At 47.4% G+C, this 115343-nt stretch carries 85 protein-coding genes and 1 tRNA gene (2 of these 86 cut by a window edge); 52 read left to right on the top strand and 34 right to left on the bottom strand.

The window, feature by feature from the left end; genetic code table 11:
- On the bottom strand, positions 1-241 hold the start of the coding sequence (purE, locus tag D0C16_RS10975; protein ID WP_151032427.1) for a 5-(carboxyamino)imidazole ribonucleotide mutase. Its footprint begins 251 nt before the window's first position; the window shows 241 of its 492 coding nt (coding positions 1-241); the start codon lies at positions 239-241; the stop codon falls past the left edge of the window.
- A gap of 413 nt (positions 242-654) precedes the next feature.
- On the opposite strand from purE, the gene D0C16_RS10970 reads away from it, so the two are divergent.
- The 10 genes from D0C16_RS10970 to D0C16_RS10925 all read left to right on the top strand — a co-directional run bounded on the left by D0C16_RS10970 (position 655) and on the right by D0C16_RS10925 (position 17956).
- Positions 655-1821 carry a helix-turn-helix domain-containing protein gene (locus D0C16_RS10970; protein WP_151032426.1) on the top strand — a complete coding sequence of 389 codons (1167 nt, stop codon included), beginning with the start codon at positions 655-657 and terminating at the stop codon, positions 1819-1821.
- 547 nt (positions 1822-2368) lie between these two features.
- A complete protein-coding gene (locus D0C16_RS10965; protein WP_151032425.1) occupies positions 2369-4267 on the top strand; it encodes an endo-1,4-beta-xylanase in 1899 nt (632 codons plus the stop codon).
- Positions 4268-4367: 100 nt separating this feature from the next.
- The gene (locus tag D0C16_RS10960) at positions 4368-6428 is read left to right on the top strand and encodes a cellulose binding domain-containing protein (protein WP_151032424.1); all 2061 of its coding nucleotides are present in this window, start codon (positions 4368-4370) and stop codon (positions 6426-6428) included.
- A gap of 73 nt (positions 6429-6501) precedes the next feature.
- Positions 6502-8490: a non-reducing end alpha-L-arabinofuranosidase family hydrolase gene (locus D0C16_RS10955; RefSeq protein WP_151032423.1), complete on the top strand. Its 1989-nt coding sequence runs from the start codon at positions 6502-6504 to the stop codon at positions 8488-8490.
- Positions 8491-8705: 215 nt separating this feature from the next.
- On the top strand, positions 8706-10406 hold the full coding sequence (locus D0C16_RS10950; RefSeq protein WP_151032422.1) for a cellulose binding domain-containing protein: 1701 nt from the start codon (positions 8706-8708) through the stop codon (positions 10404-10406).
- A gap of 1409 nt (positions 10407-11815) precedes the next feature.
- On the top strand, positions 11816-13051 hold the full coding sequence (locus tag D0C16_RS10945; RefSeq protein WP_151032421.1) for a PIN domain-containing protein: 1236 nt from the start codon (positions 11816-11818) through the stop codon (positions 13049-13051).
- A gap of 318 nt (positions 13052-13369) precedes the next feature.
- Entirely contained in the window at positions 13370-15709 is a 2340-nt protein-coding gene (locus D0C16_RS10940; protein ID WP_151032420.1) for an AAA family ATPase, read from the top strand.
- Positions 15710-15881: 172 nt separating this feature from the next.
- A complete protein-coding gene (gene bla / locus D0C16_RS10935) occupies positions 15882-16739 on the top strand; it encodes a class A beta-lactamase (RefSeq protein ID WP_370458219.1) in 858 nt (285 codons plus the stop codon).
- A 225-nt stretch (positions 16740-16964) separates the two neighbouring features.
- A complete protein-coding gene (locus tag D0C16_RS10930) occupies positions 16965-17219 on the top strand; it encodes a hypothetical protein (RefSeq protein ID WP_151032419.1) in 255 nt (84 codons plus the stop codon).
- Between the two features lie 311 nt (positions 17220-17530).
- On the top strand, positions 17531-17956 hold the full coding sequence (locus D0C16_RS10925; RefSeq protein WP_151032418.1) for a hypothetical protein: 426 nt from the start codon (positions 17531-17533) through the stop codon (positions 17954-17956).
- A 92-nt stretch (positions 17957-18048) separates the two neighbouring features.
- Here the strand turns inward: D0C16_RS10925 and D0C16_RS10920 are convergent, their stop codons facing one another.
- A complete protein-coding gene (locus tag D0C16_RS10920) occupies positions 18049-19929 on the bottom strand; it encodes an SEC-C metal-binding domain-containing protein (RefSeq protein WP_151032417.1) in 1881 nt (626 codons plus the stop codon).
- 171 nt (positions 19930-20100) lie between these two features.
- On the opposite strand from D0C16_RS10920, the gene D0C16_RS10915 reads away from it, so the two are divergent.
- The 4 genes from D0C16_RS10915 (at position 20101) to D0C16_RS10900 (ending at position 24721) form a co-directional block, all read left to right on the top strand.
- Entirely contained in the window at positions 20101-21678 is a 1578-nt protein-coding gene (locus D0C16_RS10915; RefSeq protein ID WP_151032416.1) for a phage tail sheath C-terminal domain-containing protein, read from the top strand.
- A gap of 126 nt (positions 21679-21804) precedes the next feature.
- Entirely contained in the window at positions 21805-22353 is a 549-nt protein-coding gene (locus tag D0C16_RS10910) for a hypothetical protein (RefSeq protein WP_151032415.1), read from the top strand.
- A 276-nt stretch (positions 22354-22629) separates the two neighbouring features.
- Complete coding sequence (locus tag D0C16_RS10905; protein WP_151032414.1) at positions 22630-23730, top strand: ADP-ribosylglycohydrolase family protein; 1101 nt, start codon at positions 22630-22632, stop codon at positions 23728-23730.
- Positions 23717-24721 carry an NAD(P)/FAD-dependent oxidoreductase gene (locus D0C16_RS10900; RefSeq protein ID WP_191968692.1) on the top strand — a complete coding sequence of 335 codons (1005 nt, stop codon included), beginning with the start codon at positions 23717-23719 and terminating at the stop codon, positions 24719-24721. Before D0C16_RS10905 ends, D0C16_RS10900 begins: the two co-directional genes overlap by 14 nt.
- 100 nt (positions 24722-24821) lie before the next feature.
- Here D0C16_RS10900 and D0C16_RS10895 read toward each other — a convergent pair whose 3' ends face one another.
- Entirely contained in the window at positions 24822-27656 is a 2835-nt protein-coding gene (locus D0C16_RS10895) for a glycoside hydrolase family 11 protein (RefSeq protein ID WP_151032412.1), read from the bottom strand.
- Positions 27657-28238: 582 nt separating this feature from the next.
- Positions 28239-29171, bottom strand: a complete 933-nt coding sequence (locus D0C16_RS10890; protein ID WP_151032411.1) for an alpha/beta hydrolase — start codon at positions 29169-29171, stop codon at positions 28239-28241.
- A gap of 505 nt (positions 29172-29676) precedes the next feature.
- Here D0C16_RS10890 and D0C16_RS10885 point away from each other — a divergent pair.
- On the top strand, positions 29677-31179 hold the full coding sequence (locus tag D0C16_RS10885; RefSeq protein WP_151032410.1) for a family 16 glycosylhydrolase: 1503 nt from the start codon (positions 29677-29679) through the stop codon (positions 31177-31179).
- Between the two features lie 64 nt (positions 31180-31243).
- Here the strand turns inward: D0C16_RS10885 and D0C16_RS10880 are convergent, their stop codons facing one another.
- The 6 genes from D0C16_RS10880 to D0C16_RS10855 all read right to left on the bottom strand — a co-directional run bounded on the left by D0C16_RS10880 (position 31244) and on the right by D0C16_RS10855 (position 39786).
- On the bottom strand, positions 31244-32395 hold the full coding sequence (locus D0C16_RS10880; RefSeq protein WP_151032409.1) for an AraC family transcriptional regulator: 1152 nt from the start codon (positions 32393-32395) through the stop codon (positions 31244-31246).
- A gap of 71 nt (positions 32396-32466) precedes the next feature.
- Positions 32467-33117: a GntR family transcriptional regulator gene (locus D0C16_RS10875; RefSeq protein WP_151032408.1), complete on the bottom strand. Its 651-nt coding sequence runs from the start codon at positions 33115-33117 to the stop codon at positions 32467-32469.
- A 549-nt stretch (positions 33118-33666) separates the two neighbouring features.
- The gene (locus D0C16_RS10870; RefSeq protein ID WP_225318983.1) at positions 33667-36312 is read right to left on the bottom strand and encodes a glycoside hydrolase family 3 protein; all 2646 of its coding nucleotides are present in this window, start codon (positions 36310-36312) and stop codon (positions 33667-33669) included.
- A 453-nt stretch (positions 36313-36765) separates the two neighbouring features.
- The gene (locus D0C16_RS10865; protein ID WP_191968691.1) at positions 36766-37929 is read right to left on the bottom strand and encodes a slipin family protein; all 1164 of its coding nucleotides are present in this window, start codon (positions 37927-37929) and stop codon (positions 36766-36768) included.
- A 316-nt stretch (positions 37930-38245) separates the two neighbouring features.
- Positions 38246-38314, bottom strand: a tRNA-Leu gene (locus D0C16_RS10860).
- 248 nt (positions 38315-38562) lie between these two features.
- Positions 38563-39786: an RtcB family protein gene (locus D0C16_RS10855; RefSeq protein WP_151032406.1), complete on the bottom strand. Its 1224-nt coding sequence runs from the start codon at positions 39784-39786 to the stop codon at positions 38563-38565.
- A gap of 194 nt (positions 39787-39980) precedes the next feature.
- Here D0C16_RS10855 and rtcR point away from each other — a divergent pair, with 194 nt between their 5' ends.
- Positions 39981-41570, top strand: a complete 1590-nt coding sequence (gene rtcR, locus D0C16_RS10850; protein WP_151032405.1) for an RNA repair transcriptional activator RtcR — start codon at positions 39981-39983, stop codon at positions 41568-41570.
- Here rtcR and D0C16_RS10845 read toward each other — a convergent pair.
- On the bottom strand, positions 41567-42895 hold the full coding sequence (locus tag D0C16_RS10845; RefSeq protein WP_151032404.1) for a dockerin-like protein: 1329 nt from the start codon (positions 42893-42895) through the stop codon (positions 41567-41569). The two genes, rtcR and D0C16_RS10845, sit on opposite strands and share 4 nt — an antisense overlap.
- Positions 42896-43266: 371 nt before the next feature.
- On the opposite strand from D0C16_RS10845, the gene D0C16_RS10840 reads away from it, so the two are divergent.
- The 12 genes from D0C16_RS10840 to D0C16_RS10785 all read left to right on the top strand — a co-directional run bounded on the left by D0C16_RS10840 (position 43267) and on the right by D0C16_RS10785 (position 59125).
- Complete coding sequence (locus tag D0C16_RS10840) at positions 43267-44094, top strand: polysaccharide lyase family 7 protein (protein WP_191968690.1); 828 nt, start codon at positions 43267-43269, stop codon at positions 44092-44094.
- Positions 44095-44824: 730 nt separating this feature from the next.
- Entirely contained in the window at positions 44825-46135 is a 1311-nt protein-coding gene (locus tag D0C16_RS10835) for a nucleotide sugar dehydrogenase (protein WP_151032402.1), read from the top strand.
- 92 nt (positions 46136-46227) lie between these two features.
- The gene (locus D0C16_RS10830) at positions 46228-47721 is read left to right on the top strand and encodes a glycosyltransferase family 2 protein (RefSeq protein WP_151032401.1); all 1494 of its coding nucleotides are present in this window, start codon (positions 46228-46230) and stop codon (positions 47719-47721) included.
- Positions 47722-47743: 22 nt separating this feature from the next.
- Entirely contained in the window at positions 47744-48865 is a 1122-nt protein-coding gene (locus D0C16_RS10825; RefSeq protein ID WP_151032400.1) for a PilZ domain-containing protein, read from the top strand.
- Between the two features lie 66 nt (positions 48866-48931).
- A complete protein-coding gene (locus D0C16_RS10820) occupies positions 48932-50404 on the top strand; it encodes a tetratricopeptide repeat protein (RefSeq protein ID WP_151032399.1) in 1473 nt (490 codons plus the stop codon).
- Positions 50404-51720, top strand: a complete 1317-nt coding sequence (locus tag D0C16_RS10815; protein WP_151032398.1) for an alginate export family protein — start codon at positions 50404-50406, stop codon at positions 51718-51720. Before D0C16_RS10820 ends, D0C16_RS10815 begins: the two co-directional genes overlap by 1 nt.
- Positions 51717-53261, top strand: coding sequence for a right-handed parallel beta-helix repeat-containing protein (locus D0C16_RS10810; protein ID WP_151032397.1), 1545 nt, complete (start codon positions 51717-51719; stop codon positions 53259-53261). Before D0C16_RS10815 ends, D0C16_RS10810 begins: the two co-directional genes overlap by 4 nt.
- A gap of 1 nt (position 53262) precedes the next feature.
- A complete protein-coding gene (locus D0C16_RS10805; RefSeq protein ID WP_151032396.1) occupies positions 53263-54672 on the top strand; it encodes an MBOAT family protein in 1410 nt (469 codons plus the stop codon).
- Positions 54673-54680: 8 nt separating this feature from the next.
- Positions 54681-55808: an alginate O-acetyltransferase gene (locus tag D0C16_RS10800; RefSeq protein ID WP_151032395.1), complete on the top strand. Its 1128-nt coding sequence runs from the start codon at positions 54681-54683 to the stop codon at positions 55806-55808.
- Entirely contained in the window at positions 55805-56446 is a 642-nt protein-coding gene (locus D0C16_RS10795) for an alginate O-acetyltransferase AlgF (protein ID WP_151032394.1), read from the top strand. Before D0C16_RS10800 ends, D0C16_RS10795 begins: the two co-directional genes overlap by 4 nt.
- A gap of 34 nt (positions 56447-56480) precedes the next feature.
- Positions 56481-57881 carry an alginate O-acetyltransferase gene (locus tag D0C16_RS10790; RefSeq protein ID WP_151032393.1) on the top strand — a complete coding sequence of 467 codons (1401 nt, stop codon included), beginning with the start codon at positions 56481-56483 and terminating at the stop codon, positions 57879-57881.
- Positions 57882-57901: 20 nt separating this feature from the next.
- Positions 57902-59125, top strand: a complete 1224-nt coding sequence (locus tag D0C16_RS10785; RefSeq protein ID WP_151032392.1) for an alginate lyase family protein — start codon at positions 57902-57904, stop codon at positions 59123-59125.
- On the opposite strand, the gene D0C16_RS10780 is transcribed toward D0C16_RS10785, so the two are convergent.
- On the bottom strand, positions 59100-60032 hold the full coding sequence (locus D0C16_RS10780) for a sodium-dependent bicarbonate transport family permease (protein ID WP_151032391.1): 933 nt from the start codon (positions 60030-60032) through the stop codon (positions 59100-59102). The two genes, D0C16_RS10785 and D0C16_RS10780, sit on opposite strands and share 26 nt — an antisense overlap.
- Before the next feature lie 133 nt (positions 60033-60165).
- On the opposite strand from D0C16_RS10780, the gene D0C16_RS10775 reads away from it, so the two are divergent.
- A complete protein-coding gene (locus D0C16_RS10775) occupies positions 60166-61116 on the top strand; it encodes a LysR family transcriptional regulator (protein WP_151032390.1) in 951 nt (316 codons plus the stop codon).
- On the opposite strand, the gene D0C16_RS10770 is transcribed toward D0C16_RS10775, so the two are convergent.
- Genes D0C16_RS10770 through D0C16_RS10760 form a run of 3 tightly spaced genes read right to left on the bottom strand, consistent with a single transcriptional unit; the run spans position 61093 to position 63332 of the window.
- On the bottom strand, positions 61093-61944 hold the full coding sequence (locus tag D0C16_RS10770; protein ID WP_151032389.1) for an endonuclease/exonuclease/phosphatase family protein: 852 nt from the start codon (positions 61942-61944) through the stop codon (positions 61093-61095). The genes D0C16_RS10775 and D0C16_RS10770 overlap by 24 nt on opposite strands.
- Positions 61941-62258, bottom strand: a complete 318-nt coding sequence (locus D0C16_RS10765) for a putative signal transducing protein (protein ID WP_151032388.1) — start codon at positions 62256-62258, stop codon at positions 61941-61943. The genes D0C16_RS10770 and D0C16_RS10765 overlap by 4 nt, the downstream gene beginning before the upstream one ends.
- Positions 62259-62270: 12 nt before the next feature.
- The gene (locus D0C16_RS10760) at positions 62271-63332 is read right to left on the bottom strand and encodes an FAD:protein FMN transferase (RefSeq protein ID WP_151032387.1); all 1062 of its coding nucleotides are present in this window, start codon (positions 63330-63332) and stop codon (positions 62271-62273) included.
- A 139-nt stretch (positions 63333-63471) separates the two neighbouring features.
- Between D0C16_RS10760 and D0C16_RS10755 the strand changes: the two genes are divergently transcribed.
- From D0C16_RS10755 to D0C16_RS10740, 4 genes are all read left to right on the top strand, one after another.
- Positions 63472-63966, top strand: coding sequence for a hypothetical protein (locus D0C16_RS10755; RefSeq protein WP_151032386.1), 495 nt, complete (start codon positions 63472-63474; stop codon positions 63964-63966).
- A 25-nt stretch (positions 63967-63991) separates the two neighbouring features.
- A complete protein-coding gene (dauA, locus tag D0C16_RS10750) occupies positions 63992-65701 on the top strand; it encodes a C4-dicarboxylic acid transporter DauA (protein WP_151032385.1) in 1710 nt (569 codons plus the stop codon).
- A 106-nt stretch (positions 65702-65807) separates the two neighbouring features.
- On the top strand, positions 65808-66515 hold the full coding sequence (locus tag D0C16_RS10745; RefSeq protein ID WP_151032384.1) for a hypothetical protein: 708 nt from the start codon (positions 65808-65810) through the stop codon (positions 66513-66515).
- Positions 66516-66638: 123 nt separating this feature from the next.
- A complete protein-coding gene (locus D0C16_RS10740; RefSeq protein WP_151032383.1) occupies positions 66639-67127 on the top strand; it encodes a hypothetical protein in 489 nt (162 codons plus the stop codon).
- A 58-nt stretch (positions 67128-67185) separates the two neighbouring features.
- Here D0C16_RS10740 and rdgC read toward each other — a convergent pair whose 3' ends face one another.
- From rdgC to D0C16_RS10725, 3 genes are all read right to left on the bottom strand, one after another.
- Positions 67186-68094 carry a recombination-associated protein RdgC gene (gene rdgC, locus D0C16_RS10735; RefSeq protein WP_151032382.1) on the bottom strand — a complete coding sequence of 303 codons (909 nt, stop codon included), beginning with the start codon at positions 68092-68094 and terminating at the stop codon, positions 67186-67188.
- Positions 68095-68331: 237 nt separating this feature from the next.
- On the bottom strand, positions 68332-68949 hold the full coding sequence (locus D0C16_RS10730) for an FKBP-type peptidyl-prolyl cis-trans isomerase (protein ID WP_151032381.1): 618 nt from the start codon (positions 68947-68949) through the stop codon (positions 68332-68334).
- Positions 68950-69035: 86 nt separating this feature from the next.
- On the bottom strand, positions 69036-70124 hold the full coding sequence (locus D0C16_RS10725) for an AI-2E family transporter (RefSeq protein WP_151032380.1): 1089 nt from the start codon (positions 70122-70124) through the stop codon (positions 69036-69038).
- 153 nt (positions 70125-70277) lie between these two features.
- Here D0C16_RS10725 and D0C16_RS10720 point away from each other — a divergent pair, with 153 nt between their 5' ends.
- Positions 70278-71249 (top strand): transporter substrate-binding domain-containing protein, encoded by a 972-nt coding sequence (locus tag D0C16_RS10720; protein ID WP_151032379.1) that lies wholly within the window; start codon positions 70278-70280, stop codon positions 71247-71249.
- Here the strand turns inward: D0C16_RS10720 and D0C16_RS24775 are convergent.
- From D0C16_RS24775 to D0C16_RS10700, 4 genes are all read right to left on the bottom strand, one after another.
- Positions 71243-71398, bottom strand: a complete 156-nt coding sequence (locus tag D0C16_RS24775) for a FeoB-associated Cys-rich membrane protein (protein WP_225319035.1) — start codon at positions 71396-71398, stop codon at positions 71243-71245. The genes D0C16_RS10720 and D0C16_RS24775 overlap by 7 nt on opposite strands.
- Positions 71399-71446: 48 nt before the next feature.
- Entirely contained in the window at positions 71447-73306 is a 1860-nt protein-coding gene (locus D0C16_RS10710) for a ferrous iron transporter B (RefSeq protein ID WP_151032378.1), read from the bottom strand.
- A 93-nt stretch (positions 73307-73399) separates the two neighbouring features.
- A complete protein-coding gene (locus D0C16_RS10705; protein WP_151032377.1) occupies positions 73400-73693 on the bottom strand; it encodes a FeoA family protein in 294 nt (97 codons plus the stop codon).
- Positions 73694-73797: 104 nt separating this feature from the next.
- Entirely contained in the window at positions 73798-76131 is a 2334-nt protein-coding gene (locus D0C16_RS10700) for a fatty acid cis/trans isomerase (protein ID WP_151032376.1), read from the bottom strand.
- A 198-nt stretch (positions 76132-76329) separates the two neighbouring features.
- Here D0C16_RS10700 and D0C16_RS10695 point away from each other — a divergent pair, with 198 nt between their 5' ends.
- The 9 genes from D0C16_RS10695 (at position 76330) to nagB (ending at position 88559) form a co-directional block, all read left to right on the top strand.
- Positions 76330-77175: a DUF3014 domain-containing protein gene (locus D0C16_RS10695; RefSeq protein WP_151032375.1), complete on the top strand. Its 846-nt coding sequence runs from the start codon at positions 76330-76332 to the stop codon at positions 77173-77175.
- Between the two features lie 367 nt (positions 77176-77542).
- A complete protein-coding gene (locus D0C16_RS10690; RefSeq protein WP_151032374.1) occupies positions 77543-80245 on the top strand; it encodes a TonB-dependent receptor in 2703 nt (900 codons plus the stop codon).
- Between the two features lie 85 nt (positions 80246-80330).
- Positions 80331-81854 (top strand): tryptophan halogenase family protein, encoded by a 1524-nt coding sequence (locus D0C16_RS10685; protein ID WP_151032373.1) that lies wholly within the window; start codon positions 80331-80333, stop codon positions 81852-81854.
- A 45-nt stretch (positions 81855-81899) separates the two neighbouring features.
- Entirely contained in the window at positions 81900-82601 is a 702-nt protein-coding gene (locus D0C16_RS10680; protein ID WP_151032372.1) for a DUF6445 family protein, read from the top strand.
- A 395-nt stretch (positions 82602-82996) separates the two neighbouring features.
- Positions 82997-83923 carry an N-acetylglucosamine kinase gene (nagK, locus tag D0C16_RS10675; protein ID WP_151032371.1) on the top strand — a complete coding sequence of 309 codons (927 nt, stop codon included), beginning with the start codon at positions 82997-82999 and terminating at the stop codon, positions 83921-83923.
- A 33-nt stretch (positions 83924-83956) separates the two neighbouring features.
- A complete protein-coding gene (nagP, locus tag D0C16_RS10670; protein WP_151032370.1) occupies positions 83957-85249 on the top strand; it encodes an N-acetylglucosamine MFS transporter NagP in 1293 nt (430 codons plus the stop codon).
- Positions 85250-85303: 54 nt separating this feature from the next.
- Complete coding sequence (locus D0C16_RS10665; RefSeq protein ID WP_151032369.1) at positions 85304-86392, top strand: acyltransferase family protein; 1089 nt, start codon at positions 85304-85306, stop codon at positions 86390-86392.
- 51 nt (positions 86393-86443) lie between these two features.
- On the top strand, positions 86444-87601 hold the full coding sequence (nagA, locus tag D0C16_RS10660) for an N-acetylglucosamine-6-phosphate deacetylase (protein ID WP_151032368.1): 1158 nt from the start codon (positions 86444-86446) through the stop codon (positions 87599-87601).
- A gap of 163 nt (positions 87602-87764) precedes the next feature.
- Complete coding sequence (gene nagB, locus D0C16_RS10655) at positions 87765-88559, top strand: glucosamine-6-phosphate deaminase (RefSeq protein ID WP_151032367.1); 795 nt, start codon at positions 87765-87767, stop codon at positions 88557-88559.
- A gap of 157 nt (positions 88560-88716) precedes the next feature.
- Here nagB and D0C16_RS10650 read toward each other — a convergent pair whose 3' ends face one another.
- Positions 88717-89769, bottom strand: coding sequence for a LacI family DNA-binding transcriptional regulator (locus tag D0C16_RS10650; RefSeq protein ID WP_151034889.1), 1053 nt, complete (start codon positions 89767-89769; stop codon positions 88717-88719).
- A gap of 296 nt (positions 89770-90065) precedes the next feature.
- Between D0C16_RS10650 and D0C16_RS10645 the strand changes: the two genes are divergently transcribed.
- Positions 90066-90902 carry a GTP-binding protein gene (locus tag D0C16_RS10645; protein ID WP_151032366.1) on the top strand — a complete coding sequence of 279 codons (837 nt, stop codon included), beginning with the start codon at positions 90066-90068 and terminating at the stop codon, positions 90900-90902.
- Between the two features lie 248 nt (positions 90903-91150).
- Positions 91151-95728, top strand: a complete 4578-nt coding sequence (locus tag D0C16_RS10640) for a two-component regulator propeller domain-containing protein (protein ID WP_151032365.1) — start codon at positions 91151-91153, stop codon at positions 95726-95728.
- Here the strand turns inward: D0C16_RS10640 and D0C16_RS10635 are convergent, their stop codons facing one another.
- Complete coding sequence (locus D0C16_RS10635; protein WP_151032364.1) at positions 95729-96043, bottom strand: DUF1244 domain-containing protein; 315 nt, start codon at positions 96041-96043, stop codon at positions 95729-95731.
- A gap of 244 nt (positions 96044-96287) precedes the next feature.
- On the opposite strand from D0C16_RS10635, the gene motA reads away from it, so the two are divergent.
- Positions 96288-97145: a flagellar motor stator protein MotA gene (motA, locus tag D0C16_RS10630; protein WP_151032363.1), complete on the top strand. Its 858-nt coding sequence runs from the start codon at positions 96288-96290 to the stop codon at positions 97143-97145.
- An 11-nt stretch (positions 97146-97156) separates the two neighbouring features.
- Positions 97157-98149 (top strand): flagellar motor protein MotB, encoded by a 993-nt coding sequence (motB, locus tag D0C16_RS10625; protein ID WP_151032362.1) that lies wholly within the window; start codon positions 97157-97159, stop codon positions 98147-98149.
- Positions 98150-98249: 100 nt separating this feature from the next.
- Here motB and ybaL read toward each other — a convergent pair whose 3' ends face one another.
- A complete protein-coding gene (gene ybaL / locus D0C16_RS10620; RefSeq protein ID WP_151032361.1) occupies positions 98250-99974 on the bottom strand; it encodes a YbaL family putative K(+) efflux transporter in 1725 nt (574 codons plus the stop codon).
- A 206-nt stretch (positions 99975-100180) separates the two neighbouring features.
- On the opposite strand from ybaL, the gene D0C16_RS10615 reads away from it, so the two are divergent.
- From D0C16_RS10615 to D0C16_RS10605, 3 genes are all read left to right on the top strand, one after another.
- Positions 100181-100693 carry a DUF1993 family protein gene (locus D0C16_RS10615; protein ID WP_151032360.1) on the top strand — a complete coding sequence of 171 codons (513 nt, stop codon included), beginning with the start codon at positions 100181-100183 and terminating at the stop codon, positions 100691-100693.
- Between the two features lie 112 nt (positions 100694-100805).
- Positions 100806-101951, top strand: coding sequence for an NINE protein (locus tag D0C16_RS10610; protein ID WP_151032359.1), 1146 nt, complete (start codon positions 100806-100808; stop codon positions 101949-101951).
- Complete coding sequence (locus D0C16_RS10605) at positions 101938-102408, top strand: hypothetical protein (RefSeq protein ID WP_151032358.1); 471 nt, start codon at positions 101938-101940, stop codon at positions 102406-102408. Before D0C16_RS10610 ends, D0C16_RS10605 begins: the two co-directional genes overlap by 14 nt.
- A 30-nt stretch (positions 102409-102438) precedes the next feature.
- On the opposite strand, the gene D0C16_RS10600 is transcribed toward D0C16_RS10605, so the two are convergent.
- Positions 102439-104625, bottom strand: a complete 2187-nt coding sequence (locus D0C16_RS10600) for a VWA domain-containing protein (protein ID WP_225318982.1) — start codon at positions 104623-104625, stop codon at positions 102439-102441.
- Complete coding sequence (locus D0C16_RS10595; RefSeq protein WP_151032357.1) at positions 104622-105167, bottom strand: RNA polymerase sigma factor; 546 nt, start codon at positions 105165-105167, stop codon at positions 104622-104624. Before D0C16_RS10595 ends, D0C16_RS10600 begins: the two co-directional genes overlap by 4 nt.
- Positions 105168-105434: 267 nt before the next feature.
- Here D0C16_RS10595 and D0C16_RS10590 point away from each other — a divergent pair, with 267 nt between their 5' ends.
- Positions 105435-106055: a DUF642 domain-containing protein gene (locus D0C16_RS10590; RefSeq protein WP_225318981.1), complete on the top strand. Its 621-nt coding sequence runs from the start codon at positions 105435-105437 to the stop codon at positions 106053-106055.
- A 51-nt stretch (positions 106056-106106) separates the two neighbouring features.
- Here D0C16_RS10590 and D0C16_RS10585 read toward each other — a convergent pair whose 3' ends face one another.
- From D0C16_RS10585 to D0C16_RS10560, 6 genes are all read right to left on the bottom strand, one after another.
- Positions 106107-108140: a DUF3488 and transglutaminase-like domain-containing protein gene (locus D0C16_RS10585; RefSeq protein ID WP_151032356.1), complete on the bottom strand. Its 2034-nt coding sequence runs from the start codon at positions 108138-108140 to the stop codon at positions 106107-106109.
- On the bottom strand, positions 108137-109126 hold the full coding sequence (locus D0C16_RS10580; protein WP_151032355.1) for a DUF58 domain-containing protein: 990 nt from the start codon (positions 109124-109126) through the stop codon (positions 108137-108139). The genes D0C16_RS10585 and D0C16_RS10580 overlap by 4 nt, the downstream gene beginning before the upstream one ends.
- A gap of 4 nt (positions 109127-109130) precedes the next feature.
- Complete coding sequence (locus D0C16_RS10575; RefSeq protein WP_151032354.1) at positions 109131-110045, bottom strand: MoxR family ATPase; 915 nt, start codon at positions 110043-110045, stop codon at positions 109131-109133.
- 96 nt (positions 110046-110141) lie between these two features.
- Complete coding sequence (locus D0C16_RS10570) at positions 110142-111155, bottom strand: diguanylate cyclase (RefSeq protein WP_225318980.1); 1014 nt, start codon at positions 111153-111155, stop codon at positions 110142-110144.
- A 67-nt stretch (positions 111156-111222) separates the two neighbouring features.
- Positions 111223-112665, bottom strand: a complete 1443-nt coding sequence (locus D0C16_RS10565; RefSeq protein ID WP_151032352.1) for a carboxylesterase — start codon at positions 112663-112665, stop codon at positions 111223-111225.
- A 95-nt stretch (positions 112666-112760) separates the two neighbouring features.
- A complete protein-coding gene (locus tag D0C16_RS10560; RefSeq protein ID WP_191968689.1) occupies positions 112761-113582 on the bottom strand; it encodes a triacylglycerol lipase in 822 nt (273 codons plus the stop codon).
- 43 nt (positions 113583-113625) lie between these two features.
- On the opposite strand from D0C16_RS10560, the gene D0C16_RS10555 reads away from it, so the two are divergent.
- Positions 113626-114444, top strand: a complete 819-nt coding sequence (locus D0C16_RS10555; RefSeq protein ID WP_151032351.1) for a TatD family hydrolase — start codon at positions 113626-113628, stop codon at positions 114442-114444.
- 40 nt (positions 114445-114484) lie between these two features.
- Here the strand turns inward: D0C16_RS10555 and D0C16_RS10550 are convergent, their stop codons facing one another.
- Positions 114485-115343 carry the 3' portion of a GGDEF domain-containing protein gene (locus tag D0C16_RS10550; protein WP_151032350.1) on the bottom strand. 473 nt of this gene lie beyond the right edge of the window, so 859 of the gene's 1332 nt are visible here — the last part of the coding sequence; its start codon lies beyond the right edge, outside the window; the stop codon is at positions 114485-114487.

The raw sequence follows: 115343 nt of genomic DNA, 5'->3' as shown, positions 1-115343 counted from the left end.
AGCGAGTGTGGGCAGCAACCATCCCGGGCAAATGGGCGGCGCCGCCGGCACCAGCGATAATCACCGCATAGCCGTTATCGACTGCGGACTCAGCAAATTCAGTGAGCTTTTGCGGGGTGCGATGGGCCGATACAACTTCGGTGTGATATTCCACGCCCATCTGTTCCAGAATCTCGACCGCCGCCTGCATAGTGGCCCAATCGCTCTTGGAACCCATAATCACTGCAACTTTTCTTGCCATATCATTTGCCCGATTGCGTTAACGCTCAAGTGTAGGCCCGAAAACCGGGCCGGAAACGAAAAAAAGGCGCGCATATTAGCAGATTGAGCGGCGATATCGAAACGATTTACCCGGTTAGTCGCCGCATCCTGGCGCCCTATATGAATAAAAATTCTTGCGGGCTGTGAAATGGGCTCATTGCCGATATGTCTTACAGTATGACATGATATAAGCATACCCCACGAAAAGGGCGGGCCATTTTCAGGGGGGCAATATCCGAACCATAACGAGAATAATGCGGATAGCAACCACAACCATTAATAGTCATGACCGTTCCGGCGGTTCCCGTGGTTCAACCTTGCCAGGCAGGCGAGCGCATCTCAACCAGAGTCGGCAAAAAACAATTACCTACGAATCTGCTTGGTTGATCAGCTATGTTGAAGTTTTATCGCAATGCAGTCTTGGCGTTTTTGGCACTGGTGCTGCTAACCCTCGCGCTTGTTTATGGTGGGCTTGTAAAGTCGCATTTGAGTGTTTCACTGTTTCCCGCACGTGATGCCAGTTTGCTGTGGGCGTCGGCTACGGAACCAAAAACACCGGTTGGGAACACCCGGCTGACCGTAAAAAATGAAGTGGGGACTGTGGAGTATGAATTCTTTCTTGATTCCAACACTCCCTTTCCTTACACCCATTATTCGCTTTATTTTGTTGATGCAATTCAGTCTTTCGTTCAGGCGGATTTATCGCGCTACTCCGATATCCAATTCAAAATCCAGTGCGACCCCAAAAATGTATTGATGCTGGTGTTATTTAGTTTTGATGAGAAAGTCACCGATCTGAACAACATGGCGTCGCGTCGCGTTTCCTCTACTGCGTTTTCTTGCGATAGCCATTGGGCGGATGTCAGTATTAATTTGGCCGATCTGGATACTCCGCACTGGTGGTTGGGTCGCTATGGTTTCGAATTTAGCGATACCGGTTACCGACGCGATAAGGTGATGGGCTTTGCGTGGGTCAATTCGTTGCAAAGTCCGCTTAACACAGTGTCAAGGGTCAAATTGACCGATGTGAAACTGGGGGGGCGTGATTTCCGGTATCTGTATGCGGTGGCCGGGATTAGTGTGCTGTTGTGGATCGTCTTCGGCGTTGTGCTTATTCGTCGCTACATCAAAGTTTTGACGTCAGAATTGCGTGCGCGAGTTAAGCAAGATCAGCCGTTAATCGCGTACAAAAAATTGTCGATAGAGCCGCAGAAAGATAAAGAGAAGAGTGCCTTGTTACGTTACATGGCGACCGAGTATGCAAGTGCTGATCTGAGTTTGGATGCGGCTGCCGCCAGTTTGGGAATTAACCGCACAAAAATAAATGATTTGTTAAAGGAAGAGCTTGGTTTGACCTTTAGCAGCTATTTGAACAAACTGCGGCTCACGGAAGCGGCGCGTTTGCTGGCAGAAAATGAAGACGCCAACGTGTCAGAAATTGCTTATTCCGTGGGTTACAACAACGTAACCTATTTCAATAAATTATTTAAACAAGAATATGGCTGCGCTCCAAAAACGTTTAAATCGTTGACTCAGTCACACGCTGACGAGCCTGTATAAGTAAGCTAAAACAGTACAGTCGCAAAGGTCGCATCCTGCTCGCTGCGGCCTTTTTTTTCAGCAGTAAAAAAGTGGTTAAACTGTTCAGTGGAACTGGTTTGATCATTAAAAGCGATGCGCATCACAGTATGCTTTTTTAAGCGTCAAGCAACATTTAATTAATTACAAAAACTCTTCAACTTTCTGCAGTTTTCAAAAAAGCCTTTCAAAAACACAAATCTTTACGTTGGGATTTAGTTAGTTTTGCACCGGTTTGTGCGAACCCTGAATTTCTCTCCAAAGTTCGGCGGGCTCGCAACTCTACCCATAACAATAAATGCGATTAAAGCTCTCAAAGCGCTCGCCCGATTACATCAGAAGTCCTTTATATAAAAACTAATCCAGTTGTTTTAGTGAGGGAAGCACACCCAGTTACAACTCCCGTTGTAAATCAACAGTTCACACGCCCTGTGTGGCTGTAGTCAGTCCTGAATTGGCCCGGTCTTTGGACCGGGCATTTTTCAGCGCAACGCGAGTTATTTTATGACCACTAGCGGAGATAAAAACCATGAATCACCCAACCAATTCCAGCCGGAACAGTGGCGGAGTCTTTAAACGCAGTTGCAGCTTTGTCGCGGTAAGCGCGGCACTGGCGATTGCATCACAGGCTGCAAACGCCGCTTGTACCTACAATATTGATAATCAATGGGGTAGCGGTTTTGTTGCGAGCATTACCGTAAAAAATGACACAGCGGCGGCGGTAAGTAACTGGAGCGTAAATTGGCAGTACGCCAGCAACCGTATGACCAATGGTTGGAACGCAAACTTCACGGGTAGCAATCCATATACTGCAACCAATTTGGGTTGGAATGGCAGCATCGCGCCGGGCCAATCCATTTCGTTCGGTTTCCAGGGCAACACCAACAGCGGCACTGTAGAGCGCCCAGTGGTTAACGGCACCCTGTGTGGCGCCGCACCAGCGACATCGTCTTCACGTTCAAGCGTTGCAGTGACTTCTTCCAGTCGCTCAAGCGCTGCGCCCAGTTCTACTCCGGCTACCAGCAGTTCACGTTCCAGCGCACCAGCGACTTCTTCATCGGCATCCAGCTTCTCTGTGCCGGCGAACAACTTTGCCCAAAACGGTGGGGTTGAATCTGGCTTGACCAACTGGGGAACTACCGCAGGCACCGTTACCCGTTCAACGGCTGATAAGCACAGCGGTAGCGCAAGTGCATTAATTACCGGCCGTACTGCGGCGTGGAATGGGTTGACCTTTAATGTAGGCACGCTCACCAATGGCAACCAATACGAAGTTAATGTGTGGGTGAAATTGGCACCGGGTACTCCTGACAGCGTACTGACCCTGACCGGTAAGCGCGTAGACGATAGCGATACCTCTACCTACAACGAATACACGCGTGTTGCGACTGTAACTGCATCAGCGAATGAATGGCGTTTGCTGGAAGGCTATTACACTCAATCGGGATCAACGGCTTTCCAAAACTTCATCATCGAAGCGACTGATACTACCGTCAGCTACTACGCCGATGATTTCGCGATTGGCGGTCAAGTGACGCAAGTACCAAGCAGCAGCTCACGCAGCTCTAGCAGCGCCGCGTCTACCAAAAAATTCATCGGTAACATCACTACTTCTGGCGCAGTGAGATCAGATTTCGCTAACTACTGGAATCAAATCACCGGCGAAAACGAAGGCAAGTGGGGCTCTGTAGAAGGTACGCGTGATGTGTACAACTGGGCACCGGTAGATCGTATTTACGCCTACGCTCGTCAACATGGTATTCCAGTAAAAGCGCACACCTTTGTGTGGGGTGCACAATCACCATCCTGGATTAACAACCTGAGTGCAACCGAGACTGCAGCAGAGATCGAAGAGTGGATTCGCGATTACTGCACCCGCTATCCGGACACGGCGATGATCGACGTAGTGAACGAAGCGGTTGCTGGACACCAACCAGCGGGTTACGCGCAAAAAGCGTTTGGTAACAACTGGATTCAACGCGTATTCCAATTGGCTCGTCAATACTGCCCGAATTCAATTTTGATTCTGAACGATTACAACAATATCCGTTGGCAGCACAATGAATTTATTGCACTGGCCAAGCCTCTCGCACAGGGCGGTTATATTGATGCAGTCGGTTTGCAATCGCACGAATTGAAAGGTATGACCGGTGCTGCTGTTAAAACCGCAATTGACAATATCTGGAATCAGTTGGGTGTGCCCATCTATATTTCTGAATACGATATTGGCGATACCAATGATCAAGTGCAGTTGCAAAACTTCCAGGCGCACTTCCCAGTGTTCTGGGATCACCCACACGTTAAAGGCATCACCATTTGGGGTTATGTCAATGGCAGAACCTGGATCGAAGGTTCGGGCCTGATGACCGATAGCGGCACTCCGCGCCCCGCCATGACCTGGTTGCTGAATAACTACATTAAAAAGTAGTACGCAGTAGCATTCAATACGGCTCATAAAAATGGATTTTTATGAGTCGTACAAAAAAGTCAAACACACCCCACCTTAATAAAAAATAGGGAGAATTCCCATGCGCTCTTACCATAAGACACGCGCTCGCGCTTTCGCTCGGCTCGTAAAAATGTCCAGTGGCTGTCTCGCATTCGCCGTTGCATGGAATGTGAATGCCGGTTGCCAGTACCAGGTTACCAATCAATGGTCTAATGGCTTTACGGCAGCGATAAAAATTACCAACACTACCAGTACGGCGATTAACGGCTGGGCAGTAAATTGGCAATATGCAAGCGACAATCGCATCAGCAATAGTTGGAATGCCAATGTTTCAGGCAGTAATCCGTATTCAGCAACAAATTTAAGTTGGAACGCCAGCATTCAACCGAGCCAAACTGTTGAATTTGGTTTTCAGGGCACCAAGGGTGCGGCAAATGCAGAAGTTCCTGTGCTCAATGGAGCGCCCTGCGGCAATGTAACGCCGGCTTCTTCTGCTCGCTCTTCTACACCGATTTCATCTGCTGCTGTTTCATCTGTACGATCTTCAGTTTCATCTCTCGTTGCATCCTCTGTTGCGCCAGTTAGTTCAAAATCTTCCAGCAGTCTGGTGGCTTCATCAAAAAGTAGTAGCTCATCCTCGGCAGTGAGTTTAATTGAAGCGAGCAATCCCAATATTTGGGCAGATGTGCCCGATCCTTCGGTCATTCGTGTCGGCAACACCTATTACATGAGCAGTACCACCATGCACATGAACCCCGGCGTTCCGATTATGAAATCTACCGATCTGTTGAATTGGACATTGGTGAATTACGCCTACAACACGCTGGGCAGCACCAGCGCATTGAATTTGGAAAGTGGGCAAAATGCTTACGGCAAAGGTTCCTGGGCGAGCAGCATTCGCTACGTGGATGGAATTTTTTACGTGAGTACTTTTTCCTACACCACTAACAAAACCTACATTTACAAAACCACCAATATTGAACAGGGCCCCTGGACTGTGTCTGCTTTAAATGGCCTGTATCACGATTGCTCGCTGTTCTTTGAAAATGGTCGCGCCTTTTTGGCCTATGGTATCGATGATATAAAAATTATCGAACTGACGGCAGATGCCTCTGCGATTAAGTCCGGTGGATTAAACCAAACGATAATTCCTAAATCCTCGGCGGTAGCCGGTACCGATTTTATTGTGCGCCCTGAAGGTACCCACCTGCAAAAAATCAATGGCCGCTATTACGTTTCGTTAATTACCTGGCCATCCGGAAAATCACGCACGCAATTAATTTATCGCGCGAGCAATTTAACTGGGCCTTATGAAGGTCGTGTGGCCTTGCAAGACCAAGGTGTAGCGCAAGGTGGTTTAATCGATACCCCAACAGGTAACTGGTATGCCTATTTGTTCCGCGATTCCGGCGCAGTGGGCCGCATTCCCTATTTGGTTCCGGTGAGCTGGCAAGACGGTTGGCCGGTAATGGGAGTGGGTGGCAAGGTTCCGCAAAAATTGGGCTTCACGGTAGAAAACAAAGGCCTCGGTGGAATAGTAACAAGCGATGAATTTAATCAAGGTGCACAGGGTTCTTCTGTATTGCCACTGCAATGGCAATGGAACCACAACCCGGATAATTCAGCCTGGTCACTACTGGCTCGCCCCGGCTTTATGCGGCTCACCAACAAACGCACTGCCAGTAATTTTGAAGTTGCGCGCAACTCTCTCACCCAACGCACCTTTGGTCCGCAATCGTCTGCACGCATAGCGATTGAAACCGCGGCCATGAAAGACGGTGACTACGCCGGTTTGGGCGCATTGCAATCGCGTTACGGCTTTGTCGGCGTGAATAAATCCAACGGCAACAAATCCATTGTGATGGTGGATACCACGTCCGGCACACCACAAGAAATTACGCGCATAGGTTTGTTCCAGGACCGCGTGTATTTCCGCATCGATATGAATTTCCTTAATCAAACGGATCAAGCGAAATTTTATTACAGCCTGGATGGCAATAATTGGACGGTAATTGGTAACACCCTGCGCATGACTTACGACCTCAAGCATTTTATGGGGTATCGCTTTGCGCTGTTTAACTACGCCACCCAGTCCACCGGTGGTTATGTGGACTTTGATTACTATCGAATTAATCCCTAAAGATTATCGGCTCGGTCAACAAAACAACAAGTTTTATAAACTCTAGCGAACTCTATTAACTACGGAGAAAAGTATGAATAAGCAAAAATACTCCGCCAAATACCTGCCGCAATTTTTGCAAAAAAGTTGCCTGGTAATTGGCTTGGGTGCAGGCCTGCTTGGTTTTAATCAAATGGCATCTGCTGCCTGTACTTACACCATTGATAGTGAGTGGTCTAACGGTTTTACCGCCAGCATCACTATTAAAAACGACACAAGTGCAGCGATAAATAATTGGAGTGTTAATTGGCAATACAGCGCGGATCGTATGACCAGCGGCTGGAATGCCAATTTCAGCGGTAGCAATCCGTATACCGCAACCAATATGTCCTGGAACGGTAGTATTGCCGTTGGCCAATCGGTGTCGTTTGGTTTTCAAGGAACCAAAGGCGGAATTTCTGCTGAGCGCCCGGTAGTCAATGGTAGCGTGTGTGGTGGTAGTGTCGTGGCAAGTTCCGCTGCACGCTCAAGCGTTGCTCCCAGTTCAGCGCCGCGTTCCAGTGTTGTACCCAGTTCAGCACCGCGTTCCAGTGTTGCACCCAGCTCAAGCCCTGCAACAAGTTCACGCGCGAGCAGTGTTGCGGTTTCATCGAGTGGCTATTCAGTTCCGGCAAATAATTTTGCGCAAAATGGCGGAGTTGAAAGTGGTTTAACAAATTGGAGTACTACGGCAGGTACGGTAACTCGTTCTACGACGGATAAACGTAGTGGATCTGCGAGTGCGTTAATTACCGGGCGTACTGCTGCATGGAACGGAATTACCTTTAACGTAGGTTCGCTCACCAATGGCAATGAATACGATGTTGCTGTGTGGGTGAAACTTGCACCGGGCACACCAGACTCGGTAGTTAGCCTCACTGCAAAACGTTTGGAAGATTCTGATACGTCTACCTATAACGAATACACTCGCGTTGCTACTGTGACTGCTTCATCGACCGAGTGGCGTTTGTTGCAAGGCTACTACACGCAACTGGGCACCACTGGCTTCCAGCATTTTATTATCGAAGCAACTGACACCAGTATCAGCTATTACGCGGATGATTTTTCCATCGGTGGACAAGTTACCCAAGTATCTAGCAGTTCCAGTAGTTCGAGTGCTAGCAGCTCGGGTCAAGTGTGTGATTTAAAAGCTCCTTTGCAATGGGTTTCTACCGGGCCGTTGATCAGCCCAAAAAATGCAAACTGGAAATCCATTAAAGATCCGTCAGTGGTGAAATACAACGGTACCTATCATGTGTACGCGACCTACTACGATACCGCTTACAAATCCATGTACACCAGTTTCACCGATTGGAATAACGCTCAAGCAGCGCCGCATGTTTCTATGAACGGTACTACCGTAGGTAATAGCGTTGCGCCACAGGTGTTTTACTTCCGTCCACATAACAAATGGTATTTGATTACCCAGTGGGCTGGTGCCTATTCAACTACCGACGATATCAGTAAGCCGAACTGGACTGCGAAAAAGAAATTGCTGCAAGGTGAGCCATCTGGCGCGTTGGATTTTTGGGTAATTTGTAACAGCACGCATTGTTATTTGTACTTCTCGCGCGATGACGGTGTGCTCTACATGTCTAAAACCACCATTGGCAATTTCCCCAACTTCTCCGGTTATTCAATTGTGATGGAAGATCATCGCGGCAACGGCAACCAATATTTATTTGAAGCACCGAATGTGTACAAACTCGATGGACAAAATAAATATTTATTAATGGTTGAAGCATGGCCAAGTGGTCCGCGCATGTTCCGCTCATGGACCTCAACCAGTTTGGATGGCCCATGGACAGCGCTGGCGGATACCGATGCGAATCCGTTTGCCGGTAATCGCAACGTGGAGTGGCCAACCGGTAAATGGGCTAACGGTATTAGCCATGGTGAATTGATTCGTTCTGGTTACGACGAACGTCTGACTGTTGATCCTTGTAATTTAGAGTTCTTGTATCAAGGTGAAGCAGGTCCAAGCCCGGACGGTAATTACAACACCATTCCTTACAAACTTGGTTTGTTGCGCCTGAAGAAATAATTTTCGCGGCTAGCCACTCGTTACTTCCCCGCTTTGGTAGATCCAAAGCGGGGATTTGACCTTCACCAACCGACGAGTTTGTTACTTGTTTGTGCTCGTCAACGAATAAGAATAACAATAAAAAAATAACTATCGTCAGCTAACCCCAAATTCGGTATCGCGATCATTTTCTCGCTGTCGCGATTGTTTAATGTCCCCTGTTAAGGAGAAAAACGATGAACTTATTAAATTGCCGCGGTCCGCAGCGGTTGAAAAAAAGTGAACAACCATTACTAAATTTTGCGATGGGTGCTGCGCTTGCCGTGCTGGCACAAACGGCATCGGCTGCTTGTACTTATCAAATTGATAACGAATGGAGCAATGGTTTTGTTGCCAGCATTATTATAAAAAATGACACCAACGCCACCGTCAATAATTGGAGTGTGAATTGGCAATACCCTAACAACCGCGTAACCAATAGTTGGAATGCCAATGTAACAGGTAGCAACCCGTACACCGCAACTAACATGAGTTGGAACGGCAGCATTGCAGCGGGGCAATCGGTTTCGTTTGGTTTTCAGGGTACTAAAAACGGCAATACGGCCGAGCGTCCGCAAATTAATGGAACCCTCTGTTCAGCGGCTCCCGTAAGTTCTGTTGCAAGTAGTTCACCGGTAAGTTCTGTGCGTTCAAGTTCGTCAGCTGCCGTTGTGTCTTCATCACGAATGAGTTCATCGGTTGCATTAAGTTCATCGTCGCGCCCCGCTTCATCGCTGGCTGCATCATCTGTTCCGACCGGTGCTCGTAACGCGATTACCGTGCGTGCTCTTGGCACAACAGCGACCGAATCCATCACGCTCAGCGTAGGTGGTACTGAAGTACAGTCCTGGACGCTGAGCACCGTCATGACCAACTACACGGTAGAAACGGCTCTGTTAGGCGACGTGGTTGTGACCTTTGCCAATGATGATGGCGGCAATGCCGATGTGCGTATCGATTATGTCAACGTTAATGGCGTAACCCGTCAAGCAGAAGAGCAGACAGAAAACACTGGCGCTTGGGGTAATAACCGTTGCGGTGGCGGTGCGCCCAGCGAATGGTTGCATTGCGAAGGCTACATCAATTTCGGTAGCGTCACTGGCGAGCCACGTTCAAGCAGTTCGGTCGCGTCGAGCAGATCTTCGGTCTCTAGCAGTTCGTCGACTGGTGCCGGCTCTGCTGGCTGTGGTGCACCGGCTAAATTAACCAATGGCCGTCGTACCATTAGCGTTAACGGTTTGAACCGCGAATACGTGTTGGATATCCCGAGCAACTACAACCAGAACAATCCCTACAAGTTGGTCTTCGGTTGGCACTGGCGTGGTGGTAGTGCGAATGATGTTGTGGGTCAAGGCTACTACGGTATGAAAAGCCTCTCTAACAACACTGCGATTTTCGTGGCGCCTGATCGTGCCGCCGGTACTGACGGTTGGACGAATGAAAACGGCCGCGACATTGCTTTCTTGAAGTCGATGCTAACCCAGCTGAAATCATCCTTGTGTATCGACGAAAGCCGTATCTTCTCTACCGGTTGGAGTTACGGTGGCATGATGTCATTTGCAGTAGGCCGCGAGTTGCCAACTACCTTCCGTGCTATCGCGCCTGTATCCGGTGCCTTCTTGACGCCTCATGTGGATAGCGGCTCAGCGACGGCGGCCTGGATTGCGCACGGCAATAACGACACAGTGGTAAGCCAAAGCTCTGGTGCTCAAGCACGCGATGCTTATCTCAAAGCTAACGGTTGCTCTAACACGACTGTGCCTGTGCAGCCATCGCCTTGCGTGGAGTATCAAAACTGTGCAGTAGGTAAACCTGTTGTCTGGTGTTCGTTCAACGGTGGGCATTCGCAGCCGTCATTCTACAGCTCTGGAGCATGGAACTTCTTTAATCGGTTCTAATTGCAATGGTTTGAATGCAACAATAATAAAAATAGCGCTCTTATTTATTAGTCAGTTTTAACGTTGTTTTGTTTGTTCATCAGGTTTGCCCGGCCAATGCGCCGGGCTTTTTTTTCGATTTTTTTTGAGGGGGTGTGAATGGGTAGGGTGGTAATAGGGTGTAATTTGCGTTGGCACTGGCTTGTAGGATAGTCTTTGATTGGTTGTTTGTTGGGGGTAAATCGGTGGTTGTGGGTTGAGACCGGTCGCGTAGACTGAGTTAACGAATTGCAACAGTTTGAAGGACAGTAATGTGCCCAAAGCGGAAGTTGAGATTTTAAATTTGATTGGCCATATATTTCCGAATTTATTGAGCCGTATATCTACAGATTATCTTTTTCTCAATTTAACCTTTTGATGGATAGGTATATTCTGGTTATTTAAAGTAGCTGGCTTTTTTAAATATATGGCCTAGGTTTTTGAATAAACTGTTATAGAACGGAAGCCCGCACATGACGGCCAAAATAACCACAAGCACAGTTTTTGGGTTGTTGCTGCCTTAGTTATATTTTTTCATCACTGACACGCATTCTATGAATCTCTACCATAGTGGTGCGCTGATAAAAGAAGCTACTCAAGCTGGTGAAGTTGAATTATTCATAGAGTTTCATGGCTGGCAACAATCGTTATTTATTTACATTAAATCGTTTTTTGCGTGTTTCTTAGTGGCTTTCGCTATTTGTTCCGCAAACAATGTAATAGCAAAAAGGCTAAGGGCTAAGGGCTAAGGGCTAAGGGCTAAAAATCTATAACACGTCGCGACAGGCTTGCAAACTTTGTTTGCTGGACGCATTGAAAGTTGCGCATTTGGCGAATTACTGCGCAAAGTTTTTTGCAATGCGCAACTTACAACGCGCCCCCGCTCTCAACGTTAAATCAATTGGAGAATCGTATCATCACTAAACAAGATCAATTTAATTCATACGGCACCCTAGTAACAATTGCTTCATTAATACTAATGGTTATCTATTCGTCTGATGATTATGACCTATGGGATTTACTAATATCGCTTATGGGTATTGGTTTCTCAAGTGGATACCTTTATCAAAAAGTATTTTTCGATCTGGCAAGTAAAGCGCTAGGGTCATTAATACTTTCATGTAGTCTATATATTCTTTATAAATCCATTCTAAGTATTACCGACTTTCCTAGCGTCGAATTGACTTTAATAATATTAGGCACGGCAATAATTTCAATAATTGCCGGTAAGCTACCACATGCTTAACAAGCAAAGGTAGCATCGCCTTACTGCGCTTCGCGCCTCCATTTGACAGTTTGTAGGAGGCGAAATTATCGCAATGCGCTACCTGCAAACTGCAAACTGCAAACTGCAAACACAACGTTAAATTTCCTGTGAGATAAAATGCACGATGAGCGAAAAAAAACAAAATTCGAATAAAGAACAGGTCATCTTTGCGCTAGAAGAGGCCTTTCCTGATGCTGAAGGTATTTTTACAGCGCATTTCAAGAAGTTGAATGATAGTTACGAAAGTGCGCTGATTGTTTTCGATACGAATGTTCTTCTATTGCCTTATTCAATGGGAAACGAAGGTCTCGAACAGCTAAAGGGTTTATATAAGCAGCTTATAGACGATGACAGGTTTTTTATTCCTAAGCGTGTTGCTAGAGAATTTGCTAGAAATAGAAACAAAAAATTGGCTGAAATATACAACTCTGTTCTCCAAAGAAAAATTGGAAAATCAAAAAACAATTTAAACTATCCAATTCTCGAAAGTTTAGATGAAAAGAAAGAACTGGATGCAGCTTTTTCTGAGTTAGAGAATGTAGAGAAGAATTATTATAAAGCGATCGATAAGCTTGCTAGTACAATACGCTCATGGGAATGGAGTGACCCCGTTAGCTCAATATATTCAGAACTATTCAACCCTAATGTATTGATTGAACACGCAAAATCAAAAGATGATTTAGTTAAAGAGCTTGAAAGACGGTTTTTACTACAGATCCCTCCCGGTTACAAGGATTCTAACAAAGATGATGGAGGAGTTGGAGATTTAGCTATTTGGCTAAGCTTACTCGAGTTGGGAGCAAGAAAGAAGAAGGACATTATTTTTGTAACCGAAGATATAAAACCAGATTGGTGGAATCAGTCAAATGGTTCAGAGTTTCTTCCTCGATATGAATTAATTGACGAGTTTAGGAGAGAAACCGCGGGTAGTACGCTTCATATAATACGACTATCTAAGCTCCTAGAGATATTTAAAATGAAACAAGAGCTCATCGAAGAGGCACTTGTTGCGGAAAAAAAGAGAAAAGAAAGGTTTAATAAATTATTTCAAGCTATGCGCGAGCGAAAGAAGAGGGAAGCGCTAAGATTTAACTCTCTTGAAAAAGAGGAAAAAATTGCAGAAATGAAGGCTTGGTTCTTTTCCAATTATGAAGATCCCGCTCAGAGTTGCCCGTATGAAACGCGAGAAGGTGGATACCAGTATATATGGGGCGGGCCATATGATGCGAGAGAGGAAATAGAAGGTGAGTTTTCTGGCGTTGTTTCAGATGAAATTATTAATGAAGTTGTAGATGACTTAGAAACAATATGCTGGGAATGGTCTGGTGTGCCTGATGAGCACCCGGAGGATGAGCATTAAAATTTAACAAGTCAAAGCGCTCGGATGTAGCTAGCGCTTCTTCGGATTCTTAATCGTTAAGCAATCAGTTGGATTAATACCTGGAAGCACAAGAATGGACAATGCCCGAAAGATACTGCGGCAGCTATTTCGAGAAATGGCATGGCCGTTATGCGATGTGATTGGCCTGAAACCATTTCAAATGTATCCAGATCGACTTAGTTGTACCCAAAGCGGAAGTTGAGTAACAAATTTTAAGATACTTAATAGGAATTTTCTAATGGGGCCCAAATCTATATTGGCTAACATAATCTGTATTAATCTAATGCAGGGAAGTATATGACTATTCTCAGATTCAAAAAAATAAAGAACCACCGTATATTCCGTGACTTTAGTTGGCCTAGTGGAGACATGTTGCCGAATTTTGCCAAACATAACGTTATATATGGCTGGAACGGGGTGGGTAAGACCACTCTCTCTAATATTTTTAGACTAATTGAACGTAGGCAAGCAATTACAGAAGGCGAGATAAGCCTGTTGCTTGAGGGGGATATTACTCTCCAAGGCGAAAATTTTGGAAGCGATACTCTTCCACCAGTTAGAGTGTTCAATAGGGATTTCATAAGTCGTAGTGTTTTTGAGCAACCGAATGAACAATTACCTCCTGTCTATTATCTCGGTGAAGATAGTGCAGATGCACAGCGTCAGATTGAGGAGCTAAAAACACAGTTAAATGCAGTTAATACCCAGATTTCAGAAAACACTCGTGATTTAACTAACGAAAACTCTGCAATTGAAAAATTCCGCACTGATAAAGCCAGAGTAATTAAGACATTGCTTACCGCTCCCGGTAGTGCCTATAACAATTACAATGCAGGTAGCTTTAGAGCTCGAGCTGATGAGTTGTTGGTTGGTGCTTTAGTAGCGCCATTGAGTGATGATGCTCGCAATGAAAATATAGAGAAAATTAGATCATCTGCAATGGATTTAATTGATCGGCCAACTCAAAATTATCCTGATTTTAAACAACTAACTACATGTGTAAATGAAATAATTGGTCGCTCGATCGTTTCAACTGTTATTCAAGAGCTGCAAGAAAAGCCCGCAGTAGCCAAATGGGTTAGTGATGGTTTGGTATTACATAAAGGTAATCCAAATTCGCAAATCTGCCACTTCTGTAAACAAACGTTGCCACTTAGTCGTATTAATCAACTTGATGGGCATTTCAACGATGCCTATTCTAATTTTCTACAAGAGTTAGATCTGCTTATTGCGCAGGTAGATGGCTACATTGATGTGGTTTCCAAAACTACGTTGCCAGCAGAGGGTTTGCTTTATACAAATCTTCGCCAGAATTATATTGAGCAAGTGAATATTTTCACCTCTAAGTCCTCGCAAGTATCTGTGTACTTATCGTCATTAAAAAGTGCCTTGATTGCTAAAAGAGGTCAGCCTTTCAAAGTTTTGAAGTTAGAGACGTACTTTACTTCATTGCCGGCTGATTTAACTTGGGCTACCCTTGCAATAAGCCTTATGCAGGTCTTTTTGTCTGTAGCAACAGAAGCGTTTGTTGCAACCGGCAAGGCGGCATTTGATACAGCTTGTTCCATAATCGATCAACACAATAATTTCACATCGAGCTTTCAAAGTCAGCAAACGGAAGCAAGGCGCGCATTAGAAGTCAATGAGGTTGCTATTGTTCTGAGCGAATATAGGGCAATGCTAAATTCTATTTCCAACCTTCAAGAAAGCAAAGATTCAGCAATGCTAACTCAGCGTGAGTTAGCTGTGAGCGTCACTGATCTTGAACGCTCTATTCGGCAACATCAGCCCGCAGCGGAAGAGCTCACTAGAGACATGACTGCTTATCTTGGCCGCAACGAGCTTGAATTTGTGCCGCATGAAACTGGATATGAAATAAAAAGACGTGGTGAGCCTGCTTTGCATTTAAGTGAGGGGGAGCGTACCGCAGTAGCATTTATCTACTTCCTTAAAACACTGCAAGACACCAGTTTTGATTTGGCAAATGGCATTGTAGTCATTGATGACCCAGTTTCGAGCTTGGACTCCAATTCACTATATAGCGCCTTTGGATTTATGAAGGAACGCATCAAAGATGCAGGCCAAATTTTTATATTTACTCACAATTTTACTTTTTTCAGGCAAATAAAAAATTGGTTTGGATATATCGGGAAAAGTCGCCCCAACAAAGTTAGATTCTACATGCTAAAAAGCCATTTTCAAAATGGTGAGCGTTCGGCGTATTTGACAATGATTGATGAGCTGCTTAAGAAATATGAGTCTGAATATCACCATTTATTTAGTGTTGTTATTCAAGGTGCGACTCAATCGGATGCTCTTCCCATGGAGACATATTACCCATTGCCAAATGTCGTTCGCAGATTGCTTGAGGCATTTCTAGCATTTAAAGAGCCAGGAAAAACAGGGGAGTTATCGCAGCAACTACGGGATATAAACTTCGACATATCTAAAAAAGAAAGAATAGTGCGTTTTACGAACACATATTCACATCATGGTTTGATGCCTGAGCCAGCGCACGATATGTCTGTACTGGCTGAAGCCCCTTTCGTGGCTCAGGATGTTTTATTGCTTATTGAGCAAATGGATAGAAGTCACTTTGATAGCATGTGTTCGTTATGTAGTCTAAATGGTAGTTAGGTTAGGCTGCCATGCACATCCTCATTGAGTATCAACTTCCGGTATTGGCCGAAATAGTCGATGTGCCAAAAGCGGATACTGGACTTTTTCGCTGAAAGCCGATTTGCACTAAATTAATATCGAACAATAACTTTAAGGATTTATAAGTGTGAGATTTTCAAATTTTTTCAATTTGCATACTTTTTCATTGATAATTTTTACCTCTATCCCATCAGTTGCTATCAGTCACGATTACACTCCTGTTGAAAAAGAAATTAAGTTCATCGAGAAAAATCTATCCGCTCATATTGGTGTTGCTGTGCTGAATACCAAAACGGGGGGTCATTGGCATTATAAGGGTAATGAGCGAGTTCCGCTGGCGAGTACTTTTAAAACTATCGCCTGCGCTAAATTGCTTCATGACGCTGAAAGTGATAAGGCACTATTGGGCCGCACTGTATTGGTCAAGAGTGACGAGCTAGTAGCTTATTCGCCAATCACAGAAAAATATGTAGGCCAAGAAATAACACTTAAAGATGCATGTGCAGCGACAATGCAAACGAGTGATAATACTGCCGCTAATATAATTATAAACGCAGTGGCTGGAACACAAGGTATAACAGACTTCATTCGAAGCATTGGAGATGATGTCACACGGTTGGATCGTTTTGAACCAGAACTAAATGAAGCACTACTTAATGATATTAGAGATACAACAACGCCAAACGCTATTACAAAAACGATAAATACACTTTTATTTGGTCCGGTTCTTTCTAAACCAAGCCAGCTACAACTCAAAGAATGGATGATAAACAATCAAGTTACAGGTAACTTACTGCGTTCAGTATTGCCTGAAGACTGGAAAATTGCTGATCGTTCAGGGGCTGGAGGATTTGGAACAAGAAGTATTACAGCTGTTGTTTGGGGAGAAGCTCAACCCCCTTTAATCATAAGTATATATATTGCGCAAACAGAAGCATCTTTTTCTGAACGCAATGAGGCTCTGGTAAGGATAGGGCAATCTATTTTTAATTCTTATTCAAAGAAGTAGTCTTAAGGCTAACAAGCGACTGTGCCAATAACTCCTTTAATTGACACTTAAAATCACACTCCAAAGACCGCTATTGAGCTGCGAACAAGGTCCGCTTTTGGCCGTTAACTGACTTTAAATAGCATCGTTTATACGCTCTACGGGTGCCTTCTAAATTATCGACGATTTACACCAGAGCAAACCTGCGAGTTAAGAACGACAGCTCATGAAATGTGTTAGGAAATTATGAAACTCACCATTTTCGTTTTATTACTGTTTAGTACTTTTAGTTGGGCTTCTGAATATTCCGAAGATCAGCTTGCCGACCTAAAAAGTAGCTGGCTTTTAAATGAACCAAAATCCTATAGCTATACACTGCGACATGGTGGTGTTTTCGGCTACACGATTGAAAAAATAACTGTTCGTAAAGGCACTTGCACTGCGCGCGCTCAAAGTGTATATGGCAAAAAAAGGCAGCCTTGGAAAAAAAAGCAAATGTGAAGGGCATAGAATTCACGAACTAATTTCATCCGTACAAAAGCAAGAGCGTGACGGCGTGTTCCAATCTGAAATCAGATTAAACTCTGAATATAAATTCATATCCTACTATTCAGTAGAGCCTAAAACTGAATTTACTGATCAAGATTGGTATTTTGAGGTTTTGAATTTTAAGGCTAAATAAAGCCTAACAATTACTGCAACTCGCGCGCGGATACTTTCAATCTGCAACCGGAAACAATGTCATGTTGCGGTTCGTTCCTCACCAGCAACCTACACGTGGTAAATAAACCCAATATTCTGAAAATGAAAAAATGGAAGTTATCGTAATTGTTGGCATTCTGATTTTTATCGGCTCATGCGTTGCCTTTTTGCATCACTACCGTATGCGTTCCATTGCGCTAAGCCGCAGTGACTCCGATATTTGCCGTTACGCACGATCATTTGATTATCGCAATGTTGATACCAAAATCATGCGCGAGGTATACAACCATGTTCAGGAGTGGGCGGGTAAGTACGAAGGTATTCCTTTTCCTGTTGAGGCTGATGATTGTTTTGATGAAATTTATAAAATGGACGCCGATGATCTGGAGTATATGTATGCAGACATCGCGCAGAAATTAGGGATCAGCACCGAAAGCCCGGAAGCGAACCCCTATTGGAATAAAGTGACTACCGTAAAAAATTTAGTGTTGTTTTTGCATAATCAGCCAAAAGTAAAAGATAGTCGGGTTGCGTAGGCTTTTGTATGATTTGGTTTGCGATAAACATTTATCCTGTTGATCGCGAGTAGCGCGACCCGTCATTGCTCCGGGCCGCGTTGCTCATTTTCTTACATTTTTTTAATCGATGTTTTTAACCACTCCAGCGCGCCTTGTTGTTGCCAAAGTTCCAGAGTGTCATCGCGATAAAACCAGGCTTCTGGTTTTCCACCAATTTTAATTCCATATTTATCGGCAGGAGGCTGCTTGGGGGATTTGGCGAGGAGCATTTTAATCGCTACATCAAAACGTGAGGCGATAGTTTTCAAGCGTGCGAGTGCTTCTGTATGTTGGTTGTTCAAGTAAAGCGCCAGAACATGGTTGAGCGGTACTGCGCACAATCCATCGTCTTCATAGTGGCTTGCAAGCAGGATTGCTTGTTCCAATTGGTTGTTTGCTATGTATGCCGTTGTTAATTGCGTGCGAAACCCGTGGTTATCGTTAGGGTTTAGTTGTATTAGGCGTTCCGCATGATGGATGAAGTTTTGCGTTAAGCCCTCGGACAATCCCAGCAGTGAGACTTTGTGCGCTAGCAGGCGCAATGCGGGTCTGTTTTCCATGAATAGCCATGGTAGCTTGGTGGTGGATGGGTGGGCGGCTAGCTGTGCATCCAATAGGTCTGCGGCTCGGTCTAATAATACCGAGAAAAAGTCGAACCAATGTTCCTGCATTCCTCCTGCGTTAAGAATCGTATCTGCTCCCATCGCCAGGTCATCCAATACGTCAAAGCTATTCCACAGCAGGGGGTTAGTTTGCAGTAACGGTAGCCAGCCTTCTGCACGACGCCAGAAATCAATGTCGTCATTGCTGAATGTTGTTAATTCCGGTTTGTTGGATTGTGCTGTTGCCGCCCATTGTCGCTCCAGTGTTGCTAATGTCTTTTCGGGTTGCAGCATGGCTTCGTCGGCATGAATGTCTAATTGGTAATGCGCTGCAATGGCGGGTGCGGAATCTAATAAACGATTCAATTCCACCAACGCTGGCGGTTGGTTTTCATTGGTTGATGCAGCTGCGCTCAGGGCTGCGCGCGGGTCTTGTGTGCACTGCGCGAGTAAATCCAAAAAGCCGGGGCCTACATCGCCACTGCGTTTGAATCTCGCTAACCAAAATACTGCGCGTGCTTTGGCTTGATCAACGTTGCCTTCAGCAACCAAAAGCGTTAGCTCCAGTAGCGCCAGTGACGGCGCATTAGGGTCGAGTTTTTGTGCGACGAAATAACTTTTCCATGCAGACGAAATATCGCCGGCATCTATTTCTATTGTCGCTTTGCGCTGCCAGGCATCCGCGCGCAGTTGCTTATCCTCTGCTTCACAAGCGCGTTGCAGCAGACGTTTACGTTTGAGCGGTTTATCTTCCTCCAGATACACATCCATCAGAATATCGAACAGCCAGCGGTGACGCTTGTTGAGTGTCACAGCGGGTTTAAACCAGGGTTCCAGTAATGCCAGAACGCGATCCATTTTACCTTCTTCCCGCCACTGTTCCGCCACATCCGCCAGTGCCTCACTATTGACCTTGCTTGATGGAAGGGTCGCGAGCATATTCTTGGGCGCGCATTCCAGTGTGTAATACAACATGTTGAAATCGGCGAGTGGGGAATTATGCATTTCCAACTGGCTACAACACTGTTTGTATTTTTTGCCTGAGCCGCAGGGGCAGGGCTGGTTGCGCTCGGGTTTTGGTAGCGGATGTACAGCAAAATCGTGCTCAGGCGTGGGCGTGTGGTTATAAATTTGTACTCCGAGCGCGCGAAAAAACAGTGCGGCGGGGCCTGTGGCTGGGGCCACCTGCTCCGCTAATCCAGGGGCGAGCGAGGCACCATGCGTTGCGATCCAGTTGAGAAAATTAATCGGATCTGCCGAGCGATAGAGGATTCCTGCACTGATGCGCAGCAGCATTTCAAAATCGTCTGCATCGTCTTCCGAATCATCGGGTAATAGGTAATCAGTCATCGTGGTTATCTTCTTAATGGTGATGCCTGAATAATACCATCGTGTAATCCCAAAAAAGAAATCATCGTAGTCGTTGGCTTGTTAATGGTTATCTGGCCATAATAATTTTTCTCCCCTCCCGAGAAAGATCCAGTTAACATTACCAAATCAGGAAATTAGGATGATATCAATATGGCAACTCTTTCAACTCCCGGCGTTTACGTTGATGAACTTAACGGTTTTCCTAATTCTGTTGTCCCTGTAGCTACCGCTGTTCCTGCGTTTATTGGCTATACACCGAAAGCAGAATATCAGGGCAAGTCTTACTACAATAAACCGCAAAAAATAAATTCGTTTGCGGAATTCCAGGCAATTTTTATGCTGGATAATCCCGCACCTCCAGCGGATGCGGCCAAACAATATAATCCTGAATATTATCTGGTTGCTCAACAAGCTAAGCCAACCAGAGGGGATTACATGATGTTGGCCGGCACTTATTATTCTATTCTGCCGGACCCTAGTACTATTTATTATTTGTACAACAGTGTGCGTTTGTTTTATCAAAACGGAGGCGGTGCGGCGTATATAGTTTCGGTGGGTGGTTATGGCCCTGCCAATAAAAAACCATTGGCTGATCCTGCTGCGCAGGTGGTTAATCCCAACGTTAGATTAACTGACTTACAAACGGGTTTGGCACTTCTGCAAAATGAGCCCGAGCCGACAATGTATATTTGCCCGGAGGCAACGTTATTATCGATTGCTGACAATGGCACCTTGATGCAAAGCATGTTGTTACAAGCGCAAGCTATGCAAACCGCAGTGTGCATATTTGATGTGATTGGCGGAGCTTGTCCTGACCCTATTTTGTATACCAATGACATTCAAGCATTTCGGAACAACACGGGTAATTCCGGCTTGAATTATGGTGTGAGTTATTATCCGTTTATTTGCACAACTGTTATGCAGCCAAGCGATATTGACTTTACCAATTTATTTGGCGGGGATACCAAACAGCTTGAACCCTTGTTGAATCCACCGAGTGCCCCTAACCCGGTTGCTGCGCAAATTCTGGCAATGATTCAGGCTCCGCCACCTAATCCAATGTCCAATAGCCAGCTACAGGCCGCCTTGCTTACCTCCAGCCAACCTTACCGCCAAATTATTGATCAGGTGTTGAGTATCGCCAACATTTTACCTTGCAGCGGCGCAATGGCTGGTGTTTATACCCTTAACGATAATATGAGTGGTGTATGGAATGCACCGGCTAACACGGGCATTGTGGGCGCGGTAGCATTGCCGATTCGTTTATCCGATTCTCAGCAAGCAAATTTGAATGTTGATGCTGTTTCGGGCAAATCAATCAATGCGATTCGTTTTTTTAATGGCCAGGGAATTTTAGTTTGGGGGGCAAGAACACTCGATGGCAACAGTCAGGATTGGCGTTATATTTCTGTGCGCAGAACTATGACGTTTATTGAGCAATCGGTAAAGTTGGCCGCGCGCGCTTATGTGTTTGAACCCAATGATGCCAATACCTGGAGCGCAGTAAAAAGCATGATTGCCAGCTTTTTGACTGACGTGTGGCAAGAAGGTGGCTTACAAGGTGCTTCTGCTGCCGATGCGTTTCAAGTTGATGTTGGTTTGGGTTCAACTATGACGGCAGATGATCTGTTAAATGGTTTTATGCGTGTGTCGGTAAAGGTGGCGGTCGTTCATCCTGCAGAATTTATTGTGTTTACTTTTGAACAACAACAAGCTAAATCGGGTTAGTAAATATGTCTGGTAAAAATTTTTACCAGACATATAAATAATTTCCCGCTTTTGCATTGACTAGTCGACAGTACAAGTACCATTACCCCTAGGGGGCTATCCTTCGTTATTAGAAAGGTCAGAAAAATGATTGCAGCTGGGTACATGGTGAAGTTTATTGACGGTGCTTTCATTTGGCATAATGGCGTCAAGTTGGATGAGCTGTATTGTGTTGGCTCGCATTCTGTGCCCGATTTTGCAGACTGGCTCCCATACGATAAACACAATGGCTACTATTTCTTTAACTCTTATCGAGAAATTATGTCTTTAGCTAAAGATCTATCTATTGATCCAAGTAGAGGCAAGTTGTTTTTCTACCAGGTTTACGAAATGGAGTTCGATATACACACCAAGAGCTGGGCATCTTTTTCTGCTGAAGCCAAATACAAAACATTGGTTGAAAAACCTGAAAATACAACCATTCAAGGCTATGACATAGTCGCATATAGCTGTGGAACGACGGCGGAATGCTCGATTCTATTTTGTAATGGCCTAGCTGACACTGTTGGCATAAATAAACATCTGCTTTTTCATTCGTTTAAAGGTGCTAAAGAATTTCTGGAGGCCTGTAATCCATTGGAAATTCTTGATGGGCCACACAGAATTGTTGAAGTTCATAGTGTCGAAGGTTTCTAACCCGCAACTTCGATAAAAATCCAATCCCAGCAACGCAAATGTAGTTTGCTTGTCGCTCGCAAAAATCCGTACTCCGACCGTAAGTGCAACTTTCTTGTGCTTACCCAGGGCGATAAACTTCTCGTAACACTTCTTCATACCCGGTTTCATTGGCATTCCTGCGCCTTTGGCTCCCTTTTTATTCACGCCTTGGGTGATCCCAATTCGGCTGGAATTCGAATTGTCTTTTGATGGCTACCTAATTGCGTTGACAGTAGATGATCCGGTGGGAGTGAGATGCAAAGTTCGTTAATACGGGGGCGTGCAAAGGCGGCGTTACAATTGAGTTTTATTGCTGATGCCTTGGCGATGCCTGTGCATTGGTTTTATAACCCGTTGGATATTTACCGGGCGTTTCCCGATGGTGTTGAAGGGTTTGCCGCGGCGCCGGCTTTCCATCCGTCGTCGATTATGAGTTTGCACTCAACCAACGCGGGTGGCCGTGGCAAGCAAGCCACTAGCAGTGAGCCGCAAGTGGTGGGCGATGTTATTTTGAAAGGCAAACGCCAGTACTGGGGCATTGCGAACCAGCACTATCACCGGGGGATGCGCGCCGGGGAAAATACCTTGAACCTGCATTGCATGCGCGTGGTATTGCGTTGTCTTAATCAACACGGCGGTCGTTATGAACGCGTCAGTTTCCTGCGCGATTACATTGCGTTTATGACTGCTGATGAACCACAGCATCCGGATACCTACGCTGAATCCTTTCATCGCGGCTTCTTTGCCAATCTGGTGAATGGCAAGCCTGCGCACAAATGCGGCGCGGCGACTCACGACACCGCATCCATTGGTGGTCTAGTCATGATTGCTCCCATCGCCATCGCAGAATTGTTGTATGAGCGCTCACTAAAACGTGTGCAAGATGTGTGTCGCACCCATTTATTTCTCACCCATCCCGATGAGCAACTCGCCGCTATATGCGATGTGTATGTTGCGCTAATTGATGCTTTGCTGTTTCGCGAGTTTTCATCAACAGCAAATATTCAGGATGCACGTTTGATGATTGCGGCTGTCGCAAAGAAAACTGCCGGCGTGGAATTGGCGCAGATTGTGCAAAAGCATGAATGGGATAATCAGGTAATTGGCAAGCTGTTTTCACGCGCGTGTTATATCGAAGATTCGTGGCCCAGCGTGTTATATCTCGCATGGAAATACCTTGAGGACCCGCATCGTGCCCTGATCGCGAATACCAATCTGGGCGGGGATAATTGTCATCGTGGCGCTGTCTTAGGAGTGCTCTTGGGATTGGCGACTGCCCAGGGATTGGATGATTGGTTCGATCAATTGGTTGAAGCAAATTCACTACGCGGAGAAATTTATTTTGAAACCCATTAACGAATTCGATGTAGTGGTGATTGGTGCTGGTATGGCAGGCATAACGGCGGCAGCGCGCTTGCAGGCCTTGGGGCGCAAAGTCTGTGTACTTGAAAAATCCTACAACCCCGGCGGGCGTATGGCTACGCGAGACAAACCGGAAGGTTGTTGGGATCACGGCGCACAATATTTTACCGCGCGTTCGCCCGAATTTCGCGCGCAGGTTCAGCGCTGGGTAGAGCAGGGGTCGGTCGCGCATTGGAAATCGCCTATCGCCGTGTGGGATGGAGAGCAGCTTAGTGCGAGCCGCTCGCGCGAGCGTTTTGTGGGAATGCCGCGCATGAAAGCGCCGCTGCTTGATATGGCGAATCACCTGCAGATTGTTTACAACGCACTGGTGACGCGCGCATTTCGGCAGGGCGATGAGTGGATTATTGAGGCTGCTGGATCGGTCTGGTGCGCGCATCAGCTAATTATTGCGCTGCCCGCTCCACAAGCGCGCGCATTGTTACCCTTGGGTACTGAAGCATATTCAGTGGCCGCAAGTGTAGTGATGGAGCCTTGCCTCGCACTCATGGTTCGGACAGAGCAGGCGCTGGGTCTGCCGTTTGCGGCAGCGTTTGTAAATGATGGTTTGCTCAGCTGGGTTGCGCACAATAATCGTAAGCCGGGTCGTGTATCCGGCAATCATTTCTTACTTCATGCCAATCCCATTTGGTCAGCAGATAATATTGATGCTACGCCAGCAAGAATTGAAACAGCGATGCTGCAAGAATTTAACCGGCTATTAACTCATTGGTTGCCGGGTGAAAAAATTCCACGCGTTGATGCTAAATATTTCCATCGCTGGCGTTATGCGCGTGCATTGGTACAGCCTTCGATTAACAAGGCTGCGTGGCCCGAGCTGGGGCTGGCGCTCGCGGGTGATTGGTTGGGCGATGGCCGTGTTGAGGCCGCTTATTGCTCCGGTTTGGCGGCGGCCAATGCGTTGGAAAAAACGTTGTTGTTGTAACTGAAATCCAGGCACTGAAATGAAAAAAATTCCCACCGCTGTGCAGTGGGAATTTTTTTGGCTAGCTCTACATAAAAACCCTTGCCGGCTTCCCTTAACCTTAGAAACCTTTGTGCTTGGTTACCCAGGGCGAGCGGCACAAACGGCAGTTGGTGCCGATGAACATGCCCTTGCCGGAATTGGTTAAATCATCCTTGAGCATCCAATTTAACCAGCCCACGGCGACTATCCCGAACTCACCACCATTATCCTGAAAGTAAGCATCGCCATGACCCTGCGGGTAGTTGGCGTGATAGACAGGAACATTATTCACTTCACTGTATTCCTGTAAGCCGGGGTTGTACGCAACATCGCGCGAGTCGCCGTTGAAGATGGCAATTGGGGAATGGAAACGTGGGTAATAATTAAATCGGTCGCCATAGATTCCCAGGCCGCTGTTCAGCGCGACTGCGGTGTCCACGCGCGGATCTACCGCCGCAAAGTGCGCCATGCCTCCGCCGCACGACCAACCCATAGTCGCAATTTTTTCGACATTCAGTTTTCCGTAAAATTGGCTGCATTTGCGACCATTTTCTTTAACCGCCCAATCAATGGCTTTTACCAATTCCGTTTCGTGTTGATCGTTGGAGCCGGAACCAAATGGGCCGCCGTTAGCAATAACGAGATAGCCGTTAGACGCAATTTGCAAGAGGAAATCCGCTTGCTCGGTGCCCACATTTGAACAGGCACCATTGCCCCACACAACGATTGGAACATTATTCGCGCGGCTTAAATCCGGGCGATAAATAGTGTGGTTGGGCAGTGTTTGTGTCGCATGTTCGATGGCATAACCAAAGGCGCCAGACGGCGGATTCTTTTGTTCCTGGCGTGTGACCGCGCGGTTGTAATCAATGGCGCTGGGTGTTTGGCGATCTGCTGCGCTGCATTCGGGTTCTTCGGTGCCGGTGAATACGCCACCGTTGCTGGAATAAATGGCAAATCCACTGAGTGTGCCGTTATCAATTTTTGTGGTGAGGCTGATAGTGAGTTTGCCATCGTTCACAGCAATATTATTTACGCGTTGGTCGTAAGCGGTATTGCGTCCCACCAAGCTGTACAAATCGAAATCGGACAGAATTTGCTGGCCTTCAACGCTAAGATCAAATGAGCGCGCACCGGCGGCGTTGTGATAGAGCTCGGCAAAATGCAATACCAGACTGTAGGTTGCATTACTGACCGGAATTTCATAACTGTAAGTGCCGTAGCGTTCGGATTGATAGATTGCATCCTGGGTAGTACCAGCGATGTCTGTGGTAACTGTTTGAGTTGTACCGCCCGACGCAAAACGATCCCCCTGATAAATAATTCCATTTAACGTCGCTGCAGAAGAATTGCCTGCATTCACGGCATACACTAACTTTTCCGTTGCGCTTGAGCTGCTGGACATTCTTGAGCTGGACATACTTGAACTGGACGAGCGCAAAGAGCTGGATGAACTGGTGGTAGGTGATGAACTTATTGCACTGGACGATGGGCGCGAGCTGCTCAGGCTGCTGGACAAACTGCGCTGGACACTGCTTGCAGTGCAGACGAGTCCGCCTTGATTTGTTGGTTGACTCATGCAGGTGCTATTGCTGATACAACTTCTGTTATTTTCCCATCCCCAGCCGCTTTGGGTGGTTACACAGCTTGGATAGAGGGTACCGTACCAGTTGCACTGGCACTGGCACTGGCCGCCACCGCTGGAGTTGGATGCGCTGCTGGTAGGCCGGCTGCTGGAAGTCATTGCACTGGTGCGCACACTGCTTGAGGCTAATGCGCTGCTGGTTGTGCCGATACTACTGGTTGTGCCACCACAATTGCCGCTGAAGCAATCGGTCGTTGAACCAAAGCCAATGACACCATTGCAATGCATTAATTCGCTGTTGCCACCGCCACCGCAAGAACCATTGGTATAAAACGCGGTGTTGTAGGTCATATCTTCGGCTTGCCGTGTTTCACCGTTCACCTGGATGTAATCGACCTGTACATCGAGATTGCCTGAATCGTTGTCGTATTCAACATTGATATCGCCAGAAGCGTTGCCGGTGTAAATGTAGTTTTGATAACTGGTTGTCAGCGTCCAACTTCCGACATTTACGCCACCCACTTTCAAAAAAATATGTTCAGAACCCGTGACGCCGCGCGCACGTACTGTAATGGCGCCCGAGCCGACACTCGTCGCACTGCTGCGCGCACTGGACGTTGTATTGGCCGCGCTGCTGTTGATTCCGCCAGCGCTGACAGTGATATCTGAACTGCCGGTGCTTTGATAACCTTCAGTGGCCACAATTTGGTAATCGTGATTGCCGAGCGGTAAACCTTTGCTGGCCCAAAAATTGGCATGATTGGCGAAGGTAATGGTTCCGGAAATATTTCCGAATCCTTTTTTGGGATTGCGCACACTGAAATATTGATAAAAAGTTTGGTTGCCATCAATTGACGGTTGATTGACGCGTTGACAGCGGCGCACGTTATAGGTTGCGCCATCACTTTGAAAACTGCCGTAGTCAGTACCGCCAGAACAGCCTGCTGGATTGTAGGAGCCATAGCTTTCAATAACGTAATACTCGATGAGCGGGCTTCGTGTCCAACCATAAAGTGCCAGATAGGTATTTTGGCTATTGCTGCCACCGTAATTGCCGCTATAGCTAATAACCCGTGAGCTGTTGCCTGGTTGCCATCCCTTACCACCGACCCAATTGTTGGTGCTGTTGTTCCATTGCGAGGAGTAGCGCCCGGCACCGTATAAGGTCATGGTTGCACTGCCGGAGTCTTTCCAGAATGAATAAAAAAAACCGTTATTGGTACCCGTTGAATTGCTGCTAAGTGTTTGCGCGTTGGTTGTCGTGGCGCAGATAGCGACTAGCCCGAATACTGCGGCACTAACCAATTTTTTTACACGAATAAATTTCATAGCGATTGACCTCCATAAACATGAAGCACATTAAATTTCAGGTTGATAGTCATAATTAATCTCGATAGAGCCTCCGTTCGATATTGGGAGTAAGAGAGGGGATTAAGTCATCCTGATGTTTAGGTGCAGGCGTGATACGCGGGGCGTGGTCCGCCGAGTCTGTTTTTAGTTGCAGAGATGTTATTCAAGTGAGGTTATTTTAAATATTGTATGTTTATATGGATATTAAGGTTTTTCCGAATTGTACGAATTCGCAAACTGGTTCTAGTAAGTGGTAATCCAATCGTTGGTTTTATGCGGTAGTTCAAATTTTTAGCGATCAGTTAAGCGCATTGTTTTTTGTATGGAAAACTTTCATCAAAAGTGGAAATTTTCCGCATTGTTTTTCTATCAAATATAAAAAAATATTTTCCAATGCGAATCCAGGCGCGTAAACACGCACATAGAAATATCCTGGTAAACAAGGGTTGCAGCTATTGGGGGGAGAGTTGGAAAAATAAACTGGCTTAATTCGGAGGGCGGTGTGGCGCAACGCGAAGAGTTGCAGCCTGAACGACAGTCAGGCTGCAACGATGGATGCAATTAGCGTTTCAAAAATCCATTCACATCCAACCAGTGCATATAGGCATCAAACCATTTGTTGCTGGTGCGATCCGGATTGCCCAAACCAAAACCGTGACCGCCGTTTTGATACAAGTGCAACTCCACTGGCACTTTTGCTTCGTACCAGGATTTCACCAAACCTATGTCGCCGTGAAAGAGGAAATCGTCAATCGCGATAGCGACAAACATCGGCGGAGCTTCTTTAGGTACTTCTACCGCATTCATGCCACCGTAAATGGGCGAGATAAATGCCAGCTTCACTTTTTTGGAGCGCAAGGTGGTGGCCATAGTGAGACCAGCACCAGCGGAAAAACCCATCATGCCCAATTTTTTTAAATCGACATTCCATTCTTTAGCGCGGCTACTAATCAGCGCGTAAGCCGCTTCAACATCTTCCAGTTGATCCTCCAAATTTCCGCCCGGCATCTTGGGCGCTGAACTTTTATCGCCAGAATTTTTCGCCGCGTCGGCAAAGCGCTGGGTCATTTGCTTTTCGAAATCCTCCAGCGAGTCGGCGGTGGGTTGCAAACGATATTTCAATACGAAAGCGTTGATGCCACGCGCAGCGAGAGCTTGAGCAACTTCCCAGCCTTCATTACCCATCGACAACCACATGAAACCTCCACCGGGCGCAACTATCACGCTGGTGCCGTTGGCTTTTTTCGGGTCCGCCAGGAAGGGCGTCAGGGTCGCCTTGGAAATATTTCTAGCCATAGGGTCGCCCCACTGCCGAAACCAGCTTTCTTGCGCCGGCTGATTTTCAACTCCACCGGTATTCAGTGGAATTGCACCTGGCTCTGGCGGTGCATCGATGGGATACATTTTTCCATCCTGCGCAAGGGCTGCGGAACTTGCTAGCCAGATTAGTGCGGGAATAAAAGATTTGAAAAACCGAAACGATTGCCACTGCATAGGCTGTGCTCCTGAAAATAATGTTTAGGCGACGCCATGCGCATCCTTAGATCCGCTGGCCGCCTGGGCTGATATCAATGTGTATACATAACTCCAATCAGTTGTAGGTGTAGTGCTGTGGATAGTTATGCAAAAAAACGGGAGTGTTGGCCTTTATTGTTATGGTGCCCAAACTCTTGCAGGGCGGGATAATGGCACGCAGTACCAAACCCATAAGACATTAAGATTATAATATAAAAACTGGTGCGTGGAAGGGATAACGTCAATGATCTGTGTAAAGTCTGTTTAAGTAATGTTGAAACGACTGACAAATCCTTTTAAGCAGTTCTCATTATTCTCCTGCTGCGTGCTGTGTCCCATTATCCCCGCGAAAACGTGACCAGTTATTCCCGCCTTAAAACAAAAGTGGGACAAAATTTCGATTAAAACTTTTGTAAATTTCTGCGGTGTTACCACGCAAGTTTTAATTCCTTCCAATTTCCACAATAAACATAAGGAGAGTTACATGTTTACTAAACAATCTATCTTGCTAATGACTTTCGCCTTCTGCGTCAGCGTCCTGGGTTCATTGAACGCTGCTGCCAAACCCTATAAGGGGGCGGAGATTTACAGTGCAGAATCCACCAAATATGGCCGCTATGTTATGCGCATGCGCATGGCCAAGGGCAGCGGCGTGCTCTCAACATTTTTTACCTACAAGAATGGCTCTGAAGTTGCGGGTACCGTGTGGGAAGAAATTGATATTGAAGTGCTGGGGAAAAATGAAGCCTATCAAATGCAAAGCAATATTATCGCCGGCGCCCCGCGTCAGACGACTGAGGGGTTGCATACCGCTTCGCAATCGCTTGCGGATGATTACCATACCTATGCGCTGGAATGGACTCCGGAATATGTGACCTGGTTTATTGATGGTCAACAAGTAAGAAAAATAACTGGCGGGAATCTGGTTGCCACTTTGATGAATCCTCAAAGCATGCGCTTTAACATTTGGGCATCAACCAGCGAGTCCTGGGTAGGCGCTTTTAATTCGTCGATTTTGCCGGTATATCAATTTGTTAATTACATGGAGTATTACGCCTACAACACTGCATCAAAAACCTTCACGTTTTCGTGGCGCGATGATTTTAATAGCTTTGATGCTAATCGTTGGAGTAAAGCGGATTGGACTTTTGATGGAAACTATGTGGACTTCGATCCAGCCAATGTGGTTGTGCAAAATGGCACGCTGGTGTTAGCCCTTACCACTGAGAGCAACAAGGGCTTTAACGGAAGCGTTCCTGTCGATGGTGCCGCGAGCAGCCGTGCAAGCAGTAGTGCCATGCCGAGTAGCCGCTCAAGCAGCAGTATGGCAACCACTAGCAGTGCAACTACCAGCAGTGCAACCACGAGTGTAAGTAGCATCGCCCGTTCTTCCACAGCATCTAGCAATTCCAATACCGGTACAGGACAGTGTAATTGGTATGGAACACTTTACCCTCTGTGTATTAATACCAGCAGTGGTTGGGGTTATGAAAATAACCGCAGTTGTATTTCACGCAACACCTGTGCGGCACAACCTGCACCCTTCGGTATTGTAGGCGCGGCTGTTTCTTCAAGTTCCGTTCGTAGCTCGGCGGCACCATCCTCATCCAGTAGAAGTTCGGTAATATCCAGTGCATTGCCATCCAGTAGCAGAACGAGTTCTTCCAGTTCAGTAGGCTCGGTCAATTCCGGTGGGCTTACGTGTACTGCAAAGCTGGTGAATAACTGGGGAAACGGATACCAATTGGACATCACCGTTAGCAATACCGGTACTGCTGCAATAAACGGTTGGAGTTTAACGTTAAACTTTAGCGAAAGTCCGCAACGCACTGGTGGTTGGAATGCGGTATTCGGTGGTTCAGGAAATGTGGTTACCGCAAGCAATGTGGGTTGGAACGGCACTATTGCACCCGGGCAGTCGGTGAGTTTTGGCTTGCAAGGTAATCACGATGGTTCATTTGTATTGCCAAGTTGCCGCGTTAACTAGCCGCGCAATACATTTTTTTTAGCCTACAGAAGTAGTGCCGCGTGCGGCACTACTTCCATTGGTGCTAAATAGCTGTGCGATAGTTTGCCCTGGCGGACTCACTCGCCAATTTACGAAACTCAGTGGGGGAAACCCCAACGAGTCGACTAAAAAAACGATGAAAAGCCGATTTGCTGTTAAAGCCAGCCTGCGCATAAATTTCGTTGATCGTCAGGTTTGAAAATTGTGTGTCGGTGAGTAATCGCTTTGCTTCATTGATCCGATAGAGATTAACGTATTCGTTGAAATTAACCTGAAAGTGCTTGTTAATCAGTGTTGATACGTCGCGGTAGGGAATATTAATGTGCTCAGCGAGGCGTTCAATGTTCAAACGCGGGTTAAGGTAGAGCTTTTCAATTTCCATCGACTGGATAATTTTTTCAATGGGATAGGTGTCGATATGAAATTCGCTGTCCGGAGGAGAGCTGCGGCGCGTCAACTCTTTATTGATGTGTACAATACTGTAGACCAGAAGCGCGCTAATTAAACCTGACGTAATATAGTTATCGAAAATGCCGAACAAATCTGCTGCACTGGCACCCCAAAAAAAGCCCAAAAAATGCGTGCCCAATGACCAGCTCCAATTCAATAAACTACCCCAAACCAAAATCACCAACCAGTGATGCCCGAGTGTTGGCGGGTACGTATCGGGCTGCGCTTGCCTGTTAACGCCATGCAACTTGTGAAGCGCCATGGCTGCGTAGAGCAACGGAATAGTTTTTAGTGAGTGCCATTCATAGACAGACAAAATATGAGTGAGTTTGTCCGGCTGAAAATCGGTTCGAACAACACTAGTGAGCGGGTAGTTAATGGCAATAGCGAAAAAATAGATGACCAAAGGTAGCAGATGAATAGCGTCCGCACGGGTGATTCGATAAGCCGGTGAGGTAGCAGCAGATACATAGCAATAAAGCAAAGGTCCTTTTAATAGCAGCGAGCAAAATAGCAAATAGGGCACCAGATAGTTATCCAGAACCGGGTGAATTTTTAGCGTCGCTTGCCAAAATAACAGCACAGAGCCAATGCCAAGCGCGATATCGAATAGAAAAGCAAGCAGCAATATTTTTTCTATTCGACTTTTAGCGGGATGAAAGCTCTGGCATAGGGCGAGTATCAAGCATAAGGTCGCGGTGATAAACAATACGACATCATGGATGTTAAATAGAGAATGCTTCATGGATTAATACACTCCGCGGTTCACTCATGTTAAGTGCCCTTGCGCAGCAGAAAATGAAGCCGGCTCGAAAACTAGACGAATAAGCTTGGGTGATTTTTAGCTGCGGATCGCGCGTACATTTCCAGCGTATTAGCCAGCTCACAAATTGCTTTTATGGATTTGTCTGTTGCACCAATAATCAGGCCGTCCAGAACTAATCGATAGAGTTTGGCAATGGGGAGGAAATCGCTGCGTCGTTTATTGGAAAGGCGCAAGGTTCTGTCGATGTTAAGTTTTTCTTTAAATATTATTTTATTCAAGCGTGGAAATCCATTTAACCCGGACAGTGTTAGGTAAAAATGATGGTCCGCAGCGAAAAACTCATCCTCCGAAAACACAATGCAATTTTCGAGCGCTAACATTTTATCGCGCAAATGCGTGACGGAAAGACATTTCTCGATGTTACTTGACTGAACATCCTTAAGTATCGCGATTACTATGGATCTGATGATAAATATTGAATCCAAAATACTGGTCAGCTCGAGTTTACAGATGGTAGTACAGCGCTGCGGAATAATTTGAACGAGATTGTCTTGTGCTAACAAACTGAACGCTTCTCTCACTTTGGATCTGGGGGTGCCCAGTTCTTTGGCCAGGTCCATTTCAGAAAAATGACTGCCTGGTGCGTACTCCATGGATGCAATTTTTACTCTGATTACATCGTAGATAGATTCGTTCAACATAGAGATTCCAGGGAAATAATTGCCCGCCGTGAGGCATAAATTTGTACATCTGAATAACCTCGGGCGTTGGTAGTGAGCGTAAATTCAGAAATCTGCTGCAACGAAGATTAAGACGGTGCTGCACGCGCTTTTTTGTTTATTTATCTTGTTGTCATTTTTACCATTATTAAAACATACAATATTTTTATATGGGTTTCAATCGACTGAATAAATATAAATTTGTTACTCGGTGAACTAGTATGTTAGTCATATCAAGATGAATTCGATTACATCTACACTGGATTGAGGTGAAAGTTTGACGTCTATTGCTGCAGAAAAGTATTTTTTGAAATTTGCGGCGATAAGCGAAAAAAATAAAAATATTGGCGCCTGTGGCTTTCTGTAACAGCTAGCTAACTTTGATAAGGTGTCGCCGTTTGAGATGCTCGCCTGCATCAATTTAGGTGAATTATTCTTCTATAGTGAAATTCCGACTTCATAAAAATGAAGCCGGAATTTTTTTCGCGCGTTGAAATGTTGATGGTGTAAAAAAACAAAAATAACAATGAATTAAAATGTTGTGCTGTGCGTAATTTGCAGCTGCGCAGCTTGACCAGCAGTCGCTCCCAGATCAGCGCGTAACCCAGGTTGACCACCACCAAGCCACAGGTCGACTTTGCCAGACACCAACTTGCGTTGACCAGTTGCGTCCACGGTGCTCAGGCTTCGCGCATCCACACTGAAAACCACTTTTTGCGTTTCTCCTTTGGCAATATGCACGCGTTCAAACGCTACCAGGGTGCGTATCGGGCTGTTGGGAATCTCCGGGTGTGAAGCGTAAAGTTGTACAACTTCGTCTGCATTCATAGTGCCGGTGTTAGTGACGTCCACCGTAACGCGCAGCGGTTTCTTGCCATCCCATTGTTTACTTGATAGCGCAAGTTTGCTGTACGCAAATTTGCTGTACGAAAGTCCGTAACCAAAAGGATACAGTACCTCGCCGGTGAAATATCGGTAGGTGCGATTTGCCATGGAGTAATCGTTGAATGCGGGCAATTGTTCAAGCGATTTATAAAACGTCACCGGCAGTCGTCCTGCTGGGCTGAAGTCTCCAGCCAGCAGGCGAGCAATAGCGTCGCCACCTTGTCCTCCGGGGTACCAGGCTTCGATAATCGCCGTGGCTTTTGCTGCTTCTTCGTTAATGGCCAGCGCGCTGCCATTCATTAGTATCACTATGACCGGTTTACCTGTGGCGTAGAGTTTTTGCAAAAGCTCGCGCTGTACCACGGGTAGGGATAAATCGGTACGATCTCCTCCAACAAATCCGGGTAATGGCACAGGCATTTCCTCGCCCTCCACTTGCGCGGTTAGCCCACCCACAAACACTACCGCATCAGCATTGTTTGCCGCCGAAACTGCCGCCTCGGTTGGCTTATTCGCCGGTAAGCTCCACACCAATTGTTCGCTGCCTTGCTCGCCGCGTTGAAAGGCTTCAATTTTTAGACGATAAATTTTTCCTGCGTCGAGTTGGGTATTTCCACTCGCAATTACCGGCCGCCAATCAACATTCCAGGCATCCAAAATTAATTGGTCATTAATCCAAATACGATATCCGCCGTCGGCCAAATAGCGAAAACTGTAAGTGCCAGTCTCGGGTGCTTTAATGAATCCACTCCAGCGTACAGCGCCGCTGGCTACTTCATTGGTCCAACTGAGTCTTGCGTTTGAGTCAATCCGCTTTTGTGTCGGTTTGGTGGCCATATGTTTATCTACAAAATACTCGGCCTGCAAACCCTGTTTACGACATTTGGCATCCACACAAAAAACGCTATCGGGTACTGATATCTGTACCGGGTCTAATAAGCCCGTGCCTTTTTCATAATGGATATTGCCCTCACCAAAACGAGCGCGCAGTCCTTTTAATGCGGTAACAGGCTGGGATGGTGTGCCGTTGTAATTACCCACGAGCGCTTCTACGCTGTCGGCATTGGGGCCAATAACAGCAATTTTTTTAATGGCGGATGTGAACGGCAAAAAACGGGACTTATTTTTTAGCAGAACCAGAGAGTTTTCTGCCATGGTGCGTGCAAGGTTGCGATGTGCGTCTGTATCATTGTCGCGCGCGGTAATTTTTGGAAAGACCTGAGTTCGTGGATCAAATTGTCCCAAACTCATTCTTGCTGTAAATAAGCGAGTGAGAGAGATATCTATTTGTGCTTCAGTAATCAGGCCTTTGTTCAGTGCGTTGCGAATGTTATCTGCTTCGTTGGCGTCGCCGCAGATTAAATCCATGCCGGCTTCAAAGGCTGCTTTAATTCCTTCTTCGGGCGTTTTGGTGTAGCCGTGATTTGCGCTGTGATAAATATCAAATACCGCACCGCAATCGGAAACGACGAATCCATCAAAGCCCCACTGGCTGCGCAATTTATTTTCCAATAACACATTGTTTGCGCACGCCGGAATTCCGTCTACCGCATTGTAAGCACACATGACCGATTTGGCTTTTCCTTCCATAACGGTTGCGCGGAATGCAGGTAAATAAGTTTCCTCAAGATCTTTTGCGCTTGGATTTACATTGTCGCGATGGCGGCCAGCTTCAGGCCCACTATGAACTGCAAAATGTTTGGGCGTTGCAATCGTTTTGAAATAGTGAGTGTCGTTGCCCTGCAAACCTTTTACGAAGGCCACGCCGAGGCGCGATGTTAAATACGGGTCTTCACCGTAAGTTTCCTGTCCGCGTCCCCAGCGTGGGTCACGAAAAATATTGATGTTAGGTGACCAAACGGTTAAACCACCAAACCAATCGGAGCCGCCGAACCTATGTTGTTCTGCGAAATGTTTTGCGCGAAATTCGGTGCTGATAACGTCCGCAACCTTATACATTAGTGGCGCGTTCCAGGTCGCTCCCATACCAATTGCCTGGGGGAACACGGTTGCCTCGCCGAGCGCGGCAACGCCGTGCAAACCTTCGTTCCACCAATTAAATTCGCGCACACCCAAGCGCGGAATGGCGGGCGCGTCATTGATAAGTTGTGGCAGCTTTTCATCCAGCGTCATGCGCGATACCAGGTCCTGCGCGCGCTCCTGAAAACTGAGTGATGTGTTTTGGTATTTGGGTAAAGTCTCTGGTGTATCAGCGTGAACACTAGCGGCAACTATCAACGCGCCCAAAGGCAGCGCGAATAATTTGACAAGTGTTTTCGGGAGGCTGGACATTCTTATTATTCCTATTAGGTAATTGCCGATCGTTAAGTTAAGAGCCGCTACAAACCGATACCGAAGGCTCAAATATTGTTGTTGTCAATAATACTATAAGACAAATAAAGCGCAAGGGATGGGAAAATGTGAGGGGGGATGGGTGACAGGCGGATTGATTGCTCAATTTGAGTCGCTTATTAAGTGCCCTGGGGTGCGACCATCTTTAGGTTAGGTGGGGTCTTTTAGTTAACCTATGAAGGCAGCGTGATGAATATTGCGCGGTCCTCTGGAATTGCGAAGCGGCAGTTTGATAAATATCAATTTCCGTTGGGCCTTCTTATCAGGTTTAGATATTTACGTTATTCAATTGGCTGCAAATGACGTATTGCGTGGGTCCGCTATTAGAAAAATAACGGCCAGCGTGGCTGGCCGGGAGATGATTTAATGTGGCCAGCACAGCTGGCCACCTAGTCACGCTTTCGCAGTTCTGTCGGTAATTCTCACCAAATCGTTCATCACACCATCCAAACCGCCGTAGACGTTCAGGGTGTTGATTCTGCCGGTGATTTTTTCCAGTACTTCCAGTTCTTTTAAACGCAACAATACAGGGTTGCCTTCCATGACTTTTGCGGTGTTGTGCAATGAACGGGTTGCCTGGGTTTCTTCCTGGCGTTTGATCAGGTTGGCTTCGGCGAGTTTTTGCGCTTCCACTACCTGGGTCAAAATCGCTTTCATTTCGCCGGGCAGAATTATGTCCCGTGCACCGACTGACTTAAGTGAAATACCGTATTGCGCAGATTTTTCACTCACTAGCGCCAACACTTGTTGGTTAAGTGAATTTTTATCAGCCAGCAATTCATCCAACGTCTGGGTGCTGACAATGGTACGCAATGCCAGTTGCAATTCGCGATACAAATAATCCTTGCTGTCTGCCAGTTCGCGCTTCACAATTTCTGCATCCACAATTTGCCATACAGCAGATAAGTTGATGCGCAAGCTTACGCGATCTTTAGTTAAAATTTCCTGACCGTTAACTTCCATGTTTTGCAACCGCAAATCGAATTGTTTTACTTCAATAGTGCGATTGTATTTCCACCACATATGCAAGCCAGGTTGCAGGCTGCGCTGGGTGGTGCCATCGACCATTAAGAAACCCATATGGCCTTCAGCTACGTTGTTTAGTGCTATGGCAGTCATTGCGGCTTTGCTCAGCAAAGGGTCCCGCACACCGGAAAGTACACGCACCAGCTTTTCGGAAATTGCAAAATTTTCACTGATGTCAATTTTCTCCAGGCTGATCAAGTTCTTTTGCTTCCAATAGGCGCCGCGTTGGCTGGGGCCTTTGATATCGCGCAAAATACCTTGCTGGTAAACCAGGCCGATTTCGTTTTCACCGGTTTCCCACTGATGCAAGTAGTCCGCAAACGCTGCAGGGTACAAATCAGCGAGATATAAAACGTCTTTGTTTACGCCGTCGCTCAATGTGTTAGTCACGTTGATTGATTGCACGGTTAATTGATTTTTCCAATCCCAGAATTCATGGGTGCCAGTGGCTAGCACTTGCTGGAATTGTTGCTCCTTGTACAGCAAGCCTAATTGGCTATCGCTGATGATGTATTTTTTCTTAAGTTTCATTTTTTCATCCTTTGCCATTCCTGGCTTTGTTGTTAGTGCAGGGCCTCCACAGGAAGCGGGCACGAGGGAATTTAGTAACGGGCAGTGACGAATCATGTGCGTTCCATTGCCTTGCAATCCCTGTCTGTTGATCCATGTTACACAATCAATTGCGGTGATCACCGTTGCGCGTTAATCAATTTGTTCCTCGTGGCAGCGTCCTGTTTGGAATTGCGGTGCTGATGAAATCCTTTGCCTTTTGAAAATCCTGTATGTCAGCACAATAAGTCCGCGGAGGCCTGCGGTATTGCTTTTTTGATAGGTTGGAGGACCTATTTGCTAGCCGGAGTTGAACCGGCAACCGGTTGAACCTTAATCAACTGCTCTACCAATGAGCTATAGCATTGATGCCTTGGCTGGAGTCGAACCAGCGCACGAGAATTTTTAATTCACTGCTCTACCTCTGAGCTACAGGGCCTTTATTTGGCAACTGCCTGATCCCGATACACAAATCACCAGTGGTGTCTGTGTCAGCCCGAAATAACCGGAGCCGCTGTGACCATTCAGCGATGTTATTTTTCCATCAATAACAATCTGCCAAATTCTGTTTATCGCGCGCCTCCCTGCGCGGATTGTTTAATTAATTTTTTTCGCTTAACCTTTAACGCACAGCACTTGTTTCAGTGTGTGGACAATTTCCACCAAATCAGACTGCGCGCTCATCACTTTTTCGATGGGCTTGTAAGCCGCTGGTGTTTCATCAATTACATCTTCATCTTTCCGGCATTCCACACCTGCTGTCGCTAGTAAATGTTCATCCATGGACACGCGACGTTTTGCTTCAGCGCGCGACATCACTCGCCCCGCACCGTGGCTACAGCTACAAAAACTTTCTTCGTTCCCCAGTCCGCGTACGATGAAGGATTTTGCCCCCATGCTTCCGGGGATAATTCCCATCTCACCTTTTTTCGCGCTCACTGCGCCTTTACGGGTTACCCATACATTTTGTCCGTAGTGGTTTTCTCGGCTGATGTAGTTGTGGTGGCAATTCACCGCTTCCACATGAGCTTCAAACGGAACTTTTAAAATATCGCGCATAGCTTGCAGTGTTCTGGCCATCATCACTTCGCGATTGGTTTTGGCAAAATCCTGTGCCCAGGCAACTGCTTCGACATAATCGCGAAATTTATCGCTCCCTTCGGGTATGTATGCCAAATCCTTATCGGGCAAATTAATAAACCAACGCTCCATATCTTTTTTCGCTTGCTCGATAAAATGTGTCCCAATCCGGTTACCTACACCGCGCGACCCGCTATGCAGCATCACCCAAACGGCATTATTTTCATCGATACAAATCTCGATAAAGTGGTTTCCGCTTCCCAGTGTTCCCAGTTGTTTCATGTTGTTGGTGTTTTTTAGAAACGGATGCTTTTCTACCAATTTTGTAAATCCATCACTTAGCGACGCCCAAGCACCCAATACATCTTCCGGTGCATTTGCCCAGCTTCCCTTGTCTCTCATTCCGCGCATAGTCGGGCTGCTTCCGTGTGGCACTTTTTTCTCTATCTCGCTACGCAATGCCGTTAATGAATCCGGCAATTGCGATGCGTTTAAGGTGGTTTTTGCGGCCATCATTCCACATCCCAGATCCACACCCACGGCGGCGGGAATTACTGCACCTATGGTTGGGATTACGCTGCCGATGGTTGCGCCTTTGCCTAAATGTACGTCTGGCATTACCGCGATCCACTTATGGATAAACGGCATGCTCGCCATGTTGTTCACTTGTGCCCGCGCGTTCTCATCGAAACTTACGCCCTTGGTCCAGGACTTCACCGGCACTTGCCCTTTGTTATGCATGACCTCGTAGTTGCTCATGATCTTTCTCTTATCCTTTCGTTTTGTTTGCATCTGGGTAATTGCAATCACGTTGCCAACTTTGTCCTTGGTGTTTAATTAATTTATAAGCTGTTGAAATTAATAGGTTTTATTTTTATGGTTGGCGTTACAGCTGAATTTGGATAGGATGGCTTGGCTAACTTTTATATCAAAATTGATAGGATCTTATCTTTATGGGTAATGTGTTAATAGGAATGCTAGGCTCGCGGTTAGATCATGGTGGCTTGGGTAAGCGTCGCTGGAACCAATGGCGTCCAAGTATCGGCTTGCTTATGCAGCCGGATTTTCCGATAGATGAGTTCCTGTTGATGTATTTGCCATCAGATCAGCAATTGCTTGATTTGACCTTGCAGGATATGGCTGAGGTGTCTCCCAGTACCAAAGTCACGACATTTCTTATTGATTGCGATAACCCTTGGGATTTTGAGCAAGTTTACAGTCACATCCACGATATGGCCGTGGGGCAACGGTTTGATGCTGAGCAGCACGATTACTATGTGAATATCACCACCGGAACCCATGTGGTGCAAATATGCATGTATCTGCTGACAGAAGCTCATTATTTTCCAGGCAAATTGATTCAGGCTTCCCCTGCGGAAGAGCGCCGCGGTGTTTATCACGTGATTGATCTGGATTTATCGCGCTATGACCAAATCGCTTCACGTTTTGCCAAGGAATCTTCCGATGCGGTTATCCATTTAAAAAGTGGAATTCAGACGCGCAACAAAGCGTTTAATGGATTGATTGATCAGTTGGAGCAGGTTTCTATTAAATCCACTGCGCCTATTTTATTAAATGGCCCAACGGGAGCGGGTAAGTCGCAGTTGGCCAAACGCATCTATGAATTGAAAAAACAGCGCGGCCAGCTAACCGGTGAATTGGTGGAAGTTAACTGTGCAACACTGCGTGGCGATAATGCTATGTCAGCATTGTTTGGTCATGTAAAAGGTGCCTTTACCGGTGCGCTGAATGCGCGTATGGGGTTGCTGCGCGAAGCGGATAAGGGTTTGCTGTTTCTGGATGAAATCGGTGAGTTGGGTTTGGACGAGCAGGCGATGCTGTTGCGCGCGATTGAAGAAAAAATATTTATGCCGTTTGGTGGTGATCAACCCGTCTCCAGTAATTTCCAATTGATTGCGGGTACCCATCTCAATTTATTTGAGCAGGTGCGGCAGGGCCTATTCCGTGAGGATTTGCTCGCGCGAATCAATCTTTGGACCTATGAATTGCCCTCACTAAAGGAGCGCATTGAAGATCTTGAGCCAAACATTGAACACGAGTTGCAAAAATTTACGCGCAGTGCGGGTTATAAAGTCAATTTCAATAAGGGGGCGCGCGAACAGTATTTACAATTTGCCAATTCGTCACAGGCTTTGTGGCGAGCCAACTTTCGTGACTTGAACTCGAGTATTACGCGTATGGCGACCTTAGCTGTGGGGGGGCGGATTACTGAAACTATCGTTGCCGGGGAGATTGCGCGTTTGCAGCAGGCATGGAGTGGCTTTCAGGAATTGGTGTTGCCTGGGCAGGATTTGGTGGCTGAGGTCCTTGCACCGGAACAAGTTGATGAGATCGATTTGTTTGATCGTCTGCAATTAAACGAAGTTATTAAAATCTGTCGCAACACCAGAACCATGGCGGAAGCGGGGCGTATTTTATTTAATGCGAGTCGAGAGAAAAAGTCGTCTTCCAACGACTCGCATCGGGTAAAGCAATACTTGCATAAATTCGGGTTGGATTTTGCGTCCGTCACGGGGAGTTAATGCAGTGTTGGTGTAGCCCAATTTGCCCAGCGAGATATTTCAACAGGAAATGTGCCATCAGTTTTCTGTACCTGTGTATTCACCGTTGCATCATTAAGTAAAAACTTTTGCACAAATGCATTCACTTCTGGCTGTTGACTCGCTGGAAGTTGGCAATGGTTGTGCCCGCCCACTTGTGATACGCCCATGTTGTCTGTCGCGCCCAGTGCTTTCCATATTTCATGGGCAATCACCGAGGTGGTATAGGTACTTTGATTGCCCAGCCATTCCATCGACGTATTTTCAACCACTAATAAACCACGCGGTGCGATTAATCCCATAACGCTGTGATGATCAAAGGGCAGTTTATTGGCTGATTCGCTGAAGATTTTAAATTGATCGGTAAACCAAACGTTTTCTGTCACTATCTGGCGCAGGGTTTGGACATTTTGGCCAGCAGCTAATTGGGCATCGGATATGCGCCAGCTCGCGGCGCCACCAGAGCCGGATTCTTGCATAATGGTTAAGGCAATGCGCTCATCGAAAGCGCCGGCAACCAGCGCTCCTTTACCGTTGCGCGAACAGCCGGTTACCCCTAAATGTGTTGCATCGATCAATTTGTTGTCGGATGTTTGAAGCACATCGATTAACCGGCTTACTCCCCACGCCCAGGCCATCATCGCGCTGGCGGAATGGTCGCTGCCATAAATTTCATAAAATTTTCCTTTGCCGCGCGACTGCCCGTTTTGTTGTTCGCCCAGAAAATTATTGGGAAATTGAATAACAGCTACACCTTGTTTGGATAATTCCTCGTTATTTAAATAGGAATTACCGATTCCAATCATGGCCGGGTAAGGGGCCGTTCCCGTTGTTGGAAGAATAATATTGGCGTCAAACGAAATTTCTTTGCCGTTTTCAGTGACTGTGACGGATATTTTTTCGTTGTTCACCGTGCCGCTAATTTGCTGCGGCGCGCCAGGTTTATTTCCCAGTTCATAGTGCTGTGCTTGCGCTGCAATTTCCGCTCTGCGGCAAGGCCATTGTTGCTTTTCGGTGAGCGCAGTGCCATCTATTGTAATGAATGGATTGGGTAGCTGGGGAATTTTTGCTAATTCGCTGAGCGCTGGTAGTGGCAAAATATTGCAATGTCCAGTGGAGTTCTCAATTGCGAACGCCGGGTTGGAGTCTGGATTGGAATCATTGTCACTGGCTGATGAAATAGAAATTGTTGCTATGGGTGTAGATGATGATGTGGTAAGTGTCGTTTGGCTCTCATGACTGCTGCCACATCCGGTGACAAAAACGATTATTACCGGAATAGCATAATCGGGATTAAAAACTCTCATGTGCGGTTTCCTTATTATTAAGGTGGATGTTGCTATGAGAGGTTGTGTTTGTAGCAGGTTCTTATCGTTAGATGCTCACGATAAGAGCTTTCCGCGGGATCTGCAATTGTCTAAACACGACTTTTCACTTTCTTCAAAAACGGTTAGCTGAAACGTATCAGGTGAGTGGGTGATTTAAATAGTTTGCTTATTTATAGTGCAGTTCTACCTTTGGCAGTGATCGGAAGAGGAGTAAGATTCTGATGCCAATGGAAAGCGATATGCAGATAAATAATTTGTGGCTTATTTAAAAGATTTCTAGCCTGGATCTTCGCGGCTGCTAGACTCGAATTTATGTCAATATTGCTTTGATGCCATTCTTGGAGTCGGCTATGAATAGTATTAAATATTGCCTATTGCTTTCGCTATTGTTGATAAGTTCTGCGTGTTTGTCCCAATCTTCTGCGAGTTCTTCCAGCTCCTCATCTCCTGTTGTATCCATCATATCATCATCTGTCGCGAGCATTTCTGCTGTTAGTGTAAGTTCCGTGGCGATTAGCTATACGGCTCAGGCTGTGCTGCAAGGTTATTTTAGTACGGAGGGGCTTTCGCCCTATGTATTTCCTGGGCAGCTCAAATTCAGTGCGATGGACTCCCAGTGGGTTACACCTACCGCCAATGGCTGGCGCAATGAGTTGAAACTAAAAACCAAGTATCGCAAATCTATGTATGAGACTTCGGAAAAAATAAAAGCCAGAATTTCAATTCAGGTTTCACCGGGCGCCAAGACAATTATTTTGCAGTGTCATGATGGTGGAGCGGGTGCGTTAGTTAAAATATTCCTTGCTGATATGGTTGAAGTTGGAAATGTAAATAATATAGCACTGGATGGAATCTTTGATGTTTATGCAAGGGTTAAGGGTACGGATGGAGTAGAGAGGAAGTTTCCTTTAGGAACGGTCAGGTCAGGAGAGGGTTTTGACTTTGAATATCAAAATGACTATGGACAAATTACTATTATTGCATTTGGGCGAACGGTAAGAACCATGGTTTATGATGGCAGCTCAGTCTATCTAAAATATGGAAGCTACTTGCAGGCCCAGCACCCTGTTACTCAGGTGGAAGTGGATAATCCCGATGATTTTGCTGCTTTTTATTTAGCCAATGGAATTACGCAAGATATAATAAAATTTCAAAACCTGACCTATACACATAATTAATATTTATCGGTACCAATAGTTGGGTGTGTATGTCGCTACTCTTGGTTCCTCTGCGTGGTAATTGATTTGCTGAGGATAGTGTAAATTTTTACGACAATCAAAAAATCGTAAATTTAACCGAAAATAAATAGTCGGTTATTTTTACGATTTTGTATTTTTCGTCGTATGAAGAAAAATTTTAATTGTCCGTTCATCCCAGAAAAACAACAGTTGATTCCAAAATCAAAAAAAAATAGCTTTTTTTGTGGCGGAGTGTAAAGAAAATCAACATTGTAATGGAGCGTAATTGATTCCCTATTAAATATAATTTTTTCGACAAATGTGAAAATTTTCACACATGCTTTTACTGGAATGTCTCGCCTTTTTTTGATTGAAAATTAATCTTTTTCGCGTGTTTCTGTGATGGCTGTCAATAAAAAGTGGTAATTTCAACGCCATTTTAGGGGGTTTTTAGATGCTCCCACCGTATAACCAACAAAACTTTTTTAAGTTTTCCTTCCCGAAAATTTTGTGTTCTCATAGCAACGAAAAATTGATGTTACCAAAAGTTGCATTTCAGCTTTCAGGTAATGTTACTTCGAAACAATAATTTCCCGATTTGTTTTATTTAAAATTCGCATAATGCGAACAGGGATTCTTTTGCCCAGCGTTTTTGAGGCAAGAAAAAAATTGGCTTCAAGGTTGATTTTCACACAGGTGTAAAAGGCATTTCTAACGATTAGGAGTTTATATGCGCATTAGTGTATTTGGTCTCGGCTATGTGGGCGCGGTTTGTGTTGGCGCATTAGCATCACGTGGACACAAGATGATTGGTGTTGACGTGTCTACCGCTAAAATTGATCTGATTAACCGCGGTCTATCGCCGATCGTTGAGCCTGGATTGGGTGAGTTGCTTAAGGGGGGGGTTAAGGATGGCTTAATCTATGGGACCCTGGATGTAGCTGAAGCAATTGAAAATACGGACCTTTCAATGATTTGTGTCGGTACACCCAGCAAGCGCAATGGCGATTTGGACTTGAGTTACATGGAAGTGGTATGCGAAGAAATCGGTTTGGCTATCGCCAAAAAGAAATCCCGCCATACCGTGGTAGTGCGCAGCACCGTATTGCCTGGAACGGTCACTAAAGTGGTTCAGCCTATAATTGAAAAGTTCTCCGGTAAGAAAGCTGGAGCAGATTTTGGTCTAGCGATCAACCCGGAATTCCTGCGTGAAAGTACGGCAATTGATGATTACAACTTCCCACCAATTACCGTAATCGGTGAATATGATGAGGCTTCCGGTGATCTCCTCGCTCAGTTGTACGGTGATTTGCCGGCAAAAATCATTCGCAAGCCTATCTCTGTTGCAGAGATGATCAAATATACCTGCAACGTATGGCACGCAACCAAAGTGACCTTTGCCAATGAAATTGGCAGTCTTGCGAAAGCGCTGGGTGTAGATGGTCGTGACGTGATGGATGTAGTTTGTCAGGATGAAAAGCTGAACATATCCAAATACTACATGAAGCCGGGCTTTGCCTTTGGCGGTTCCTGCTTGCCCAAAGATGTCCGCGCACTGACCTATCGTGCAAATCAACTTGATGTTAAGCATCCGATGCTTGCCGCGATTATGAATAGCAATGATCACCAGGTTGAGCGCTCTTACGACATTATTGATTCCTACGGTAAGAAAAAAATTGGGTTGCTGGGTTTGAGTTTTAAAGCCGGCACTGATGACCTGCGTGAAAGCCCATTGGTGACGCTTGCAGAAATGCTGATTGGTCGCGGTTTTGATTTAAAAATCTTTGACCGCAACGTGGAATACGCGCGTATTCACGGCGCTAACAAGGACTACATTAACAACCACATTCCACACGTTTCCCGTCTGTTGACTTCCGATATTCATCAAGTGGTCGATAGTTCGGATGTGATTGTATTGGGCAATAAAGATGAGCTGTTTGAATCTGTATTGGAAAACTTGCCAGAAGGTAAAAAAGTACTGGATTTGGTTGGTTTTATGAAAACTGCAAGTACTGAGTCACTGGAAGGTATTTGTTGGTAACCCCTTGCCACCAAGTCTGTTGTTAACAGGCTTGGTGAATTTCTTGAATATAAAAATTCGATCCATAAATAAGTAGGCATGAGTAATCTGGCATGAGTAATCCTGGCGAAGGTCATCGCGTCAATTTGAACTACATCAGCGGTTGGTTGCTGTGTTTTTCAGTGTTGGGCTTTTTCGTCAGCCTGTTGCCGCGGAATTTATTTGATCCGCTGAGCCATGAATTTATTTTCATTATCGGTGCAGTGGGGTTGTGGCGTTACGGGGTGGGGATAGTCCATTTTATACGCGGCATTATTTTTCTTTATCTGGTGTACCCATTTTTTAGGAAAAAAATGTTACGCATGGGTGATGCGGCGGCTCCGTCCAAAGTGTATTTGATGGTGACCAGTTTTCGCATTGATGCCCACACCACGGCGATGGTTTATGACTCAGTTATCAAAGAGGCGATTAATTGTGGATGGGAGACCATGGTGGTCTGTTCCATTGTAGAAGTCTCGGATGAAATGCTGATACGCGCACTCTGGGAAAAAAATAATCCACCTCCTCGCGTTGCTTTGCACTTCGTCCGTATTCCCGGTACTGGAAAACGCGATGGTTTAGCCTTCGGTTTCCGGGCTATTTCGCGCGATTTGCCCGATGAGAATGCGGTAGTTGCGGTGGTGGATGGTGATACCGTATTGGAGCCCGGTGTAGTGCGTGCAACTGCGCCTTACTTCGCCTTATTTCCCAATATGGGCGGCTTAACCACTAACGAATTTTGCGAAGTGCGCGGTAGCTATTTAATGTCTGAGTGGCACAAGCTTCGTTTTGCCCAGCGCCATATCAATATGTGTTCAATGGCATTGTCCAATCGGGTTTTAACCCTAACAGGGCGCATGTCAGTTTTTCGCGCTGCTGTAGTGACAGACCCGCATTTTATTTCCGATGTGGAACACGACAAACTTTATCACTGGCGGTTGGGTGAATTTAAATTTCTTACCGGTGATGATAAATCCAGTTGGTTTAGCTTGATGCGTTTAGGTTACGACACCTGGTACGTGCCGGATGCCAATATCAATACGGTAGAGCATCCGCCGGATAAAAATTTCTTTCGCGCAAGCCGCAAGTTGATGTTTCGCTGGTACGGCAATTCATTGCGACAAAACAACCGCGCGACCAGTTTGGGTCCCACACATTTGGGATGGTTCACTTATTACATTTTGTTGGATCAGCGCATCAGTATGTGGACCAGCTTACTGGGAATCAGTGCCGCTATAGTCGCCAGCATTAAATACGGTTCTGCAATTTTATTGGTGTATTTGTTGTGGATCGGGATTACCCGATTGGTTTTAACGTTTTTGCTATTAGCGTCCGGACATAGTATCGGCCCCGCCTACCCATTGATTTTGTATTACAACCAGGTAGTTGGCTCGATTATGAAAATCTATGTGTCTTATCGTCTGGATCGTCAGAGTTGGACACGGCAAGACACTAAATTAACACGCGATTTGGCGAGCTTCCAAAAGTGGTTTAACACGTGGTCGTCGCGTGCTATGACATTTTCAGCAGTTAGTATTTTTTTTGCGGTTGTTTTTGCGATCGCTTGAACAGTGAACACGAGGGTAGGTTATGAGTGGACGTAACAATTTAAATATAGTGCATGAAGCAGAAGCCCAGAGACAGTATGCACGGGTACGTATCCCTGCCAAGCTGGCGGTGAAGATAAATGGTCATTCAGTGATTTGCCCTGTGCACGATATTTCCGCCGGCGGATTTAGTGTGAATGAGAAAGTTGAGTTGTTCAAACCTGCGCAACACTATGAAGGAACCTTGCAATTTAAAGTGGATGGTTTTGCGTTCTCCTTACCAGTTAAATTTGCGGTTAAAAATATTGATCCCGAAGCAAATCGAATTGGTTTTGAGTTGTCCGACTTAGGGCCTCGTGAAATTGCGAGCTTGCGCTATCTGTTGACTTCAACACTCAATGGCGAATTATTTTCAGCTGGCGACATGCTTAATACGCTTGCGCGTGAAAACTTTACCAAATCGCGCAATAACAAAGCTCAAGCGCAGCAGTCATTTGGCCAGCGCATTAAAGCGATGGCTTTTAGCGGATTGTTTTTTATCGCCGGCTTGGGCGCGTTTGCTTATGTGGGGCATGCCATTTATACCAACCTGTTTATGTTTCATGCGACCTCCGCCAAGATCGCCTTGGATTCCTTTGCGATAGCAACGCCACGCGAAGGCGAGGTGGTGTCATTGGTTGAGGTTGGGCAGTCAGTTACCAAAGGCCAACCGCTGGCCACTATCAAAGCGCCTATGGCTGATTTTCTCAGTGGAAATATGGCAGCAAATTTAAGCCCTGAATTGGTTGCCGAAATAGGCAAGACCAACATTTCAGGCTCTATCAGTAGTCCATGCGATTGTGTGGTCAGTAGTCAAAGTTTTGTAGATGGGCAATATCTTGCGAAGACAACCTCGCTATTTAATTTGGCCATGCCTGAAGCGAAAAAATATGCAATGGCTTGGTTTGAGTTTCGCGATGCTATTAATTTACAAGTAAACGATGATGTAAAAGTGCAGTTGCCCGGTGCTTCAGAATCTTTCGTCGGGAAAATTGCGTCAATTAAATTGCCCGTAGGCGGTAATGGTCCTTTGTCGCAAGTAGAGGTGCGTGTTGATCTGGTTGAAGCAGGTCAACAGTTGTCAGAGAGCCAGCCATTATTGGTATCCAAGGCGCGCTTTTTCTAAGCGCGCTCTTCATGACGGTTAATCAAACATAGTGAGCAACCCATTAGGTTGTTTGGAATATTAGCTATGCAGCAAACCAATAAATATCCGTGTCAGTACACCCGGATTTCCCAGACCTTGACTTTACTTGCGAAGTGCTTGAGCGCGCTTGCAATGGTCGGTTTATTGCACGCGTGCGTGGTTCCTGATTTGGGTCATGCCAAGCAGCAAATATCAGCGGGCAATATTGCCCCTGCGCAGTTGGAATTGGAAAAACTTGCCAACAAAGGCGTTGTGGAAGCCATGGTGCTGTTGGGCGATCAATTGGGTAAAACGGAACCAGGAGAGGCTGAGTCTTATTATTTACGCGCTGTGGATGCTGGTGAATTCAAGGCGCGTGGACGTTTAGCAAAACTCTATTCACAGCTGGCGGTCGATACCAAACAAGAAGCTCAATTTCTTGGTCAGTCAAGTGGTGAAACACCTGGAATAGAAGATGCCCGACGTTCCTTGATGTATGCGCGCGATGCACTAGCACTCGGTGATGATTCAGCGTTGAGTGTAATTATTAAGCTCAGTGTACAGTTTCCGGAATTAAACCTGCTTGCTGAAGTAGAGCAAATTATTCAACGCGCGCAAAAATCCGGTTCTACCAATGCGCTCTATGCCAAGGTGTTGTGGTGGGAAAGTCAAGCGCAACTGGAGGTGAACGCAACGCAGATAGAGCGTATTTGTAATCGTTTGGGTTCTTTGGAAGTGGGATGTTACCGCTCATTAATCTCGTTGTATCAAGTGCAGCAGAATGAGGAAAAAGTGACTGCTGTTGTGGAGCGTATTCAACGCGATTATCGCGCGGGTCGTATTTCCGGCGCTGTAGTGGTGAGCATGGCTGATTGGTTGAGTGATAGAAATCCCGTAGGCAAGGGCGCCGCGTTTTCACTCACTCTTCTAGATATGATTCGACAAAAATACCCGGATGCAAACTATGAGATCGCACAGTTGCTTTATCAAAATCCGGGTTTGCAATATTCAGCTGATCTGACGCAGTTGCTTGAAACCCAGCAGCAATCTGGCGATTGGCGTAGCAACGAAATTCTTGGCGAAATGTATTTCACCGGCAAGCAGCGACCACTTGACCCAACAAAGGTATATGAGCTGCTGCAGCCAATACAGGATAAGTCAGTTAGCGCCAATTATTATCTCGGGCTTCTGGCTCGCGATGGTTTGTTGGGCCAGCCGGATGCTGAAAATGCATTAGGGTATTTATTGAGGGCCGCTCGTTTTGGCCATGAAAAGGCCGATGTGGCCTTGGCTGAAATGTTTTGGCAGGCACGCGGCTTGGCAAGGAATCCGGTGTACGCCTATTCCTTTGCACGTATTGCAGAAATACGGGGCAGTCGTCAGGGTAAAAAATTATCAGCAGAAATTTTAACAACGCTGAATCAGGCCCAAGTAGATGACGCGGTAGGAATTTCCAATCGAGAGTTAAATGCGCGTCAACTTATTAAGAAAAAACACCTGACGTGTTGTGAGCTTGAAGTTCAAGGGGCTGCATTGTAATGAAATACCTGCGTTGGTTACCGCTGCTGGGTTGTGCAGCTCCTATGGCCTGGGGTGCTGTTGCATCGTCCGGGTTTAATGCTGCGCTGGATGTGGAATCTTTTGTGGCGGATAACGATAGTCTGAGCTTGGGCGGTTCCCAAAATGGAACCCTGGCCGGATTAAATCTTAAACCGCAATTGGGTTGGAAAGGTGCATCAAGCTGGCAAATTTATTTTGAAGGTCAATTGTTTGCTGCCAATAACGAATCCGATGTGGAGTTTGATTCGGATCAGGGAAGTTCTACCGAATTTGCCAATTTGCGCGAACTTTGGATTGGTCATCAGGGCTTTAGCGATTACCCGGGCGACACTCTTCGCTTGGGTGTTGAACGCCAGCGCTGGCAGGACGGATTTATTTTTGATTCTTCGCTTCTTGGTGCGAGTTGGCAACTGGATACGAGCTTATTGAAATTACAACTGGGCTATGGCGAGCAGCAAGATGATCTGCGTACCGACGACTATTTTTTGCCAAAAGAAGTAGAAAAGTTATCGCTCAGTTACGCCAATGCCCGTTGGCAATACGGATATGGCCATGCTATTTCCTCGTATTACCTCTATGGTGAAGGCGAGGAAAATCCATTAGATACGCAACTGCAATGGGCTGGCATTGGGTTGGAAAACGGTTACTACAGCAATAGCGTTAGTGCATTTAGTTACAGTGCATTTTTTCATGCTGTGCAGGGGACGCAATTTTATGCTCCGACTAATCGTTTGGAGGATATTAGCGGTACTGCCGTGGATGTAGGCGCGCGTTGGCAATTTGATGTGTCCTGGCAACCCACTATTGGGCTTCAGTATGTAGCTGCTGATGCAGGTGCAGAGGGCTATCGCCCAACTGGTTTTGAATCCAATCGTGCAAAGTTTACCGGAACTCGTTCGTCCTTATATCGTTTGAATGAAGCAATTCGTGCGGACTTACGCAATTTAGAAGTAGCTTCCGTTTACTTGGCACTCGCGCAATACCGGCAGTGGGATTTCAATCTGGTGTTGAGTGATTTCTCTTTGGATGATGTGCGCGAGTCTTACTACCTGAATGGCAAGCCCCATATGTTAGTAGGCGATGATGCGCATTTAGGGCGCGGGTTGGATTTGGTTTTCTCCGGTTATTTGAATCGCAAGGGGCCGGGGCTGTTTTCGCTGGGGTATTTTGATTCGGTTATTCGCCTTCGTTTATCCGCGTTTGATTATGACACCAGGCAGCAGGCGAACAATCCGGAGTTGGAAAACCTGAATACCCAGTATGCGGGCATGTTGAGTTGGATCGTAAATCTATGACAAGTAAACGCATTGGCTTTTTATTGCTGGGCATAATTTGTTTTATGTCGACGGGTGTAGCCTTGGCTGATTACCGTTTTAATAGTGGCATTGAGCAGCCACCGGTGGTAAAGGCACAGGACTTGCCGGATTTAAGTGTATATACGCGCACTGCCATCGATGAAAAATTACAACAACAACATCAACAGGCAATTAAGCCGGTGGTGGAGTTGCGCAGGGTATTTAAAGAACATGAGCTGGTGTTGTTTACCGGTAGTGGCCGTGCGGGACGTTGGGCGAAATTACAGGGTGGTGTACCTCAGGCTATTTTTATTAAAGAGGGCGTAGTCACCGCGACTGATATTGCTAAAGCGATTAACAACCCAAAATATTTTCAGTGGGATAGTGTTAATAAAATTGCCTATGCGCGGTTGCCAATTGTCGTCGAGTTTGGTGCTAGCTTGTTGTTATCCGGCAACGAAGTGGGTGAACTGCGATTGTCAGAAGAAAAAGGTTCATTCCTGATTTCCGATGGTGGTCTATTTGTTCTGGACACAAAAATTGTCGGCTGGCGCGATGCAGAACAAACCCCGGCTTACTTTAAAGATGATGACAGTTTTCGCCCATTTATCACCGTGTGGGGCGGTGGTGAATTGTATATGCACAATGCTCACGCGCTGGCTCTGGGTTATCACCGGAGTAAAAGTTACGGGTTATCAATTTCCCAACACGGTTTTGTGTGGAACAAGCGTTTACAGCGCGCCAGCCCCAAAGCCTGGATTTTGAACTCTGTATTTGAAGATTTGTATTACGGGTTTTACTGCTATGAGGCCGATGGTCTGGTAGTAATCGATACAGTTTATAAAAACAATATTATTTACGGAATCGACCCGCATGACCGCTCCAGTCATTTGATTTTTGCACGTAATACTGTGTATGGCACGAAAGTGAAGCACGGCATTATTGGTTCGCGTTCAGTGGATAACAGTTGGTTTATCGGTAACATCAGTTACGACAATAAGTTATCGGGTTTTGTACTGGATCGTAACTGCATTAATAATTTAGTAGTTGGCAATAAAGTCTATAAAAACCACACCGATGGAATCACTATTTACGAAAGTAGCAACAATGTACTGCGCAACAATCATGTTTACGGTAACAAGAAACATGGTATTCGGGTGCGCAACAGCGAGAACATTCAGATTGAAGATAATCTGGTATTTGGCAACGGGGGCTTTGGCATTTTTGGCCACACCAAAGATTTGCGCGATAACAAGCATCGTGATTCGATAAAAGATCCCTACGTTCAACGTTATTCCTTCCAATTGAAAGGTGGAAAAATCCACGCCAATCGCTCGGGTGTTATTTCGGCTGTAGGGCCGGAATACTTACAGGTTAGCCAAATCGATGTGCAAAACCTGCCGGGACAGGCATTGGTGTTGGAAGGGCCATTACAGGACCACTATGGTGATTTTTGGAAAACAGTGATTAAGGAAAAGCAAATGGCAGAACTGGTGCGCAAGCCCGTTGCTGTCGAATCCTCATCCAGGGAGCTGAATTAGTATGGTCTTCTCCTCCAGTATTTTTTTATTTGTTTTTTTACCGATATTTTTTGCGGTCTATTTTTTAACGCCAAATAAGTGGCGCTCGCTAATTATCGTTATTGCGAGTTATATTTTTTATGGCTGGTGGCGAATAGATTTTCTGGCATTATTTTTTGGCATTACTGCTATCAATTACTGGTTGGGTTTGCGTATCGAGCAGGCCGAAACGAGGGAGAGAGCCAAGCGTTGGTTGTTGTTAGGCCTGGCAATTGATTTGGGCACACTGGGTTATTTCAAGTATGCCAATTTCGGTGTGGACTCCATGAATGCGCTGTTGGTATCTGCCGGTTTTGAGCCACTGGAGTTGGGAAAAATTTTATTGCCAATTGGTGTTTCGTTTTATGTGTTTGAGTCCATCAGCTATTTGATGGATGTGTATCGCAAGGAAATTCCGGCTACGCGTCGTTTCCTTGACTTCTGCGCCTTTGTTGCACTCTTCCCCCATCTGATTGCCGGGCCAATTTTGCGTTTTAAAGATCTGTCCGACCAATTTGCCAATCGCACTCATACCTGGGATAAAACCGCTGAAGGTTGTAGCCGGTTTATGCAGGGGTTTATTAAAAAAGTATTTATTGCCGACACAATTGCTCCCTTGGTCGACCAAGCCTATGGCATGGAAAATATGACCACCGGTGATGCCTGGGTAGCGGCAATTGCCTACGCCATCCAGCTGTATTTTGACTTCTCCGGTTACAGTGATATGGCCATTGGGTTGGGCTTGATGATGGGGTTTCGCTTTATGGAAAACTTTAATCGCCCTTACGCAAGCCAATCTATTACTGAATTTTGGCAACGCTGGCACATTAGCCTTTCATCTTGGCTTAAAAATTATTTATACATTCCACTGGGTGGAAATCGCGGCAGTTCGGTGAATACCTATCGCAATTTATTTTTGACCATGTTGCTTGGTGGTTTATGGCACGGTGCTAACTGGACCTTTATTGTCTGGGGGGCATGGCATGGTACCTGGCTGGCAATTGAACGCGCACTGGGTTTAAAAACCGATTCAGGCTTTAAACCATTGCGCTGGATATTCACTATGTTGCTGGTGGTTATTGGTTGGGTGGTATTTCGTGCGGAATCCATGGCAGATGCATTGCGTATCTATGAAGCCATGTTCAGTTTTAGCAATTGGCAGTTAAGCCAGGTTTACGCGGATTCGATTACTCGCCAGCAATTACTCATGCTGGTGATTGCCTGCGGTGTTCTGGTATTTGAAGTTTGTCGCGCTCATTCTGGTTTCGTATGGCAGTGGAAGCGTAAATATTTTTCGGCGATGGGAGCATTGCTGCTACTTCCGCTGTTTATGTTGTCAGTGTTGAAACTGGCCGCCGAACTCTATTCACCTTTCCTGTACTTTCAATTTTGAGGTGAGTCATGCATTTAAAAACGGCTAATCCCTTATGGCATGGAATTTACTCTGCCTGTTTTGGATCGCTGGTTATCGCAGGGGCTATCTACAGCGGTGTTGCGTTGCGCGATTATCAACTGCAGGAACAAAAAAGTTTTTTAAAGGGACAGGTGGCGCTGGACATAGAGCATTACTACAACGAAAACTTTATCGCGCGCGATTTGGGGTCAAATCTCTGGGCCTTGATCAATTACAGCCTGTTTAGAGAGGGACGAGTCGGTGTAGTAATAGGCGAGGAGTCCTGGCTCTATACCCTGGATGAGGTCAAAGACTATCCCGAAGCAGCGCAAGACCTAACGACTAATTTGGCGGCGATTGATGCAGTTGCTGCACATGTTCGCGCACAGGGATCGGATTTATTAGTGGCATTGGTGCCAGAAAAAGCAGCAATTTATTCTGAATATCTGGGCCCCAGGCGCGTTGCTCCCATTCACTCGCAATTGTATGCGCAAGTTGTTAATCAATTGCGTGGGCAAGGCGTGGTTGTGGTGGATACTACTGATGCATTGATAAATGCAAAGCAGACAGCGACGACCTTTTTAAAAAGCGATACCCATTGGACCCCTTTTGGTGCTGAAGTTGTTGCCAAAGAAATTGCGCAAACACTAAAAAACTCCCTGCATCATCCGTTGTTGGAACAACAAGTATTTTCATCACAGGATGATGAGCCAACTCACTTTCAGGGTGACTTGTTGAACTATATTCCGCTGGGAATATTTTCTGAGTGGGTTGATGTATCTGCTGACCAATTGGTAAAAACACGTACTCAAGTCGCTACGTCAACTGCTACTGCTGCAGATGATTTGTTTGGTGAATCATCAGCCGACATTGCGCTCGTAGGTACCAGTTATAGCGCTAACGCAAACTGGAATTTTGCAGGTGCACTGAAGCAGCATCTTGGTACTGATTTGGTAAATTATGCCCAGGAAGGCAAGGGGCCATTTGTGCCCATGACTGATTATTTAAATTCCGCCGACTTTACCAATGCACCGCCAGCACTGGTGATTTGGGAAATTCCTGTGCGTTTTTTACCTGCACCCCAACCTAAAGAAAACATTGCTTCTCTATTGGCAATCCTAAAAGGAAATCAATGATGAAATCATTTTTGTTGACTGCTGTTTTTTCTATTGCCACTTTTGCTGTCTCGTTAACGCTGGCAGCAGACAATAAACTTTATGAAACCCCTCCACCCGGATCTGCCTTTGTGCGTGTGTTTAATTATCAGACGGATAACGCGATTGGCACTGTTAATCTTGGTAAAAAAAGCGTTGCACAAATTGCCCCGGGCAATAGTAGTGATTTTGTATTTGTCGACGCAAAACAAGCATCTATTATCCTGGATAAGGTGGATTATCCTGTTGCATTAACAGAAGGGAAATTTTTCAATTTGGTATTTGATGGCAAAGTAGTGAAAACCGTTGAAATTTCTGCATTGAAGGATAAGCGTAAAGGTTTGATCCATTTGGTGAATCTTACTGATCAACCAGTTGACCTTAAAACCCTTAAAGGCGATGTGGATGTAGTGCCCGGCATTGCGAGTTTTAGCTCTGGAGAACGCGCTATTAATCCGGTAAAAATTGCATTTTCAGCGTATAGCGGAGGCCAGCGCTTGCTGGAAACCAGCGAAATTTATTTGGATCGCGGTCGCTCAGGTAGCCTGTTTGTATTTAAAAAGAATGGCGCTGCTAACTATTACTGGGTTGAAGACAAACTGGCGGCAACCAATAAATAAGGCCTGACTACATTACGCGGATGTACCTATTTCAATGTTAAAGAAAATTATTCAAGCTGCGCTTGGCGCTATAGGTTTATCAGTAATCGGCTCTTGTGCATTGGCGCAACAGTTTCCGGTATATGAGCTGGGCAAAGCGAAGTATGGTTGCTCAGCGGCGGCTGATATCAACAATTACAACAATTCCTATTTAGGCAGTTTTAAAACCCTGGTATTAGGTAAAGAGGATTGGCTCTTTCGCACCGGTACCGACATGTTGGGCTCCTTTGGGCCAGACGATGCATCCCTGGTGTTGTTAAAAAAGCTGGTGTCCAGTTTAAAAGCGAAAGGTATTCAGCTGATGGTGGTGTATGTGCCTACGCGAGGACTTTTGCACAATCGCTTTTTTGACGATGTAAACGCACGTGCCTATAACCATGAGCAAGCGCTGAATAACTATCGTCAGGCATTGGAGCGTATTCGCGCGCAAGGCATTGTAGTGGCTGACTATAGTCAATTGATAACGCAGCCACTAAGCGATGATTATTATTTCAAACGCGATCATCATTGGACGCCCTTTGGTGCCAAAGTGACTGCACGAGTTGCTGCAGACTATTTAAGGTCTCAACAGGTTACGGAGGGTTTTGCACCGCAAACTTTTGTGAATCGCCCTGAAGGGGTGTTCGGGCGGGACGGCACTTTACAGTTAGCCTGGAAAAGTTTATGCGACCAGCAATTTCTCAAACAGTTTGTTCCCTTTTATGTGCATGAGCGCGGTGAGTCTTCTGTCGCGAATGCAGAGGATGCGTTATTTTCCGATGAGTCAGTACCAGAAATCAGTTTGGTCGGTACTAGCTTTAGCGCGGATCTAAAATTTAATTTTGTGGGCTTTTTGCGCGAGTATTTAGGTACAGATATTACAAACCTTTCTATTGAAGGCGGTGGTTTTGATGGCTCTCTATTGCAGACTCTCAATGACCCTGAGTTTCTGGCTAATCCGCCCAAATTATTGATTTGGGAGCTGCCTGCATATTATCGTTTGGACGAACGCGAGTTTTATCGTCAAGCGATGCCTTTGATAAATTCTTCCTGCGAAGGAAAAACACCGGTGTTATCTGAAACTGTTAAATTGAAACCTGGAAAAAATGAGTTCTTATTTAACGCCGGCGGTGCTGATAGCGAGCGGGTTGATAATATTGATAACAAAAATCACTTTATGGAATTGCAGTTTTCGGATACCAACTTCCGCAAGCTGGATATGGTAATTTGGCATTTGAATGGCCGTCGCGACACAGTGAAAATCGAGCGCAGCGATACTGTGGAAATGAATGGGCGTTTTGTGTTTGATTTAAAAGATGAAAATAAGTGGGCTGATTTTATTTACCTTTCTTCTGAAATCAACATTCCTGAAAACTATACCGATCTGTCGGTGAATGTGCGTTTATGTAAACGTTAATAGATATAGGTAGTTAAACTATGAAAGCGATCAGCGGTATCTTGGCATTAATTATGTTGAGTTGTGTGGGTAATGCCTACGCAGATATCAAAATTCCTGCCGGGTTTAAACGTGCGCCGCTTATGCCGAATAACAATCTCAACATATCTTGCCCCAAGGCGCCACCCCCTTTTAAGGGGAGTTTGCTATTTACTAGCAAGTATGAAGGTACCGATGATGCTAACTCGATTGTGAATCCGGATGCGCTGGATGATTATCTGGAACAAACCAATGATATGACTGAGTTGCAACGGGTGATTGCAGATTTGAGCAATAAATATTTGCGCACTGGCAATGTAATTTATCGTAATTGCGCGCTGGACGTTTTATCGGCCTGGGCACAGTCAGATGCTTTATTGAGTAAGTCGAGCAACCACACCGGTGCGGCCGTCAGAAAGTGGACTCTCGCCGCTATTGCTGCAGGTTACGCAAAAATTGTTTTTTCTAGTGCTCCACAACCTGCAATAGCTCCAACGCAAAAGCAATTAATAGAAGGCTGGCTGGAAAAAATGGCTGTGCAGGTAATTGCTGATTACGCAACAAATTCAGTGGAAAAAGTCAATAATCATGACTACTGGGCAGCTTGGGCGGTGGGGGTGTCTGCGACCTTTTTAAATCGTACGGACTTGTTGCAGTGGTCTTATGAAAAATATGTTCAGGCTATGGGGCAAGTGGATATTAAAACCGGTTATTTACCTAATGAATTAAAACGTAAGGGTTTGGCATTAAGCTATCACCACTATGCGGTTCAACCTTTGGTGAGCCTTGCGGTATTGTTGAAAACAAATGGATATGAGGTGTTTAAGCACAATAACTCTGCGCTAGAGCGGTTAGTATCCGCTACATTGAGGGCAACGGTTCGACCTCAGCTTATGGCTGAGGTCGCAGAAGAAAATCAGAAAACCGATAAGCTCGTTTCCGGGTCAGGTTTGTCTTGGTTAGAGCCTTGGTTGGTGTTAAAACCTGATGCCATCATTCCTTTTCGCTGGCAACAGCTTAGGCCAATGACATCAAGCCGGTTAGGGGGGGATCTTACGCTGATCTATGCGGAAAAATATGTTGAAAAATCCAGTTCATACTTGAGTCATCCTCGGCCGCCGCTGATTAATCAGATTAATGCGTGGCCGTACGGGAGAAATATATTTGACGATAAAGTGTTTGCTTATTATCGACGCAATTTCAACCGTACGACTCCATTAATTTGAAATACACTGGAATCCCAATTAATACGTTCAGTGGAAAGGTAACGCCAAGTGCCGCGAAAATCGCCAGGCCGACATCTGCTTCTTTTATCGCGGCTTTAATGGCTACGGGTGCGGCGATATAGGATGCGCTAGCGGTTAATGATGCGAGAATTAATGTGCTTCCAATTGGCAGCTGTAATGCGAATCCAGCCGCTGTTCCTATCAATGCCAGTGCGAAGGGCGCAAGCAACGCAAAAGTGATCAGTTTCCAGTGCTGAATTGGAAATGGATTTAAATGTTGTGAGGCGCAGACCCCCATTTCCAGTAAAAACAACGCGAGCAGGGCTTTGAAGGCGCCGAGAAACAAGGGAGCTACGTCCTTGCTGCCATCCGGGCCGTAGAGGTAGCCAATAATCACTCCACCCGTCAGTAACACAACGCCGCGACTGGTAAGGGCTTCGTGCCAAATTCCCTTCATGCTGCTGTTATTTCCGGTGGCTTTCTTGAACAACAAAATTCCCACCACAATGGCAGGCAGTTCCAGCAGCACCAGGTACAAGGTGGTTTGCGGGGCGATGGTCAGGTTATTCACCTCGGCGAAGGCGAGGGCAACCGCGAAGGTACCGGCGCTGGCAGAACCGTAGTGCGCGGCGATGCTGGCGCTGTTCGCGGTATTTAGTTGGACGAATTTGCGCAACAGCGGGTAGAGCAACAAGGGAATCGCAATCCCCAACAGAAGCACCGTAATGACTTCTGGCAGCAGCTGCCAATTCACATTGCCGTGTAGCGCCAGCCCACCTTTCAGCCCCAGCGTAAGCATCAGCAGTATGCTCAGGGTGTCGTAAGCTGCCTTGGGCACTTTTAAATCTGACTTGGCTACCCCGGCCAGAACGCCGAGCAGGAAAAACATAATGACGATATCGGGCATGGACATAACCTCTTAACTTGCCGGAATTAACGGTATTCAAGGTTATTTTGGCGACTCTTATGAATAGATGATAATTAATGTTTATGATTATTAATATTGAGGATTGTCTATATATGTTTGTAAGAGGCCCGCTGTGAATATTCGCCATCTCACGTTTCGCCTGTTGCAGGTGTACATCGCGGTGATCCGCACTGGCTCCATTTCCCAGGCCGCAGTGCAATTGCATTTGACCCAGCCAACCGTATCCCAGCAGATAAAGCGTTTGACGGAGGCGGTCGGCGAGGAGTTGCTGGAGCTGCGCGAGGGCCACTATCAACCCACCTATGTGGGGCGCGAGCTATACCATGCTGCTCTGGACGCCTTGGGGCGGTTTGATGATTTCAATAGTTTTTTAAGTGAGGCGGCGCAGGGTGATAAGGGGCATTTCAGTTTGGGAGTTGTAACTACCGCGCAATATGTATTGCCATTGTTGTTAAGCCCCTATACCCAACAGTATCCGGGCGTGGATGTGACTTTTAATATTGGCAATCGCGGCAGTGTGTTGCAGCGATTCCAAAATGAGCTGGATGATCTGTATTTATTTAGTCATCCACCCACGGGTGATCATGTGGTGAGCGGCAGATTTTTACGCAACCCGCTGGTACTGATCGCGCCTTTGCATCACTGGGCGGCGAAAAAGAAATCGCTGACATTTTCTGAGTTGATGAATGAGCGATTTTTAATGCGCGAACCAGGTAGTGCTACGCGCATGGTGTTTGAAAATTGGCTGCGCGAGCAAAATTATCAGCTGCATAACACCTTGCAAATTGAGAGCAACGAAGTGATTCGGATGAGTGTGGAAACTGGTTTGGGGTTGGCCGTACTTTCCGAACATACCCTGGCGCAAGCCAATGCCAAGGTAGTTATTTTGCCGGTAAAGGATTTCCCCCTCACCAGTCACTGGTATCTAGTCCGTCATGGCGACCGGCGCTTGCCAGTCGCCGCGCATAATTTCATCCGTTATATGAATGCGCATTTAGGCGAGTGGGTGAATGAAAAATACATCCGTAATGAACTGGATTTACTGTTGAGCGGGAACGGATAATTCCAGACGTGTAACGACGGGAAAATGATCCGATGGGAACAGTCCGTTGTAGGTAGTGGTGTCCACCTGGTGCATGAGGACTTTTGCATCTTTTTTTACAAAGATGAAATCGATTTTGTTATCCACTTCGGCATTTTTTCCAAAATCATTAAAGGTTTTGTTGCCGCCCGTTGCCGGGGTTGTGGCTATTTTTCCTGCGTCAGCAAGGGTTTGGGTAATAATTTCGTAGCCTTTTGCATCGGCCTTAAAATTAAAATCCCCTGTCACTACATAATTGTCCTGAGGGCTGAGTTTAGCAACCTCGGCGAGTAGAAATTTTGCGCTTTCCTGGCGAGCGATTTCACCTTCATTATCGAAATGGGTGTTGAAGACCAGCAGGTTTTTTTTATTCAGTGTGTCGGTTAATTTGGCGATACTGAGTGTGCGGCGATAAGAAGCATCCCAGCCGCGTGACACTTGCTGCGGCGTTTGCGACAGCCAGAGTGTTTGTTGGCCTTGCAGGGCAAAGCGGTTATGGCGAAATAAAATGGCAGTGGTCTCGCCTTTTTCTTTTCCATCTTCACGGCCTACACCAATCCAGGAATAGTCATCCAGCATTTCTACCAAATCCTCTACTTGCGGAACTTCTGCTTCCTGCAGGCCGATAACATCCGGGTTATGCATTTTAATCAGATGTGCCACCAGGTATTTACGCTTTTTCCAGTAGTTGGTGTTTTCGGGAGACTCACAGGAGCCGCAACGAATGTTGTACGTCATTACATCCAACGATTGTGCATGGCTTAAGCCGGAATAACCGAGGAGGGCAAGCAGGATAAGAAAACGTTTCATGATGTTGACTCCGGTTTTTCTGTTTGGCAACGCCAGCAATAGTCAAAGGAAGGCTCATTCATTTCCTCGCATTGGCTGCAGATCCATTGCGGTAAGCTGGATGATGAAAATGCGATTTCAATTAATGCCGCCGCGCGTTCGCTGTGCGCGTCATTCACTACCCATAATTCCGGCCAGCTACTGATAGGTGCTAATTCCCCGATGGCGCTGGCCGCGAATTCATTTTTCCACACACATTCAATACCAGCTTGTTCCAACAGGTTGTGGGCATTGCTGACAAGCAGCCGGTTTTCGTGAGTGTAGACGAGTTTCATCGTAATTCTTCTCTACTGGGGTTTATGCAGGCTGACATCTTTAAAGGTTTTTAAGTTGTCGCTTTCATGTTCAATTAATTCATCGCCTTGCTGATCGATAAACAGGACTGGCAGTTGATTGGCGTTAGCGACTTTTAATCCTTCTTCACTACCCATGCACAGTAATGCGGTAGACCACGCATCAGCAATGGTGGGATTTTCGTGGAATATCGTTACTGATACCGTGTTGTGCTCGACAGGTTTTCCGGTACGGGCATCCAAAATATGACTGTAGCGTTTGCCGTTGCTATCAAAGAAATGGCGATAGGTGCCCGACGTCATCAACGCCATAGGTGCACCCGAATCAAAGCTGGCAATTTTGTGCAGTTTGCGCTCGTTGGGCAATGGTTTTTCTACGGCAATTCGCCAGGGCTCGCCGTTCGGCTTTTTGCCGCGCGTTTGCAATTCACCGCCAATTTCCACCAGATAATTTTGCACACCATATTGCTCCAATATTTTTACGATACGGCCCACGCTGTAGCCCTGGCCGATGGAGGAAATATCTACCCGCAACTCCGGGAGTTGCTTGCGTAAATGTGTGCTATCGATTGTTTCCAATTTATTGAGGCCCACCGTGCCGAGTGTTTGTGCAAGCGCTTCCTCGGTGGGCGGCGAAAATACGTCCTTTTTAAAACCCCATAAATCAAACAGGGGTTTAATCGTCAGGTCATAGCAACCACTGCTCGCCGTATATACCTTGCGCGCTTCTTCAACCAATGCGACCAGTTCGGCATCTGCGGTTAATACTTCGGTAGTTTTTTGGGCGTTAAATTGTTCGATGACCGAATCGTCGCGATAGTTCGACAGCGCCTTATCGATACGTGCAAATTCATCGTTTACGGCAGTTTCAATCGCGTTTAATGGAGTCTTCGAATCCGCGGGTAATTCAAAGGTGAGGTTGTAAGTCGTGCCTTGGGCGGCGCCGTGGATTTTGCTCAACTCAGGTGCTTTGCTGCAGCCTGCCAGCAGTGCGATGGCCAGCCCCAGACCTAAATAGCGACGAGGGGAGGGCGATGCAGTTGTTGCGAGGAACATAGGAAAACTCCGTAAATCGAATTAAATCAGTGGCGGGCATTATAGCGGGCGATCGACTACGGATAAGCATGTTTTTTGCGCAATTCAGGGTTATCATCAAAACTTAACCTAAATTATCGCTTCGCTTAAAGGAGTAATCATGCTCTATTCTGCCAACCAAACCAGCGCGCGGCTGCTGTTGGAATTTGCCCAAAGCAAATGGATTGATAACAACACAAATGCTGACTTGCAGGATCACCAGCGCTATCTGCTACTGCATGACCTCTATATCAAAGCGCGCAGCTTTAGCATTATCAACAAAGTGACTTTCTGGTTTGCGTTGCTTGGTGGAATCGCGGTGGTGATGTGGCCGATGACAGCAGAGTTATCCAAATCCTTTAATTGGGACAAGGATTTTTTTACGTCTGCCATTGTGCAAACCACGATCACCGCATTTGTGGGCCTCGCGTTTGCCATTTACTCTCACTATAAAAAACGCCAACTGTTCGTAGAAAATTTAATGCGTTCGATTGTGTATGCCGATGACTGGGAGCCTGTGATGGCAGAGCGCGTAATCAAAGAAATGGAGCGCATTGATTCTGGCTTTGGTTTTGCAGAGACCTTGGGAAAAAAATCCAAAACCACCAAGACGTGAGCTTGGTTTGTTCGAGTAACTATTCATGCCGCATCGCGCACATTTGTTTTCTCTTCGTATTGCGCACGCGGTACGTGAAGCCTGTTTTTTGGAAACCTATGGTGCGCGACGCTTGCGGCGCGATCTGTTAGCGGGCATTACCGTAGGCATTATTGCCATTCCACTGGCGATGGCTCTCGCTATTGCTAGCGGTGTGCCGCCGCAATATGGTTTATATACCGCAATTGTTGCGGGATTTTTAATTCCCTTGCTTGGCGGTTCGCGATTCAGTATTTCCGGCCCTACGGCGGCGTTCGTGGTCATCCTCTTCCCCGTTGCACAACAATATGGTTTGGGCGGATTATTGGTGGCTAGCCTTATGGCAGGTGCCATCATGATTGCTATGGCGCTACTGCGCTTGGGGCGGTTGATCGAATATATTCCGGAGGCGGTGACGCTGGGTTTTACGGCGGGCATCGCGATTGTCATTGCCACATTGCAAATAAAAGATTTTCTAGGGCTGCAAGTGCAATTGCCGGCACATTATCTGGAAAAAGTAGCGCTGTTGTTTCAGCAGCTGCCCTACATCGATTGGCCAAGCGTTGCTGTAGCATCAACCACTCTGTTGATGATGTTGCTGTGGCCATTGTTGAAGTCGCCGCTCCCTCCTCATTTACCTGCAATTATTGTAGGTAGTTTGCTCGCATTTTTTTTCAATCAACAGGGGTGGATCGTCGACACTATTGGTTCGCGTTTTTCATACACCCTGCCGAATGGCGTTACCGGTTTTGGTGTTCCGCCACAATTGCCGGAATTGATCTGGCCTTGGGACCAGTTGGGTGCTCATGGTGAGCCTATCCGTTGGAATTCGCGTGTGCTGCAGGATTTGCTGTCTGCCGCCTTTGCGATTGCCATGCTCGGCGCGATCGAATCGCTTCTTTGTGCGATGGTACTGGATGGGATGACCGGCAAACGCCACAGTGCCAATAGCGAATTAATGGGGCAGGGGATTGCCAATATGATCACGCCGTTTTTCGGTGGTATTACGGCGACCGCTGCATTGGCTCGTTCGGCGGCGAGCGTAAAAGCGGGGGCGGAATCCCCAGTGGCGGGTATGGTGCATGCGCTGGTGGTGTTGCTGGGGTTGGTGGCGCTGGCGCCGCTGCTGGCTTATTTACCCATGCCGGCCATGGCGGCATTACTGGTGATGGTGGCTTGGGGTATGAGCGAAGCGCACAAAGCTGTACATCTGGTAAAAACCGCGCCACGCGGTGATATCTGGGTGTTTGCTGTCTGCTTATTACTGACCGTATTTTTCGACATGGTGATTGCGATTACGATGGGAATAGTGCTGGCGGCATTGTTGTTTATGAAAGAAATTGCGTCGATGACGCATATAGATGATCTCACCAAAGAAAATCAGCATTTACTTCCCAAGAATTGGAGGGTACTTCACATCAGTGGCCCGCTATTTTTCGCTGCTGCCGATCGAGTATTCAGCGAACTTGCACGCCTCTGCGAGGATGACCAACATATTATTTTATCGTTTAAGGATGTGTCGGTGTTGGATGCTGGAGGGCTGTCAGCGCTTGGTAAATTAATTGATAAATGCCAGCACAATCAAACCGAATTAATACTCACGGATATTCCAGTGCCGATTGGCCTCATCATGGAGCGTGCGCACGTTAAGCCACGCGCCGGCACCTTAAGATTTTGTCATTCCTTAAAAGAAGCATTAGCCGCCACGGCGTCGTAATTGTGCCACCACCGAAATATTCTCAAAAAATGTTTGTTCCAGAAAAACTAACCCCAGGGTAAATTCTGGCGTTTAGGTTCGCGGATTGTTTGACAGCGCTATCATCATGAAATATTTTGCTCTTCGTTATTCGATCTTCATGGAGTGCATGGACGTGAAAGTGTTTTTCATAGGGTTGATTTCTGGTGTTATGGGGACTCTTTTTTTTAATAAGATTTTTTTTGACTCTGAGCGTCAAGTTAATCGTCCTGCTGAGCAACTTATTGCGCTGCCGGTTGATTACACAGAGCATCGCGATACTTTTGATGTGGGTGTAAAAGATGTAGCAGAAATTGTTGCTCACAATAAATCGCTCAGCGGAAAACTGACAAAAATGGAATCTATGAATAATTCTTCCTCGTCAATAAAAATCGCTTCTCCCGCGCAACCCTGTGACTATTCGTTAATTTCTGAACTCAACAATATTGGGCGGCTGAATGGCCAATCTGTAGGCCATCTATTGAGTGTCACCGAGGAAAGTTTCGCGTCTGAAATTGCTGATCGAAATTGGGCGAGTGACTATGAGCGCACTTTGAAAAGTATGTTTCAGGATAATGATGCGATTGCGGACTATGTGCCAGAACAAATTGAGTGCCGTGAAAAAAGTTGCAAAATATCTATTCCAGGAGCCGATTCACAAAATCAATCAATAATGAGCGAAAATTTGTTAAAGACGATTGTCAATAATTCTCAAGGGGTTAATGGCAAGGCCTCCATTTTTTATGACGAAAGTAAGAGTAAATTGATTGTGTATTTGGCTCGCAATGAAAATTAATTTAATATGAAAAAGGAGTGGTGGGCTCGTTGCTAATTGACCAATAGCAGCGCATCTTGCTGATGAAAAAGGCTTAAGGATTTGTCGGTTAACTTCATTACATAAAAGGAGAAAGGAGTGTTTATGAAAACTAAAGTTATTGGAATCATGGCGGCAGCAGCGTTCGCATTTTCGGCTCAGTCTTTTGCTGACTATAACGTTACTGTTGACACAAGCGCTTGCAGTTGGAGTACAACGTCATCTGGGGTGAGTGGGGGTGCAGGTGTAGGGACTGTCTATTGGTATAATGCTAGCCTGGTTTGTCCGAGTGGAACTTTGGCAACGAAATCCTGGTGGACATCTACCAGCGGACAGTCTAGTTGTTCCATTAATGCCGTAAGCCCCTATAAAATCAATGGTAATTGTAATAGTTATTCCATTTATTACACTGTAGTTGAGGTGCCGCCAGGTCCCGCCGGCGCTGCTTGTACCTGGACTACCTATCCAACGGGTGGGGCTGGTATGGGTAATGTTAGGGCAGAGTTTTATTCACCAATTGGTACCTGTGTAGATAAAACTAAAGTAGTTGAATACAGAAGTAACGTTTATTACTCAACTTATTATTTGCGTTAATGGTATTAAAGATAGCCGTCAGCAAGCGATCTGACGGCTATCTTAATCAGTCGATTGGTCAAATTGGGTCGCTTTCGCCACCGAACGCGGCGAGTAAAGCGGTGATAAAATTTTTCAGCTCCATCGCCATAATGGCAAAGTCGGCATCAAATTGTTCGGCTTTGCTTTCCGGGTTGCGCTCGTTAGCTTTATCGCTAATCACATCTTCAAACTTCACGCGCTTGATACCCAGCTGGTCATCGATAATGCAGCTGATGGCCTCTTTCCACACCAGTGCAATTTTACTGACGTGCATACCGCTCTCGAGATGATTGCGAATTTCCGCAGCGGTAAGGTCCAGCTTTTTGCAGCGCACTACGCGGCCATCTTTGGTGGCTTGCAGCTCTACTTCCTCGCCCAACTCAAATTGATGTGGCGCCTGGCTTTCGCGCAACCAGTGAGTCATCACTTGGGTGGGAATATTTTTGGGGGCGATAGGCAAACAGCGCAAGCTGCCTAATGCTTCGCGTAATTTGCTCAGCAAATCTTCCGCGCGTTTCGCAGACGATGAATTCACCACAATTAATTTTTCTTGCGGTGCTATGTAGGCGTAATCCAGCGTGGAACGGGTAAAGGCTTTGGGTAGCAATGAAAAAATAATTTCATCTTTTAAAGAGTCGCGCTCTTTGCGGCCTACCGGGCGCGATTCCGCATCGTTAATCGCTTGAACTTTTTCTTCCAGCGCCTCTTTGATCACGCCGCCAGGGAGAATTTTTTCCTGCTTCTTGGCGCAAATCATGATGTAGCCATTGGTAACATGCACAAACTCGCTGCCGTGGCGACCGAGCGGGAATTCAAAACCATAGCGCAGAGGATCAAGGCTACCGCAGGGGTTAAAGCAAAACTCGGCGAGTTTTTCATTCAATTCTTCGGTGGAAATAGTCCACTCTTCGGTTAAGCGATACAACCGTAAATTTTTAAACCACATGGAAAATCCAATAACAAAAAAATATCTTTCAACCGGCTATCCAGGTGCGATAAAGCAGGGGTTCCGGGGTTCTCTTTGAGACTGTCGGAGACATGGATGTCGACGGCAAGCCTCCAGGGACGGATTCACGGCGCGTCTCAAAGAGAACCCCGGAATCCATGCTGGTGTTTAATAAACAGAAAAGTTTTGGTGGGGAATTGAATTGGTTATTCAATTCTCATTTTTTTGTGAACGGAATTAACTAACAATATCCAGCAACTCAACATCAAAAATCAGCGCCGAATAAGGCTTGATGCTAGCGCCTGCGCCACGCTCACCGTACGCCAGGTTGTGCGGAATGTACAAACGCCACTTGGAGCCAACCGGCATTAATTGAAGTGCTTCAGTCCAACCCGCGATAACGCCGCCTACCGGGAAGTCGATGGGCTGGCCACGATTTACCGAGCTGTCGAACACTGTGCCGTCAATCAGAGTACCGTGGTAATGGGTTTTAACCTTGGAGGTTTTGGTTGGAATCGCACCGGAGCCTTGGGTAATTACTTCGTACTGCAAACCGGACGCAGTCACGGTGATCCCGGCTTTTTTGGCGTTCTCGGCTAAAAACGCCTCGCCTGCTGCCGCTAAAGTTTTGCTTTGTTCGGCTTCTTTGGCTTGCATGCGCTCGTTAATCTCGCCAAAGGCAGCTTGCATTTGTTCATTGCTGTAGGGCATTTCTACACCATTTAATGCATCCAGCAAGCCCTGGGCAACTGCCGCTGGGGACACACCATCAAACGGATTGTCGGCCAATTGTTGGCCCATTTGGCGACCGATACCGTAACTTACAAGCTCTTCAGTGCTGTAATTGTTGGACATAAAACATTCTCGCTGTGCTGAAAAATAAAAAGCCCCGCACAGGGCAGGGCCGCTTAAAAGGTGGGGCAGTCTAGCAGATACGAGGGCTAATCTGTCTCGGAGTTTTTGAGTTCGGCGGCGTTTTCTTCCGGCGCCAATACATGCACCTCGCGGATAAAAATCCCCCAGAAGGCGATAAACAGAGCGGCCACCAAGGGGCCAATAACAAAGCCATTGATTCCGAATAAGCCCAGGCCGCCGAGGGTGGAAAGCAACACTATGTAGTCAGGTAGTTTGGTGTCCCGGCCTACGAGTATCGGGCGCAGAATGTTATCCACCAAACCTATAACGCCCATGCCAAAGGCGATCAGGATAATGGCTTTTACATTAGCGCCGGTGGCAAATAAATAGAGGGCAACCGGTGCCCAGACAATTGCCGGGCCTACCGCCGGAATCAGCGACAGCACTGCCATAATCACCCCCCACAAAAGCGCGCCGGGAATTCCCAGTGCCCAGAAAATCAATCCACCCAGACTGCCTTGAATAATGGCAATCACCATATTGCCTTTAATGGTTGCGCGGGTAACTTCGCCGAACTTGGCAAACAGCATGCGTTCGCGCGCGTCCCCTAATGGTAGTGCGCGAATTAATAACTCGAGCAGCTGTTGGCCGTCGCGCAGCAGGAAGAAAGTCAGGTACAACATCAGGCAGATATTCAGCAGCAACTTGAAGGTATTTTGGCCGATACTCAGCGCGTTCTGCGCTAGCCATTTACCGGCGGTCATACTGAAGCTGAGAGCGCCCTCTTTGATTTTGGCGATATCGACTCCGAATCGATCCAACGTTTGTTGGACAGCGGGAAATGCGGTGCGCACCTGCTCGATATATTGGGCTGGATTTACCTCGCCTTCCTCCAGCTTTTGGTAAAAGGCGGCGCCTTCCGCGACCACTGAGCTAATGAGAAATATGACTGGCAATACGACAACCAGGATGCACGCCGTGAGGGTGAGCAGGGCACTGAGGTTGGTGCGGCCTTTAAGCACATCCAACAGTTTTAGCTGTAGGGGATAAAAAATCACGGTGATGGCGCACGCCCAAAAAATAGTGCCAAAGAAGGGTTTAAGGATTAGTAAAAAACCGGTGGTCACAATCAGTAAAAACAGCAGAAACGTACGGGTTTCCAGTTTTTGTTGCATGGCGCTTGTCCTTCACAGAGCGGGGTGAATGGTGGGTGACTATACGGGAGCGAGGCGAGAGTGTCATCTGTGCACTGTGACTCTCGAGCCGGCAAAGTAGCTACTAATCTTCTATGCTTCGAGAATATTCACTGGCGGTCGGGCATTGTGCTGATGTTGGTAACCAAATTCCTCGTTAAATGGGTAATTGTTCTGTTGCGCCTGCCGCCCTGGCGACTTATCTGCGCGCTTGGTATAGGCGCGAGCAATTGGGCCTATTCTGCCGACGATGGCAAAGTCCATATTGAGGTACAGGTGCAGGCCACTGAGCTGGAGCAGCCGGTAGATTACTTTACCAGTCTGTTAGTGCTCGCTCTGAATACCAGCAAAGCGGATAACGAAGTCATCGATATTGAATTTTCCGAGCGCGATTATTCCCAGGCGCGCTGGATTCACATAGCACAAAACGACACGCGCGCTCTGGTTATCTGGACCATGACCGACAAGGAGCGCGAACAGCAGCTGCGACCTATCCGTATCCCCTTGTTCAAAGGTTTGTTTGGCTACAGGGTGTTTTTAATTCGCGCTCATGAGCAGGCTCGTTTTAATCAAATAAAAACGCGGGAGGATTTGGCGAAATTGCTGGCAGGACAGGGAACTCATTGGCCGGATACTCCTATCTTGCAACACAATGGGTTGCGGGTAACTACGGCTGAAACGACGGAATCGCTGTTTCGCATGATTAACGCCAAGCGATTTGATTATTTTCCGCGCGGTATTTCCGAGGCCTGGTTTGAACTTGCACAACGACGCGAAAAAAATCTGGAGGTCGAGGCAAATATTTTGCTCTACTATCCAACGGCGCTGTATTTTTTTGTCAATAAAAAGAATGAAGCACTTGCGAAACGTATCGAGCAAGGTTTGGAAATGTTAATCGACAACGGTAAATTTGATGAGTTTTTTTATAATCATCCGCGCGTAAGTTCCGGGTTGGAACGGCTCACCAATCGCCATGTTATTTACCTGGAAAATCCACTGCTCCCGGATGAAACGCCACTTGCAAATCCGCGTTATTGGATTGATTTAAACGCGCGTAATGCACAGGCCCGCCAGTCTATCCCGACCTCGCACGCCCTACATCAGTGATGAATTTTTTCGGTGGGATTGGCGCAACTGGATGCTGCGGTTTTATCACAGCCGCTGCATCCACCACAGACAGCGGACTTTTTAGATGAGAAGAACCAGCGGCGCAGCAGGAATAGCGCGGCTGCCAGTACGCAACATCCTACAATCATTTCTTGCCATGGAAAGTCCTGCCACATCATCGCCTCCGGGATTAACGGTTAATTCACAATCGCCGTGGCGATTTGATAAGTTGCCCATGCAGCAAAGTAAGCCAGAGCGAATAAATATACGGTGAAAAAGGTTGTCGCTTTGGCCGAGTTGGTTTCGCGTTTTACCACGGCGATAGTAGAAATACATTGGGGCGCATAGACGAACCATGCGAGGTAGGCGTAGGCCACTGGTAGCGACCAGCTTGCTGCCAGGGTTGCTCCCAAGGCGGCGTCAATAGATTCTTCGCCGACCGCATAAACCGTAGCGAGGGCGCTAACCGCTACCTCGCGCGCGCCCATTGCCGGTATCAACGCAATACACATTTGCCAGTTAAAGCCGAGCGGTGCAAAGAGCGGTTGCATAAAGTGACCGAGTTGGCCGGCAAAACTGTAGTCGATTGCGGGTTGGGTCGCGCCTTCTGGTGCGCCGGGGAAGGTGGCGAGGAACCAAAGCACTACCGACAGTGCCAGAATAATCGTCCCCACCCGGCGTAAGAAGATCCAGGCGCGTTCACGCAAACCAATCAGCAGGTGATAGGCCATGGGCCAGCGGTAACTGGGGAGTTCCAGCAACAGTGGGAACTCTTCGCGCGCGGCGCGGCGGCGCATTATCCAGGCTATTAAGGCCGCACTCGCGACGCCCGCAAAATAGAGCGCAAACAGCGTGAGGCCCTGCAGGGTAAAAATACCCCACACATGTTGTTCTGGAATAAAAGCGGCAATGATCAAGACGTACACCGGTAAACGCGCCGAACAGGTCATAAGCGGCGCTACCATCACGGTGATAAAACGCTCTCGTGGGTCGGCAATTGTGCGGGTCGCCATAATGCCGGGCACGGCGCAGGCAAAGCTCGATAATAACGGGATAAATGAGCGGCCGGACAAGCCCAGCCCGCGCATCGGGCGATCCAGCAGAAAGGCGGCGCGGGTGAGGTAGCCGGTATCTTCCAGTACCAAAATGAAGAAGAACAGGATCAGAATTTGCGGCAGGAATACCAGTACACCGCCAACGCCGGCAATTAGCCCGTCGACAATAAAGTCTTTCAGAATGCCATTCGGCAAAACGCTGGCTACGCTTTCCCCCAGCACAACGAAGGCGCCATCAATTAAATCCACCAGTGGCGTTGCCCAGGTAAATACCGCCTGAAAAATTATCAGAAGCGTGGTAAAGAGTAAGACAAGCCCCAACACCGGGTGCATTACCAGCGCATCAAGGCGATCCTGCCAGCGCGGCATTTCGGCTGGTTGAATAACATGCAGCTTCATCAAGCTTTCGATCTGGTCGTACAGTGCCTCCACAGACTCCTGACGATCACTGAGGGTAAGTGCTTGCTCGCCGGTAGGCAATGGCGGTTGCTGGGCATAGCTATCCAGCACTTTGCGTAAGTCCGCAACGCCCTGGCTGTTAACCGCGACGGTTTCAATGATGGGAATACCAATAGCCTGTGACAGCGCGGCGGTGTTGATACTGATTCCGCGACGACGCGCTTCATCCATCTGATTAAGCGCTAATACCATGGGCCGATTGAGGCTGCGCAGTTCCATAACCAGGCGCAACCCCAGGCGCAGGTTGCAGGCATCGACTACGGCAACCAGCAGATCCGGGCGGCGCTCGCCGGCAAGTTTGCCCAAGATGACGTCGCGTGCTACTTGCTCATCGGGCGAGGTGACAAAAAGACTGTAGGTGCCTGGTAAATCCAACAGTTCAGCAGGGTTTTCTAACGCAGTAACCATACCGGAGCGACGCTCTACGGTAACACCAGGATAGTTGGCAACTTTGGCGCGCGCGCCAGTCAAACGGTTGAACAGTGAGGTTTTGCCGCAGTTGGGGTTGCCAACCAGCGCCAGGCGGATAGGGACAGCGGACATGCGGATTTCCTAATTTAGCAACCGGTCAATGTAGCGGTTAGTCAAAAGTAGTGGTCAGTCAAAAGGTTCGGGCACAAGGTACGGCAACCAGCATCACTCAAGGATTGGCTCGACACAGATCTTGGCAGCCTCGGCACGGCGCAATGCGAATTTGGTACCGTTCACTTGTACGGCCAGTGGGTCGGCACCGAGCAGGCCAAAGCCGATCACCTTCAACGGGGCTCCCGGCAAAAAACCCAGTTCCTTAAGGCGCAAGCTGACGTGTTCATCCTGTGCGCCAAACAGCGGTTGATCGATCAGATTAACCACGCGCACCCTCGCACCCTTGGCACATTGATCGAGGCGCAGGCTGGCGGCGAGGTTGGAGCTGGAGACGGCGGTATTCATAAAAATAAGTCTTGCATGTAAATGAGATTGATTATTAGAAAGAATACTTTATTTACAGTGTTGCCGCAATTTTATGCGCTGGTCTTTATTCAAGGTGCGCAAGGTTACCGATTCTCCAGCCGGTTGTAATCCAGAATGGCTGCTTCTTTGGGCTGGTTTCGGAAATACAACTCATGCACATGGTCGCTAAAGGCCCAGAAATCGGGGTTGCTGCGGCGGATGCCATAGGTGTCGCGCAGGGCGCGGTAATCAGCCTCGGAGCGCATGGCCTGGAATTGGGTAACAAACGCATCCAGCGCGTTGCTCTCTACACGTAAAAAGCTGTTGGGATAGCTGCCAACAATACCGCGCGCAATCGTCAGATTATCCTCTACTGGAATATGCCGTTTGTCTTCACCAAATAGGGAAGAAAGATTGCTGTAGGCGTTGTTATGAATCAGCGTAAATAAGCCCTTGCCGGGAATTTCCAGCACGGTCGTTTGCGGTAGGAAGCTAATGGCCGTGCCATGGGTGCTTTGCAATTTTTCATAGAGCGCCAGCTGATCTGCACTTAACTTGTTGGTGCGAATATTTAGCGGCGATTTACTGGCTTCACCTAAATAATCTTGTAACTTTTTATAGAGTTCTAATTTGGGGTTGTCACTGGTGTACCGGATATTATTTTTATCATCGAGCTGATTGATATACAGATTCAAATAGGTTTGCAAATTGGATTCGGCATCGCGATACCAAAAGGCCATTTCCTGTTGCTGGTTTTTTTTAGGCAGGAAGGTCACGAAATTCATTTCCCCTTCGATACGTAAAAAATCCATGTACAGACGGCTGAGCAGCTGATGCGATACATTGCCGTAGACATCAAAACCTGCCACCAATAAATAATGAATTCGTTCCAGTAATGGATAACCAATGACCCACGCGGTTTTGGGCGGCTGTCCGATTAAACCCTGGTGTACGCTGGCGCTGTCGCTATGACGAAAAATAGTTAGCGCGGCATTGGGGTTGGTGCCTTTGTCGCCATTCCAGAAAAGATTAAGATCCAGGCCATCTTTTTCTTTCGCCACCTGATTAACAATTTTTGCCTTGGCAGCGAGATATTCTTTTTGTAGCTCCGAATATTTTATCCAGTCGGGCATTGGCATCATTGTGTTACCGGCGCTCGCGGGTAGTTGTAAGTGTTTACTATTATCGGCGAGGAATTTTTCGGTGCCTTTGGAACTTTGATTGTCTGGCGCTAGAAAAAATACCCAGAAATGATCCTGAATTACATTGAGTGCAACCTGGCCGCGACACACCGGCCCCTTGATGAAATTCATAATTGTGAACTGCGCTTCATCCAGCATAAAACGATAGCGCGCACTGATTGGCAGCTCCGCAAAGGTGATAAACGGATTGGCAGCAGTGTCGGGGTGGTAAGAGGGTAATTGCGCGACCTGATAGTCAACTTGATAAAACAACTTTTGCCAGCGATCCATGCGCTGCTTGCTCAGTTTGTAAGGCATGAAGGTTTTGGCAACGGTGCTGGAAGGGTCGCGCCATAAACGATAATAAACCCGTTGTGCCTTGGGGTCGTCAAACGGGCGCGCAGTACTAATGCGTTGAATGGGTTCTCCTGGCGGTGTGCTGGAGCGTATCAGACGAAAATACGTGCGCGGCGCTTCAGCAAAAAATAAATGCGCTAAAAATAGATGTTCAAAAATATAACGATTAACCAGCTGTTCTTTGAGCGAAGCCCCGTTTAGAAACTTCTCCCAGCTAATGATTTGCTTTTGTACGCTGGCAGGGATGGGAGTTAAAGTCCCCATGGCGGCGCCTTGCGCCAACCAATCCATCGTCAGTTTGTATTCTTTTTCATTCAGGCCTGGCAGGGCATAGGGCATTCCCCAGAGCGGATTTTTTTGGCTAAAGGCGTTAAAGGTTTCAATACTTGGGCAGTATTGAGTGGGGTCCAGGTTAAGGTCGAAGTTTTCCGGCAGGATTGCTGCATTTGGTAGCGGATGTGCGTGTTTTAATTTCAGCGTTTGCGCTAATACCCCGGCATCAATATTGGCGCTGGGGGAATTACTGCGTTCATTGATCACCGGATGAAATTTTTTTGACCGCCATTCAGCAGTGGTTTGTGCATCCTCAAATAAGCGAGTTAGATTGGCGCCCAACAAGCGAGTGCCGTCGTACACTTTTTCCGGGTTGGCGCCACGCAGTAACCCTTCATAGGATTCCAGCTTGAGTTGGCAGGGGGCGTCGTAGCAACCGTGACAAACAACGCAGCGCTGTTCAAGAATTGGGCGAGTATGTTGGTAGTAGCTGATTTGGCTTTGGCTGGGGTTGGTTGGCATTTCGCGGACTTCGGCTTTTCCGAAACGCTTGTCCCACTGTGAACCGGAGATGCTGGCACAACCGGCAATCATCACAAGTAAAATAATCAGGCTGGTAAATTTCATAGCGGCCCCGTATACGCAATCACTAACAGTCAAAATATCCGCGCAGTCTAGCTGAAACTGAAGGAAGTTAGAGTCTATCATGCCGTCAAACGGGAACCCCGTAGCATTAAGGCTGTCACCTTAAGAGCGATTGGGCCATAATTCCTTATATTCCTGGTTATTTTATAAACCATAACGCCAAGCAAAAGGGTATTGAGTATGCGTGACGATTATCAACCACGACAAAGTTCTTCGGGTTCACTGTGGGTAATAGTGGTGTTGGTGGTTATTGTTGCCGCAGCGGCTTTTTATTTTCTGCGCGACGAAGCGCCCGCTGCATCACAAACAGTTACTACTCCTGTCGCGGTAGCGCCACAAGCGATTGCAGCTAGCAGCGTGGCCTCGTCTGTTGCTGCTATAGTCGAGTATCAGCCGCCTATGCCGGTAGTGGAGGTTGACCCGCTGCCAACCTTGAATGAGAGCGACAGCAGTATACTCGCCGCGCTGCAGCAATTGCGCGGCGAAGGCCTGTTGCAGTTGTTAGTGCCACAAGAATTGATTCGGAAATTTGTACTGGCGGTAAACAATCTTGCCGAAGGCAAAGTCATTCACGAGTACCGCCCGGTAGTATCACCGCCACCACCATTTGTGGCGGAAACTTTTTCAGTCATGATCGAGGGAACGGCGGTGGATCAGGAGCGTGTCGCGCCGGCTAACTTCCAACGCTATGAACCTTACGTGACCACCCTTGCTTTAATTGATAGCGATGCTGCGGTAGCCGTGTATCGTCGCTTCTATCCATTATTGGAAGAGGCATTTCGCGAGCTGGGATTGAAAAAGCCCAATTTCCACAGTGTGTTGATTGCCGCTATCGATAATATTCTCGCTGCACCGGACGCCCAGGGTGATTTGTTGCTGGTGAGACCCAAGGTGTTTTATCAATATGCCGATCCAGCACTCGAGCAGCTCCCGCAAACACACAAATTGATGCTGCGTATGGGCCCCGAAAATGCGCGCAGTGTTAAGGCAAGTTTGCGCCAATTAAGGGCACGGTTGATTAAGTGATGGCGTATTTTTGCGCGCCGGTTTTTTAATTCGCTCCACCTCAAAGCCGCTTTTATACGCGGCTTTTTTATTTCTTTGCCTCTCTGTGTGTGTATTTTGGTAATCCCTCCTAAAAAATTTAATTTTTCGTAGTGCTGATTTTCTGTCGCCTAAATGTGCTAATCGTTTGATTTATAAGAAAAATTAATTTGGCGCCATGGTGTCACTTTCTTAACGCGACTTAACGATGCTTTACAAAGCTGTTGACAACGTTGTCTATCAGGCATAGTGTTGATTTATCGACAACGTTGTCTTAGGTGCCGGCGTTTGTTGAATGGGGTTACTAATTATTAAGAAACACATATTGCCAAGTCACGGGAGAATAACCATGCGTAACAAGTTAAGTGATGCGATCAAACTGGCCAATAAGAGTGCGTTGATGCTCGGTTCAGTGGCAGCAGTCACCATGATGGGTTTTGCCACCACTGCCAGCGCGCAAGATGCAGGTGCAGAGCCGGAAGAGGTGTTGGTAACCGGTATTCGCGGCGCATTGAAAAATGCTGTCGATATCAAACGTAACTCAACCGCGGTGGTTGATGCAGTGTCTGCTGAAGATGTGGGTAAGTTCCCGGATTCAGACGTGGGCGAGTCTCTGGGCCGCGTTCCAGGGGTAACCGTAGGTCGCGCATTCGGTCAAGGTGCGTCTGTTTCGATTCGCGGTGCAGCGCCACAAATGACACTGACCCAATTGAACGGACAAAACGTTGCATCTACTGGTTGGTATGATCAGCAAGCGATTGACCGTAGCTTTAACTACTCACTGCTGCCCTCCCAGTTGATCGGTGGTATGGATGTATACAAGTCATCTCAAGCTGACTTAAATGAAGGTGGTATCGGCGGTACCGTTATCGTCAAAACCCGCAAGCCTCTCGATCTGGAAGCTAATAGCGTATACCTGGGTGCCAAAGCGCAAACTGGCACCATTAGTGATGAGGTTTCTCCAGAGCTTTCAGGTATGTACAGCTGGAAAAACGAATCTGAGACCTTTGGTGTATTGATTGCTGGTGCAACCGAAGATTTCGACTACGTGCGTCGTGGCACTGAGGCAGATTACCGTTGGTGGGATGACGTTTCTCCAACGACCTTTATCCAGGAGCGCGAGCGTACCGCATTGGATTTAACTGCTCAGTGGGCCCCAACGGAAAACCTGACTTTTGGTTTGCACGCGCTGTCTCTTGATCTGAAGGCAAACAACACCAACACCAGCACCTATATTTTTAGCGGTTTGGATAAGAGCGCGGCTAACTACACCTGTTCTGAAACCAATGCCGCGGGTGTTTGCGTGAAAAGCACAACCAAGAATCCAGTTCGCGGTAACTTGACCGCGGGTTGGGCAAGCGGAGCCTTGGGAACTGAAACCTTCAACCAAACCTGGGGTCGCGTTGCCAGTATGACGTCTGATACTGTCGATATTGATGCAGAATACGCGACAGATGGATTCAAAGTTACTGCGCGTGCAGGTAGCACTAAAGCGGATGGCGGTACCGACCTGACTACCAACTTCTCACATTTCGCCAGTTTGGGTGACTACAACATGGCGTTGTGGGCTGGCAGCATTGATGCAACCGGTAAGCAAATTAAAATTAACCCGACTTCTGATCTTAATATGACTCTGGCGAACTACCGCGATAAGTCGGCTCCTGAGTCATGGGCGATCAAGAGAGGTCCAAATTCTGACGAAGAAAGTTATGCGCAAGTTGATTTTGAGTTTGACCTTGATTTAGGCGCAATTAAATCCTTTAAAACCGGTGTTCGCACGACCGACCATGATGTTGAAAAATCCTCTGACGTTGCGACAATCGACCCCAAGGCTCAGGCTGAAGATACTTCCAAGTTTTATAGCGGCACATTTGAAGTGGGTGCTCACGGCATGACCGCTCCGAAACCAAACCTCGGCGCGATGATTGCAAAAACCCGTGCTGACATTACCGGTTGGAAAGAGGAGCGCGCCGGTTACGCTGGTCTGAATGAGCAGAATGATGCGCTCTACGGTATGTTTACTTTCGAAGCGGATGCGGTGAAAGGTAACTTTGGTCTGCGTTACGTTCACACCGACGTAGAAGGTAAGTCTTACGCTATCGATGGCACTCCTTTAGCGGCCGGCGATTTGAGCCAAAATGCTTTCTACAGCGCTGAAAAAAGTTCTGTTAAAGAAAGTTATGATGACGTGTTGCCGAGTGTGAACGTATCTTTCGATTTGACTGATGATCTGGTGTTGCGCACTACGGCGTCACAAGCAATCAGCCGTGCAAACTACAACGATATGTTTACCGCAGCGAGCCAGGCGGGTTATCAGGATACCGTTAAAGGCAATGAGCGTTTGACTATTGGTAATGTTGGTTTGAAGCCAATGAAAGCTTCACAAGCGGATATCGGAGTTGAGTACTACTACGGTGACGGCAATATGTTGTCTGCGACTTACTTCGTGAAGTCAATTAACAACTTTGTAACTACCGAAATTCAGGTGAACCAATCTGTTGGTCTGGTAAGCCCGGATACCGGCGTTGATAATTGGGAAGTAAATACCCTGAAAAATGCTGGCGGTGGTGAGATCGATGGTGTTGAACTGCAATTGAACCATGCATTCGATAACGGCTTTGGTGTGGTATTGAACTACACTTATGTGAATGCCAATGCACCTGCAGAAAGCTATGCGGACCGTCTGGGTGTATTCACTGAGTCATCCAAAGACAGCGTGAACCTGGTTGGTTACTGGGAAAATGATGTGTACTCAGCGCGTGCTGCTTACAACTGGCGCTCAGAGTACATGATTCGTGAAACTGGGTACTACGGCAACCGTATGCACGATGACTTCGGGTCATTGGACTTGAGTTTGGGTTGGAACGTAACTGATAGCATTAACATCAGTTTTGAGGCTACCAATATCCTTGAAGAAGATGATATTCAGTATGGTGCAGCTGAGGCCTATACCGCAAAATACGGTATGAAAACTCCGCTGTTGGAAGGCTTCCCTGCTTGGTCATTTGAAGGTGAGGCAACTTACATGCTGGGTGTGAGCTACAAGTTCTAATCGCTAACACAATTAGCTGAGTAGTTTAAAAAGCCCAGCTTATGCTGGGCTTTTTTGTTTCACTGTTTATGCTCTCAGGTAGCCTATGAAAATCAAACGTATTGCAATTGTCGGTGGTGGTACTGCCGGTTGGCTGGCTGCCAATCATCTGGGGGTTGAGCTATCGCGCGATCCCGACATTGAAATTACACTTATCGAATCAAAAGATATTCCTATCATCGGCGTGGGGGAAGGAACGGTCCCGCAGATAAAAGCAACCTTAAAAAAATTTGGTATCGCTGAAGTAGATTTGCTTGCAAGTTGTGATGCAACCTTTAAGCAGGGTATAAAATTTTCTCAGTGGATGGATGTAAAAAAGCACGGTGAAAAGCATTTTTATTACCATCCTTTTAGCTCTCCTTTTCCCTCCGGTTATGATGTCACCAATTATTGGCTTAACAATAAAGAAGATTGTGACTTTTCCAAATTATCCGAAATTTATTCTATTGCTGAATCGAATCGATCGCCCAAGCAAAAGTCATCACCTCCTTATGTGGGTGCGGTTGATTACGCCTATCATTTTAATGCGGTGAAATTTGCCGAACTTCTAGCAAACAATGCGCGAGAGAAATTCGCTGTAAAGCATATTTATGAAACCATTGCGCAGGTAACAACCAGCGATGATGGCAGTTTGAGTGGATTTATTTATGGCGACGGGCGCACACAGCAATTTGATTTTTTTGTGGATTGCACCGGCTTCGCGTCGCTCTTATTAGGAAAGACTTTGGGTGTTCCTTTTCTGAATAAGTCGGATCAAATTTTAACTGACACCGCGTTGGCGTTGCAGGAGCCGATAGCGCAGACTGATGAAATTCAGCCCTATACCTCGGCCACTGCCCATGCGGCGGGATGGATCTGGGACATTCCACTGACGACACGCCGTGGCATTGGCTTTGTTTACTCGTCTGAACATATGAGCGAAAGTCAGGCCGTGGAAGGTTTTTCAGCATACTTGGGGCGAGATCTCCATAGTGCAAACCTACGTAAAATACCCATGCAGATTGGTTATCGGGAATCTTTCTGGCAGAAAAATTGTGTGGCGTTGGGATTGGCGCAAGGGTTTGTCGAACCCCTGGAAGCAACATCAATATTGGTGACTGATTTTGCTGCGTTGCAGCTTGCAAGAAATTTTCCGGTATTTGCGCAGGATATTGCAGCGGTCTCTGATTATTGCAATAAGGTGGTGCGTTATACCTGGGAACGAGTTATCGACTTTGTCCAGCTTCATTACTATATTTCAGATCGTAGGGACTCTCGTTTTTGGCAGGAGAGCACGGAAAATTCTATGCTTTCCGACGTGCTTAGGGAGCGTCTCGCGCTGTGGAAAATAGCGGCGCCAAAAAAATCCGATTTTTTTAGCGCATTTGATATTTTTGGTGTGGAAAATTATCTGTTTGTGCTTTATGGCATGCACTATCCAACACGCGCTGGTGTGGTGGGTGTGAAAGAAGTAGATAGGGCGAAGGAGTTAATTAATTCGGTGCAGGAAAAGTCCAGGCATATGAGCGGTGCTTTGTTATCCCATCGTCGTTGGCTTACAGAGTTACAGCAAGCGCTGGCATCGCGCTGATTAGGTAGTTTTCCAATGCTTTAGTGATTTCGAATGAGGTGTGTTGTGGTAAATGATTCTTTGGATGTAAAAGTTCTGCAAATCGGTAAAGAACAAAGCAAAGTTATTTGTATCGATAATTTTCTTGCCGATCCTTTGCGGTTAGTAGACTTTGCCAAGGCATCGACGTTTGCTCCTTACGCAGCGGCAGCGCAGCGAAAAGGTTATCCGGGCGTGCGTGCTGCTGCACCTGCGGAGTTGGGGCTCGCTTTGAGGGAAAAAATCGATTCTATTGTGCGGCGTGAATATGAAATTTCGCCCGAGCGATCAATAAAGCCACTTCAGGATGCGCTGTGTATGCTGGCAGTCCCGGAAGTTGAGCTTGGTCCGTTGCAACGTATTCCCCATTTTGATGCGAGTAGCCCTTATTTTTTTGCAACACTCTTGTTTCTGTGTGATGCGCGGCATGGGGGTACAGGTTTTTATCGTCATAACCTAACGGGATATGAGGCCATTACCCCAGAGCGCGCTGATCATTATCTCGATATTTCTTATGATGAGTTAAATAGCAAGCGAGTGGAGCGTCGATATTTTTCGGATTCCAATGAGGTTTTTACCAAAATCGGTTTTGTGCCAGCTGAGTTTAATCGGCTGTTAATCTATCGCGGCAATATTTTGCATTCTGCCAATATATTATCTGATACCAGTATTACTACCGACCCCGCAGTAGGCCGCTTAACAGCGAATATATTTTTTAGCTATGAGTGACGAGATCTTTGGGGGAGGAAATGTAGTTCGGGTTTTATTTGAAACCTGTATTTGTGGGCCAAATTCGCTCTTTGGTAAAAAAGTTAAAAAAAGATCAAAATTTCTTTGACAACGTTGTCCGCAGCGCGTAATCTAACCTTGTCCGATGATGACAACTGACCTGATATCTCTCCTTGTTGGGTTCAGTATCATGGGGCATGAGTTCTCTAGAGCTGTAGTAGTGGTCTTGTGGTTAGTGTCCTGTGGGGCACTAACCTTTTTTAACAGTCTGCTATGATCGCCATTACACGGGACGCTTTACACCAAAACAACGAATTTTTAAGTAGCTGGTTCTGGTGTTAGAGAACCCGGATATTGGCTCTAAAAAATCAGCTCTACAAAATAAGAGGTAGATCATGGCGAAGTTGCCACTGGGCGCGCAAACCTTGTTTATCGGAATTGATGGGGGAGGCACCAAGTGTCGCGCCAGTATCATGACCGAAGATTTGCAAGTGCTTGGCACAGGCGTCGGTGGTCCAGCCAATCCTTTTCAAGGCGTTCAACAAGCCAAAGATTCCATCCGCACTGCCGCCGAACTGGCGTTAATCGATGCGGGTCTGCCGATTTCTGGCATGGGTGAATTAATCGCCGGCGCGGGGTTGGCGGGTGTTAATGTCCCTAGCCTTTTTGACGTTATGTCCGCCTGGGATCATCCTTTCAAAGAAATGCATTTAACGACTGATCTGCATATCGCCTGCTTGGGTGCGCACAATAGCGACGAAGGGGCAGTGATGATTTGCGGAACCGGTTCTTGCGGTTATTCCTTCGTAAATAATCAGCCACTCTTCATTGGTGGTCACGGTTTCCCGATTGGTGATAAAGGCAGTGGTGCCTGGATGGGGCTTGAAGCAATCCAAGCGGTATTGCTGGCGTCTGATGATTTAGGGCCGCGCACCATCATGAGTGAATCTATTGGTGATTTCCTGCAAGCAAAAGGCATGATGATTGTCGACAAAATGTTTGGCGCGCGTCAGGGCGATTATGCCAAGTTCGCTATTTTTGTAGTAGATGCCGCCGATGAGGGCGATGCCGTCGCTATCAATATTGTTAAGGAAGGGGCTGCCTACATGAGTGGGGTAGCTCGCAAGCTTTGGGCAACCAGCCCGGGGCGCATGTCAATTATCGGCGGTCTCGCTCCGCGTCTGATTCCCTGGATGGATAAGGACATGGCCGATAATCTTTCACCAGTACTTTACCAACCCGAATTTGGCGCTGTGTATTTTGCAAAACAGGCGTTGAAGGCGGCAAAGAATAACAACGATCCATTAAGTGCTACCCTTTAACCAGAGTCGATCAATAATATGAATAGTGAAACTATGACAGCTCCCAGTACGCAGGAAAAGTATTCAAGCTCGTTCATTCCTTTGGCAATGATCGCCGGGCTTTTCTTTATTTTTGGCTTTGTGACCTGGTTAAACGGCTCGTTGATGCCCTATCTGGAGTTGATTCTGAAGTTGAATCCTATTCAGGCGTACCTGATTATTTCCAGCTTTTATTTTTCCGTCTGTATCTTTTCGATTCCATCCTCTTGGATCATTAATAGCGTTGGCTATAAAAATGGCATGGCGATAGGGTTGGGGGTTATGTCGGCTGCAGCACTGTTTTACATCCCTGCTGCAAAAGCCCAGTCATTTGCATTATTCCTTCTGGCCCAATTTGTTATGGGGGCAGGGCAAACACTGGTGCAAACGGCGGTCAACCCCTACGTTGTAAAAATGGGACCAGAAGAATCTGCCGCGCGTCGTATCAGTATCATGGGGATTTTAAATAAATCGGCAGGTATTGTTGCGCCGATTGTGTTTACTGCGTTGATATTGGGGGGCGTGAATAACACCCATACCGCGCAGACTCCTAGTGCCGAAGAAATTGCGCAATTAGCGAATAACTTGATCATGCCTTACATTTATATGGCTTGTATTATTGGTGTTGTGGCGCTGCTAGTGCGTTTTTCTTCTCTACCTGATTTGGAATCGGAAGAAAGCAAAGAAGATAAGTTGCCTTTGCGCGAAGTGCTGCAATTCCCTAATTTGGTTTTAGGGGTAATCGCACTGTTCTTTTATGTGGGTGTGGAAGTGATTGCGGGCGACACTATTGGTGCTTATGGCCGCAGCATAGGTTTTAGCAATTTTGGCATACTTACTTCTATTACCATGGCCTGCATGGTGGTGGGATATTTTCTTGGAATTTTGTTGATTCCAAAAGTAATCTCCCAACAAAACTTCCTGATGCTTTCGGCGATTTTGGGTGTGGTATTGAGTTTGAGCATAGTGCTCGGTAATCATGAGTCCACGTCGATCTCTTCATTGTTCTCATTCGCTGGCGTGCCAGCAATTCCGAACACGATTTTGTGTATTGCCTTGTTAGGGTTTGCCAATGCAATTGTATGGCCAGCGATTTGGCCATTGGCATTGAGTGGTTTGGGTAAGTACACCGCAACGGGTTCAGCACTATTGATTATGGCAATTGCCGGTGGTGCAGTGTTGCCATTAATTCTCGGCGGAATTTCACATCTGGTAGACCGCCAAACCGCGTATATAGTAATGACACCCTGCTACATGTTTATTCTGTATTACGCGGCAAAAGGATACAAATTGCGCAGCTGGAAATAATCTGCCCAAAGATTATTTACTGTTAAATTTTTAACTACATCTGCGAGGTATCTGATGGTCAAGCAACGTTTTTTGGCTCTTGATGTAATGCGCGGCTTGACCCTCGCGCTGATGATCCTGGTGAATACACCGGGATCATGGGAGTTTGTTTATGCTCCCTTGCTTCATGCCAGTTGGCACGGCGCAACGCCGACTGATTTCGTGTTTCCCTTCTTTATGTTTATTGTCGGTTCGGCCATGTATTTTGCTGTGCGCGGCCTGAGTCAACTTGGTTCGGGCGAGCAAGCGAAAAAAATCCTGCGCCGCGTGGCTTTGTTATTTTTGATCGGCGTTTTACTTTCTGCGTACCCTTTTAACGAAAGCCTGGATCAGTGGCGCGTCATGGGCGTTCTGCAGCGCATTGCCATTGCTTATGGTTTTGCTGCGTTTATCATTTTGCATTTCGGATTTACCGCGCGCGTTGTTATCAGTGCAATTTTATTAATTGGTTATTGGGGATTACTCAATCTCGCCGCGGACCCATACAGTCTCGAACAAAGTATTGTTCGTCAGGTTGATTTAAGTGTGTTGGGTGCAAGCCATCTGTGGCAGGGTAAGGGGATGCCCTTTGATCCGGAAGGCATTTTGAGTACCTTTCCATCCATTGTGAATGTCCTGATTGGATTTGAGGCGACGCGTGTTTTGCTTGCGAGCGAAGACAAGCAAAAAGCACTGAGTAAATTATTTGTATCGGCCCTCTTGTTGATTGGCTTGGCATTGGCGTGGAACACGGTATTCCCGATTAATAAATCCTTATGGACCAGTCCCTTTGTATTACTGACCTGCGGTGTCGCGATTCTCGTGTTGCTCTTGTTAGTAAAAATTGAGCAGTCGCCGGCAATTAATGCTGCACGTCCTGTGTACCACTTTTTTGAAATTATTGGCAAAAACCCGCTGTTTATTTATGTGTTGTCCGGTTTGCTGGCGACCACGCTCTATTTAATTCCTGTCGGTAGTGAGAATGCTTACTCTGCGCTCTACGGTTTTTTCCGGGGCTTTTTTGATCCTTATTTTGCGTCTTTCCTGTTTGCCTTACTGATGGTTTCTATTCTCTGGTTTGTTGCCTGGGTATTGCATAAGCGCAATATCATTATCAGCCTTTAACCAATCAGTTTATAACGGCTTATCATACAGATTTACCTTGCGGAACGAGATATGAAACAAGCGTTAGTCGGTGCACGAATTTTTACCGGCGAAGAATTTCTGGAAAACCAGGCATTAATTATCAATGGTGATGCTATTGAGGCAGTGGTGCCGGCAAGTGATTTGTCTCCTGATTTTGTGCGCGTGGAGTTAAGCGGCGGTGTGTTGGCACCGGGCTTTATCGATTTACAAGTGAATGGCGGTGGGGGGGCCTTTTTTACCAACAACACCAGTGTAGATGCCATTCAAACCATGCTCGATGGTCATCGCCCAACAGGCACCACTTCGTTTTTGCCAACCTTGATTAGCGATACACGTGAAGTGCATCAAGCGGGTGTTCGCGCTGTTGCCGATGCAGTGGCTGCAGGTGTGAAAGGCGTTTTGGGGGTGCATGTGGAAGGGCCATTTTTTGATATGGCGCGACGCGGTGCGCACAATGAGCGCTACATTCGCAAAATGGAACAGGCTGATATTGATTGGCTGGCTGCGTCTGTAAAAGCGCAACACGAATTTAAAGTCATGCTGACCCTCGCACCAGAACATGCTGATGCCGGGCAAATTAAACAATTAACGTCTGCGGGTGTCGTGGTGTGTGCAGGTCATACCGATGGTCATTACGATGATGTAGTTGCTGCCCTAAAAGAAGGTCTCTCCGGATTTACGCATTTGTATAACGCTATGCGTCCAACTACCGGTCGTGAACCGGGTGTTGTTGGTGCGGCGCTTGAAGATACGAATAGTTGGTGCGGCATTATTATTGATACTTATCACGTGCACGCAGCCTCTGCGCGCATTGCTTATGCGGCCAAGCCTAAAGGCAAAATGTATTTAGTGACTGATGCTATGTCGACGGTTGGATCGCCCGAGAAATCTTTCCAGATTTACGGCGAGACCATTTATGAAAAAGACGGTTGCCTGGTGAATGCAGAAGGGCGTTTGGCGGGCAGTGCAATCGGGATGATTGACGCGGTGCGTTTGAATACTCATTGGGTGGGTGTTGAACTTGCCGAAAGCTTGCGTATGGCATCGCTGTATCCTGCCGAGTTTATGCAGGTGGATAATTATCTTGGCCGTATTCGTGCAAATTATCGCGCTGATTTAGTTCATTTTACTGACGATTTTAAAGTGACTCGCACCTGGATTGCGGGTGATATGCATACTCACAATTAGTTAAACCGATTTGTTGTTCGTTGCCTATTTGCAGACGCGCCGTAAATGCATCCCTGTAGGCTTGTCGTCGACGTCCCTGTCTCCGGCAGTCTGCTAATAGTCAACGAACAACAAATCTGAGTACCAATTTCCTTCTCTGTTCCAACACTCACCGGAGTGCTTAATGAAAGTTGTTATCCTGAAAGATGCCGCCGAAGTTGCTAAATACGGCGCTGATATTTTTATCAAACAAATTAAACGCAAACCTGATTCGGTATTGGGTTTGGCGACTGGTTCTACGCCGGTGGCTTTGTATAAAGAATTAATTGCTGCGTATCAGTCTGGTCGCGTGTCTTTCAAAAATGTGAGCAGTTTTAACCTGGACGAATATCTGGGTTTGACTGGCACTCATCCACAAAGCTATCGCTATTTTATGAATCAACAATTGTTTGATCATATCGACATCGAAAAATCGCAAACGGCAGTGCCACCAGGGGATGCAGAAGATCCGTTTTCAGCCTGCGAGCAGTACGAACACAATATCAAGCAAAAAGGCGGTATTGATATTCAATTACTGGGTATTGGTCGTAACGGGCATATTGGTTTTAACGAACCTTCGTCATCATTGATGTCGCGCACTCGCGTTAAAACCCTGACTCGCGCCACTATCGATGACAACGCGCGGTTCTTTGGCCCTGATGAGTATCAGCCGCATTTATCCATCACCATGGGTATTGGTACTATTCTCGAATCCAAAAAAGTAGTGCTATTGGCAACTGGTGCCAACAAAGCCGAGGCGATTAAAGCAACGGTAGAAGGCCCGTTAACAGCAGCCTGCCCAGCATCCGCGTTGCAAATGCATGAGCATGTGGTACTGGTGATTGATGAGGCTGCAGCATCGCAGTTGGCTGATGTGGATTTTTACAAACACATCGAAATGGAAAACCAAAAGCTGCTTGAGCGTTTAGGGCGAGATTAATTACTTCCTCGAATGTGAGAAATCTGAAAAACGAAAAGGCCAGCAAATATTGCTGGCCTTTTCTTTTGTATCCTATTTCGTTTGTATTCGATTTCGTTTGTATAAAATGTCGTTTTTATAAAATTGCTTTTCAAATGTATTTGTCGAATAAAAAAATTCAACGTTTACTCGGCGCCGGGCAAGTAGAATCGCGCACAATGAGTTGTGGATAAAAACCTTCACTCTCTACGGTGCGTTGTGCGCGTATAGTTTCAATTAATAAAAACGTCGCGCGCTCGGCGATGGTGGGGTTGGGTTGTTGGGCGGTGGTTAAATTAGGCCAGGCTTGACGGGAGAAGGGGCTGTCTTCGAACCCGACGATGGATAATTGTTGCGGTACGTCTACGCCCTGAATACGCGCGGCAAATAAAGTACCTGCAGCGATTTCGTCGTTACAGGCGAACACGGCGGTGGGTTTTAAATTGGACGCGAGCAATTGGCGAGTGCGTTTTACGCCGGATTCAAATGAATATTCGCCCGGTAAAATCAGTTTCTTGTCGAGTGTAATTTTGTTGGCTTTGAGTGCGGCCTTGTAGCCCTCCAAGCGCTCACCGCTGGATTTATGTGCTTCTTCACCGCCCAAAAAGGCGATGGCTTTGTGGCCCAGGTCGATCAGGTATTGGGTAATCTTGTAAGCGGCCGTGCGGTCGTCGATGAAAATACACGGGCCTTTTTTATCGGGTGCTTGTGCGCCGGAGAGAATGCGCACAAACGGAATTTTGCGTTTACCCAGTGCGGTTAGCACATCGGGCATTTCCGACATGGGTGGGGTTAATACGAGGCCGCCCACTTGACTGCGGTCCACCATATTTAGCACTTCATCAATAATATCTTCCGCTTTGGAATCGCAGGGGTGAATAACCAGTTCGTAACCCTGACGTCGGCATTCGCCCAGAATCCCCTTTTGCATATCGATCACGTAGTTACTGTTGGGGTTGTCGTAGATAAAGCCGATGGAGGAGGCCGCCCCGCGCAACAGGCGCGCTGACAGGTTGGGTTGGTAATTCAGGGCTTTCACTGCCTGCATTACCTTGTCTTGTAGCTCCTGGCCAACAGTACCCTCTTTGTTGATAACGCGCGATACGGTCTTAAAGGAGACTCCGGCCAGCTTCGCTACGTCTTTAATGGTGGCTTTGGCTTTGGGGGCGTGTTTGTCGGCACTGGTCTTCATCATTCTCTGGCAACTTTCTTTTTGTGAATGGATTTTTATTGCAGCGCGCAAGACGCCTGCGCTGCGTTGGCTAGACTGTAATGGTGTCTAGGGTAGAGCTTAGCTGCCATTGGCGCAATCATTTCACGGCCGAATTACCACCTCTTGAATCACGCAAGGTTTTGTAAAGTCTTTTGCGTGGGCTAAAAGGGCAATGGCACCATAAAAACCGGTTCGGCTATCAGTAACAGGGTTGTCTCGCTGGTTTACCTGGCTGTTCCTGCTGAGTTTTTACTACAACAATAAAGAGGTATCCCATGAAAAAGCTATCGGCGCTAGTGTTATTCCTATCAACTTGTTTTTCTTCGGCGGCGCTTCAGGCGCAGCATACTCTGACATCTCTGTGGATGGCATCTGATTTACCTACCCCCGAATCGGTACTGTTTGTTGCCGATAAAAAGTCCCCCTATTTGTTAGTATCTCTGATTGATGGTGAGGGGGCGGTTGCAGACAGTAAAGGTGGAATTGCCCGCTTGGCGCCAGATGGTTCGGTGCTAGATAAGGACTGGATCACCGGTCTCAATGCACCTAAGGGGATGGCTATTGTAAAAAACCGGTTATATGTGGCGGATATTAACGAGGTTGTGGTTATTGATATTAAAAAACAAAAAATCCTTAAAAAAATCCCCATTGCCAATTCAGTATTTTTAAATGATGTAACGGCTAATTCTGCCGGAATAGTGTTTGTATCAGATACGCGGACCCATAAGGTTTATCGAATTGAAAAAGATGAAGCGACGCTTTATCTGGACAATATCAACAACGCCAACGGGCTTAAAGCGATAGGTTCGAATTTGTTAGTCGGCGCAGGATCTGAATTATTAATATTTGGTCCAGATAAAGCCCGCTTGACCCTCGCTAAAGGTTTTGCCCAGGGAATTGACGGGGTTGAGATGGCTAAGCGCGGTGAATTTATTGTGTCTTGCTGGCCCGGGTTGGTTTATTACGTTTATGCCGATGGCAAGATTCAGCTACTTATCGATTCGCAGGCAGACAAAATCAACACGGCTGATATAGGTTTTGATGCAACAACCAACACCTTATTCGTCCCTAACTTTTTCAAAAACTCCGTTACTGCCTACCATCTCCAGTAAATTGACCTTTCATCAGTGCCCCCATGTGGGGGCATTTTTTTATCTATTAAATTTCCCCGGTTGTATTTGCTCTCATTGGCTTATTTCGTTGTGCAAGTGGCGCCGAGTGTTGCGCACTTCCCTTGCTCAATGGATTGTGTTGATTAAAATTGCGCCCCTCATCGGCTGGGCTAAGCTAGTTGGAGCGCGAGACTAACTCTGCGCCCCGTTAATCTGGTTGATCGACCAGAGCAATACAGGAATATCGTGTGAGTTCGCAGAGCTTTTGGATGTTTATTGTGCTCTCCCTATATGGGGGAATCTTCCGCCGGGTCCAGTTGGCTAACTTGGTGGTTTTGCTGATGGTGCCAGCTTGGGTAAGCGCGAAGCCGGCAAACGCAGACGTTAGCACTCCGCATTATTCATTTAGTCACGTACTCCCCGATCAGGTAGCCGCTATCGGCTATATCAATTCAATTGCTCAGGATGCCGACGGTTTTATGTGGTTTGGCGGGGCGAATGGGCTTGCTCGCTATGACGGTTATCAGGTGCGAATCTATCGCAAGGAGGACGATAACTCTCGCAGCCTCAGCCACAGTTACGTCAACGATATTTTCCTGGATGCTGACGGCAACCTCTGGATTGCCACGCGCAAAGGCATTAACCGCTATGACGCAGATGCGGATAGTTTTACGCGTTTTGAGGTGCATCACGACGCACAAACAGCAGTAAACGCCGATAACATTATGGAGATAGAGCAAACCGGCGATGGCTTGTTGTGGTTGGGAACACAAGGCGGCTTTTTTCGGTTTGATGTCCAGCAGCAGCAATTCAAAGGCTATTCCTTTGGTGGTGATGCCCAAGACGATTGGGTGTACGCCCTGGTGAAAGACAATCAAGGCATGCTCTGGCTCGGGCACCAAAAGCGCGGGGTGATCCGCTTTGATCCTGCATCAGAAACCATGCGAGCTTACGGCAAAGACGAAGGTCTGATGTTTCTGGACGTTCGTGAGCTCCACGTAGATTCTGCAAATAACCTTTGGGCAGGCAGTTATGGTGGTGGCCTGTTTATGCTGGACACAGCACGTGAGCGCTTTGTAGCAGTCAAACACGACACCCTTGAGAAAAGTGCGGTGGTCTGGTCGGTACTGGAAGATCGCCAACATAACTTGTGGATCGGTGATGGCAGTGCAGTCTACGTTCGCGCACCGGGTACAACTCATTTTGCGCGCTTTAGTTACGACGAATCCGAGCAGGGGTCTCCCGGCAACTACGTAGTCAACGAGCTGTTTGAAGATGCAGCCGGAGACATTTGGCTCGGCTTTTTTCCGTCTGGCGTTGACGTGGTCGATCGTCACGCGTCTGTCTTTAATAATTACCGATATCGCGCTGGTAACCCAAATTCAATCACCGAGGGCGGGGTGCTTTCTGCGGTTAAGGATGCGGCGGGCAAGCTTTGGATTGGCGCAGGTTATGGGTTGAACCATTTCGACCCCATCACCGAACAGTTTACTCGCTATCAATACGATCCCAACAACCAGCAGGGATTGAATGGCAACACTGTGTTATCGCTGGCACAGGATGAATCCACTCACTCGCTTTGGCTTGGAATTCTTGCCGGAGGGTTAAACCGACTGGATTTGGTTACCGGTAAATTTACCCATTACTTGCCTGATAAAAACAACCCGGATGCCATTCGCGGGCGCGAGCCTTGGTCAGTGGCGCGCGACAATCAGGGTTATCTCTGGATTGCAACCGAAGAGGGTTTGAATCGCTTCGATCCGCGCACGGGAAAGTTTCGCTATTACTTGCCGCCGTCGGAAATGTTGGATGGTGCACAGGTACTCTATTCTCGCGTTGTGTATGTTGATCGTCAAAATCGTGTATGGGTAGGCACTATCACAGGCCTATATTTGTTTGATCCGGTCAGCGAGCAATTTGTTAAACGCTATCGTCATCAAGATGGCGACCTCTCCAGCTTGGGTACTGATTTTGTATTCGTCCTCTATGAAGATAGTCGCGGAAATTTTTGGGTAGGCGGTGACGGAGGTGGTTTGGGGTTGTTGGATCGCGATACTGGAAAATTTACCACGCTCACCAGCAAAGATGGGTTAGTCGATGACGTAATCGCTGGGATTATCGAAGATGATCAGGGATACATCTGGCTCGGAACGCAAAAAGGGTTGTCGCGCTTTGATTACACTAACAAACAGTTTCGCAACTTCGATAAGCGCCACGGGCTCGGCGATAACCTGTTTAACCGCAACGCGCCGGTGAAATTAAATTCAGGCAAATTATTTTTTGGCAACAGCAAAGGTTTTGTGACCTTTGACCCCGCGGCTATCAGTACAAATCAAATTCGTCCTTCAGTCGTGCTCACTGACCTGTTTGTGTTGAATAAACCCGTGGAAGTGGGGCCCGACAACTCACTCTTGAACAAGTCCCTTAATCGCACGGGGGAAATTCACTTAACGCATCAAGATTCAGTTATTACGTTCCAATTTGCGGCGCTCAATTTTCAAATGAGCGAAGAAAACCAATATGCTTACCGACTAATTGGATTTGATGCAGATTGGATTCAGGCCGGTAACAAGCGCACGGCAACCTACACTAACCTGGATGCAGGCACCTATATTTTTGAAGTTACGGCCGCGAATAACGACGGTATTTGGAGTGATAAACGCGCGCGTCTGACGATCCATGTGTCGCCACCTCCCTGGCGCAGCGGTTGGGCTTATATTCTTTACGCGTTGTTCGCGTTGCTGCTATTGCTCTGGTTTTTACGTATTCAGCGCATGCGGTTGCGTTACGAGCGACAACAAGTAGAGCAAGAGCGCTCGTTGGTTCGCCGTTTGCAACAAGTGGATAAACTAAAAGACGAATTCCTTGCAAATACTTCACACGAGTTGCGCACGCCATTGAATGGCATTATTGGTTTAGCCGAATCCTTGCTCGATGGTGCAAGCGGGCAGCTTCCTTCACAAGCCCAGTACAGCTTGCGGTTGATTGCGGCAAGTGGCCAACGACTTTCGGCGTTGGTAAACGACATCCTCGATTTTTCAAAATTAAAAAACCAGAGCATTGCCTTACACAAAAAGCCAATTGACTTGCGTGTTTTGGTTGATGTGGTAATTACGCTATCCAGGCCGCTGGTCGGTGTTAAAAAAATTCAACTTAACAATTATATTCCCAGTGATTTGCCAGCGATTTACGCCGATGAAGATCGCTTGCTACAAATTTTGCATAATCTAATTGGCAACGCGGTTAAGTTTACTCACGAGGGTAGTGTTAACGTTTTTGCCGAAGTAAAAGATGACCAGATTCGCGTACAAATTGCAGATACGGGCATTGGGATTCCCAGCGAACATTTGTCTGACATCTTTCAGGCTTTTCATCAGGTTGATAGTCGCATTGAACGCGCATACGGCGGTACAGGTTTGGGCCTGTCGATCACCAAACAATTAGTGGAGCTGCATGGCGGGACTATTAGCGTAGAGTCGACCCCGGAGCAGGGGTCGGTTTTTAGTGTAATGCTTCCTATGTCATTAGAGTTGCCGGGCGAATCGCTAGAACTCAGTACACCCGAGGCCTCGGCAGAGCTGGTAGAACAAATCGTCTTGGACCAGCCCGATTCTCAGGTGCGAACCGATGATGCAACTTATCAAGGCCACATTCTCGTGGTCGATGATGACTCGATAAATCGCAGGGTACTTGTCAGTCATTTGGCCTTACGTAATTTCCGTGTCACGGAGGCCTCCAGTGGCGAAGAAGCGATCGCATTAGTTGAGCAGCTCGGCGATGTAGATTTGGTGTTGCTGGATATCATGATGCCGAAGATGTCCGGCTATGAAACCTGTAAGCGGTTACGGGAATCCTATCGTGCTTATGAATTGCCAATTATTTTTCTCACGGCGCGCAATCAGACCCATGATTTGGTAATGGGTTTTGAAGTGGGCGCGAATGACTACCTCAGTAAGCCAATTTCAAAAGAAGAGTTGCTCGCGCGCGTAGATACGCATCTTCAACTTTATAGTGCTACTCAGTATCTTGATAAAAAAGTGGCTGAGCGCACGGAAGAGTTGCGCAAGAAAAATGAAGGGTTGCGGCAAGCACAACAGGAATTACAAATCGCTTATCGCAAGTTGGAGGAGGCGAGTTTGTCCGATCCGTTAACGGGATTGCACAACCGCCGGTTCCTTAACAAATCGATTGGTGTTGATTTGGCATTGGTCGATCGCGAATATAAAAATTGGCATGATTCAAATCATGGGCGCAGTGAAGATTCCATTTTCTGGCCACCACCGCGTGATCATGATCTGATTTTTCTGTTGTTGGACGTGGATCATTTTAAAACAGTAAATGATACCTATGGCCATGCGGCTGGGGACAAGGTGCTCGATCAACTCAGCCGTCTATTGGAAGAGGCATTGCGCGATTCAGATTATTTGGTGCGCTGGGGTGGGGAAGAATTTTTAATTGTGGCGCGCTTTTGCTCGCGAGCAGAGGCGCCGGAAATGGCTGAGCGCATTCGTCAGGCGGTAACCAATTATTCGTTTGATATTGGCGACGGCATTCATTTGCATAAAACCGTATCCTTGGGATTCGCAATTTATCCGTTCTATCAACAAGAGCCGGACGCGTTGAGCTGGGAGCAGGTAGTCAATATCGCTGACCGCGCCCTTTATGTTGCTAAAAAGGCCGGGCGCGATTGTTGGGTTGGATTCAATAGTCGTTTGAGTGATGCGCCAGCCGAAAATCCGTTGCAAGAAGGCAAATTACCGGCGTTAATCGCCAGCGGTGCTCTGGATTTACAGGCATCGCGCGATATTACTCCCGAACAACTTTAGCTAGTCTTTCTTGTCCATTATTTGCTGGAAGCTATTGAGCTGTGCGCTGGTAGCTTCCAGTTGGTATTTATCTTTCCATTCCGGGTAGGGCATACCATAGACGCGGGCACGTACAGATTCGTAATCTAATTGGATGTCTCCCTCTTCGGCGGCGGCGACATACCATTTGCTGAGACAATTGCGACAAAAGCCGGCAAGGTTCATCAGGTCAATATTCTGTACATCTTTGCGGCTATCCAGGTGCGCGAGTAAACGACGGAAGGTGGCTGCTTCCAATGCTTGTTGTTGCTCCGGGGAAAGGTCTTCAGGTTTCATAGAGTGGCTCCGTAACTCACTTTTCAAATAGCTGATCAAGTTTGCAAAAGGCGGACAGTGTCCGCGATCAGCTGGCCTCGGTCAAATTTGGTAAATTCTGCGCGCTTAACGTCTTTGCTTCCTTGAACCTCAAATCATCCTGCCTATACTCAATTCGTGCTGGTTGACTGGCGCTTATTCCATTGTTTGATAATTAGACATTTTTGCCGCTTTTTGAAGCGGTTATGCTGCGCTGGGGGTTTGCGTGAATATTATTTTGGGGATCATCGTCCTCTTCGCTTGTATGCTCGGCGGATTCATACTGCACGGCGGTAATTTGCTGGCAATCTGGCAGCCGACGGAAATTCTGATTATTTGCGGCGCATCACTGGGGGGGATGATTGTTGCAAACCCGCTCTCCGTAAGTATCGGTGTGGTGAAATCGGCCGGCGCACTCATGACACCTTCCAAGTTTAAAAAGTCCTTTTACCTGGAAATGCTGACCCTGCTCTATGACATTCTCAACAAGACACGCCGGGAAGGTTTAATGGCCATCGAGGGTGATATCGAGGAACCCGACTCCAGCCCGATATTTGCGAATTATCCTGACATTCTGAAAGACCATCATATCGTTGAGTTTATCTGCGACTATCTGCGCATTATGGTGGCGGGCAATATGGCGCCCCATGAACTGGAGTCGTTGATGGAACAGGAATTGGACGGACATCACCAGGAGGCATCGTTGGTGCCGGGGGCGATTCAAAACGCAGCCGACGGTTTACCCGGATTCGGTATCGTTGCGGCGGTACTGGGGGTGGTAATCACCATGGGTAAGATCGGTGGCCCACCTGCAGAATTGGGGCACTCGGTGGCGGCAGCATTGGTGGGGACCTTGATGGGTATTTTGTTTGCCTACGGCATCATCGGCCCCTTCGCTAGTTATTTGAATCACAAGCTGCGCGATGAATCGCGTGCGTATGAGTGTATTAAAGCGGTGTTGGTTGCGTCCATGAACGGTGTTCCTCCGCAAGTCGCTGTTGAGTTCGGTCGTAAAGTGTTGTTCCACAGCGTTCGTCCTACTTTCAAAGAGTTGGAAGAACAATATCGCGCAAGCAAGAAATAAGGGCTTGAGTGATGGAAAAGGGCGCAACGCAACAACCCATAATCATCAAGAAAAAAAAGGGCCACGGCCATGGACACCATGGTGGTTCCTGGAAAGTGGCACTCGCCGATTTTATGACGGCGATGATGGCCTTCTTTTTGTTAATGTGGCTCTTGGGCAGTACCTCCACTGAAGAGCAAAAAGCCATTGCCGGATATTTTCAGGACCCGGGTAGCGAATATGTGGTCGGTGAAGGTGGTGCAGACCTGGGGCTGATCAGTCAGGATCAGCCCCTCAAGCAATCCCAATCCGATCAACCCGACAACGATCAAGCTAGTGATAAAGAGGCTAATAAAGATCAAGACAAGGATATGTCGGAAGATCAAATCAAAAAGGAAATGGAAAAAATTGAAACCCAGCAATTGGAAGAGTTGAAAAAACAATTGGAAACCGAAATTAATTCACTGGATTCGGTGTTCCAACAAATCAAAGACCAAATTCTTATCGACTTCACTGCACTGGGTTTGCGTATTCAAATCGTGGATAAAGATCAGCGCCCCATGTTCGACGTGGGTAGCGCAAATCTACAACCTTGGTCATCTGATGTACTGCATGCGCTTGCCCCTATTCTGAATAAGGTGCAAAACAAAATTAGCATCACCGGCCACACAGATTCAACGCCCTACGGTGCAGGTGCAACCTACACTAACTGGGAGTTGTCGGCAGACCGCGCCAACGCCGCGCGGCGCGCGTTGTTGGAAGGAACCTACCCCGAGGCCAAAGTTGCTACTGTACAGGGTATGGGTTCTGCTGCGCCGCTATTGGTTGATAAACCTAATGAACCGATTAATCGCCGCATTGCGATTATCGTGCTGAAAAAAGCGGTAGCTGATGCACTGGGTAGCGGGGTTGGAATTGATAGTAATAGCTTGATGAAAAGTGCTGATCCATTCAGTAATCCTTCGCCCAAAATTTTATCGCCCACAGAAGTGGATGACGCAATTGATGCACAAAGTGCACAGTAATAAATTGCTTATGGCTTTTGCTCACACTAAAAAGGGCTGAAATGATCAGCCCTTTTTAGTGTTCCCTGTTAACTTTTTTGTAACGCAATGGCCACTCCCGTTAATGCGCGTGTGATTCGTTGAATGATTTCCCCATCCTGTACAACACATGCGTGGCCATGCCACGGGCGAGTTGTTGTTCGCTCAGGAAAATTTTGCCGATATTTTCTTTTACCCACAGCTTGGCTTCTTCTTCATTGTGCGTGCGAATAACGGTTTCAATGCTCGAATTCAGTTGACGCGCTGTATCAATCATTTGACGTACATGAAACGTATTGGAGGTAGCGGCAACCAGCATGCCTGCGTGTGCAATATGGGCTTGTATCAACACCTTGGGATCGGCGGCATCCCCACAAACGGCAGGAATATTTATTGCGCGCAGCTGCTCAACAATCTCGCGATTGCTATCGACAACCACGTAAGGAATTTGTTGTTCATCCAATATCGCTGCAATCCGACGACCAACGCGGCCGTAGCCGACCAATACGATATGCCCGGAAAGAAAGGCTTCGCTGGTGTTCATGGGTAATACCGCCAGTGGGTCGGCGTTCATCTCTAGTTGACGTGCGAAAGCAGAATGCTTTTTGGCCCAGCGCTGCAAGGGTTCCAGGCTGGCAAACATCACCGAATTCAGTGCGATGGATGCAAGAGCACCGGCGAGGATTAGATTCTGCCCGGTAGCATCCATCAGCCCAAGGCTCATGCTTAAGCCTGCGAGAATAAAGGAGAATTCACCAATTTGCGCCAGGCTGGCGCCAACAGTTAATGCGGTGTTAAGCGGATAACGGAACATCAACACTAGCGCGACCGCTACTATAGTTTTACCAAACATAATAATGGCAACTACTGCGAGCACTTTGAATGGTTCATTAACAACGATATGGAAATCAAACAACATGCCGACCGAGACAAAAAACAATACGGCAAACGCATCGCGCAGCGGCAGTGAATCGTCGGCAGCGCGATGGCTAAATTCAGATTCGCGCAGCATCATGCCCGCAAAAAAAGCTCCCAAAGCAAAAGAAACATCGAATAAGGCTGCTGAACCATAGGCTACTCCCACGGCCGTGGCGATGACGCAGAGGCTGAAGAGTTCACGTGAACCTGTACCCGCCACCCACCACAATAATTTTGGGAGTACGCGTTTACCCACGATCAACATAAAGGCAATAAACGCAATTACTTTGCCGATGGTGATTAGCACCGTGAGGCTGATGCTATCGCTCACTGGCTCATGGCCCTCAGCGGCGCTGTGGCCGCCAAGCAACACTGCAAATGCTGGCAGGAGTACCAGTACCGTCACCATTACCAGGTCTTCTACCACTAGCCAGCCCACGGCGATCTTGCCGTTAATACTGTCGATCACCCCACGTGCCTCAAGTGCTTTGAGCAGCACTACAGTACTGGCTACTGAAAGTGCCAGTCCAAATACCAGGGATTCACCAAAACTCCAGTCCCACCAAAGGCCGGCACCGGCACCCAGTGCAGTTGCTACGGTGATTTGCACTATGGCACCGGGGATGGCGATGCGCTTGACTGCGAGCAGGTCGTTGATTGAGAAATGCAGGCCGACACCAAACATCAGCAGCATTACCCCGATTTCCGCCAGTTGGGCGGTCAGCTCCATATCCGCCACAAAACCGGGTGTGTAAGGGCCAACAATTATGCCCGCGATCAAATAGCCAACCAGTGGCGGCATGCGCAGGCGTGTGACAAGGAAGCCGAGGATCATGGCCAATCCCAGACCCGCGACGATAGTGGTAATCAAGCTGATGTTGTGTGGCATTGGGCGATTTGTCCTCTGTCATTGAGGCTGGACTATAAAGTCAGAAAATAATCCGGCGCAACCCACTGATTTTTATAAGGAGCCATTGAATACCTTTAGGGCTAGCCCCAAATCGCTTGAACCTTGAATAATTCCCGTCATTTGCGGGATTTTGGGGTACTAACCCGCGCTATGTAAATTTGCGTTAAATTTTGGAGGATAGGACCATGTTCTACGATCTCACGGTTGTGCAATTCAGCAAAATGCTCAACAACCTCAGCCACTTTCTGGATAAAGGCGCTGCTTACGCCGAAGCAAAAAAGTTTGATGTGAGCGTACTGCTCAACTCACGTTTGGCGCCGGACCAGTTTAATTTGATTCGCCAGGTGCAAATCGCCTGCGATACCGCCAAGTTAGGTGTGGCACGTTTGACGGGGAAAACCGACTCTGTGCCGGTGCATCCGGATACTGAAACTACCTTGCCGGAATTAAAAGCGCGTATCCAGTCGGTATTGGATTATCTAGCCAGCATTACCCCGGCAGATTTTGCTGATGCTGCGGAGCGTCATATCAGCCAGCCGCGCTGGGAAGGTAAGTATCTTACTGGCTATGAGTTTGCGATTCAGCACGCTATTCCTAATATTTATTTTCACACCACGACTGCCTACGCGATTTTGCGTCACAACGGCGTAGATCTGGGTAAAAAAGATTACCTTGGAAACCTTCCTTACAAAAGCTAGCATGTCGCGCTAGCAAATAAGTAGCCCGCTCTTGCCCTGACAGCAGTGGGCTGCATTCCTCTCATTAAATTTCTTGGAAATACAAGAACACATAGCACCAAGGATCAGCTTCATGTCAGATATTAAATGGGACATCTACCTAATCGGTGAACCCCAACCCGGGATTGATCGGCCCACACTGGTGCGCAATCTCGCTGCGCTGTTTAAAAAAGAAGTTCCCACTATTGAAAAGATGTTGCGTAAATCGCGCAGCCTGATCAAAGCCAATGTCGATCAGTTAACTGCAAAAAAATACCAAGCCGCGATCGCCAAAGCCGGCGGTCAATGTGAATTACTGGAGCAGGGCGAACAATTATTTCCGGATGACGCACTTAGTACCGCGGCCACTCCAACAGCATTAAGTGTTGCACCTGTAGAAACTGCACCGGAATTTACTGTGGCACCAGCGCCGTCGGTGGAAACTGCTTTGCATTCGTCGCCGTACGATACCCCTCAAGCGAATGTGAATGCATCCACCCATTTTTGTTTTAAATGCGCCGCGCCCCTTCATGCTGGCGTTGCCACTTGCCCCCAGTGTTATGCGCAACAGCCGCGTTTCAGTAGTAAGAGCAAAGTTGCCGCAGGCTTTCTGGCATTTTTTCTAGGTGGTTTGGGCGTACATCGTTTTTATTTGGGCCAGTGGTGGGGTGTTTTTTATTTGCTATTTGCCATTACGGGCATTCCCGGCTTAATTGCGTTTATTGAGGCACTGGTATTTTGGTTTACCCCGCGTGAGCGCTGGGAGCGTAAATATGGGCAAGTCACCAGTGGTGGCGCAGGTATGGCAGTAGCGCTGGTTGTTGGAGTTATTTTCTTTGTTATGTTTATCGGAGTTCTTGCCGCTGTTGCATTACCTGCGTATCAGGATTACACAGCAAGAGCCAAAATGAGCGCGGCAATGCCGTTAATAGATAAAACGCGCGCGCAGGTAGAAAAAGTCATTTTGGAAAAAGATTTTCTTCCCAGTGAAAATATTCTCGCAGGGCTTCCCGAGAATGTCAGCAGCCAACACGTAAAATCTATTCGGTTGAGTGAGGGGGCGCAAATGATCGTCACATTCAATACGTCAGTTGGCGGCGAAAAGTCGCCGACTATTATCTGGACACCGAAAAAAGTTGACGCGCAGATTGAATGGGATTGTTTAGGTGGTTCTATGCCTGACCGTGTGCGCAACCCGGAGTGTCGCGGCGGTAGCGGCGCACCCAATGCCAACCAATAATCCCTATGACGCACCAGAATCCAACCTGGAGCCTGTGATCCAGGCTCCGCGTAAAATGTTGGGTTGGAAAATATACTTTTGGGTGCTTTTGACGCTCCAGTGTCTATTTATTTACGGCAATCTTTTTGATGTGGAGTCAATTGGTTGGCAGGAAACGGTAGATTGCGTTATTTATATCTTTGTACTTTCTGGAATTTTCGGTCTGGCCTATCAAAAGAAAATATTTTTGATTCTGTTTTGGCGGTTTTTTATTCCGGTTGTATTTCTGTGGGATTTGTTTTATACGGCTATGCAATTCCTTGAGCCGGATATGGACGAAGCATCACAGATTTCTTTTGCCGTGATTTTGGTATTTTTTTTACCATTTATCTTTTTCCAATACCTGGCGCTTTATAAGTACGCATTTCAATCCGCATACTTGTGGCAGGAAAACACCCAACGCGCTACTTCCGTGTGAAGCAGCGCGCTTTTTTAGGCTTATATGGATTTACGGCTGGGCAATTTTTGCTTTGCGTACCAGTTGGATAAATTCAGTGCGATATCCATACTCATCCTTCCCTTTGTTGGCTTGCGCCAACTCAATCACCTTGTCGTAACTATAATCGCCAAGGTAATTGCTGCCGCGTAACAATTGGGCAAAGCCGGCAACCGCAACGGAAAAGTTTATTTCTTGTTGATATCCGGGCTTTGCTTCCGGCAATTGATTGGTGATCGGTGTTTCTATCAATTTTGATTGGTTTTCGTTCGGCAATTTGTAGCGCAAGCGCAGGAATGCTAATTCATTCGTTTTGCTGTCTACCACTTTTGGGGTTTGATAACGGCTTGGTTCCAGCAATTTATTATTGGCACTTACGGGCGTGATTTCATAAATTGCAGTCACTTTATGGCCTGCACCAATTTCTCCGGCATCGACTTTGTCGTTGTTAAAATCCTCGCGATTTAATGTGCGCGTCTCGTAGCCAATCAGGCGATATTCAGCAACGGTGGCCGGGTTAAATTCCACCTGGATTTTTACATCCTTCGCGATAGGAAATAAGGTTGAGGTGGCTTCATTCACCAGCACTTTTTGTGCTTCGCTGAGCGTATCGATATAAGCAGCGGTGCCGTTTCCATTTTGCGCCAGAGTTTGCATCATGGCGTCCTGGTAGTTGCCTTGACCAAAGCCCAGTACCGATAAATAAATTCCCTTGTCACGTTTGCGCTCAATTAAATCTTGCAGTGCGTCATCGCTGGTTTGACCGACATTAAAATCACCGTCGGTGGCGAGGATAATACGATTTACACCTTTCGCATTAAAGTTGGCTTCCGCCAATTGGTAAGCGAGGGCAATACCTTCCGCACCGGCAGTGCTGCCACCCGCTTGCAAATTATTTAATGCGGCGAGAATTTTGGTTTTCTCTTTGACTTTTGTTGGTTCCAATACCGTACCCGCAGCTCCTGCGTAAACCGCAATTGCAATGGTGTCGTCGGGTTTCAGTGTATCCAACAATAAACTCATGGATTGTTTTACTAACGGCAACTTACTCGGTTCGTCCATAGAGCCGGATACATCCAGTAAAAACACCAGGTTGGATTGCGGAATCTCACTGGCTGGTAATTGATAACCTTGAATGCCGATGTGAATGAGTTGATTGCCTTTTTTCCAAGGCGAATCCATTACACTGACATGGGTGGCGAAAGGTGTTTTTTTATCGCGCGGGGCAGGGTAGGCATAATCAAAATAATTGATCATCTCTTCGGTGCGCACCGCATCTTTCGCCGGCAATTGGCCTGCGTTCAACATGCGCCGCGCAAAACTGTAAGATGCTGTGTCCACATCAATGGAAAAGGTAGATACCGGATTGGCGCTTACTGCAGTCACTGAATTTTCTTTGAAATCTTCAAAACGATCACGAAATTCTTGTGCCGGCTGCGCACTCATATCTGCGCTGGCTTCGCGTTTCAATGCGGGCGCGGCTGCAAGTCCAGCGTGAATTGATTTGGATAACTCTGCTTCCTGACCTGAAAATTTATCGTTCATGGGGGCGGGCATGGCCACCGCAGGTTGCGGGGCGTTGACCACAACTTCTTCTACGGACTCTTGCATAACCACCATGTCCGCCGCTGGCTCCGCGTGAATTTTTTCTTTGGCGAGTTTTGGTTCGCTAGCTAGGTTCAGTGGCTCACGTGTTCGCGCTGCGTCCATCGATATGGCGTCGGCTAGCTGTTGCTCGCTGGAGTGGATCATAAAATGCTGGGTTAAGGTTAAGCCCGCCACCACGGCGAGGCTGGAGGCCGCAATTGCAGAAATCAGCGCGGGTTTTTGCCAAACCGGACGGTGATCAAAACTGGAATTGTTGGAGGTGTTGTTTATGGCGTTGTTCATGGAGTCGGTCCCGTGATGGTTGATGTCACGGGTAGGACGCAGGCGCTGGAAAAATCCTTGGAGAATATTGGATTTTTTTTGCAAATTATTTTGCGCAGCGTTTGTTGCCAGGTTTTCATTAGCCTGATTTTCCTGGGGGCCTGAAGTAGTTTGTACCTGCTGTGCATTAAACGCGGCCATAGCTGCAGCAATATGACGTGCTTTGGTGTTGGCATCTGCCGCAGGTATAGGTTGCTGCAACTGTTGTTGCAGATCTTCTGGCAATTGATGTTCGTTCATATCTTGTTCGTTCATATCCTGCTTTTTCATAGGGCAAGCTCCCCGCTTCCATCACCGTGTTGGAATTGCTGAAGCTGTTTGCGAATTTCGTGAAGGCGCCAGGACACAGTGGATTCCTTTATTTGCAAAACTGCCGCAGCCTCAGCATGACTAAGGCCTTCGGCGTGAACCAAAAGGGCCGTTTCTTTGAAACCCTCGGCAAGCGAATCCAGCCAGTGCAACACCTGACGCAAGTAAATGCCGGCTTCTGCACTCTGATCTGAGTGCGTCTCTTCGGTCAGCGATTCCAGGTCATCATGCTGATGTCGGTGCTGACTGCGCTGCCAGTCCCTGGCGCAGTTAATTACCAATCGATACAGCCAACTACTAAATGCGGCCTCAAAGCGAAATTGGTGGATACTCTGGGCCAACTTAAGGCAGGCCAGTTGGGTTACGTCTTCGGCGTCTGCGCGGTTACCACACCAGCGATAGGCGAAGCGGAATAGCTGGTCATAGCAATTCCCCAGCAATTGTTCAAAGGCCGGACCATCGCCGCTCTGTGCGGCCCGGATTAGTTGTTCGTCAGTCGGCATAGGCCGTCCCGGTGTAGTTGCTCAAGTACTTGGACCCTCTCGCTGCCGTCCAACGGAAATTGTCTTTGGTTGGACGCTCCCAACGGCGTAATCCTTGGTGACGGTAGGTTTGTGTCGGCTTTATTTACACTGTTGTGTTTATTTTGTGATGCAGTTATCACTATATCTTTGTTTTATCGATGGAATTTCAAACTGGTGCGTTAATTGCTGATTTTGACGTCATGAGTGGGAGACTTAGTCCCCTATAACATTAGCAACAGGGTGCTTATGATGTCCAAATTAATTGCGATTCGTATTTTAGGTGTGTTGGCAGGGTTGTTATTGGCAACGGGTGCTCAGGCGAACCTGATTGTTAATGGTGGTTTTGAAGATAATAATGTCGCAGCCGGTAACTGGGCCTATTTTTCTTCATCCAGTGTCAATGGCTGGGACGGCGATAACATCGAGATTTGGGATAACTTTGGTGGTGTAGTGGCCCCTGAAGGTACCCAGCACGCCGAGCTGAATGCTCATCCTTTTGACGGTACAGTGTTTTCTATCTTCCAGAGTTTCGCGACTGTGATTGGCCAAACCTACGATGTGTCCTTTTTTTACAGCGCGCGCTCCAGTAGCAGTGAGCAGTTTTCTTTTAGTGCCGGCAGTCTTGCGGCGATATTAAATGATCATGTTGTGGGTAGTTGGAAGCAATACACTGGCAGTTTTGTCGCCACTGGCACTAGCAGTACCATCACGTTTACCAGTTACGATAATTCGACGGTTGGTAATTTTTTGGATGATGTGGTTGTCACTGCGCGTGCAAATGTTGTGGAATCCAACCCGATTTTGATGTTGTTTGTTGGCCTGGTGGGATTGTTCTTCAGCAGAAGAAAACTGCGCAACGGACGTTAATTCATCTGCATCTTACCTGCTAAAAAGCCGCTCTTTTGAGCGGTTTTTTTTTTACACTTTGGGAAAATTTTTTATCGCGCGTTCCAGTTGTTTTAGTTCATCGGGATGCGGTTTATCAGTGTGATGTACCTGCGTTGCGAGTGGTGGTTCGTAGGCGATCTTTACAAACAGCTGATGAATGACTTCAAGCGCTTGCCTATATTCCGGATGAGTACTTAATAAACGTTGGATAAAATTACCCAAGGTTTCTCCTGGGGGGCGTCTGTGACCTGACTGCGCCAATTTTTGCTCCAGCTTTTGGATGGCGCGTACTTCTGGTCGTACGACGTGGATAAGTTGGTTGCGTAACAGTAGCCACGCAAAAAGTGCGGCGCCCACCAACCCCAGTGCAATCAATCCAAGTGTTAATCGCCAGGGTTCGGTACCGCCGAGCAAGCGCGAAAGCAATCCGTCCTGAGTTTCAGTGTCGTAATTAAGTACCCAGCGTTGCCAGACGTAGGTTGCGGCATCCCAGCGAATTTGTAACTGTAAGAATAGGGGTGAGTTTTCCCACGCACTGCTGACCAGCTTTAGGTCTGACTCGCTAAGCGCTTCGTTAATTCCCTGTTCAATTCGGTTGGGGGCGACCGCCGCAGTTGGATCAATCATTTGCCAGCCTTTTCCTTCAATCCACACTTCTGTCCACGCATGAGCGTCTGATTGGCGTACCAGCAAGTAATTTTCTAAGGGGTTCCATTTACCTCCCTGATAACCTACTACTACGCGCGCGGGTATTCCGGCCGCGCGCAACAAAAAACTAAAGCTGCTGGCAAAATGTTCACAAAAGCCTCGTTTCGTCTGGAACAAAAATTCGTCAACCGAGTGCTGGCCAAGCGTGGGAGGTTGCAAGGTGTAACTGAATTCCCGATTAAACAACGCCAGTGCACGCTCGACAATTTGTTGATCGCTTAATTGCTGACGTTGCCAGTTCTGCGCCATTTCTCGAGTTTGAGGGTTGCTCCCTTTCGGCAGACGAGTGAAGTTGTCGCGCTGAGGTTTTGATAATTGCGGCATCTCTGGCCACTCAATCTGTAGGGCCGAGGTCACCTCATAGCTCATGCGTTGGGCGACAGGGATGCGATTCATCAGCAGCGAATCCGTTGTAATGCGTACGGTGCTTGATGGGGTTTGGGCCTGTTGTGGAGTCATCAGACTAAAGAGCCAGGGTTGACCGTGGGGCTCAACAATAATGTTGTAAGTTATCAAGTCGCGCTTGATCTCATTAGAATCAATGGTTCTTCCTCCCCAGGGATCGCGCATCCGCCAGCTACGCCCATCAAAGTTGTCCAATACCAGGCCGCGCCAATAAAGTTGGCAGACGCTTGGCACCTTGTCGTTGAAGCTAACTCTGAATGCCGGTGCCGGGTTGAGTGCCAGATTGCCCAGGTCGCCTGGGGCCAGACTATCGCTAAAACCGGTTTTAGCGGCCTGTTGATTGGGGGTTGCCCAGAGAGGCCCGAGGCGAGGGATAACCACAAATAGCACCAACATGATGGGTAACGCATGGAGCAGGATTGCGCTGCCTCGCTTTAAGCGAGCTCCGGTGGTCTGGGCTCGTGTGAGGTAGAGTGAACGCCAACTTGCAAGGAGTTGCGCCACGCTAATCAAGCAGTAAGCTGCCATTTGAGGCGATTGGCTAAATAGCAATTGTGTACTGCAAATAATAAAACCGATCAGGATCAATAATTGTGCATCGCGGATGGAGTTAACCTCTATCAGTTTTAGTGAAAACGCACAAACCAGCAGACCAATCATGGTTTCTGTGCCTGATTGGCCCGCGTAGCTAGCGTACATCCCCAGCGCGCAGGCGCAGGTGAGTAAGGTTTTGGTCAGTTTGCCGGGCGCCCCCCAGCGGGCACGAAACATTTGAACACGCCAGCATGCCGCAAAGGCCCACACCAAGGATAACCACACTGGGAGATTGAATATTAGCGGCAGAATTAATACGGCCTGCATAATGAGTAACCAGACGAGCTTATCGCGTACCAAGTACTCAGTCCTGGTTGCGGGAACCTTTGATCCGCGTTGCCATATACGTGCAATCATTGTTGCTGATTCCCTGCGCGTGGCAAATTAAACTCGGCCAGAACTTTAAGCACAGCATTCAAGTGATGATCACCCAGTGCAGGGGCCAATTGTGTGTCTGGCATGGCGAGCCCATAAGGAATTTGCCGAAGCTCATAGTGCAATGCCCAGAAACAGAGTCCGGCGAGGCGCAGCTCCTGCGGCTGGTTCAGGCTCTGCCAATCCAGCCACTTTTCAGCGGAAAAATAGGCTTCGTATTCTTTAGTAAATAGTCCCTTTTCCTGCGCATATTGTTTCCAGGCGATGTGTTTGATGGGATCACCCGCCTGGTAAGTTCGCAATCCGGAGAAGTCATCGCCACCCGACTGGGGGTTGCCACCTTCCTCATTGCCATCGGTAGCTTGGTGTTGGGGTTCTTCACAGGCTACCGGGGCGGGATAGATCAGTGCCTGCGCATCCAAGTTTAACCAGCTCCAGCAACGAATAATTCCCAGGGGAAATGTGCTTTGCAGCAGTAGCCGGCCTGGCCACAAGTACCCGCGTTCCGAGCTGTTTGCGTACAGGGTGATGCGCGTAGGTTCGTTGGCATTGAGTGTGACAACGCGCGTGTCGCCGCCCGGCCAACGCAACTCCAGGTGATCACAGCCTTGTTTGTGGGTGGTTGTTAACTCAAGTTCGAAGCAGGTGGGTTCGCCGGCGAAGGCCGGTTTGGCGCCGATAAACGTGACACGAATACCCGCGAGGTTGGCAAAGGCGTGAAGAATTGCCACCACGAAAATACTCATCATCAGATAAGCGAGCGCCAGAATAAGGTTGTTCTGATAGTTGGTGCCCAGCATCCAAATGATTAGGGTCACCAATAGAAACATCAGTCCGGTCAGGTTGGGAAAGGTATAGAGGTTCTTGCGATTGAGAGTGATGGAACGTGCGCGCGGGGTACGCGTGTCTACCCAGCGATAGAAACGAGTTTCCCAAGCGATACGCCAGGCACTACGGGGGTTGTTCATAGGGTTAGGCAAGTACGTTCACGCTCTCACGAAGGTGTTTTACCAACGGTTCAGTGTCTTGGCTATGGCCTCGGCCGCGCACGCGGTGACCGACTACAGCGGGCAATACCGCTTGAATATCTTCTGGGACCAGGTATTCGCGATTGTGAATCAATGCCCAGGCTTTTGCACCGCGCAATAGTGCGAGTGCACCGCGGGGAGAAAGTCCGTAGGTGAATTGCGCATCGGTGCGGGTGAACGCAACCAGTCGCTGCACATAATCAAGCAGGGAATCACTGGCTTTGATTACATGTACTGATTGTTGTATGCCCGCCAATTGCTCGGGCGTTACCAGCGAAGTGAGCTGGCGGATACGCGCTCGGGGATCAACCCCTTCAAATAGCATGCGCTCTGAGGCTGGGCTGGGGTAGCCGAGGGAGATGCGCATTAAAAAGCGATCCAACTGCGATTCCGGAAGTGGAAATGTTCCGCTTTGCGATAGCGGGTTTTGGGTGGCGATAACAAAAAATGGTGTAGGTAGTGGGCGGCTTTTACCTTCTATGGTCACTTGCCCTTCCTCCATGGCTTCGAGTAAGGCGCTTTGGGTTTTGGGCGAGCTACGGTTGATTTCATCGGCAAGCAGAACCTGTGTAAACACTGGCCCCGGGTGAAATTTAAAAACCCCTTGCTCACGTTCAAAAATCGCTACACCCAGAATATCGGCGGGCAGTAAATCGCTGGTAAATTGCACGCGCTCGAATTTCAGCCCCAACACCTTAGCCAAGCAATGGGCCAGCGTGGTTTTGCCCATACCGGGCAGGTCTTCAATGAGTAGATGGCCCTCGGCGAACAGGCAGGCCAATGCCAATCGAACTTGTTGGTCTTTGCCCAATAATACTTGGTCAACCTGGTCAATAATGTTGGAAATTAACGACTGCATGGGAATCCTTGTGCGCTGTTGATAATGGCGAGCATAGCCCAGCGAGAATGCGGCGGAAATTAAAGAAACGCAAAGCTGATGATTGATTCACTCTGATTAACTATCGCGCTGGGTATCGGCAACCACCACACAGTTACGTCCTAATTGTTTGGCTTGATATATCGCTTTGTCCGCGCGGTTAAACCAGTCCTCCAGCTTTTCATCGGTTGCAAGTTGGGCGAGGCCGAATGATGCAGTGAGAGCACCCTCAGGGTCGCGCAGCTCCAGCTCTATTTGCGCTCGCAATTGTTCGGCGATCACCACCGCATCTTCCAGGTTAGTATTGCGTGCAAGCACCACAAACTCCTCGCCGCCAAAACGAAATACCCGATCCGTTTTACGCACGCGCCGGCTTAGCAATCCGGCGAGTTGGATGAGCACACCATCGCCCACGCTGTGACCGAATTTATCGTTCACCATTTTAAAAAAATCCAGGTCAAGCAGTATCAGGGTGGCGGGTATCTGGTTGCGCGCATGGTCGTGGATACTCAGCCGCATTTCTTCATTCATTGCGCGCCGATTACCCAACTGCGTTAACGCGTCCTGGATAGCAACACTTTGCAGAATTTCCTGTTGGCGCGTGGTGAGCAGGGCAAAGCTATAGGCCATGCTGCCGCAAATCAGTAATGACGAGATCATGGCGAACATGTGCGTAGTTGATTCCAGTCGCGCCGCAATAGGCACTATGGCCAGAATGGCCAGCACATTGGCAAGCAGTGCGATGTTTGGCTTCAGCAGGAAAAAGTTGGCGAGCAGCGCCGGGAATAACCAGAAAACAAATATGGGTTCATTCAAATGGGCAACGGCAACGGCGCCGGCGGAGTAAAGTGCGGCAGTCACGTTGGAAACCAGCTGGGTCGCCCGACCGCGCCAATAGGTATAGCTGGCGCTACCCAGTGCTATAGACACGATTGCCAGATCAATCGCTGCGTTGAGCACTTGGCCATTCAAATAGCGAATAACTACAAAGGGCGCTATGCCAACGCTGGCGAGAATCGCGAACAGGTAAACAAGTCCACGCTGAAACCTGTTTTTCGCGTCGGTGAATGTTAAGTCGGTGAACCTGGGCACCGGCATTTCTCCCCTGGCGTGACGATTTTTTAGTTTTACCAACCTGTTGACCGGTCGTAGATATAGATCACAGCATAGCTGGTGGACGTGAAATTCCCAGCCATTCATCAATGCGTTGTTCCATGTAGCTATAGAAGGGGTTTGCATTCAGGCGCTGGTTGGCATCGGCCGGTATTACCAGGGTATTTTTTTCACCGCGCAGGCTCAGGTTGCCCAAGCGGATTCCGAAAAATTCCTGCTCGTCGGGTTCAAGTCCAAAGGTGGGGTCATTCATGGGAAACGGAATGGCGACGTGGGATAGCGAAAATACACCGCGCGGGTATTCAAGCGGCAGTTGTGTTTCGTGCTCGGACAGTGCACCCTCAGGGCGGCGCCATTCGCTGATTTGGTTGGTCTCTGATGTGCGATTACCCAGTTTTACCAGATGGTAATTGCGTGCAGTCGGTTGAAATAATGCGTTAAGTAATTCCTTGCTGTCGCTGCGGGTAATGGGCGCAAAGTATTGATTGCGATTGATGTCGAAGATCACCAGCTCGCTCGGGCTTTGTTGCGTATTTTCTGGCAGGGCGCGATAAAAATATTCCTCTATCGCGGCGGTGCTTACCGTAGTATCGACGAGCGATTGAAAGCTGAGACTGGGAGGAAAATTGACTAATTTATTTTTCGCTGCTGCTAATTGGATTTTGCGTTGTAGATGCTTGGTCAGTCTGTGCGCCTGCCAGCCTGCATTAACAGTAAATGAATTGTATTTGAAGGGATTGTATTCCGGTTTTTTATTTAACCAGCGCTCGTCGCTCAGCAGCGGTAAATGCCCAGCCAAATCCAGCCCCTTGCTGAGAGCGGCGAACTTGCTGACGCCAATCATGGGTGAAAGCAGCACCATTTTTCGTGGTTGCGGCAATTGCTGGTTTTCCTGAGCCTGTAGTGCGTAGTTTATTGCGAGCGCGGCTCCGGTGGAGTAACCAACCATAGACAGTTCACTGTTATCACCGATTTGCCGGCGCAATTCGCGCATGGCCAGTTCAGTAACCGCTGCCCAATCTTCCCATTGCACATTAAGCAATCCGGTGGGCAAAGTGCCGTGCCCGGGCAAGCGCACGCCAATCACATAAAAACCTTGTTGCTGTAAATGTAATGCCAGGCTGCGAATGGAATAGGGTGAATCACTTAACCCGTGCAGCATCACCACGCCGCCGCGCAGGTGTTGTGGTTTTAAGACAAAGCTGCGGTTCCAATTGCGACTGTGATTGAGTGAGTTGAGCGGCGAATCAAACTGAAAACGGTAAGCATCCGCGCGTGGATTAGCGCGCAGAGTTTGTTGCAGCTGTGCAAATAAGCGGGTTTCCTGGGCGAGGTAATCGGCCCAGCGATAGTTGGGTGTAGCATCCGCTGCCGTAAATTCTTCATCCAAAATAATGCGGTGCCAGGGTTTGGCATTTTTTACTGTACTGCAGCTGGCTAACACCAGACTGCACATCAATAGCAAAAAGAAACGGGGCCAAATGTGCATTATCAATCCATCGCGCATGGTAGAAATTTCCACTGTCTGGTTTTTTGTTTAGCGTAAGTTGTCGCGGTTACTGTTGTTGAGCCTAAGGTGACTGGCTATTTTTTTGGCGGGAGCAATGTCTTGTCATGAATAAAATGACCCAGCTTTAAATAGTTTAGGCTTTGGCGAATGGCATTTTTATCTTTCATAATAAATGGGTGCGATACAGGAACGCTGAGAAAATCGCGCATGCCTTCTATTTTGGTATTTTCCAGCGAGACTTTGCCGTCATCCGGGTTGGGCAAATAGAGCGAGAGAATCCAGTTAATACTGCGTGTGCCGGCGATCACACCCAGGTCAAAAGTGACTGGCCCCAGGGTGTTTGGCAGGCTGTCTGCATCCGTGCCCAACTCTTTACCGGCGGGGCCATTCAATGCCGTGAATCCGGGGACATTTTTTAATTTATCCACTACCTGACTGCCTTTATTGGGCGGTGCAAACATGACCACACGTTTAAGCTCGGGTATGTTGTGATTACTGACATATTGGCGCAACAAAATTCCGCCCAGTGAGTGGGTGATAAAATGAATATTGGTTGGCGTATGTTCGCGGCATTTGGCGAGCGCCGGAGCAATGGCCAGTTCGGCTAGTTGGACGATAGGAAATTTACGCGAAGGATAACCAACATTTACTACATGGTAATTGGCTGCCTGCAATGCCTCCGCGAGCGGGCGCATCGATTTGCTGGTGCGAGCCAGACCGTGCAAGAGTATGACGCAATCTGGTTGTGCACTCGTGTCGGCCGCGCTGGTCGCGATGAGGGTCACTGATGAGTCTGCCCGTGCGGTCTGGCAGCAAATACTTGCGATCAGTGAACAGGCTGCCGCAAGTAACGGGACGCTTGAGCGGGATAACAAACTGCGAAAAAATGAGCGCATAACAATCTGTACAGAGCAAAAGACCAGCACAGGGTAGCCGTAAATGCGATTTTTTGACAGCCATTGCCACTTTGACTTTCCCGAGTTTGACGCGGATCGCGCTGCAGTGTGGCAGAAGGCGCAAGCTCACCGGGTTTATGGGCTGGCGATGCCTGGGGTTTATCCTGCGCAGTGGGAGCGGCTAGTCGCCATGACATTGGCAACACCGGATTTTTACTTTTCATTGGGGATTCACCCCTGCTGGATTTATCAAGTGGATGTGAGTCAGCTGGCGCTTGCGAAATACACGGAGCAAATTGAGAATTTATTAGCGTCCATGCCGCCTACAGAACAATACCGATTTGTCGCTATCGGGGAATGTGGGCTGGATAAAACTATCGAGCTACCCTTGGTGCAACAACAGGAAATATTTGCCTGGCATATTCAGCTTGCCAATCACTGGCGCAAACCGTTAATGGTACACAGTTTAAAAACCCACAATGAATTGATCGCCCTGTGTAAAAAGAATAAGCCGCGCTATGGTGGTGTCGTACATGCCTTTAGCGGTAGTTATGACACTGCCATGCAACTGATTGATATGGGATTTTATTTGGGGGCGGGCGGGACGATTACCTATGAGCGCGCGCAAAAAACACGTGCGACTTTTTCGCGTGTGCCCTGCGAGGCAATTGTATTGGAAACTGACGGGCCTGATATGCCGTTGTGTGGCCAACAGGGGCAGCGCAATGATCCGTGTAACACAGCGCGCGTGGCGCAGGTGTTGGCGGAGTTGCGAGGTGAAAATGTGGAGGCATTAGCCGCGCAATTGTGGGAGAACACTTGCCGGCTATTTCAATTGCCCGGTGCACCAATAACCCAATAATCGGTTCGAAACTGTTGGTGTTGCGGATTGCTTGTTTCGCCTAGCCAACGACACTCAATTGTGCCGGGCCGTGTTGTGAGCTGCGCACACAATTGCGCCCTTGGGCTTTTGCTACATAGAGGGCTTTATCAGCGCGGCCAATAAAATCGGTGGGCGATTCATCATTCATCTGCTGCGCCACTCCGAAGCTTGCTGTGACTTTCATTCCTTTGGGCCACTCACATTCTTCTACACAGCGGCGTAGTTTTTCCGCAAGGCCCAAGGCATTTTCCAGTGGTGTGTCCGGGCAAGCCAGCACAAACTCCTCGCCGCCCCAACGCGCCAGTAAATCGTGCTCCCGGGTATTACCGCTCAGCGTTTGGGCGAAAATCAGCAGCACCTGATCACCGACATTGTGGCCATAGTGGTCATTGATTTTTTTAAAGTGGTCGATATCAATAAATATTAGCGACAGTGAATTCGCGTGGCCTTCCGTCTGGTGTTGGAATATTGGTGCAAGGCCTTCGCGGTTGAGTACACCGGTGAGTGGGTCGCGCGCGAGTCGCTCTTCCAGTTTTTGCTGTTCCTGATTTAGCAGGCGATTAAGTGATTCCAGTTGCTGCTGTTTTTGCTGATGGCTTTGCAATTCCAATTTTGCTTTGTGCAGCGTGGTGAAAAAATAAATCAACGCCAGTGCAGTCCACACACTCACCAGAATGAGTAGCAATTGGTGATCGCTGATATATTTTCCGCGAAACTCGACGTGCTCGATGATCATTTGGTATTTGCCGGGTGTGACGCGCTCGCCCGTCGCTATTTGTACTCCGCGCACATCGTCAAACTCGGGGCCCCAATAATCCGGCGCGATCTTACCCTGGCTCAACCACCAGGTGGGTACCTGCATGTGACTCAGCTCAATC

This window comes from Cellvibrio sp. KY-GH-1 (assembly GCF_008806975.1).
Lineage (GTDB): Bacteria > Pseudomonadota > Gammaproteobacteria > Pseudomonadales > Cellvibrionaceae > Cellvibrio.
Note: the sequence above shows the minus strand (reverse complement) of the source record. Positions and strands in the feature narration are given on the sequence as shown.

Excerpts from the sequence above, each read along its gene's own strand:
- D0C16_RS10970 (WP_151032426.1), top strand. The coding sequence starts at position 655 with ATGTTGAAGTTTTATCGCAATGCAGTCTTGGCGTTTTTGGCACTGGTG.
- D0C16_RS10965 (WP_151032425.1), top strand. The coding sequence starts at position 2,369 with ATGAATCACCCAACCAATTCCAGCCGGAACAGTGGCGGAGTCTTTAAA.
- D0C16_RS10960 (WP_151032424.1), top strand. The coding sequence starts at position 4,368 with ATGCGCTCTTACCATAAGACACGCGCTCGCGCTTTCGCTCGGCTCGTA.
- D0C16_RS10955 (WP_151032423.1), top strand. The coding sequence starts at position 6,502 with ATGAATAAGCAAAAATACTCCGCCAAATACCTGCCGCAATTTTTGCAA.
- D0C16_RS10950 (WP_151032422.1), top strand. The coding sequence starts at position 8,706 with ATGAACTTATTAAATTGCCGCGGTCCGCAGCGGTTGAAAAAAAGTGAA.
- D0C16_RS10945 (WP_151032421.1), top strand. The coding sequence starts at position 11,816 with ATGAGCGAAAAAAAACAAAATTCGAATAAAGAACAGGTCATCTTTGCG.
- D0C16_RS10940 (WP_151032420.1), top strand. The coding sequence starts at position 13,370 with ATGACTATTCTCAGATTCAAAAAAATAAAGAACCACCGTATATTCCGT.
- D0C16_RS10930 (WP_151032419.1), top strand. The coding sequence starts at position 16,965 with ATGAAACTCACCATTTTCGTTTTATTACTGTTTAGTACTTTTAGTTGG.
- D0C16_RS10925 (WP_151032418.1), top strand. The coding sequence starts at position 17,531 with ATGGAAGTTATCGTAATTGTTGGCATTCTGATTTTTATCGGCTCATGC.
- D0C16_RS10920 (WP_151032417.1), bottom strand. The coding sequence starts at position 19,929 with ATGACTGATTACCTATTACCCGATGATTCGGAAGACGATGCAGACGAT.
- D0C16_RS10915 (WP_151032416.1), top strand. The coding sequence starts at position 20,101 with ATGGCAACTCTTTCAACTCCCGGCGTTTACGTTGATGAACTTAACGGT.
- D0C16_RS10910 (WP_151032415.1), top strand. The coding sequence starts at position 21,805 with ATGATTGCAGCTGGGTACATGGTGAAGTTTATTGACGGTGCTTTCATT.
- D0C16_RS10905 (WP_151032414.1), top strand. The coding sequence starts at position 22,630 with ATGCAAAGTTCGTTAATACGGGGGCGTGCAAAGGCGGCGTTACAATTG.
- D0C16_RS10895 (WP_151032412.1), bottom strand. The coding sequence starts at position 27,656 with ATGAAATTTATTCGTGTAAAAAAATTGGTTAGTGCCGCAGTATTCGGG.
- D0C16_RS10890 (WP_151032411.1), bottom strand. The coding sequence starts at position 29,171 with ATGCAGTGGCAATCGTTTCGGTTTTTCAAATCTTTTATTCCCGCACTA.
- D0C16_RS10885 (WP_151032410.1), top strand. The coding sequence starts at position 29,677 with ATGTTTACTAAACAATCTATCTTGCTAATGACTTTCGCCTTCTGCGTC.
- D0C16_RS10880 (WP_151032409.1), bottom strand. The coding sequence starts at position 32,395 with ATGAAGCATTCTCTATTTAACATCCATGATGTCGTATTGTTTATCACC.
- D0C16_RS10875 (WP_151032408.1), bottom strand. The coding sequence starts at position 33,117 with ATGTTGAACGAATCTATCTACGATGTAATCAGAGTAAAAATTGCATCC.
- D0C16_RS10870 (WP_225318983.1), bottom strand. The coding sequence starts at position 36,312 with ATGTCCAGCCTCCCGAAAACACTTGTCAAATTATTCGCGCTGCCTTTG.
- D0C16_RS10865 (WP_191968691.1), bottom strand. The coding sequence starts at position 37,929 with ATGAAACTTAAGAAAAAATACATCATCAGCGATAGCCAATTAGGCTTG.
- D0C16_RS10855 (WP_151032406.1), bottom strand. The coding sequence starts at position 39,786 with ATGAGCAACTACGAGGTCATGCATAACAAAGGGCAAGTGCCGGTGAAG.
- rtcR (WP_151032405.1), top strand. The coding sequence starts at position 39,981 with ATGGGTAATGTGTTAATAGGAATGCTAGGCTCGCGGTTAGATCATGGT.
- D0C16_RS10845 (WP_151032404.1), bottom strand. The coding sequence starts at position 42,895 with ATGAGAGTTTTTAATCCCGATTATGCTATTCCGGTAATAATCGTTTTT.
- D0C16_RS10840 (WP_191968690.1), top strand. The coding sequence starts at position 43,267 with ATGAATAGTATTAAATATTGCCTATTGCTTTCGCTATTGTTGATAAGT.
- D0C16_RS10835 (WP_151032402.1), top strand. The coding sequence starts at position 44,825 with ATGCGCATTAGTGTATTTGGTCTCGGCTATGTGGGCGCGGTTTGTGTT.
- D0C16_RS10830 (WP_151032401.1), top strand. The coding sequence starts at position 46,228 with ATGAGTAATCCTGGCGAAGGTCATCGCGTCAATTTGAACTACATCAGC.
- D0C16_RS10825 (WP_151032400.1), top strand. The coding sequence starts at position 47,744 with ATGAGTGGACGTAACAATTTAAATATAGTGCATGAAGCAGAAGCCCAG.
- D0C16_RS10820 (WP_151032399.1), top strand. The coding sequence starts at position 48,932 with ATGCAGCAAACCAATAAATATCCGTGTCAGTACACCCGGATTTCCCAG.
- D0C16_RS10815 (WP_151032398.1), top strand. The coding sequence starts at position 50,404 with ATGAAATACCTGCGTTGGTTACCGCTGCTGGGTTGTGCAGCTCCTATG.
- D0C16_RS10810 (WP_151032397.1), top strand. The coding sequence starts at position 51,717 with ATGACAAGTAAACGCATTGGCTTTTTATTGCTGGGCATAATTTGTTTT.
- D0C16_RS10805 (WP_151032396.1), top strand. The coding sequence starts at position 53,263 with ATGGTCTTCTCCTCCAGTATTTTTTTATTTGTTTTTTTACCGATATTT.
- D0C16_RS10800 (WP_151032395.1), top strand. The coding sequence starts at position 54,681 with ATGCATTTAAAAACGGCTAATCCCTTATGGCATGGAATTTACTCTGCC.
- D0C16_RS10795 (WP_151032394.1), top strand. The coding sequence starts at position 55,805 with ATGATGAAATCATTTTTGTTGACTGCTGTTTTTTCTATTGCCACTTTT.
- D0C16_RS10790 (WP_151032393.1), top strand. The coding sequence starts at position 56,481 with ATGTTAAAGAAAATTATTCAAGCTGCGCTTGGCGCTATAGGTTTATCA.
- D0C16_RS10785 (WP_151032392.1), top strand. The coding sequence starts at position 57,902 with ATGAAAGCGATCAGCGGTATCTTGGCATTAATTATGTTGAGTTGTGTG.
- D0C16_RS10780 (WP_151032391.1), bottom strand. The coding sequence starts at position 60,032 with ATGCCCGATATCGTCATTATGTTTTTCCTGCTCGGCGTTCTGGCCGGG.
- D0C16_RS10770 (WP_151032389.1), bottom strand. The coding sequence starts at position 61,944 with ATGAAACGTTTTCTTATCCTGCTTGCCCTCCTCGGTTATTCCGGCTTA.
- D0C16_RS10765 (WP_151032388.1), bottom strand. The coding sequence starts at position 62,258 with ATGAAACTCGTCTACACTCACGAAAACCGGCTGCTTGTCAGCAATGCC.
- D0C16_RS10760 (WP_151032387.1), bottom strand. The coding sequence starts at position 63,332 with ATGTTCCTCGCAACAACTGCATCGCCCTCCCCTCGTCGCTATTTAGGT.
- D0C16_RS10755 (WP_151032386.1), top strand. The coding sequence starts at position 63,472 with ATGCTCTATTCTGCCAACCAAACCAGCGCGCGGCTGCTGTTGGAATTT.
- dauA (WP_151032385.1), top strand. The coding sequence starts at position 63,992 with ATGCCGCATCGCGCACATTTGTTTTCTCTTCGTATTGCGCACGCGGTA.
- D0C16_RS10745 (WP_151032384.1), top strand. The coding sequence starts at position 65,808 with ATGAAATATTTTGCTCTTCGTTATTCGATCTTCATGGAGTGCATGGAC.
- D0C16_RS10740 (WP_151032383.1), top strand. The coding sequence starts at position 66,639 with ATGAAAACTAAAGTTATTGGAATCATGGCGGCAGCAGCGTTCGCATTT.
- rdgC (WP_151032382.1), bottom strand. The coding sequence starts at position 68,094 with ATGTGGTTTAAAAATTTACGGTTGTATCGCTTAACCGAAGAGTGGACT.
- D0C16_RS10730 (WP_151032381.1), bottom strand. The coding sequence starts at position 68,949 with ATGTCCAACAATTACAGCACTGAAGAGCTTGTAAGTTACGGTATCGGT.
- D0C16_RS10725 (WP_151032380.1), bottom strand. The coding sequence starts at position 70,124 with ATGCAACAAAAACTGGAAACCCGTACGTTTCTGCTGTTTTTACTGATT.
- D0C16_RS10720 (WP_151032379.1), top strand. The coding sequence starts at position 70,278 with ATGTTGGTAACCAAATTCCTCGTTAAATGGGTAATTGTTCTGTTGCGC.
- D0C16_RS24775 (WP_225319035.1), bottom strand. The coding sequence starts at position 71,398 with ATGATTGTAGGATGTTGCGTACTGGCAGCCGCGCTATTCCTGCTGCGC.
- D0C16_RS10710 (WP_151032378.1), bottom strand. The coding sequence starts at position 73,306 with ATGTCCGCTGTCCCTATCCGCCTGGCGCTGGTTGGCAACCCCAACTGC.
- D0C16_RS10705 (WP_151032377.1), bottom strand. The coding sequence starts at position 73,693 with ATGAATACCGCCGTCTCCAGCTCCAACCTCGCCGCCAGCCTGCGCCTC.
- D0C16_RS10700 (WP_151032376.1), bottom strand. The coding sequence starts at position 76,131 with ATGAAATTTACCAGCCTGATTATTTTACTTGTGATGATTGCCGGTTGT.
- D0C16_RS10695 (WP_151032375.1), top strand. The coding sequence starts at position 76,330 with ATGCGTGACGATTATCAACCACGACAAAGTTCTTCGGGTTCACTGTGG.
- D0C16_RS10690 (WP_151032374.1), top strand. The coding sequence starts at position 77,543 with ATGCGTAACAAGTTAAGTGATGCGATCAAACTGGCCAATAAGAGTGCG.
- D0C16_RS10685 (WP_151032373.1), top strand. The coding sequence starts at position 80,331 with ATGAAAATCAAACGTATTGCAATTGTCGGTGGTGGTACTGCCGGTTGG.
- nagK (WP_151032371.1), top strand. The coding sequence starts at position 82,997 with ATGGCGAAGTTGCCACTGGGCGCGCAAACCTTGTTTATCGGAATTGAT.
- nagP (WP_151032370.1), top strand. The coding sequence starts at position 83,957 with ATGACAGCTCCCAGTACGCAGGAAAAGTATTCAAGCTCGTTCATTCCT.
- D0C16_RS10665 (WP_151032369.1), top strand. The coding sequence starts at position 85,304 with ATGGTCAAGCAACGTTTTTTGGCTCTTGATGTAATGCGCGGCTTGACC.
- nagA (WP_151032368.1), top strand. The coding sequence starts at position 86,444 with ATGAAACAAGCGTTAGTCGGTGCACGAATTTTTACCGGCGAAGAATTT.
- nagB (WP_151032367.1), top strand. The coding sequence starts at position 87,765 with ATGAAAGTTGTTATCCTGAAAGATGCCGCCGAAGTTGCTAAATACGGC.
- D0C16_RS10650 (WP_151034889.1), bottom strand. The coding sequence starts at position 89,769 with ATGAAGACCAGTGCCGACAAACACGCCCCCAAAGCCAAAGCCACCATT.
- D0C16_RS10645 (WP_151032366.1), top strand. The coding sequence starts at position 90,066 with ATGAAAAAGCTATCGGCGCTAGTGTTATTCCTATCAACTTGTTTTTCT.
- D0C16_RS10635 (WP_151032364.1), bottom strand. The coding sequence starts at position 96,043 with ATGAAACCTGAAGACCTTTCCCCGGAGCAACAACAAGCATTGGAAGCA.
- motB (WP_151032362.1), top strand. The coding sequence starts at position 97,157 with ATGGAAAAGGGCGCAACGCAACAACCCATAATCATCAAGAAAAAAAAG.
- ybaL (WP_151032361.1), bottom strand. The coding sequence starts at position 99,974 with ATGCCACACAACATCAGCTTGATTACCACTATCGTCGCGGGTCTGGGA.
- D0C16_RS10615 (WP_151032360.1), top strand. The coding sequence starts at position 100,181 with ATGTTCTACGATCTCACGGTTGTGCAATTCAGCAAAATGCTCAACAAC.
- D0C16_RS10610 (WP_151032359.1), top strand. The coding sequence starts at position 100,806 with ATGTCAGATATTAAATGGGACATCTACCTAATCGGTGAACCCCAACCC.
- D0C16_RS10605 (WP_151032358.1), top strand. The coding sequence starts at position 101,938 with ATGCCAACCAATAATCCCTATGACGCACCAGAATCCAACCTGGAGCCT.
- D0C16_RS10600 (WP_225318982.1), bottom strand. The coding sequence starts at position 104,625 with ATGAAAAAGCAGGATATGAACGAACAAGATATGAACGAACATCAATTG.
- D0C16_RS10595 (WP_151032357.1), bottom strand. The coding sequence starts at position 105,167 with ATGCCGACTGACGAACAACTAATCCGGGCCGCACAGAGCGGCGATGGT.
- D0C16_RS10590 (WP_225318981.1), top strand. The coding sequence starts at position 105,435 with ATGATGTCCAAATTAATTGCGATTCGTATTTTAGGTGTGTTGGCAGGG.
- D0C16_RS10585 (WP_151032356.1), bottom strand. The coding sequence starts at position 108,140 with ATGATTGCACGTATATGGCAACGCGGATCAAAGGTTCCCGCAACCAGG.
- D0C16_RS10580 (WP_151032355.1), bottom strand. The coding sequence starts at position 109,126 with ATGAACAACCCCCGTAGTGCCTGGCGTATCGCTTGGGAAACTCGTTTC.
- D0C16_RS10575 (WP_151032354.1), bottom strand. The coding sequence starts at position 110,045 with ATGCAGTCGTTAATTTCCAACATTATTGACCAGGTTGACCAAGTATTA.
- D0C16_RS10565 (WP_151032352.1), bottom strand. The coding sequence starts at position 112,665 with ATGCACATTTGGCCCCGTTTCTTTTTGCTATTGATGTGCAGTCTGGTG.
- D0C16_RS10560 (WP_191968689.1), bottom strand. The coding sequence starts at position 113,582 with ATGCGCTCATTTTTTCGCAGTTTGTTATCCCGCTCAAGCGTCCCGTTA.
- D0C16_RS10555 (WP_151032351.1), top strand. The coding sequence starts at position 113,626 with ATGCGATTTTTTGACAGCCATTGCCACTTTGACTTTCCCGAGTTTGAC.